The sequence below is a fragment of the Salinicoccus sediminis genome, from assembly GCF_000986795.1.
Taxonomy (GTDB): Bacteria; Bacillota; Bacilli; order Staphylococcales; family Salinicoccaceae; genus Salinicoccus; species Salinicoccus sediminis.
The window spans coordinates 1-113,586 of sequence record NZ_LAYZ01000002.1; the positions used below are offsets into that span (position 1 = coordinate 1).

Annotated in this window: 124 protein-coding genes, 8 tRNA genes, 2 rRNA genes, 1 pseudogene and 1 other annotated feature (1 of these 136 only partly in view); of the genes and pseudogenes, 105 read left to right on the top strand and 30 right to left on the bottom strand. The window is 50.4% G+C overall.

The window, feature by feature from the left end; genetic code table 11:
- The 11 genes from WN59_RS03725 to rsmI form a co-directional block, all read left to right on the top strand.
- Positions 1–188, top strand: a 23S ribosomal RNA gene (locus WN59_RS03725); the annotation flags it as partial.
- Between the two features lie 179 nt (positions 189–367).
- Positions 368–482 (top strand): 5S ribosomal RNA (gene rrf / locus WN59_RS03730).
- 115 nt (positions 483–597) lie between these two features.
- The gene (locus tag WN59_RS03735; protein WP_046512866.1) at positions 598–1,866 is read left to right on the top strand and encodes an aminotransferase class I/II-fold pyridoxal phosphate-dependent enzyme; all 1,269 of its coding nucleotides are present in this window, start codon (positions 598–600) and stop codon (positions 1,864–1,866) included.
- Positions 1,866–2,498, top strand: a complete 633-nt coding sequence (gene tmk / locus WN59_RS03740) for a dTMP kinase (protein ID WP_046512869.1) — start codon at positions 1,866–1,868, stop codon at positions 2,496–2,498. Before WN59_RS03735 ends, tmk begins: the two co-directional genes overlap by 1 nt.
- Complete coding sequence (locus tag WN59_RS03745) at positions 2,495–2,824, top strand: cyclic-di-AMP receptor (RefSeq protein ID WP_017550074.1); 330 nt, start codon at positions 2,495–2,497, stop codon at positions 2,822–2,824. The genes tmk and WN59_RS03745 overlap by 4 nt, the downstream gene beginning before the upstream one ends.
- Before the next feature lie 8 nt (positions 2,825–2,832).
- Complete coding sequence (locus tag WN59_RS03750) at positions 2,833–3,741, top strand: DNA polymerase III subunit (RefSeq protein ID WP_046512876.1); 909 nt, start codon at positions 2,833–2,835, stop codon at positions 3,739–3,741.
- A gap of 5 nt (positions 3,742–3,746) precedes the next feature.
- Positions 3,747–4,553 carry a PSP1 domain-containing protein gene (locus WN59_RS03755; protein WP_082099142.1) on the top strand — a complete coding sequence of 269 codons (807 nt, stop codon included), beginning with the start codon at positions 3,747–3,749 and terminating at the stop codon, positions 4,551–4,553.
- Between the two features lie 2 nt (positions 4,554–4,555).
- Positions 4,556–4,870, top strand: a complete 315-nt coding sequence (locus tag WN59_RS03760; RefSeq protein ID WP_046512882.1) for an initiation-control protein YabA — start codon at positions 4,556–4,558, stop codon at positions 4,868–4,870.
- A gap of 40 nt (positions 4,871–4,910) precedes the next feature.
- Positions 4,911–5,639, top strand: coding sequence for a tRNA1(Val) (adenine(37)-N6)-methyltransferase (locus WN59_RS03765; protein WP_046512888.1), 729 nt, complete (start codon positions 4,911–4,913; stop codon positions 5,637–5,639).
- Entirely contained in the window at positions 5,632–5,883 is a 252-nt protein-coding gene (locus tag WN59_RS03770; RefSeq protein WP_046512892.1) for a GIY-YIG nuclease family protein, read from the top strand. Before WN59_RS03765 ends, WN59_RS03770 begins: the two co-directional genes overlap by 8 nt.
- Before the next feature lie 3 nt (positions 5,884–5,886).
- Positions 5,887–6,708, top strand: coding sequence for a 16S rRNA (cytidine(1402)-2'-O)-methyltransferase (rsmI, locus tag WN59_RS03775; protein ID WP_082099144.1), 822 nt, complete (start codon positions 5,887–5,889; stop codon positions 6,706–6,708).
- A 38-nt stretch (positions 6,709–6,746) separates the two neighbouring features.
- On the opposite strand, the gene WN59_RS03780 is transcribed toward rsmI, so the two are convergent.
- Positions 6,747–7,022, bottom strand: coding sequence for an AbrB/MazE/SpoVT family DNA-binding domain-containing protein (locus WN59_RS03780; protein WP_046514284.1), 276 nt, complete (start codon positions 7,020–7,022; stop codon positions 6,747–6,749).
- A gap of 274 nt (positions 7,023–7,296) precedes the next feature.
- Between WN59_RS03780 and metG the strand changes: the two genes are divergently transcribed.
- The 5 genes from metG to WN59_RS03805 all read left to right on the top strand — a co-directional run bounded on the left by metG (position 7,297) and on the right by WN59_RS03805 (position 11,925).
- Positions 7,297–9,273 carry a methionine--tRNA ligase gene (metG, locus tag WN59_RS03785; RefSeq protein ID WP_046512895.1) on the top strand — a complete coding sequence of 659 codons (1,977 nt, stop codon included), beginning with the start codon at positions 7,297–7,299 and terminating at the stop codon, positions 9,271–9,273.
- 17 nt (positions 9,274–9,290) lie between these two features.
- A complete protein-coding gene (locus WN59_RS03790; RefSeq protein WP_046512899.1) occupies positions 9,291–10,055 on the top strand; it encodes a TatD family hydrolase in 765 nt (254 codons plus the stop codon).
- A gap of 77 nt (positions 10,056–10,132) precedes the next feature.
- Positions 10,133–10,687, top strand: a complete 555-nt coding sequence (gene rnmV / locus WN59_RS03795; protein WP_046512902.1) for a ribonuclease M5 — start codon at positions 10,133–10,135, stop codon at positions 10,685–10,687.
- Between the two features lies 1 nt (position 10,688).
- On the top strand, positions 10,689–11,582 hold the full coding sequence (rsmA, locus tag WN59_RS03800) for a 16S rRNA (adenine(1518)-N(6)/adenine(1519)-N(6))-dimethyltransferase RsmA (protein ID WP_046512906.1): 894 nt from the start codon (positions 10,689–10,691) through the stop codon (positions 11,580–11,582).
- Between the two features lie 79 nt (positions 11,583–11,661).
- On the top strand, positions 11,662–11,925 hold the full coding sequence (locus tag WN59_RS03805; protein WP_017550062.1) for a Veg family protein: 264 nt from the start codon (positions 11,662–11,664) through the stop codon (positions 11,923–11,925).
- Positions 11,926–12,024: 99 nt separating this feature from the next.
- Here the strand turns inward: WN59_RS03805 and WN59_RS03810 are convergent, their stop codons facing one another.
- Entirely contained in the window at positions 12,025–12,588 is a 564-nt protein-coding gene (locus WN59_RS03810; protein WP_046512911.1) for an NADPH-dependent FMN reductase, read from the bottom strand.
- A 189-nt stretch (positions 12,589–12,777) separates the two neighbouring features.
- Here WN59_RS03810 and WN59_RS03815 point away from each other — a divergent pair, with 189 nt between their 5' ends.
- From WN59_RS03815 to WN59_RS03985, 35 genes are all read left to right on the top strand, one after another.
- Positions 12,778–13,683, top strand: coding sequence for a LytTR family DNA-binding domain-containing protein (locus WN59_RS03815; protein ID WP_046512914.1), 906 nt, complete (start codon positions 12,778–12,780; stop codon positions 13,681–13,683).
- A gap of 163 nt (positions 13,684–13,846) precedes the next feature.
- A complete protein-coding gene (locus WN59_RS03820; RefSeq protein ID WP_046512917.1) occupies positions 13,847–14,695 on the top strand; it encodes an ABC transporter ATP-binding protein in 849 nt (282 codons plus the stop codon).
- Position 14,696: 1 nt separating this feature from the next.
- The gene (locus WN59_RS03825) at positions 14,697–15,401 is read left to right on the top strand and encodes an ABC transporter permease (protein ID WP_046512920.1); all 705 of its coding nucleotides are present in this window, start codon (positions 14,697–14,699) and stop codon (positions 15,399–15,401) included.
- 89 nt (positions 15,402–15,490) lie between these two features.
- The gene (locus WN59_RS03830; RefSeq protein WP_046512924.1) at positions 15,491–15,961 is read left to right on the top strand and encodes a flavin reductase family protein; all 471 of its coding nucleotides are present in this window, start codon (positions 15,491–15,493) and stop codon (positions 15,959–15,961) included.
- A 92-nt stretch (positions 15,962–16,053) separates the two neighbouring features.
- Positions 16,054–16,899 carry a 4-(cytidine 5'-diphospho)-2-C-methyl-D-erythritol kinase gene (ispE, locus tag WN59_RS03835; RefSeq protein ID WP_046512928.1) on the top strand — a complete coding sequence of 282 codons (846 nt, stop codon included), beginning with the start codon at positions 16,054–16,056 and terminating at the stop codon, positions 16,897–16,899.
- Positions 16,900–16,962: 63 nt separating this feature from the next.
- Positions 16,963–17,811, top strand: coding sequence for a pur operon repressor (gene purR, locus WN59_RS03840; RefSeq protein ID WP_046512931.1), 849 nt, complete (start codon positions 16,963–16,965; stop codon positions 17,809–17,811).
- Between the two features lie 22 nt (positions 17,812–17,833).
- Positions 17,834–18,214 (top strand): RidA family protein, encoded by a 381-nt coding sequence (locus WN59_RS03845; RefSeq protein ID WP_046512935.1) that lies wholly within the window; start codon positions 17,834–17,836, stop codon positions 18,212–18,214.
- Positions 18,215–18,279: 65 nt separating this feature from the next.
- Positions 18,280–18,684, top strand: coding sequence for a septation regulator SpoVG (gene spoVG / locus WN59_RS03850; protein WP_046512940.1), 405 nt, complete (start codon positions 18,280–18,282; stop codon positions 18,682–18,684).
- A gap of 141 nt (positions 18,685–18,825) precedes the next feature.
- Complete coding sequence (gene glmU, locus WN59_RS03855) at positions 18,826–20,187, top strand: bifunctional UDP-N-acetylglucosamine diphosphorylase/glucosamine-1-phosphate N-acetyltransferase GlmU (protein ID WP_046512944.1); 1,362 nt, start codon at positions 18,826–18,828, stop codon at positions 20,185–20,187.
- A gap of 12 nt (positions 20,188–20,199) precedes the next feature.
- Complete coding sequence (locus tag WN59_RS03860) at positions 20,200–21,174, top strand: ribose-phosphate diphosphokinase (protein WP_046512947.1); 975 nt, start codon at positions 20,200–20,202, stop codon at positions 21,172–21,174.
- 111 nt (positions 21,175–21,285) lie between these two features.
- Positions 21,286–21,930: a 50S ribosomal protein L25/general stress protein Ctc gene (locus WN59_RS03865; protein WP_046512951.1), complete on the top strand. Its 645-nt coding sequence runs from the start codon at positions 21,286–21,288 to the stop codon at positions 21,928–21,930.
- Between the two features lie 62 nt (positions 21,931–21,992).
- The gene (gene pth, locus WN59_RS03870) at positions 21,993–22,568 is read left to right on the top strand and encodes an aminoacyl-tRNA hydrolase (RefSeq protein WP_046512955.1); all 576 of its coding nucleotides are present in this window, start codon (positions 21,993–21,995) and stop codon (positions 22,566–22,568) included.
- Complete coding sequence (gene mfd, locus WN59_RS03875; protein WP_046512960.1) at positions 22,558–26,028, top strand: transcription-repair coupling factor; 3,471 nt, start codon at positions 22,558–22,560, stop codon at positions 26,026–26,028. The genes pth and mfd overlap by 11 nt, the downstream gene beginning before the upstream one ends.
- A complete protein-coding gene (locus WN59_RS03880) occupies positions 26,025–27,188 on the top strand; it encodes a MazG nucleotide pyrophosphohydrolase domain-containing protein (RefSeq protein WP_046512963.1) in 1,164 nt (387 codons plus the stop codon). Before mfd ends, WN59_RS03880 begins: the two co-directional genes overlap by 4 nt.
- A gap of 5 nt (positions 27,189–27,193) precedes the next feature.
- On the top strand, positions 27,194–27,469 hold the full coding sequence (locus tag WN59_RS03885) for an RNA-binding S4 domain-containing protein (RefSeq protein ID WP_046512966.1): 276 nt from the start codon (positions 27,194–27,196) through the stop codon (positions 27,467–27,469).
- Between the two features lie 62 nt (positions 27,470–27,531).
- Positions 27,532–27,927, top strand: coding sequence for an FtsB family cell division protein (locus WN59_RS03890; protein WP_231577098.1), 396 nt, complete (start codon positions 27,532–27,534; stop codon positions 27,925–27,927).
- Between the two features lie 89 nt (positions 27,928–28,016).
- Entirely contained in the window at positions 28,017–28,397 is a 381-nt protein-coding gene (locus WN59_RS03895) for a S1 domain-containing RNA-binding protein (RefSeq protein WP_017550044.1), read from the top strand.
- A 59-nt stretch (positions 28,398–28,456) separates the two neighbouring features.
- Positions 28,457–29,695, top strand: a complete 1,239-nt coding sequence (tilS, locus tag WN59_RS03900) for a tRNA lysidine(34) synthetase TilS (protein WP_046512975.1) — start codon at positions 28,457–28,459, stop codon at positions 29,693–29,695.
- On the top strand, positions 29,692–30,231 hold the full coding sequence (hpt, locus tag WN59_RS03905) for a hypoxanthine phosphoribosyltransferase (RefSeq protein WP_197073387.1): 540 nt from the start codon (positions 29,692–29,694) through the stop codon (positions 30,229–30,231). Before tilS ends, hpt begins: the two co-directional genes overlap by 4 nt.
- Before the next feature lie 74 nt (positions 30,232–30,305).
- Positions 30,306–32,444: an ATP-dependent zinc metalloprotease FtsH gene (gene ftsH / locus WN59_RS03910; RefSeq protein WP_046512978.1), complete on the top strand. Its 2,139-nt coding sequence runs from the start codon at positions 30,306–30,308 to the stop codon at positions 32,442–32,444.
- Positions 32,445–32,502: 58 nt separating this feature from the next.
- The gene (hslO, locus tag WN59_RS03915) at positions 32,503–33,372 is read left to right on the top strand and encodes an Hsp33 family molecular chaperone HslO (protein ID WP_046512982.1); all 870 of its coding nucleotides are present in this window, start codon (positions 32,503–32,505) and stop codon (positions 33,370–33,372) included.
- A gap of 67 nt (positions 33,373–33,439) precedes the next feature.
- The gene (gene cysK, locus WN59_RS03920; protein ID WP_046512986.1) at positions 33,440–34,369 is read left to right on the top strand and encodes a cysteine synthase A; all 930 of its coding nucleotides are present in this window, start codon (positions 33,440–33,442) and stop codon (positions 34,367–34,369) included.
- Positions 34,370–34,496: 127 nt separating this feature from the next.
- On the top strand, positions 34,497–35,285 hold the full coding sequence (gene folP / locus WN59_RS03925; protein WP_046512990.1) for a dihydropteroate synthase: 789 nt from the start codon (positions 34,497–34,499) through the stop codon (positions 35,283–35,285).
- The gene (gene folB, locus WN59_RS03930) at positions 35,278–35,643 is read left to right on the top strand and encodes a dihydroneopterin aldolase (protein WP_046512993.1); all 366 of its coding nucleotides are present in this window, start codon (positions 35,278–35,280) and stop codon (positions 35,641–35,643) included. The genes folP and folB overlap by 8 nt, the downstream gene beginning before the upstream one ends.
- On the top strand, positions 35,643–36,119 hold the full coding sequence (gene folK, locus WN59_RS03935) for a 2-amino-4-hydroxy-6-hydroxymethyldihydropteridine diphosphokinase (RefSeq protein ID WP_046512998.1): 477 nt from the start codon (positions 35,643–35,645) through the stop codon (positions 36,117–36,119). Before folB ends, folK begins: the two co-directional genes overlap by 1 nt.
- Positions 36,112–37,107, top strand: coding sequence for a tRNA dihydrouridine synthase DusB (gene dusB / locus WN59_RS03940; protein ID WP_046513001.1), 996 nt, complete (start codon positions 36,112–36,114; stop codon positions 37,105–37,107). Before folK ends, dusB begins: the two co-directional genes overlap by 8 nt.
- An 11-nt stretch (positions 37,108–37,118) precedes the next feature.
- A complete protein-coding gene (lysS, locus tag WN59_RS03945) occupies positions 37,119–38,606 on the top strand; it encodes a lysine--tRNA ligase (RefSeq protein ID WP_046513004.1) in 1,488 nt (495 codons plus the stop codon).
- 133 nt (positions 38,607–38,739) lie between these two features.
- Positions 38,740–38,815 (top strand) — tRNA-Val (locus tag WN59_RS03950).
- 9 nt (positions 38,816–38,824) lie between these two features.
- Positions 38,825–38,900 (top strand) — tRNA-Thr (locus tag WN59_RS03955).
- An 11-nt stretch (positions 38,901–38,911) separates the two neighbouring features.
- A tRNA-Gly gene (locus WN59_RS03960) sits at positions 38,912–38,986 on the top strand.
- A gap of 63 nt (positions 38,987–39,049) precedes the next feature.
- Positions 39,050–39,123 (top strand) — tRNA-Arg (locus tag WN59_RS03965).
- Positions 39,124–39,135: 12 nt separating this feature from the next.
- Positions 39,136–39,209: transfer RNA gene (locus tag WN59_RS03970), tRNA-Pro, on the top strand.
- Between the two features lie 10 nt (positions 39,210–39,219).
- Positions 39,220–39,303, top strand: a tRNA-Leu gene (locus tag WN59_RS03975).
- Between the two features lie 20 nt (positions 39,304–39,323).
- Positions 39,324–39,396: transfer RNA gene (locus tag WN59_RS03980), tRNA-Ala, on the top strand.
- A gap of 21 nt (positions 39,397–39,417) precedes the next feature.
- Positions 39,418–39,491: transfer RNA gene (locus WN59_RS03985), tRNA-Ile, on the top strand.
- A gap of 33 nt (positions 39,492–39,524) precedes the next feature.
- Here the strand turns inward: WN59_RS03985 and pdxR are convergent.
- Entirely contained in the window at positions 39,525–40,862 is a 1,338-nt protein-coding gene (pdxR, locus tag WN59_RS03990) for a MocR-like pyridoxine biosynthesis transcription factor PdxR (RefSeq protein ID WP_046513008.1), read from the bottom strand.
- Positions 40,863–40,963: 101 nt separating this feature from the next.
- On the opposite strand from pdxR, the gene pdxS reads away from it, so the two are divergent.
- Positions 40,964–41,848, top strand: a complete 885-nt coding sequence (gene pdxS / locus WN59_RS03995) for a pyridoxal 5'-phosphate synthase lyase subunit PdxS (protein WP_046513012.1) — start codon at positions 40,964–40,966, stop codon at positions 41,846–41,848.
- Positions 41,845–42,426: a pyridoxal 5'-phosphate synthase glutaminase subunit PdxT gene (gene pdxT, locus WN59_RS04000; protein ID WP_197073394.1), complete on the top strand. Its 582-nt coding sequence runs from the start codon at positions 41,845–41,847 to the stop codon at positions 42,424–42,426. Before pdxS ends, pdxT begins: the two co-directional genes overlap by 4 nt.
- A gap of 45 nt (positions 42,427–42,471) precedes the next feature.
- Here the strand turns inward: pdxT and WN59_RS04005 are convergent, their stop codons facing one another.
- From WN59_RS04005 to WN59_RS04070, 14 genes are all read right to left on the bottom strand, one after another.
- The gene (locus tag WN59_RS04005; protein ID WP_046513016.1) at positions 42,472–43,458 is read right to left on the bottom strand and encodes an ABC transporter substrate-binding protein; all 987 of its coding nucleotides are present in this window, start codon (positions 43,456–43,458) and stop codon (positions 42,472–42,474) included.
- A gap of 18 nt (positions 43,459–43,476) precedes the next feature.
- The gene (locus WN59_RS04010; protein WP_046513019.1) at positions 43,477–44,256 is read right to left on the bottom strand and encodes an ABC transporter permease; all 780 of its coding nucleotides are present in this window, start codon (positions 44,254–44,256) and stop codon (positions 43,477–43,479) included.
- Positions 44,189–45,031 (bottom strand): ABC transporter ATP-binding protein, encoded by an 843-nt coding sequence (locus tag WN59_RS04015; protein WP_046513022.1) that lies wholly within the window; start codon positions 45,029–45,031, stop codon positions 44,189–44,191. The genes WN59_RS04010 and WN59_RS04015 overlap by 68 nt, the downstream gene beginning before the upstream one ends.
- Before the next feature lie 200 nt (positions 45,032–45,231).
- Positions 45,232–45,486 (bottom strand): hypothetical protein, encoded by a 255-nt coding sequence (locus WN59_RS04020; protein WP_046513026.1) that lies wholly within the window; start codon positions 45,484–45,486, stop codon positions 45,232–45,234.
- A gap of 138 nt (positions 45,487–45,624) precedes the next feature.
- On the bottom strand, positions 45,625–45,873 hold the full coding sequence (locus tag WN59_RS04025; RefSeq protein WP_231577100.1) for a hypothetical protein: 249 nt from the start codon (positions 45,871–45,873) through the stop codon (positions 45,625–45,627).
- Between the two features lie 7 nt (positions 45,874–45,880).
- Positions 45,881–46,504, bottom strand: coding sequence for a bifunctional phosphoribosyl-AMP cyclohydrolase/phosphoribosyl-ATP diphosphatase HisIE (gene hisIE, locus WN59_RS04030; protein ID WP_046513032.1), 624 nt, complete (start codon positions 46,502–46,504; stop codon positions 45,881–45,883).
- On the bottom strand, positions 46,501–47,265 hold the full coding sequence (hisF, locus tag WN59_RS04035) for an imidazole glycerol phosphate synthase subunit HisF (protein WP_046513035.1): 765 nt from the start codon (positions 47,263–47,265) through the stop codon (positions 46,501–46,503). The genes hisIE and hisF overlap by 4 nt, the downstream gene beginning before the upstream one ends.
- Positions 47,262–47,963 (bottom strand): 1-(5-phosphoribosyl)-5-[(5-phosphoribosylamino)methylideneamino]imidazole-4-carboxamide isomerase, encoded by a 702-nt coding sequence (gene hisA, locus WN59_RS04040; RefSeq protein ID WP_046513038.1) that lies wholly within the window; start codon positions 47,961–47,963, stop codon positions 47,262–47,264. The genes hisF and hisA overlap by 4 nt, the downstream gene beginning before the upstream one ends.
- A 1-nt stretch (position 47,964) precedes the next feature.
- On the bottom strand, positions 47,965–48,540 hold the full coding sequence (hisH, locus tag WN59_RS04045) for an imidazole glycerol phosphate synthase subunit HisH (RefSeq protein WP_046513041.1): 576 nt from the start codon (positions 48,538–48,540) through the stop codon (positions 47,965–47,967).
- Positions 48,537–49,115 carry an imidazoleglycerol-phosphate dehydratase HisB gene (hisB, locus tag WN59_RS04050; protein ID WP_046513044.1) on the bottom strand — a complete coding sequence of 193 codons (579 nt, stop codon included), beginning with the start codon at positions 49,113–49,115 and terminating at the stop codon, positions 48,537–48,539. Before hisB ends, hisH begins: the two co-directional genes overlap by 4 nt.
- A complete protein-coding gene (locus WN59_RS04055) occupies positions 49,060–50,094 on the bottom strand; it encodes a pyridoxal phosphate-dependent aminotransferase (protein WP_046513047.1) in 1,035 nt (344 codons plus the stop codon). The genes hisB and WN59_RS04055 overlap by 56 nt, the downstream gene beginning before the upstream one ends.
- 4 nt (positions 50,095–50,098) lie before the next feature.
- Positions 50,099–51,331 carry a histidinol dehydrogenase gene (gene hisD / locus WN59_RS04060; RefSeq protein WP_046513050.1) on the bottom strand — a complete coding sequence of 411 codons (1,233 nt, stop codon included), beginning with the start codon at positions 51,329–51,331 and terminating at the stop codon, positions 50,099–50,101.
- Positions 51,331–51,933 (bottom strand): ATP phosphoribosyltransferase, encoded by a 603-nt coding sequence (gene hisG, locus WN59_RS04065; protein WP_046513052.1) that lies wholly within the window; start codon positions 51,931–51,933, stop codon positions 51,331–51,333. Before hisG ends, hisD begins: the two co-directional genes overlap by 1 nt.
- Complete coding sequence (locus WN59_RS04070) at positions 51,930–52,733, bottom strand: ATP phosphoribosyltransferase regulatory subunit (protein ID WP_046513056.1); 804 nt, start codon at positions 52,731–52,733, stop codon at positions 51,930–51,932. Before WN59_RS04070 ends, hisG begins: the two co-directional genes overlap by 4 nt.
- 159 nt (positions 52,734–52,892) lie before the next feature.
- Here WN59_RS04070 and WN59_RS04075 point away from each other — a divergent pair, with 159 nt between their 5' ends.
- Complete coding sequence (locus WN59_RS04075) at positions 52,893–53,180, top strand: YerC/YecD family TrpR-related protein (RefSeq protein ID WP_017550009.1); 288 nt, start codon at positions 52,893–52,895, stop codon at positions 53,178–53,180.
- Between the two features lie 45 nt (positions 53,181–53,225).
- Here WN59_RS04075 and WN59_RS04080 read toward each other — a convergent pair whose 3' ends face one another.
- On the bottom strand, positions 53,226–54,035 hold the full coding sequence (locus WN59_RS04080) for a metallophosphoesterase (RefSeq protein ID WP_046513059.1): 810 nt from the start codon (positions 54,033–54,035) through the stop codon (positions 53,226–53,228).
- A gap of 135 nt (positions 54,036–54,170) precedes the next feature.
- Positions 54,171–55,385, bottom strand: coding sequence for a NupC/NupG family nucleoside CNT transporter (locus tag WN59_RS04085; protein ID WP_046513061.1), 1,215 nt, complete (start codon positions 55,383–55,385; stop codon positions 54,171–54,173).
- Positions 55,386–55,586: 201 nt separating this feature from the next.
- On the opposite strand from WN59_RS04085, the gene WN59_RS04090 reads away from it, so the two are divergent.
- The 9 genes and pseudogenes from WN59_RS04090 (at position 55,587) to WN59_RS04125 (ending at position 63,810) form a co-directional block, all read left to right on the top strand.
- On the top strand, positions 55,587–56,054 hold the full coding sequence (locus WN59_RS04090) for a CtsR family transcriptional regulator (protein WP_046513063.1): 468 nt from the start codon (positions 55,587–55,589) through the stop codon (positions 56,052–56,054).
- A 4-nt stretch (positions 56,055–56,058) separates the two neighbouring features.
- On the top strand, positions 56,059–56,580 hold the full coding sequence (locus WN59_RS04095) for a UvrB/UvrC motif-containing protein (protein WP_046513066.1): 522 nt from the start codon (positions 56,059–56,061) through the stop codon (positions 56,578–56,580).
- Positions 56,567–57,595 (top strand): protein arginine kinase, encoded by a 1,029-nt coding sequence (locus WN59_RS04100; protein ID WP_046513069.1) that lies wholly within the window; start codon positions 56,567–56,569, stop codon positions 57,593–57,595. Before WN59_RS04095 ends, WN59_RS04100 begins: the two co-directional genes overlap by 14 nt.
- A 2-nt stretch (positions 57,596–57,597) precedes the next feature.
- Positions 57,598–60,039 carry an ATP-dependent Clp protease ATP-binding subunit gene (locus tag WN59_RS04105; RefSeq protein WP_046513072.1) on the top strand — a complete coding sequence of 814 codons (2,442 nt, stop codon included), beginning with the start codon at positions 57,598–57,600 and terminating at the stop codon, positions 60,037–60,039.
- A 112-nt stretch (positions 60,040–60,151) separates the two neighbouring features.
- Positions 60,152–60,267, top strand: a pseudogene (locus tag WN59_RS13940) (PTS glucitol/sorbitol transporter subunit IIB); the annotation flags it as partial.
- 9 nt (positions 60,268–60,276) lie between these two features.
- Entirely contained in the window at positions 60,277–61,491 is a 1,215-nt protein-coding gene (locus tag WN59_RS04110) for an NAD(P)H-dependent oxidoreductase (RefSeq protein ID WP_408005393.1), read from the top strand.
- A 168-nt stretch (positions 61,492–61,659) separates the two neighbouring features.
- Positions 61,660–62,121: a PTS sugar transporter subunit IIA gene (locus WN59_RS04115; RefSeq protein WP_046513078.1), complete on the top strand. Its 462-nt coding sequence runs from the start codon at positions 61,660–61,662 to the stop codon at positions 62,119–62,121.
- Between the two features lie 51 nt (positions 62,122–62,172).
- The gene (locus tag WN59_RS04120; RefSeq protein ID WP_269430681.1) at positions 62,173–63,501 is read left to right on the top strand and encodes a PTS galactitol transporter subunit IIC; all 1,329 of its coding nucleotides are present in this window, start codon (positions 62,173–62,175) and stop codon (positions 63,499–63,501) included.
- Positions 63,502–63,522: 21 nt separating this feature from the next.
- The gene (locus WN59_RS04125) at positions 63,523–63,810 is read left to right on the top strand and encodes a PTS sugar transporter subunit IIB (RefSeq protein WP_046513085.1); all 288 of its coding nucleotides are present in this window, start codon (positions 63,523–63,525) and stop codon (positions 63,808–63,810) included.
- An 84-nt stretch (positions 63,811–63,894) separates the two neighbouring features.
- On the opposite strand, the gene WN59_RS04130 is transcribed toward WN59_RS04125, so the two are convergent.
- Positions 63,895–64,476 carry a protein-L-isoaspartate(D-aspartate) O-methyltransferase gene (locus tag WN59_RS04130; protein WP_082099146.1) on the bottom strand — a complete coding sequence of 194 codons (582 nt, stop codon included), beginning with the start codon at positions 64,474–64,476 and terminating at the stop codon, positions 63,895–63,897.
- Between the two features lie 246 nt (positions 64,477–64,722).
- Here WN59_RS04130 and radA point away from each other — a divergent pair, with 246 nt between their 5' ends.
- The 25 genes from radA to tuf all read left to right on the top strand — a co-directional run bounded on the left by radA (position 64,723) and on the right by tuf (position 90,616).
- Positions 64,723–66,063, top strand: a complete 1,341-nt coding sequence (gene radA, locus WN59_RS04135; RefSeq protein WP_408005394.1) for a DNA repair protein RadA — start codon at positions 64,723–64,725, stop codon at positions 66,061–66,063.
- A gap of 23 nt (positions 66,064–66,086) precedes the next feature.
- On the top strand, positions 66,087–67,139 hold the full coding sequence (locus WN59_RS04140) for a PIN/TRAM domain-containing protein (RefSeq protein ID WP_046513091.1): 1,053 nt from the start codon (positions 66,087–66,089) through the stop codon (positions 67,137–67,139).
- Between the two features lie 2 nt (positions 67,140–67,141).
- On the top strand, positions 67,142–67,828 hold the full coding sequence (ispD, locus tag WN59_RS04145) for a 2-C-methyl-D-erythritol 4-phosphate cytidylyltransferase (protein WP_046513093.1): 687 nt from the start codon (positions 67,142–67,144) through the stop codon (positions 67,826–67,828).
- Positions 67,821–68,306 (top strand): 2-C-methyl-D-erythritol 2,4-cyclodiphosphate synthase, encoded by a 486-nt coding sequence (gene ispF / locus WN59_RS04150; protein ID WP_046513097.1) that lies wholly within the window; start codon positions 67,821–67,823, stop codon positions 68,304–68,306. The genes ispD and ispF overlap by 8 nt, the downstream gene beginning before the upstream one ends.
- Positions 68,303–69,757 carry a glutamate--tRNA ligase gene (gltX, locus tag WN59_RS04155; protein ID WP_269430682.1) on the top strand — a complete coding sequence of 485 codons (1,455 nt, stop codon included), beginning with the start codon at positions 68,303–68,305 and terminating at the stop codon, positions 69,755–69,757. Before ispF ends, gltX begins: the two co-directional genes overlap by 4 nt.
- A gap of 276 nt (positions 69,758–70,033) precedes the next feature.
- Positions 70,034–70,690, top strand: coding sequence for a serine O-acetyltransferase (cysE, locus tag WN59_RS04165; protein ID WP_046514295.1), 657 nt, complete (start codon positions 70,034–70,036; stop codon positions 70,688–70,690).
- Positions 70,674–72,068, top strand: coding sequence for a cysteine--tRNA ligase (cysS, locus tag WN59_RS04170; protein ID WP_046513110.1), 1,395 nt, complete (start codon positions 70,674–70,676; stop codon positions 72,066–72,068). Before cysE ends, cysS begins: the two co-directional genes overlap by 17 nt.
- Positions 72,061–72,465, top strand: a complete 405-nt coding sequence (locus WN59_RS04175; RefSeq protein ID WP_046513114.1) for a Mini-ribonuclease 3 — start codon at positions 72,061–72,063, stop codon at positions 72,463–72,465. Before cysS ends, WN59_RS04175 begins: the two co-directional genes overlap by 8 nt.
- On the top strand, positions 72,458–73,198 hold the full coding sequence (gene rlmB, locus WN59_RS04180; protein ID WP_046513118.1) for a 23S rRNA (guanosine(2251)-2'-O)-methyltransferase RlmB: 741 nt from the start codon (positions 72,458–72,460) through the stop codon (positions 73,196–73,198). The genes WN59_RS04175 and rlmB overlap by 8 nt, the downstream gene beginning before the upstream one ends.
- A 2-nt stretch (positions 73,199–73,200) precedes the next feature.
- On the top strand, positions 73,201–73,728 hold the full coding sequence (locus WN59_RS04185; RefSeq protein ID WP_046513121.1) for an NYN domain-containing protein: 528 nt from the start codon (positions 73,201–73,203) through the stop codon (positions 73,726–73,728).
- A gap of 62 nt (positions 73,729–73,790) precedes the next feature.
- Positions 73,791–74,429: a sigma-70 family RNA polymerase sigma factor gene (locus WN59_RS04190; RefSeq protein ID WP_046513124.1), complete on the top strand. Its 639-nt coding sequence runs from the start codon at positions 73,791–73,793 to the stop codon at positions 74,427–74,429.
- A 37-nt stretch (positions 74,430–74,466) separates the two neighbouring features.
- Positions 74,467–74,604 (top strand): 50S ribosomal protein L33, encoded by a 138-nt coding sequence (gene rpmG / locus WN59_RS13490; RefSeq protein WP_082099149.1) that lies wholly within the window; start codon positions 74,467–74,469, stop codon positions 74,602–74,604.
- Positions 74,605–74,621: 17 nt separating this feature from the next.
- Positions 74,622–74,798 carry a preprotein translocase subunit SecE gene (secE, locus tag WN59_RS04195; RefSeq protein WP_017549978.1) on the top strand — a complete coding sequence of 59 codons (177 nt, stop codon included), beginning with the start codon at positions 74,622–74,624 and terminating at the stop codon, positions 74,796–74,798.
- A 19-nt stretch (positions 74,799–74,817) separates the two neighbouring features.
- Entirely contained in the window at positions 74,818–75,357 is a 540-nt protein-coding gene (gene nusG / locus WN59_RS04200) for a transcription termination/antitermination protein NusG (RefSeq protein WP_046513131.1), read from the top strand.
- 141 nt (positions 75,358–75,498) lie between these two features.
- Positions 75,499–75,924 (top strand): 50S ribosomal protein L11, encoded by a 426-nt coding sequence (gene rplK, locus WN59_RS04205; protein ID WP_017549976.1) that lies wholly within the window; start codon positions 75,499–75,501, stop codon positions 75,922–75,924.
- Positions 75,925–76,001: 77 nt separating this feature from the next.
- Positions 76,002–76,703: a 50S ribosomal protein L1 gene (rplA, locus tag WN59_RS04210; protein WP_046513134.1), complete on the top strand. Its 702-nt coding sequence runs from the start codon at positions 76,002–76,004 to the stop codon at positions 76,701–76,703.
- 41 nt (positions 76,704–76,744) lie between these two features.
- Positions 76,745–76,890 (top strand) — a sequence feature (ribosomal protein L10 leader region).
- Between the two features lie 29 nt (positions 76,891–76,919).
- A complete protein-coding gene (gene rplJ, locus WN59_RS04215) occupies positions 76,920–77,420 on the top strand; it encodes a 50S ribosomal protein L10 (protein ID WP_046513137.1) in 501 nt (166 codons plus the stop codon).
- Between the two features lie 33 nt (positions 77,421–77,453).
- Positions 77,454–77,822, top strand: a complete 369-nt coding sequence (rplL, locus tag WN59_RS04220; protein WP_156172387.1) for a 50S ribosomal protein L7/L12 — start codon at positions 77,454–77,456, stop codon at positions 77,820–77,822.
- A gap of 94 nt (positions 77,823–77,916) precedes the next feature.
- A complete protein-coding gene (locus WN59_RS04225; RefSeq protein WP_046513144.1) occupies positions 77,917–78,522 on the top strand; it encodes a class I SAM-dependent methyltransferase in 606 nt (201 codons plus the stop codon).
- Positions 78,523–78,751: 229 nt separating this feature from the next.
- On the top strand, positions 78,752–82,288 hold the full coding sequence (rpoB, locus tag WN59_RS04230; RefSeq protein WP_046513149.1) for a DNA-directed RNA polymerase subunit beta: 3,537 nt from the start codon (positions 78,752–78,754) through the stop codon (positions 82,286–82,288).
- A gap of 37 nt (positions 82,289–82,325) precedes the next feature.
- Complete coding sequence (gene rpoC / locus WN59_RS04235; protein ID WP_046513153.1) at positions 82,326–85,949, top strand: DNA-directed RNA polymerase subunit beta'; 3,624 nt, start codon at positions 82,326–82,328, stop codon at positions 85,947–85,949.
- A 269-nt stretch (positions 85,950–86,218) separates the two neighbouring features.
- A complete protein-coding gene (gene rpsL, locus WN59_RS04240) occupies positions 86,219–86,638 on the top strand; it encodes a 30S ribosomal protein S12 (protein WP_017549969.1) in 420 nt (139 codons plus the stop codon).
- A 57-nt stretch (positions 86,639–86,695) separates the two neighbouring features.
- Entirely contained in the window at positions 86,696–87,166 is a 471-nt protein-coding gene (rpsG, locus tag WN59_RS04245) for a 30S ribosomal protein S7 (RefSeq protein ID WP_017549968.1), read from the top strand.
- Between the two features lie 59 nt (positions 87,167–87,225).
- Positions 87,226–89,307: an elongation factor G gene (gene fusA, locus WN59_RS04250; protein WP_046513157.1), complete on the top strand. Its 2,082-nt coding sequence runs from the start codon at positions 87,226–87,228 to the stop codon at positions 89,305–89,307.
- A gap of 121 nt (positions 89,308–89,428) precedes the next feature.
- Positions 89,429–90,616: an elongation factor Tu gene (gene tuf, locus WN59_RS04255; protein WP_046513160.1), complete on the top strand. Its 1,188-nt coding sequence runs from the start codon at positions 89,429–89,431 to the stop codon at positions 90,614–90,616.
- 91 nt (positions 90,617–90,707) lie between these two features.
- On the opposite strand, the gene WN59_RS04260 is transcribed toward tuf, so the two are convergent.
- Genes WN59_RS04260 through WN59_RS04270 form a run of 3 tightly spaced genes read right to left on the bottom strand, consistent with a single transcriptional unit; the run spans position 90,708 to position 94,230 of the window.
- Positions 90,708–91,880 carry a M20 metallopeptidase family protein gene (locus WN59_RS04260; RefSeq protein WP_052747259.1) on the bottom strand — a complete coding sequence of 391 codons (1,173 nt, stop codon included), beginning with the start codon at positions 91,878–91,880 and terminating at the stop codon, positions 90,708–90,710.
- Positions 91,880–93,067 carry an amidohydrolase gene (locus WN59_RS04265; RefSeq protein ID WP_046513163.1) on the bottom strand — a complete coding sequence of 396 codons (1,188 nt, stop codon included), beginning with the start codon at positions 93,065–93,067 and terminating at the stop codon, positions 91,880–91,882. Before WN59_RS04265 ends, WN59_RS04260 begins: the two co-directional genes overlap by 1 nt.
- Positions 93,040–94,230: a M20 metallopeptidase family protein gene (locus WN59_RS04270; RefSeq protein ID WP_017549963.1), complete on the bottom strand. Its 1,191-nt coding sequence runs from the start codon at positions 94,228–94,230 to the stop codon at positions 93,040–93,042. Before WN59_RS04270 ends, WN59_RS04265 begins: the two co-directional genes overlap by 28 nt.
- 136 nt (positions 94,231–94,366) lie before the next feature.
- On the opposite strand from WN59_RS04270, the gene WN59_RS04275 reads away from it, so the two are divergent.
- From WN59_RS04275 to WN59_RS04295, 5 genes are read left to right on the top strand one after another with little or no spacing between them, the layout of a single operon-like run.
- The gene (locus WN59_RS04275; RefSeq protein WP_046513172.1) at positions 94,367–95,557 is read left to right on the top strand and encodes a glycine C-acetyltransferase; all 1,191 of its coding nucleotides are present in this window, start codon (positions 94,367–94,369) and stop codon (positions 95,555–95,557) included.
- Between the two features lie 16 nt (positions 95,558–95,573).
- Entirely contained in the window at positions 95,574–96,518 is a 945-nt protein-coding gene (locus WN59_RS04280) for an L-threonine 3-dehydrogenase (protein ID WP_046513176.1), read from the top strand.
- Between the two features lie 43 nt (positions 96,519–96,561).
- Positions 96,562–97,269 (top strand): HAD family hydrolase, encoded by a 708-nt coding sequence (locus tag WN59_RS04285; RefSeq protein ID WP_046513180.1) that lies wholly within the window; start codon positions 96,562–96,564, stop codon positions 97,267–97,269.
- On the top strand, positions 97,235–97,741 hold the full coding sequence (gene tadA, locus WN59_RS04290) for a tRNA adenosine(34) deaminase TadA (protein ID WP_046513184.1): 507 nt from the start codon (positions 97,235–97,237) through the stop codon (positions 97,739–97,741). The genes WN59_RS04285 and tadA overlap by 35 nt, the downstream gene beginning before the upstream one ends.
- Positions 97,742–97,792: 51 nt before the next feature.
- The gene (locus WN59_RS04295) at positions 97,793–98,713 is read left to right on the top strand and encodes a Cof-type HAD-IIB family hydrolase (RefSeq protein WP_046513187.1); all 921 of its coding nucleotides are present in this window, start codon (positions 97,793–97,795) and stop codon (positions 98,711–98,713) included.
- Positions 98,714–98,900: 187 nt separating this feature from the next.
- Here the strand turns inward: WN59_RS04295 and WN59_RS04300 are convergent, their stop codons facing one another.
- Complete coding sequence (locus tag WN59_RS04300; RefSeq protein ID WP_046513192.1) at positions 98,901–100,271, bottom strand: MFS transporter; 1,371 nt, start codon at positions 100,269–100,271, stop codon at positions 98,901–98,903.
- Positions 100,272–100,378: 107 nt separating this feature from the next.
- On the opposite strand from WN59_RS04300, the gene WN59_RS04305 reads away from it, so the two are divergent.
- On the top strand, positions 100,379–101,617 hold the full coding sequence (locus WN59_RS04305; RefSeq protein WP_046513195.1) for a helix-turn-helix domain-containing protein: 1,239 nt from the start codon (positions 100,379–100,381) through the stop codon (positions 101,615–101,617).
- A 176-nt stretch (positions 101,618–101,793) separates the two neighbouring features.
- On the opposite strand, the gene WN59_RS04310 is transcribed toward WN59_RS04305, so the two are convergent.
- From WN59_RS04310 to thiD, 5 genes are all read right to left on the bottom strand, one after another.
- Positions 101,794–102,312 carry a DoxX family protein gene (locus WN59_RS04310; protein WP_046514299.1) on the bottom strand — a complete coding sequence of 173 codons (519 nt, stop codon included), beginning with the start codon at positions 102,310–102,312 and terminating at the stop codon, positions 101,794–101,796.
- Positions 102,313–102,496: 184 nt separating this feature from the next.
- Positions 102,497–103,375 (bottom strand): GTP cyclohydrolase FolE2, encoded by an 879-nt coding sequence (gene folE2, locus WN59_RS04315; RefSeq protein ID WP_046513199.1) that lies wholly within the window; start codon positions 103,373–103,375, stop codon positions 102,497–102,499.
- A gap of 11 nt (positions 103,376–103,386) precedes the next feature.
- Positions 103,387–104,055, bottom strand: coding sequence for a bacillithiol biosynthesis deacetylase BshB2 (bshB2, locus tag WN59_RS04320; RefSeq protein ID WP_046513205.1), 669 nt, complete (start codon positions 104,053–104,055; stop codon positions 103,387–103,389).
- Positions 104,056–104,066: 11 nt separating this feature from the next.
- Complete coding sequence (locus WN59_RS04325) at positions 104,067–104,426, bottom strand: DUF1806 family protein (RefSeq protein WP_046513209.1); 360 nt, start codon at positions 104,424–104,426, stop codon at positions 104,067–104,069.
- Between the two features lie 62 nt (positions 104,427–104,488).
- Entirely contained in the window at positions 104,489–105,319 is an 831-nt protein-coding gene (gene thiD, locus WN59_RS04330) for a bifunctional hydroxymethylpyrimidine kinase/phosphomethylpyrimidine kinase (RefSeq protein WP_046513212.1), read from the bottom strand.
- A 114-nt stretch (positions 105,320–105,433) separates the two neighbouring features.
- Between thiD and WN59_RS04335 the strand changes: the two genes are divergently transcribed.
- The 7 genes from WN59_RS04335 to WN59_RS04365 all read left to right on the top strand — a co-directional run bounded on the left by WN59_RS04335 (position 105,434) and on the right by WN59_RS04365 (position 109,124).
- Positions 105,434–106,087, top strand: a complete 654-nt coding sequence (locus WN59_RS04335) for a uracil-DNA glycosylase (protein ID WP_046513216.1) — start codon at positions 105,434–105,436, stop codon at positions 106,085–106,087.
- Positions 106,084–106,413: a DUF5327 family protein gene (locus WN59_RS04340; RefSeq protein ID WP_046513218.1), complete on the top strand. Its 330-nt coding sequence runs from the start codon at positions 106,084–106,086 to the stop codon at positions 106,411–106,413. Before WN59_RS04335 ends, WN59_RS04340 begins: the two co-directional genes overlap by 4 nt.
- Before the next feature lie 27 nt (positions 106,414–106,440).
- Positions 106,441–106,806: a DUF423 domain-containing protein gene (locus WN59_RS04345; protein ID WP_046513222.1), complete on the top strand. Its 366-nt coding sequence runs from the start codon at positions 106,441–106,443 to the stop codon at positions 106,804–106,806.
- A gap of 13 nt (positions 106,807–106,819) precedes the next feature.
- Positions 106,820–107,035 carry a hypothetical protein gene (locus WN59_RS04350; RefSeq protein WP_046513226.1) on the top strand — a complete coding sequence of 72 codons (216 nt, stop codon included), beginning with the start codon at positions 106,820–106,822 and terminating at the stop codon, positions 107,033–107,035.
- A 136-nt stretch (positions 107,036–107,171) separates the two neighbouring features.
- Positions 107,172–107,552: a GntR family transcriptional regulator gene (locus WN59_RS04355; RefSeq protein ID WP_046513230.1), complete on the top strand. Its 381-nt coding sequence runs from the start codon at positions 107,172–107,174 to the stop codon at positions 107,550–107,552.
- Positions 107,545–108,426, top strand: coding sequence for an ATP-binding cassette domain-containing protein (locus tag WN59_RS04360; protein WP_046513233.1), 882 nt, complete (start codon positions 107,545–107,547; stop codon positions 108,424–108,426). The genes WN59_RS04355 and WN59_RS04360 overlap by 8 nt, the downstream gene beginning before the upstream one ends.
- Positions 108,423–109,124, top strand: coding sequence for a hypothetical protein (locus WN59_RS04365; protein WP_046513237.1), 702 nt, complete (start codon positions 108,423–108,425; stop codon positions 109,122–109,124). Before WN59_RS04360 ends, WN59_RS04365 begins: the two co-directional genes overlap by 4 nt.
- Positions 109,125–109,318: 194 nt before the next feature.
- Here WN59_RS04365 and hemQ read toward each other — a convergent pair whose 3' ends face one another.
- Positions 109,319–110,065: a hydrogen peroxide-dependent heme synthase gene (gene hemQ, locus WN59_RS04370; RefSeq protein WP_046513240.1), complete on the bottom strand. Its 747-nt coding sequence runs from the start codon at positions 110,063–110,065 to the stop codon at positions 109,319–109,321.
- A 134-nt stretch (positions 110,066–110,199) separates the two neighbouring features.
- Between hemQ and pta the strand changes: the two genes are divergently transcribed.
- The 4 genes from pta to WN59_RS04390 form a co-directional block, all read left to right on the top strand.
- Entirely contained in the window at positions 110,200–111,186 is a 987-nt protein-coding gene (gene pta / locus WN59_RS04375; RefSeq protein WP_046513243.1) for a phosphate acetyltransferase, read from the top strand.
- Positions 111,179–112,015 carry a lipoate--protein ligase family protein gene (locus WN59_RS04380; RefSeq protein ID WP_046513246.1) on the top strand — a complete coding sequence of 279 codons (837 nt, stop codon included), beginning with the start codon at positions 111,179–111,181 and terminating at the stop codon, positions 112,013–112,015. Before pta ends, WN59_RS04380 begins: the two co-directional genes overlap by 8 nt.
- 398 nt (positions 112,016–112,413) lie before the next feature.
- A complete protein-coding gene (locus WN59_RS04385) occupies positions 112,414–112,635 on the top strand; it encodes a hypothetical protein (RefSeq protein ID WP_046513251.1) in 222 nt (73 codons plus the stop codon).
- 100 nt (positions 112,636–112,735) lie between these two features.
- A protein-coding gene (locus tag WN59_RS04390) for an HD domain-containing protein (RefSeq protein ID WP_046513253.1) crosses the window boundary here: on the top strand, positions 112,736–113,586 show its 5' portion. The gene runs 451 nt beyond the window's last position; the window shows 851 of its 1,302 coding nt (coding positions 1–851); the start codon lies at positions 112,736–112,738; its stop codon lies off the right edge, out of view.

Genomic DNA, 113,586 nt, shown 5'->3' on the forward strand with positions numbered 1-113,586 from the left:
CGTGCCAACGGCATTGCTGGGTAGCTATGTATGGACGGGATAAGTGCTGAAAGCATCTAAGCATGAAGCCCCCCTCAAGATGAGATTTCCCCATTAGATCCCTCAGAGATGATGAGGTGCATACGATCGCGTGTACGTGTGGTGACACATTCAGCGGACGAATACTAATCGATCGATGACTTATTCAAGAATGATGAAGAAACCGTGTTTCGGTTTCTGCGCGACCATTGCTTCTATCCGGTTTTGAATGTATATGGTTGCCGCTCTAGTATTTCCAATACGTAGAGCGGCACACATAGACATTCGTTCGACAGTAGTCGAACGTCCTTAATCCTGAATATTCAGGGCTTGAGGCAAATCAACATTGTCCGGCGGCGATGGCGGAGAGGCCACACCTGTTCCCATGCCGAACACAGCAGTTAAGCTCTCCAGCGCCGATGGTAGTTGGACTGACGTCCCGCAAGAGTAGGACGCTGCCGGGCAGTACATATTCAATATGGATGCGGTGAGCCGCATTGAGACCTGTAGAGGTCTCTTTTTTTTGGTATATTATTGGTACTTTAGGATAACCGTGGTATAAATGAAGTGGTGAATAATATGAATCTATATAAAACGATTGAAACGATGCTGAATAGCGATAAACCTCATATATCGATGCATGTGCCGGGCCACAAAAACAACGCTATCGGCTACCTTTCAATGCTTGATGCCCGTTTTGATATGACGGAGATTGATGGACTTGATGATCTTCATGAACCGGAGGGGGTGCTTGAGGACATCAATATGAATCTCAGTCTGAAATATCCGGGTTACACTGCCCAGATGATGGTGAACGGCACGACTAATGGTATATTGTCTGCTGTTTTTTCCTTGAAAGAGCTGACGGACCGATTTATTGTTGTGGGGGATGGGCATAAGTCTGTCTATCATGCGATTAGGCTCTCTGGAGTTCATTATACTGAAATTGCATATGCGGATTTAAATGGTTTTGACACTGCTTCCGGTGATACGTTTATCGTCACCTACCCTGCGTATACCGGAGATTTGATGGATATAGAGCAGCTCATTTCATTGGCCCATGAACATGGCGCCCGTGTCATTACGGATGAGGCGCACGGGGCACATTTCGATATTGCGCCGGGTTTTCCTGCTTCCTCGATGGCGTACGGATCGGATATTACAATACAGTCCTACCATAAGATGCTGCCGGCATTGACGATGGCTTCTGTAATCTTTACAAAGTCGATCTCGGTACACAGGGAAGTGATGAAATACATAAACTGGTTTGAAACATCGAGCCCTTCCTATCTGGTGATGCTTTCCATTGAAAGTGCCCATGAGTTCTATAAGACTTATCACCCCGAAAGTTTCTTCTCCAAACGGACAAGGCTCATTGAAGCGTTGAGGAGGGAGAGTATCATCGTATCGGAAAAAGCGGATCCTGCGAAAATCATGCTCAGCCACCCGGAATTTTCCGCGTATGAATTGGCGAAGGTCCTGACAAAAGAACATCATATTCACCATGAAATGGTGACGGACGCGGGAGTCCTGTGGTGTCTGCCTTTGTTCCATAGAGGGGACAGGTATCCGTACGAGAATCTATTGAAACGCATCGGGGAGCTCAGGTTGGGATCAAACCAGCCTGCAGATGATGACAGTATCCCACCCGTGACGGGGGTGGAACAGCTGCGGGGCAGGGTGTGCAGAAGGACCATAGTGCCTTATCCGCCGGGGGTGCCGATGATCCATGAGGGTGAGACGTTCAGCCGGGAGCATATCAAAAGGATTACGCATAATATGTATAATCATGTTAGAATGGAAGGTATAGGACATAACATAGAATACTACAAGAATGAGGAAAATTAATGGGTCATTTCATTACATTTGAAGGTCCGGAAGGCTCCGGAAAGACGACAGTGATTTCCAGGGTACATGAGGCGCTGTCGGAAAAATATGAGACAATGGCAACCCGTGAGCCCGGCGGCATTGCGATAAGTGAAAAGATCAGGGAACTCCTGCTTTCAAAAGACAATGATATGGATGCACGCACAGAAGCACTGCTGTTTGCGGCCGCCAGGCGTCAGCATCTGGTGGAAAAGGTGCTTCCGGCACTGGACGCGGGAAAAATCGTATTGTGTGACCGTTTCATAGACAGCTCCATAGCCTACCAGGGTATCGCAAGAGGGATAGGGGCAGACGGGGTGATGGATATCAACCGTTTTGCCATAGAAGACCATATACCCGACCTGACAATCTATCTGAAACTTGACCCTGAGATCGGGCTACACAGGATAGAAAGCAACAAACGCGATCACAACAGACTGGATGCGGAAAAAATCAACTTTCATAAAGACGTCGTTTTGGGGTATAATGAATTATCAGAAAATTATCCATGCAGGATTAAGATAGTTGATGCGGATCAGTCTCCTGAAAAGGTGACGCGGGATGCACTTGAAATAATCAACCAATATTTGGACCAAGGAGTGAATCAGTCATGAAGATGGTTATTGCAATCGTTCAGGACCATGACAGTCAGAGGCTGGCCGACAGGCTGACTAAAAATGATTTCAGAAATACCAAGCTTGCTTCAACAGGCGGGTTTTTGAGAGCCGGAAACACGACGTTCCTGTGTGGTGTGGAAGATGCGCGTGTGGATGAATTGCTCAAACTGCTGGATGATACATGTGGGAACAGGGAACAGACAGTAGCTCCTGTAACCCCGATGGGAGGCAACGCGGATTCCTATATTCCTTATCCGGTAGAAGTCGAAGTCGGCGGAGCGACCGTGTTTGTCCTGCCGATCGAACAGTTTGAAAGATTTTAAGTGATTCTATGGATACCCGGACAATCAGCGTTAAACAGCAGCTGGACCGGATTATTGAGAGCGGGAGGCTCAGCCACACCTACATGTTCGAAGGCGATGCCATAGAGACATTAAGGCGGCACAGTGAGTATTTTGCACTCAGTATCCTGGGAGATACAGAACGTAATGAAACGCTTGTTTCAGAAGGCAATCATCCGGATTATTTTTATCTCCGTACGGATGAAACGTCCATTAAAAAAGAGGCGGTTGAAGATCTCGTCCGCAGGATGAACCGGAAACCGACCGAATCGGAGTATAAAGTCTATGTAATAGAGGCATTTGAGAAACTGACACCCCAGGCAGAGAACAGCGTGTTGAAATTTCTTGAAGAACCACCGGAAAAGACAATAGCAATCCTGCTTACAATAGATAAGAGCAGTATTTTGCCCACCATCCACTCCAGATCCCAGCATATCCACATAAAAGGTGAGACAGAAGATCGGACAAGGTTTCTGGAAGAGCTGAGTGATGCGGAACTGAACACGGTTGATGTGCTGGCGCTCAATGCACAGCATGTGAAGGACCTCGGAGAGAACTTTTCCGCGTTGAGAAAAGCGGCAACCGGATTTTCATCCAAATGGATCGGCAATCATCCTTTGGTCCTCATTGAAATCAAACCGATGCTTGATATATGCACAGAGCGCAGGGACCACATGCTGCTGCTCCAGCTGATTGACGGTTTTGTCCGCCAGTCCATGCATGCATCGCTGGGACTTGAAAGCTACAGGCCATTCGACGGTGAACAGGTACAGGGCAACAATTCTGTAAAGCGGCTTGCCGGGATGTTGGAGGAAGTCCAGACAGCAAACCGGATGCTCCAGTCCAACGTCCATCCGCTGCTCGTATTTGAAAGTATGGTTATCTGCTCGAAAGGTTGAATAATATGATAGAACTTATCACTGCCACCCAGCTGGACTATTTCGATAACATGTATATCGAAAGTGGCTCAGTGACGGTGAAGCGCGATGAATATATAGTTGCAGAAACGAAACGTGGCATGGAGATGCTGCGTGTCGTGAAAGGGAACTATGAAATTCCCAAAGATAACATAGTGGAACCTGATGGTAGATTCGTACGCACAGCGACTGATCAGGATGAGGAAAAATTCCATAAAAACCAAAGCAACGCAGAAGAGGCGATGGAATTCTGTAAATCTGCCATAGAAGTGGAAAAGCTGGATATGAATCTGGTAAACGCCAAATTCACATTGGACTGCAAAAAGCTGATTTTCAATTTCACGGCCGATGAACGTGTGGATTTCAGAAGTCTTGTCCGTGTGCTGGCTAACAAGTTCAAGACGCGCATCGAGCTGCGCCAGATTGGTGTGCGGGATGAAGCGAAGTATCTCGGCGGCATCGGTCCATGCGGCCGCGCCCACTGCTGCTCCACGTTCCTGGGTGATTTTGCCCCTGTGAGCATACAGATGGCGAAGAACCAGGACCTTTCACTCAGCCCGACTAAGATCTCGGGTGCATGCGGCCGCCTCATGTGCTGCCTCAACTATGAGGATGAGTACTACGAGGACGCCCGCGAACGGATGCCCGATGTCGGACAGACGATCAACACGCCCGACGGCCGCGGTCTTGTAGTGGGGATGAATATACTCGACCTTGTCGTCAAAGTTAAATATAAAGATGATTATATCCGGGAATTCCACTGCGATGAACTTGAAGCGGCCGGAGAGGTGTAAACATGGACCGTGAGCGTTTATTCATGCACATCAGTAAAATGGAAGCGGATATGAACAGCATGCATGAGGACCTTCAGACACTGAAGGAGCTTGCAGTCCGTCTTGTCGAAGAGAACGTCACTCTGCATATGGAGAAGGAGAAGTATGAAAAGCTCCATGAAGAGGATGAGACTGTGGAAGAGGACTCTTTCAAGGGAAATACGCTGAACAGCATCTATGAAGAAGGTTTCCATGTATGCAGCGTGCACTTCGGGACATTGAGAAATGGTGAGGACTGCCTGTTCTGCCAGGGATTTCTTGAACATAGAGGTAAGTGACAGACGGCTTCGGCCGTCTTTATTATTTGAGGTGAGAAAGATGTTGAAAGAGGGAGAGCGCCTGGATGATCTTTTCAGGGAATCCATGCAGATCATTCAGAGCAGGGAAGTATTTTCATTTTCGGTCGATGCGCTTCTGCTCGCCAATTTCACACGGATTGTGAAAAGGGACCGGAAAATCATCGATCTATGTTCAGGTAACGGCGTTATACCGCTGCTTTTATCGCACAGGACGGCAAAGCCGATCGACGCGGTGGAACTGCAGCCGCAGCTCGCTGATATGGCGGAAAGGAGCATCGGCCTCAACGGAAAGGCCGGCCAGATTTCCATGCACACCGGGGATATCAGGCAGATAAGGGAAATGTTCAGTCATTCCTCGTTCGATGTGATTACCGTAAACCCGCCGTACTTTACGAACAACCAGCCCCTCAAAACACTTGGACCGCACAGCATCGCAAGGCACGAGGTACACATCGACCTTGCCGGTGTGGTAGCAGCCGCAAGGTTCCTCGTGAAGAATAAAGGGCGCCTCTATATGGTACACCGTGCCGAGCGCAGCATGGAGGTTGTGAACGAGCTGGTCGGCGCCGGGTTCAGGATCAGACGGCTGCAATATGTTTATAATGATGAACATGCGGAGACGGCAATGTTCGTCCTCGTGGAAGCGATATTCCACAGCCAGGCTTATGTGGATGTGCTGCCGCCTTTTTATATATATGATACCGACGGTGAATATTCGGAAGGAATGCTGGAGGTATACTATGGCTGAGTACTATACATACATTGTGGAATGTGCAGATGAGACGCTGTATACGGGCTATGCCGCAGATCTGGCGAAACGGATCAGGACCCATAACAGCGGTGCGGGCGCAAAATATACGCGGAACAGGCTTCCCGTGACACTCCGGTACTATGAGAAGTTCGGATCGAAAAGTGAAGCGATGAAACGGGAATATGCAATCAAGAAACTGACGAGAACAGCGAAACGGGCATTGATAGAAAGCGGGGGATGACTGGTGAATCTATTTATAACGGGAACACCGATTGGAAATCTGGATGATATGACGTTCAGGGCGGTTGAGACCCTGAAAAAAGTCGATGTAATCCTTTGTGAGGATACACGGACCACACGGAAACTTACCAACCATTTTGAAATCGCCACACCGCTGAGATCCTACCATGATTTCAATAAAGAAGAGGTCGAGGACCGGATTATTGAAGAGATGAAATCCGGAAAGACATTTGCTCTGGTGAGTGATGCGGGTATGCCTGTGGTCTCCGATCCGGGATTCGAACTGGTGGGACGCATGCAGCACGAGGGATTGGAGTATTCAGTCATCCCCTCTGCCTCGGCGTTTACGATGGGGCTTGTCACAAGCGGCATCCCGTCGTACGAGTTTACGTATTTCGGTTTCCTGCCAAAAACAGGGCGTAAAAGGAAAGAGAAAATCGAAGAGATCATGAATCATCCGCTCACATCGGTGCTATATGAATCCCCGCATAAGATTAAAGACACGCTCCGGGCCATAAGCGGCATCGATCCCGGGCGGAATGTGAGCGTCTCCCGGGAAATAACGAAGAAATTCGAGCAGCATGAACGTGCAGAAGCGGCAAGGATGACCGACATGCTGGGTGCGGAAATCCCGCTGAAGGGCGAGTTTGTCATTGTAGTGGAGGGGGCGCCGGAGATTGAAGAGACATTCGATATGCCGGTGGAAGATCATGTGGCACAGCTGGTTGTTGAAGAAGGAATGAAGCCGAAACAGGCCATAAAGGCCGTTGCGGAGCTCAGAGGACTGCGGAAGCAGGACGTCTACGACGCATACCATAAAAAATAATCGATGGCCGCATTGGTCCATCGATTTTTCATATCTATTTAATCCATTTTTGATTTTATTTCATCGATAAGCTGCTGAGCGCCTTCCTGGCTCAGAATGATACGGCCGTCTGCGAGGCGCATGTTTTTCTCAGATACATCACCGGTGACGGCACAGGTCATCTGTGGTTTGTATTTTTTGAGGATGATTGTATCATCATCAGTGTAAATTTCGAGTGCATCCTTCACTTCGATATCCAATACACGTCTTAGCTCTATGGGAATGACCACTCTTCCCAACTCGTCTACTTTACGTACAATTCCTGTTGATTTCACAACAAATCCCTCCATACTTTCCGCTCTTCATCAATTGCTGATATTTTTCTGAGTCAGTGATGAAACGTATTAAGAATATAACTTTTGATACCCCATGCCGGCAATTTGAAACATGTGGCTATCATATGTCTTGGATGATGTCAACGGGGTTTTCCCTGAATTTCCAAGTTCTTGCTGATTATAGCACAGAGGAGATATCAGACGCCACTGATATCATTGAAAAGCGATGCAAAATTCGTTATATTTAATAGATGAACTAATAGGAGGAAAAGGCATGGAAAAACCAACTTACTATATCACCACTCCGATATATTACCCGAGCGGCAAGCTGCATATCGGCAACGCCTATACAACGATCGCATGTGACGTCATGGCGAGATACAAGCGCATGCGCGGATTTGATGTCTACTATCTGACCGGTGCGGATGAGCACGGCCAGAAGATCGAGAAGAAGGCGGAAAAGATGGGGATCTCCCCTCAGAAGTATGTGGATGATATGGCTGAATATATGAAAGAACTGTGGTCGGTCCTTGAGATCACCAACGATCAGTTCATCCGTACGACCGGCGATGCCCATAAAAAGGCGATACAGCAGATTTTCGAGCGCCTCCTGGAACAGGGGGACATCTATCTCGGGGAATATGAAGGCTGGTATTCCGTCGAGGATGAGGAGTTCTTCACAGAGACACAGCTTGACGAAGTGTACAAAGATGAAGCCGGCAATATGATCGGTGGTGTGGCACCGAGCGGCCACGAAGTGGAACTGGTCAAGGAGGAAAGCTATTTCTTCAGAATGAGCAAATATGCAGACCGTCTGGAGAAATTTTACGAAGACAACCCGGATTTCCTCAAACCCGCTTCGCGCAGAAATGAAATGCTGAACAACTTCATCCGTCCGGGTCTTGAGGACCTCGCGGTATCAAGAACGACATTCTCCTGGGGTGTTCCGGTATCATCCGATCCGAAACACGTGGTGTATGTATGGATCGATGCGCTGTGCAACTACATCACGGCACTTGGATACGGCTCTGGCGACGATTCCCTCTTTCAAAAGTACTGGCCGGCCGACCTGCATATGATCGGCAAGGAAATCGTGCGTTTCCATGCCATCTACTGGCCGATCATGCTGATGGCCCTGGATCTGCCGCTGCCTAAAAAACTCCTGGGTCACGGCTGGCTCGTCATGAAGGACGGCAAGATGTCCAAATCGAAAGGCAATGTCATCTATCCTGAAACGGTGGTTGAACGCTACGGCCTCGATGCACTCCGCTATTACCTGATGCGGGAAGTGCCTTTCGGTTCCGACGGCGTGTTCACACCGGAAGCATTCGTGGACCGCACGAACTACGACCTTGCCAATGATCTCGGGAACCTCGTGAACCGTACGATTTCCATGATCAATAAATACTTCGACGGCCACCTCCCTGACTATACAGGCCATCAGAACGAATTTGATGAAAACCTGGAAGAGACGGTCAGAGAGAACGTCGGCCTTTATGAAGAGTCAATGGAGGAAATGGAATTCAACAAGGCGCTCCGTGCTGTCTGGACAATCATCAGCCGCTCGAACAAGTACATTGATGAGACGGCCCCGTGGGTGCTTGCGAAAGATGAAGCGAACCGCGGCGCCCTCGGCAATGTGATGGTACATCTGGCGGAGAATATCCGCATAGCGGCGATCCTGCTCAAGCCTTATCTGACGCATGGTCCGAAAGAGATCTTCAGACAGATGAACATCACCGATAACAGTCTCCAGACATTCGATTCAATCTTCAAATACGGCAGCATCAAAATTGATGAACAGATGGTCAAAAAACCACAGCCAATCTATCCGCGACTGGATGTGGAAGCGGAAGTGGCACATATCAAGGCCCTGATGACCCCGGATAAGAAAGAGGCTGATGACGGGGAAGAAGAGTCTGCAGAAGGTCTCATCACCATCAGGGATTTTGACAAGGTTGAAATAAAGGCTGCGACAATCATCCAGGCCGAAGGTGTCAAAAAAGCCGATAAGCTGCTGAAGATCCAGGTGGACCTCGGCAATGAGGAACGCCAGATCGTATCCGGTATCCGCTCGCAGTATGAACCGGAGGATATCATCGGCAAGAAAGTGCTTGTCGTAACGAACCTCGAGCCGGTCAAGCTGCGCGGGGAACGTTCCGAAGGCATGATCCTGACGGCGGAGAAAGGCAAGAATCTGACACTCATCTCTGTACCCGACGGAATTGAAAACGGCAGCACTGTAAAATAATTGTTGGAGTGATTGCAATGTTGATAGACACGCATGTACATCTCAATGCAGACCAGTATGACGACGACCTTGAAGAAGTGATGCAGCGTGCCGGCGGGGCCGGCATAGAGAAGATGATCGTTGTGGGGTTCGACCGTAAAACGATAGAGCGTACGATGGACCTGATAGAGAAATACGAGAATGTATACGGAGTCATCGGCTGGCATCCAGTGGATGCCATCGACTGTACAGATCAGGATCTTGAGTGGATCGAATCATTGTCCGACCATCCTAAAATTGTCGGTATCGGGGAGACGGGTCTCGACTATCACTGGGACAAGTCTCCGCACGATGCGCAGAAGGAGCTGTTCAAAAAACAGATTGCCCTGGCAAAAAAGGTGAAGCTCCCGGTCATCATCCACAACAGGGAAGCCACCCGGGACTGCATTGAAATACTGAAATCGGAAGGTGCCCATGAAACCGGCGGCATCATGCATGCTTTCAGCGGAAATGAGTCCGATGCCGATACCGTCATCGGCATGAACTTCCATGTGTCACTGGGCGGTCCTGTCACATTTAAAAATGCGCAGGAACCGAAAGATATCGCTGTACATGTGCCGATTGAAAGGCTTCTCGTCGAAACGGACGCGCCTTTTCTGACCCCGCATCCCTACAGGGGCAAAAGGAATGAACCTGCATATGTGAAGCTCGTTGCCGAGAAAATAGCAGAACTGCGCGGGATGTCATATGAGGATCTGGCAGCGCAGACAACAAGGAATGCCGAGGCACTTTTTGGCATTTAATGATGAAATCACCGCATGGCGGTGATTTTATTTTTGGATAAATAATTATGGTATGATGGGATCAAGGAGCGAAGACTATGGAAAAACCGGTTATAAAAGAAGTCGTTATTGTGGAAGGGCGCGATGATACCAGGCGTCTGAATGAGGCAGTTTCCTGTGAAACAATCGAAACGAGGGGTTCGGCCATCGATGACACAGTAATGGATGAAATAGAAGTTGCTTTAAGTACGCGGGGGGCGATCATCTTCACCGATCCCGACTTCCCCGGCCATAAGATCCGCAATACGATACTGGAACGGTTTCCCGGGATAAAAGAAGCTTTCCTGCCGCGTGATAAGGCCAAAGGCAGACTCGGCGGGATCGGCATTGAACATGCGAGTATCGAAGCCATCCGTGAAAGCCTGTCACAGGTCTACACGAACATGCCGGTGACAGAAGAGACGGTCACAATCCAGGACATGACGGGATGGGGTCTGTCGGGCACTGCTGAAGCTGCAGTCAGGAGAAGGCACCTGTGCGACCGCCTGAACATCGGATACGCAAATGCCGGACAGCTGAGGAAGAAGCTGAACCGGTATAATATCGACAAAGCACGCATAGCAAATATATTGGAAGAATTGACGGGGGAGTAATATGAAAGATATTGCAACGGCAGGCAGAACAAAGCAAATACTTGATGATCACGGTTTTTCATTCAAGAAAAGTCTGGGGCAGAATTTCCTGATAGACCTGAATGTCATCAGGGAGGTGCTGGATAAGTCGGAGATCCATGAAAAGACGGGAGTCATAGAAGTCGGACCGGGGATCGGCTCGCTGACTGAACAGCTGGCCAGACGCGCCGGGAAAGTGGCGGCTTTTGAAATAGATCAGAGACTTGTGCCGGTACTGGCGGACACACTTTCCCCCTACAGCAATGTAACCGTCATAAACCAGGATATTTTAAAAGCGGATATCAGGGATGCCATAGACACGCATTTTTCAGAATGTAATGAAGTGGTGGTAGTTGCAAACCTGCCGTATTACATTACAACGCCGATACTCATGAACTTCCTGGAGCAGGATCTCCCGATTGCACGGTATTATGTGATGATGCAGAAAGAAGTGGGCGAGCGCATCAGCGCCGGGCCGAACAGCAAGTCCTACGGTTCGCTGTCCATCGCCATCGATTACTATACCGAGGCGCGTGTGATCCGGCAGGTGCCGAAGACCGTATTCATGCCGCCGCCGAATGTCGACTCCATCATCGTGGAGATGGTGAAGCGGGAGAGCGGCAAAGTGGATGTAGATGATGAAAATCTGTTCTTCAGATTGACACGCGGTGCCTTCGGGCAGCGGCGCAAGACGATCCTGAACAATTATATGAGTGTGTTTGAAGACGGCAAGAAGCACAAGGACAGTGTCCGCCGGCTGCTGGAAGCGGCAGGGATCGATCCGCGCCGCAGAGGCGAGAGCATCTCGATTGAAGAATATGCGGATATTTATCACAGGCTCAAAAACTTCCCTGAATTGAAAATAGTTTCCCAATAGACACAAAAGTAAATGATTTCGACGGTTTTTTGACAGAATTATGTAAACTTGCTATAATAGATTTAGTGAGGTGGGCCAAATGCCAAAAACTTTAGTCGACATCAAAAATATTCTTGAATGTCAATTGGGAAATCCAGTTTTACTTCGTGCAAACGGAGGGCGCAAGAAATTGATTGAACGACGGGGTATCCTTAGAGAAACGTATCCTTCCGTCTTCGTCGTAGAACTTGATCAGCAGGAACATAACTTTGAAAGAGTGTCATATACATATACTGATGTATTGACATCAAATGTCGAAGTGACATTCTATAATGATGAAAGAGAAGCATTTGTAATCCAATAATTGAACGGGAAAAACCATCATCTTACCGGATGATGGTTTTTTATTATAAAACCAAAAAACCGGGCATATATAATATGCCCGGGGGGATTGAACAGGTGATTATCTGATTGTTTTAAGGCCTTTTGCCCAGTTGACAGTAGTTGTAACCACGTTTTCGATTGTTGCATTGTGGATTTCAGCAGGCTTGAAAGTGCTCATGTTTTCAAAATCCGTGAACAGGCTGAACGCGCCGAATGGTGCCACTGTTGCAACGTTCAGGTTGCCGAGAATCTGACGCAGGGAAAGCGTTGCGGCCACCGCGAGCGTGGAACCGTAGCCTACGATACTGGCAGATTTGTTGCCCCACTCAGGTCCGATGTAGTCGATTGCATTTTTAAGGGATGCTGTGACACTCTTGTTGTACTCAGGTGTGATGAAGATGTAGCCATCGAGTTCATCGATTTTTTTAGACCATGCATTGATCGCATCAGTGGAATACTGCTTGTTTGCCATTGCCGGCGGAAGGTCTTCGTTGAACATCGGGAAGTCGTAATCTTTGATGTCGACGATTTCGAATTCTGCCTCGAGATCCATCTTTTCAGCAAAATCCTTCACCCACTCTGCAACCTGCATATTAACGCGTGCCTTACGTGTGCTGCCTGTAACGATACCTATTTTAACCATTATTTATGCCTCCATTAATTTAATTACATATTGATTACTAGTTATAAAAAGTAACTATGTTATATATAATTCATCATTTTAAAAACTTTGCAAGCCTTTCGTGCCGAATATTTCAAACTTCTTTCAGTTTATTTAATAGCGGCTGACTTATATTATAATAAAAAGATACGAATAATGGGGTGAAGATGCATGCGGGAGATCAGAATAGCCGACGTCATTGATAAGGAGAACGACCAGTCCATAAAGTTTCGCAGCGGCGTCAGCTCTGTCATTCAGATGCCTGTCGAATATATCGACAGAGTGGCAGAACTTGCCTTTAAGGATGTCCATATACTTGAAAACACTGTTCCTGTCTATGAACGTCTCACAGTGAAGGACCATGTCAGGTTCTATAAAAAGTGGAATAAGAGCGGGCTGGGAGCTGCTGACATGCTCCGGCAGTATAAACTTGAAGCTGTGTCTCATACCCGCCTCGCACTCTGCACCGCTGAGACCATCCAGCGGCTTGCCTATATCCAGGCAGTGATGTCGGACCGGCAGGCGGTGCTGGCTGTAAATCCTTTGTATAATGCAGGCATTGAAAATATAAGATTGTTCCATAAGATGATGGAACAGATGGCGCAGGGGGGTAAAGCCCTGGTCGTGATCACCAGCAGTACTGAAGAGGCGTTCGTCATAAGCAGCAAGATTGCTCGCCTGAGCGAACAGGGGCTCAAAGAAGTTGAAACCGAAATGCCGGAAGAAAGGAACAGTCAGACATCCCTGAAACGCATCAAGGCAAAAGCTCAGGATAAGACGATTTTCATCGATCTGGAGGATATTGAGTACATAGAAAGCAACGAGGGGAAAGTCTATATAAATATTTCCCGGGAAAAGTTCATCATCGAATCGACACTGGCAGAAACCGAAAAGAAACTGGCGGATTACGGTTTCTACAGATGCCACCGGTCCTATATTGTCAATCTGGATAAAGTGAAGGAGATTATCACATGGTCGAAAAATACCTACTCGATTGTAATGGAAAACCAGGAAAAAACCAAAATTCCATTATCACGGACGAAATACAGTGAAATCCAGGAGCTTCTTGTCATGTAGGCGTACATTTCAGACGAAATAGATACAATTCAACGGAAAGCGGATGCATTTATTCCCTGTATCACACAGTTCATGGTATTTTTTCAACCACTCACCCCCATAAGGTCGCAGCCCTCTGTCATCAGGCATAGACTTGAGTCAGCACATGAAGGAGGTAAGGACAATGGAAGCGATCATAACTGCAGAAGGTTTGAAGAAAATTTTCGGAAATGAGAAAGCGTTGGATGGAATAGAATTTGAAATAGGGCGTGGAGAAATATTCGGATTGCTCGGGCCGAGCGGTTCCGGCAAGACGACCACTATTAAAATACTGACGGGTGAATTCGAACCGGATGCAGGCAGGGTGGAAATACTCGGCTATGCGCACGAAGAATTCGGCAGATCATCCTATATAAAACAGTTGGGGATCCTGTCGGACAACAGCTCGCTGTATGACCGTCTGACAGTGAGGGATAATCTGGAGCTGTTCAGGAAGCTGTATGGTACAGATAAGGAGAAAGTGATGCAGGTGCTAAAGGAGGTCGGCCTGGAAAAACACGCTGATAAAAGAGTGTCGGTGCTGTCAAAAGGGATGAAGCAGCGCATACTCCTATGCAAGGCGATTCTGCATGAACCCGAAATATTGTTTTTGGATGAACCGACAAGTGCACTTGATCCGATTACTACGGACAGGATCCATGATATGCTGCTGCGCATCAAAGGACAGGGGACGACCATCATGCTGACGACCCATGACATGGACGAAGCGACGGCTCTGTGCGACAGGGTGGCGTTCCTTAATAACGGCAGGATACTGGAACAGGGGGCGCCGGAATTTTTGAGGCACGCCTATAAAAAGAATGAGGTCCATATTACGATGAACGGTGGCAGGACGATGAGTATTGAACGGAGTACTGATAACAGGACTGAGCTGGAAGAGGCATTATTCGATTCCGAAGTCATCGATATCAGAACGGATTACCCGACACTTGGCGAAGTATTTAAAAATGTTACCGGAAAGGAACTGGTCTGATATGAACACTGGAAGGATAATGGCGATATTCGAAAAAGACCTTAAAGAATTTACACGGAATATGATGTTGTTCACTACGACACTTATTCCGATACTGATGGCATTCATGTTCAGGAATATAGGACCGGAGAGCACGGAAACGCCTGCTGTAATCATTGCGGTTATCATCGGCACCGCCTATTCAACAATCCTGTGCAGCAGTATCATGACGATGATGGCGGAGGAGAATGAAAAGGACACGCTCCGGGGCCTGGTGCAGTCCCCGGCTTCGATGCTGGATATCCTGACGGGCAAAAGCCTGGTGGTCATCATGATGACCGGCATCTCACTCGGCCTTGCTTTACTGGTTATGGATGCGGAAATATCGTGGGGGGCGGGCGGCATCGCAGCGCTCGTACTGCTGGGCCTGTTTTTCCTCGCTCTCGGCATCGCTGTCGGGCTGGAAGTGAAAAGCGTCGCCACAACCTCTGTTTATCTGCTGCCGATCATGCTTGTATTCGGTTTTACCCCGATGATAGAAACCATTGTCGGGGATGAATCCCACATCGTACGACAGGTTGCTGAGTACCTGCCGGTGTATCAGTATGTGTTCATCCAGGAAGGAACAGAGGCTGTCCCATTGCTCATTTTATGCGTATGGGCGGCACTCGGCCTCATATATGCGGCATGGGCATTTAAAAAACGGATGAATGATGAAAACAAATAGAAAATTTTCAGACTAATTGGGAATATGGTACATTAAATGTATCTGTTCCCAATTTTTTATTCATAATAAACGAAGAAGGAAGTGTTGTAATGGAAGATCGTACGTTCAGGAACGCAATGGGCAGGTTTGCGACCGGAGTGACCGTAATTACTGTGAATGAGGGCGGGGAGACCCATGGAATGACTGCGAATGCATTCATGTCCGTATCGCTGGACCCCAAACTTGTTCTGATTTCCATAGATAATCGTGCAACCATGCTCGATAAATTGAAATCTGCAGATTCATTCGGCATCAGCATGCTGACAGAGGAGCAGAAGCATCTGTCGAAACATTTCGCCAAACAGGAAGTATTTGAAGGCGGAATCAGCTTTGATGTGATTGATGAAGTCCCGGTGCTCCGGGACAGTCTGGCTGCACTGGTATGCAAAAATTATCAGCAGGTTCCTGCGGGGGACCATACGCTCATACTGGGCCAGGTGGAAGAGATCCTGTTCGAAGAAGGTGAGCCGCTGACTTTCTTCAAAGGTCAGTACGGCGGCATCAGGAGCGACGCCCGGTGAGACGGCTGCAAGTTTATGACAAAGTGCGTATTGTATCAGGTCGTTTTATGATAAACTGATACAAAAATGAACGTACAAATGGAAGTGAAACAATGCATTTTGAAACTGCGCCGGCAAAGATAAATCTGACGCTGGATACCCTTTTCAAAAGGAGAGATGGATTCCATGAAGTCAACATGGTGATGACCACCGTGGATCTGAATGACCAGCTTTCCTTTTCGAAGCGTAAAGACAAAAAGATAATCATCGATACAGAACACCAGTATGTGCCTACAGACAGACGCAATCTGGCCTATCAGGCAGCGAGCCTGATGATGGAGACATACGGCATACAGACCGGCGTCAACATCACGATTGATAAGCGGATTCCCATTGCGGCAGGCCTCGCCGGCGGCTCGGCGGATGCTGCGGCAGCCTTCCGCGGGATGAATGCCCTCTATGACCTGGGGATAGAAACCGCGGAACTCGCTGAACTGTCATCAAAGCTGGGCTCGGACATCCCTTTTTGCGTATACGGGGGGACCGCGATCGCCTCGGGCAGGGGGGAGAAAATCGAACATCTGCCGAAACCGCCCAACGCCTGGGTGATCCTGGCGAAACCGAAGATCAATGTTTCGACAAAGACGATCTATCAGGCGCTGAAGCCCGGCAAGAATCCGCCGGGGTCGCGGGAAATGGCTGCTGCGGTCAAAGAGGGGGATTATAAGGAAATCATCGCCCTTATGAAGAACGACCTGCAGGAGGTGACCTGCCGCAGGTACCCGGAGGTGGGAAGGCTGATAGACAGCATGTCAGCGAGTGGTGCGGACTGTGCAATGATGAGCGGCAGCGGTCCGACAGTATTCGGTTTCGTCCAAAAGGAGAGGCAGGCGGCGCATCTCTATAATGCCATGAAAGGCTGCTGTTCCGAAGTTTATAAAGTAAGATTGCTCGGTTAATTGCTCAAATCCGAACTTTTATGTTAATATCTTTATATAAAATACGGTATTAGGAGTTATCTTATGAAATATAAACGCAGTGAGCGTCTCGTGTTCATGACCCGGCACTTGACCGCCCATCCAAATCAGCTGATTCCACTGACCTTTTTCGTGGAGAAATTCAACCAGGCCAAGTCTTCGATCAGCGAGGATATCCGGATCATCAAGGAAGTCTTCGAAAATGACGGTATCGGCATTGTCCGGACGACAGCGGGCGCCGGCGGCGGCGTGACATTCCAGCCGAGAATCAGCTACAGCCGTGCAGAGGAGATCGTGGAGGGGTTCGTGGACATGCTGAAGACGAAGGAACGCCTGCTTCCCGGCGGCTACCTTTACATGTCCGACATCATGGGGAATCCCACACTCATGAACGATATCAGTGAACTGATCGCCACAATGTACGGCGATGAGGAAATTGACGCGGTCGTGACGATCGCGACAAAAGGGATTTCGCTCGCGAATGCTGTCGCACGCAAGCTGAATGTGCCCGTGGCCGTGATCCGCAAAGACAACAAAGTGACAGAGGGCTCCACAGTCTCAGTGAACTATGTCTCCGGCTCGACGCGGAAGATAGAGACGATGGTCCTGTCGAAGCGGACCTTGAAAGAAGGATCGAAGGTCCTTGTCGTGGACGACTTCCTGAGGGCGGGCGGCTCCATCACCGGCGTAATCAACCTCATGGAGGAGTTTGCAGCCACAGTGGTCGGCGTCAGCGTGCTGGTGGAGGCCAAACAGGTGGAACACCGCCGCTTCAATGATTACACTTCCCTTCTGAAGGTGTCGGATATCGATGAATTCAACCAGTCCTTCCTGGTGGAGGAAGGCAATTGTCTGGAATATATTGAAGAAACGTTTCAAAAGCATGAATCTTAAAATGTGAAGGAGATTTTATACTATGGAACCAATCAATTCTAAAAATGCACCGGAAGCACTCGGACCGTACAGCCACGGAGTAAAAGTCGGAAACATGTTCTACTCCTCCGGACAGATTCCCCTCACGCTCGAAGGGGAGATCATTTCGGATGATGTCGAGGAGCAGACGAAGCAGGTGATGGAGAATGTCGGTGCAGTGCTTGAAGCGGCCGGCATGGCTTTTGAAAATATAGTGAAGACGACGATTTTCATCAGCGACATGGGGGACTTCCCGAAGATCAACGACGTTTATGGCGCTTATTTTCCGGGTAAACTACCTGCAAGATCATGTGTAGAAGTGAGTCGTCTACCTAAAGATGTACAGGTTGAGATTGAAGTCGTTGCATCGAAAATGGAACCATAAAAGTATTGGTGGACTGAAGCAGTACACATACGATCCAACAATAATCTTATTGGGGGAAGCATACTATGAAAATAACAGATGTAAGACTGCGGAAAGTAAATAACCAAGACAACAGGATGAAAGCACTTGTATCCATTACGTTTGATGATGCATTTGTAATCCATGACCTCAGGGTCATTGAAGGTAATAATGGACTCTTTGTGGCGATGCCGAGCAAACGGACGCCGGACGGTGAATTCCGCGACATTGCCCATCCGATTCACTCCGATATGCGCCAGCATGTGCAGGAGGAAGTAATGAGAGTATATGAAGAATCGGAAGCCGAAGAGAATGATTCGGACTCCGGCGAGAGCGCCCCGGCAACAGCGGAATCACCGGTCGATCCGACGAAGGATCAGGTGGACCGGGAGGAAGAGGAGCACCGCGATGAACCCAAAGAGGGCGAACTCGGAATCGATGAAGATAAATAGCGATTTCATACCCGTGAAGCACAGCGCTGCTTTGCGGGTCTTTTATTGGCCGAAATGCCTTTTTGGACATATATCCGTTTCGTCTTGAAAGTACCCAGTCAGTAAAATATAATTAGAGTAGTCATAAACTGGAGGTAGAGTATGCAAACGAGAGCGATTATTCTGGCGGCCGGCAAAGGCACGAGGATGAAGTCCGAAAAATTCAAGGTGCTCCATGAAGTATGTGGCACTCCGATGATCCAGCATGTCATCAGCAATCTGAATAAATCGGGGATCACCGATATCTATGCTGTGCTGGGTCACGGCTCTGAGACTGTGAGCACGTATCTGGGTGACGGCATCCGTCAGACGGTGCAGGAGGAGCAGCTGGGAACGGCACACGCAGTGATGCAGTGGAAAGAGGAACTGGCGGACCTTGATGGCCACACCATGGTCGTGTGCGGGGATACACCGCTCATCACGGAGACGACGATGCAGGAATTCATGAAGTACCACCTGGATACAGGGGCAAAGGCGACCATCCTTTCATCCCGTACGCGCGCACCGTTCGGATACGGCCGCATTGTCAGGAAGGAGAACGGCTCTGTCAAGCGTATCGTCGAAGAGAAGGATGCCACGGATCTCGAACGCGAGATCAAGGAAGTGAGCTCCGGGACTTTCATATTCGACAACAGAGCGCTGTTCAGCGCACTTGAAAACGTCGACAACGATAACGCACAGGATGAGTATTATCTGCCGGATGTCGTTTCCATCCTCCGGGGCCGGGGTGCCCGTGTCGAAGCCTACATCTCTCCGGATTTTGAGGAAACGCTCGGCATAAATGACAGAGTTGCTCTCGCGAATGCTGAGGAAATATTTAGGAAACGCATCAATACGATGCACATGCAAAACGGTGTCACACTGATCCACCCGGAAACGACATATATCGATGCCGAAGTGGAAATTGGCACGGATTCCATAATTTATCCGGGGGCAATCATCCGTGGAGACACAAAGATCGGTAAAAATGTTATCATATCCTCTGGAACAGAAATCAAGGATTCCATCATCGATGATGAAGTGGAGATCAGGCATTCCGTGGTGACGGAAGCGAAAGTGGGCAGAGGCACCAAGGTGGGACCGTTTGCCCAGCTCAGGCCGCAGTCCGAGCTTGGTGAGGAAGTGAAGATCGGCAACTTCGTCGAAGTGAAGAAATCAAGGCTTGAAAATGAATCCAAAGTGTCGCATCTCAGCTATATCGGGGACGCCACCATCGGCGCCAGGACCAACGTCGGCTGCGGAACGATTACAGTGAATTATGATGGTAAGAACAAATTCAAAACTGAAATCGGCATGGATTCATTCATCGGCTGCAACTCGAACCTTGTGGCGCCGGTCAAAATCGGTGACAGGTCATTCATCGCAGCGGGATCGACGATCACTGATGAAGTTCCTGAAGACAGTCTTGCAATCGCAAGGAACAGACAGACGACAAAGACGGGATACTACAATAAAGACAATTAATGGAGGATGAACATGTTAGCTTCTAGCAACCAGTACAAAAATTCCAGCCTGCGCCTTTTTTCTTTGAAAGGCAACGAGCCGCTCGCAGAAGAGATCGCTGAACATATCGGCATCCCTTTGGGAAAGATTACGGTACAGCATTTTTCCGATGAGGAAGTACAGGTCAATATCGAGGAGAGCGTGCGGGGATGTGACGTATTTGTCGTCCAGCCGACAAGCCAGCCGGTCAACGAACACCTCATGCAGCTGCTGATCATGATCGATGCACTGAAACGCGCTTCAGCGGCGACGATCAACATTGTAATGCCGTATTACGGCTATGCACGGCAGGACCGCAAGAGCCGTGCGCGTGAACCGATCACAGCGAAACTCGTTGCAAACCTGATCGAGACAGCCGGAGCGGACAGGGTGATTTCACTCGACCTGCATGCACCCCAGATACAGGGCTTCTTCGATATTCCTATCGACCATCTCATGGGTGTGCCGATCCTGAGCGACTATTTCCTTGAACATAAAGATCTGAACTTCGACGAAGTCGTCGTCGTTTCCCCGGATCACGGCGGCGTAACGCGTGCGCGCAAGATGGCCGACCGTCTCAAGACGCCGATCGCCATCATCGATAAACGCCGGCCGAAGCCGAATGTTGCGGAAGTGATGAATATCGTCGGCGAAATCGAAGGACGCACTGCCATCATCATCGATGACATCATCGATACAGGCGGCACGATGAAGCTTGCTGCACAGGCACTTCTCGATAAAGGTGCGAAAGAAGTGTATGCGTGCTGTACGCACCCTGTGCTTTCCGGACCGGCTATTTCCAGGATCGAGGAGTCAGTGATCAAAGAACTGGTTGTCACAAATTCCATACAGCTGCCCGAAGAAAAGAAGATAGACAAGATAGTGGGGCTTTCTGTCGGAGAGCTGATGGCGCAGGCGATCGTCCGGGTTTATGAAGAAGAATCCGTCAGTATCCTGTTTGATACTTAATTTGTCAATGTTTCTTTTACAAATGTATGGGTAATGTGCTATTATTATGCATGGCTATGTGTTAAATTAGGCAAAAGTAGACTGTCTGTAAATGAAAGGTGGAAATATACCATGGCAAAATTGGCTTCAGCAGCAAGGGAAGGCAAGGGAAAGCGTTCTGAGCTTACAGAACTGCGTTCCACAGGGAAGATCCCTGCAATCGTTTACGGTTACGAAGTGGAGAACACTAACGTTTCAGTAGATGAGAACGAATTTATCAAAGTAATCCGCGAAGTGGGCCGTAACGGCGTAATTGCATTGGACCTCAATGGAAAAGCGGTTAACGTGATGGTGACGGATTATCAGTTCGATTCACTCAAAAACCAGATCACCCATATAGACTTCACAGCAATCAACATGAAGTCCGAAGTTACAGTGGATGTAACAATTGAATTGGTTGGTGAAGCTGCGGGTGTCAAAGAAGGCGGCGTAGTCGAGCAGCCTGCTTTCCAGGTTCAGGTGACTGCGACTCCGGACAACATTCCAGAGTCCATCGAAATCAACGTGGAAGCTCTTGAAATCGGAGACTCAATCCATGTATCCGATCTGCGTCAGGGCGCCAAATACACCATTGAAAATGAAGACGAAGAAACGCTTGTCAGCATCGTACCTCCGCAAAAAGAGGAAGATCTTGAAGAAGCTGAAGGCGAAGAAGTTGAAGGTTCTGAAGAAGGCGAAGAAGCCGCTTCCGAGGAAACTGAAAACGAAGAGCAATAATCATGATGTTTTAACGGCGGTGGAGTTCCCATCGCCTTTTTAACGTTGTATGAGGTGATATGATGAAATGCATCATTGGACTGGGCAATCCGGGAAGGAAATACGAAAAAACACGTCATAACATCGGGTTCATGGTGATAGACCAGCTTTCTTCGGATCTCGGAATCGGGCTCTCACAGAATAAATTCAAGTGCAGCTACGGTGCTGGATACGTAAACGGCAAAAAGGTCATGCTGGTCAAGCCGCAGACATTCATGAACCTCTCCGGGGAAGGTATCCGCCCGCTGCTGGATTATTATAAAATCGCCGTGGAGGATATCCTGGTGCTGTATGATGACCTTGATCTGCCGGTCGGCAAACTGAGGCTCAGGCAAAAGGGTTCGGGCGGCGGCCATAACGGCATAAAATCCCTGAACCAGCATCTGGCGACGGATAAATACAAACGCATCCGCATCGGCATCGACCGGCCGGAGCCGGGCGGTTCCATCACGGGTTATGTGCTCGGCAGGTTCAGGAAAGAGGAAGCGGCACTGATCGACAAAGTGACAGCCAGGTCGGCAGAGGCGTGCGCAGATTTTGTAACGGTGCCGTTCCAGGATGTTATGACTGAATATAATGGTGATGTAAATGAACAGTAAAGTATCGGAAAGGATACAGCAGGATGAGCGGTTCCTCGAAGTGGCGGATCATAAAGACCGCCTCAATATGATGGTGACCGGCGTAAACGACGATTTCAAGCCGACGCTCCTGTACGAGCTGTCGAGGAAGGAAAGCCGTCCGGTCGTCCTGTTCGTACAGAATAACCATCAGATGGAGAAGATTGCGAATCCCCTGATGGATATGATGGACAACGTCTACACTTTCCCTGTAGGCGATATCATGATAGAGAATCATGCCAAACAAAGCCCTGAATTCATGAAATCCAGGATGAGTGCATTGTTTGCTCTGGCGCACAACGAGCCGGGGCTGTTTGTCGTGCCGGTACATGCACTTCTAAAGCCACTGATGCCGAAGGAAAAGCTTCTCAGCTACGAAAAGACGATAAAGATCGGCACCATCCTGGACTATGATGGGTTCATGGAAGATCTGGTGAGTCTGGGCTACAGAAGGATGAACCAGGCGGTCCATTTCGGGGAATTTGCTGTACGCGGGGATATCATCGATATCCATATGCCTGAGCAGCTCGTACGTGTCGAACTCTTTGATGATGAAGTGGATTCCCTCCGGGCCATCGACCCTGAGACGCAGCGTTCCATCGGCAATCTCGATTCCTTCACGATGGAGCCTTATGCAGAGTATATACTTGAACCACAAGAGCGCGAAATTCTTCTTGGGAAGATAGAAACGCTGTACCAGGAGACGAAGGAAGGGCTCGACAGTGCCTCTTTGGAGACGCTCGAGGACTACTATGACACAGTGACCCATCCCGATCAGACATTCAACCACCTTGTACAGTACAGCCACCTCCTCGAAGGCGGTGAGATCTCCATCCTCGACTACATTACGGACGGCCACCGCGTCATCATCGATGAAGTCAAGAACATGGCGGCGGCATATGAAACAGAATTCAATTCTGTCGGCACCTACTACGAATCGATGGTGGAAGCCGGGCGCATGCTAAAAGGCGGCGGCAACTATCTGGAGGACCAGTACGGGCGCCTGCTTGCACGTGATGGCAGCACATACTTCAACCTGTTCACGAAAAGCATGCCGGTTGAAATTGGGCATATTGTAAAGATTTCCGTCCGGCCGACTGAAATATACTACGGCCAGTATGACATACTGGCATCCAACCTGAATAAGATGCTCGGTGACGACTATATGATCAGCATCGTCCTCCGTGACGAGGAGGAGGTGTCGAAGACGCACCAGCTGCTCGAGGATCTGAAGATCCAGAGCTATATCGGGGAGATTCCGGTGGATTCAGGCATTGTGCTGACCACCGGTACGCTCGGGAAAGGGTTCATCCTGCCGTTCATGAAAGTGGCTGTTTTGGGGTCGAAGGAGCTCTACAACAAGACGGCACGCAGGAAGAAGCGGACGAAGAAACTCTCCAACGCCGAAAAGATCAAATCCTACCAGGAGCTGAATGCGGGTGACTACGTCGTCCATGTCCATCACGGCGTGGGCCGCTACATGGGCATCGAAACACTGGAAGTCGGCGGCATCCATAACGACTACATGAAACTGCAGTACAGTGGCACAGATCAGCTCTATATCCCTGTCGACCAGATGGACCTGGTCCAGAAATATGTCTCAAGTGATGACGGCCAGCCGAAGATGCATAAGCTCGGCGGCACCGAATGGAAGAAGACGAAGGCCAAGGTCGAGGCAAATGTCAATGAAATTGCGGACGAGCTGCTGAAGCTCTATCAGGAACGGTCACAGTCTGAGGGCTTCCGGTTCTCGGAAGATACGGAAATGCAGGCTTCTTTTGAAGCGCGCTTCCCGTACGAGCCGACACCCGACCAGTATGCTTCTGTCGGGGAAATCAAAAAGGACATGGAGAATATTCGTCCGATGGACCGCCTGTTATGCGGGGATGTGGGATACGGCAAGACCGAAGTGGCAATCCGGGCGGCATTCAAAGCAGTGCAGGACGGCAAACAGGTGGCATTCCTCGTGCCGACGACGATCCTTGCAGCACAGCATTTCGAAAGCCTGATCGAACGGATCGAGGACTTCCCGGTCAACGTCGAGATGATGAGCCGCTTCAGGACACCGGCCCAGCTGAAGAAAACACGGGAAGGCCTTAAAAAGGGGACGGTCGACATCGTGGTCGGCACCCATAAGATTCTGGCGAACACCGTCGAATACAAAGACCTCGGCCTCCTGATCATAGACGAGGAGCAGCGCTTCGGGGTGAAGCACAAAGAGAAGATCAAACAGCTGAAGACGAACGTGGATGTGCTGACGCTGACAGCAACACCGATCCCGAGGACGCTCCATATGAGCCTGACCGGTGTCAGGGATCTCTCTGTCATTGAAACGCCGCCGGAAAACCGGTTCCCGGTACAGACCTACGTGCTCGAATTCCAGCCGAATTTCGTCAAGGAAGCGGTGGAGCGGGAACTTTCCCGCGGCGGTCAGGTGTTCTACCTGCACAACCGGGTGGATACGATCTATCAGAAGAAAGCGCATGTCGAGGCGCTGGTCCCGGATGCGGAAGTTGCGGTGATGCATGCGAAAATGAACGAGAAGGAAGTCGAGGAGACCATGCTTGCGTTTGTAAACGGAGAGTACGATGTCCTTGTCACGACGACCATCATCGAGACCGGTGTGGATGTGCCGAATGCCAACACACTGATCATCGAGGATGCCGACCGGTTCGGTCTCAGCCAGCTTTATCAGCTCCGGGGCCGTGTCGGCAGGAGCAGCCGCATCAGCTATGCCTACCTCTTCCATCAGCCGGACAAGGTGCTGACGGAAGTGGCGGAAAAGCGTCTTGAGGCCATCAAGGAGTATACAGAGCTCGGCAGCGGATTCAAGATCGCCATGCGGGACTTGAACATCCGCGGGGCGGGGAATCTGCTCGGCAAGCACCAGTCCGGGTTCATCGACTCCGTGGGATATGAACTTTATTCCGAAATGCTGGAAACGGCCGTCAAGGAGAAACAGGGCATCGAGCCGGAGCCGGAACCGGTGAACATCCCTGTGGACATCACCCTCGATGCCTATATACCGGGCACCTACATTACGCATGAGCAGTCCAAGATCGATATTTACAAGCGTCTCAGGAAGGCGGATTCCATCGAAGCCATACAGGACATCGAAGATGAGCTGCTCGACCGCTTCGGTGACTATCCGGTTGAAGTGGAACGGCTGCTGCAGCTTGTCCGCATCAAAGTGTATGCCCTACTGTTCGGCATCTATCAGGTGAAAGAGGACAGCCGGCACTTCCACCTCCATGTCTCACGGAATGCGACAGAGCAGATCGACGGGGAGAAACTGTTCATGGATACGGCGGAATACGGCCGCATCATGAAGATTTCCGTGCAGGATAACGAGATGAAGATCACGCTCAGAACCAAGGATGTGGCGCAGCTCATCGAAATCATGAAAGCAATCCAGGACAGCAGGATGGAGGAAGCGATATGAATAAAATAGAAATCATCGGACTCGGGACATCGGATTTGGATCAGATGCCGCTCGGCGTATGGAAGCGTCTCAGGTCAGCGGATAAGGTCCATCTGCGCACAGACGGCCATCCCGCGGCGCGTGAGCTTGAATCGGAAGGCGTGGAGACTGTAAGCTTCGATCATCTCTATGAGGCGCATGATACCTTCGAGGAGACCTACACGGCGATTGCGGATGCACTCGTTGCCGCGGCCCGTGACAGTGATGTCATATACGCCGTTCCGGGGCATCCGATGTTTTATGAAACGACGACGGAACTGCTCCTCGCGTGGCAGGAGTCAGGAGAAATCCATGTGGAGGTGTCGGGTGGACAGAGTTTCATCGATGTGGTCATCGCTGCACTCAAAGTGCCTGTGAATGAAGGGTTCCAGGTGCTCGACGGCACCGCACTTGCAGTCGGCGATCTTGATTTCAGCAAACATACGCTCATCACCCAGGTATACGACACGCTCAGCCTGAGTGAGGCGAAGCTTACACTGCTGGAGTACTATCCGCCGGAGACGAAAGTGCAGCTGGTCGATGCAGCGGGGGGTAAGGATGAAAGGATATACGACACCGGGCTCCATGAGATCGACCGCCTTAATATCAGCAGCAATCTGCTCTGTCTTTATATACCGGAGACGGAGGACGTCAGGCTGGCGGAACGCGATATCCATTATATGACCGAAGTGTTCGATACGCTTGTCGGCGAGGACGGCTGCCCGTGGGATAAGGTGCAGACCCATGAATCGCTTGAAAAGCATCTGATCGAGGAAACGTTCGAAGTCATCGAGGCGATAGAACGGCAGGATGACGACGCAATCGTTGAAGAGCTCGGGGATATTCTGCTGCAGGTCGCACTTCACAGTTCCATCGGCAAAAAAGAGGGGTATTTCGATTTCTTCGATGTGCTCGGAAGCCTGAATGCGAAAATCGTCAGACGGCATCCTCACGTATTCGGGGATGAGTCGGCGGAATCAGTGGATGATTTGAAGCGCATATGGAGCGACGCCAAGAAAAAGGAAGGCAAGAAAGAGAAGATAAAGTATGAGAAGGAATACGGCGAAAAAGTGCTCGGCTGGATGAAGGAGACCATCCATGAAGGGCGCACGCTGGAAGAGATACTGAAGAGCGGGGGGTGAATAACATGAGATTGGATAAATTCCTGAAAGTGTCACGCGTAATCAAACGGCGCCCGCTCGCAAAGGAACTGAGCGACGAAGGGCGTGTGAAAGTGAACGGCAGGACGGCAAAAGCCGGAGCCGACCTTTCTGTCGGTGACGAGGTGGAAATACGGTTCGGCCGGAAGGTCCTTACATTCGAAGTGCTGGAGCTCGGGACGCATGCCAAAAAAGAGGATGCGGAGCGTATGTATAAAGTGCTGAAAGAGGAAAAAATTGAAAGTGAGACTGATTTTCTCTAGTAAACATGTCGCTTATGGTGTATTTTATAAATAGAGAATGCACAATTAAGGGATGTGATGCATTGGCTAACAAAGTGGTCAGGATGATCAATGGTTACACGAAAAAGCGGGATGCCGAAAAGAAGGTGCGCCGCAGTGAAAACCGTGTTGCCAAAAAACGTACAATGCTGTTCGGCAGCCTGATGCTGCTGGTGGTGGGCATCCTGCTGATCGTGGCTTTCAACCAGAAGACCCAGAACCAGCTGCTGCAGGAGGAACTCGTTCAGACCGAGGAAGTCATGGATGAACGGGTGGCCGAGGAAAAAGACCTTGAGCAGCAGATAAAGCAGCTGAATGATGAGAACTATATCGCAAGAATTGCACGGAGTGAATTCTTCTTCTCTGAAGAAGGGGAGATTGTGTTCAATTTGCCGGAAACAAACGATGAAAACGCTGAAAAAGAAGCACAGGAAGAATAATCGTTACAATATTGTAATGATTATTTTTCTTTTTAATGGTATTATTATATATAGAGAGTAAATGATAATTGGGAGGATAATATATCAAGATGTCAGTTGAAGTGGGCAGTAAAGTTATCGGGAAAGTCACGGGTATCAAGAATTTCGGTGCGTTTGTTGAATTGCCGGGAGGAAAGACAGGACTAGTGCACATCAGTGAGGTTGCGGATCAGTATGTAGAGGATATTAATGAGCATCTCAGTGTGGGCCAGGAAATTGAAGTGAAGGTCCTATCCGTCGGAGACGATGGTAAAATCAGTCTGTCCATAAAGAAAGCAAAAGAACAGAAACCAAAACCGAGGCCGCGCAGGGAAAGTTCGCCGGAAGATTTCGAGAAGAAGCTGTCGAGCTTCCTGAAGGACAGTGAGGACCGCCTGTCTACGATCAAAAGGCAGACGGAATCACGCCGTGGCGGCAGAGGTAAAAGATAATAGATATATACAGACGATTCCAGTAATCGTCTTATTTTATTTTACGGGAAGTGTGGGCTATGGAACTAAGATGTTCCTGGGACAGAGATGATACGGTGGCACTTGCGATTTCCGGCGGTGTGGACTCCATGGTCCTCTATCATCTGTTGAAAACTTCATACAGGGACACTTTCGGACGTCTGATACTGCTGCATGTCAATCACGGCCAGAGGGTGGCATCGGAAGCGGAGGCGGCCCACATAGTGAATATGGCCGCAGCGGACGGTATCACGTGCGAAACGGTCCGGCTTGATATCGAAAAGGATGATTTCAGCCAGGCGGCGGCGCGGGAAGCACGCTATCAGTTTTTCGATGGGATGATGGTGCGCCACGGCGCCCGTGTCCTCCTCACCGCCCATCATCTGGATGACCAGTACGAATCGGTGATGCACCAGCTGCTCACCGGCAGATACCTGCCGGGCAGGATGGGGATACCATACGCGCGGGAGGAAGAGGGCTACCGCATCATCCGGCCGCTGCTCCGCATCCCGCGTGCGGCAATCGAAGCCTATGCCGGCCGTCACCGAGTCACGTACTTCGAAGACGAGTCCAACAGCGGCACCGGCTATACCCGCAATTATATCCGTCACAATCTGATGAAGGATATCAGGGCATCGGAGCATCTCCAGCCGGACCAGCTTCTGAAGCTGGCGGAGGATCTCGGTGAGGTCGACGGCATGCTGCGCGAAGAGGCGGCGGGCTTCATCTCGGGCCGGCAGGTGCTGTCACGGAAAGAATTCAACAAAAGGCGCAGGATCAGCCGTATCTATATAGTGAACGCGTGGCTCGCCTCCCACGGGCTCGGCGCGAGACGGAGGTACATTGAAGAGATGCTTGATGTGGCATCCTCCGGCACCGCCCAGGCGGAATTCCCCGTCGGCGGCCGGCTGGTGGTGATCGCCTATGACGAAATGCGTATCGAGGCAGGGGACTCTGTCACGCTTCACCATCTCGACATCACCGAGAACGGAATGTACAGCTTCAACGGATACGAAATCACGGTCGAAATGGACCCTTCGGAACTGCCCGTCCGCGTACGGACGAAAGAGGAAGGGGACAGGATCTTTGTGCCGGGCGTCGGCACAAAGAAGCTCTCCCGTCTGTTCATCGACCGGAAAGTGCCGAAGGATGAACGGGAAACCATGCCGGTGGTCACAGGACGGAGTCATCAAATTATTGCAGTGGGTATAATTTATAATATAATGAAGACACGAGGGAATCACAGTCGATTAAGTGTCGAAAAAGGAGTAAGGCAATGAGTATTAAAAATGACATCAGCGAGGTTGTATTGTCCGAGGAGGAAATCCAGGCAATCGCAAAAGAACTGGGGGAGAAGATCACCAGGGACTATGAAGGGAAGACGCCCATACTCGTTGGGCTGCTCAAAGGCTCCATCATGTTCATGTCCGACCTGATCAAATACATAGATACGCATCTTGAGATAGATTTCATGGATGTTTCAAGCTATGTAGGCACGAAATCTTCCGGGGAAGTAAAGATATTGAAAGATCTCTCCACTTCAGTGGACGGCCGTCATATCCTGATCGTCGAAGATATCATCGAAACCGGGACGACATTGAACTCGATCGTCGATCTGATCGCCTACAGGAATGCAGCATCACTTGAGATTGTGACACTTCTGGATAAGCCCGTGAACCGCAAGCTTCACGTGGATGTGAAATATGCAGGGACGGAAATCCCTGATGGATTCGTCGTCGGATATGGACTTGATTTCGATGAAAAGTACAGAAATCTGCCATACATCGGCCTTTTGAAACCAGAGCTTTATCAATAAATCAAAACAGTGGAATAGTATTGTGAAATTATGGTATTATTTCTGTTAGTCGTATTAGAAATGGAGGTTTACGGATGCCTAAAAATGTGGGCCGTAACATAGTGCTGATATTGATTTTATCAGTGATCATGTTTGGTATTTTTCAAAGTTTTAATGGCGATTCCGCCCTCGAGGAAGAACTGCAGTACAATCAATTTCTCGATGAGCTGAACGCCGGTAACATAGAAGAGCTGTCAATTCAGCCGGAGCAGAACGTCTACCTGATCGAAGGGAGACTGGCCGGCCAGGATGAGCAGGAATCCTTTACATCGGTGATTCCGTACAACAGTACAGAAGATCTTGACCAGATACTGGAGACTGCAAAATCGCAGGATGGTCTGAACTTCACCATTGAACCTGCGGAGGAGCAGAGTCCATGGACAAGCATGCTGTTCACATTCATACCGCTCCTGCTTATCCTCTTCCTCTTCCTGTTCCTGATGAGTCAGGCACAAGGCGGCGGCGGAGGCGGCGGCAAAGTGATGAACTTCGGCAAGAGCAAAGCGAAGCTCTATGACCAGAATAAGAAAAAAGTACGCTTCGAAGATGTCGCAGGTGCGGATGAGGAGAAACAGGAACTCATTGAAGTCGTCGACTTCCTGAAAGATCCGCGCCGTTTCGACAGGATCGGCGCCCGTATTCCGAAAGGTGTTCTTCTTGTAGGACCTCCAGGTACAGGTAAGACGCTCATCGCCCGCGCGGTGGCAGGCGAAGCAGGCGTGCCTTTCTTCTCAATCAGTGGTTCGGACTTCGTGGAAATGTTCGTCGGTGTCGGTGCATCCCGTGTACGCGACCTGTTCGAGAACGCGAAGAAAAACTCACCGTGTATCATCTTCATCGATGAGATCGATGCAGTCGGCCGTCAGCGTGGTGCAGGTGTCGGCGGCGGTCACGATGAGCGTGAGCAGACGCTCAACCAGCTTCTTGTGGAGATGGATGGCTTCGGTGAAAACGAAGGCATCATCATGATTGCCGCAACAAACAGACCCGACATCCTTGACCCGGCACTGCTCCGTCCCGGCCGTTTCGACAGGCAGATCCCTGTCGCCCGTCCGGATGTGAGAGGCCGTGAAGCGGTGCTTAAAGTACATGCGAAAAACAAACCGCTTGATGAAACGGTTGATCTTGCCGCACTTGCTGCACGTACTCCGGGCTTCTCAGGGGCCGACCTTGAGAACCTTCTCAACGAAGCGGCTCTGGTGGCCGCAAGGGGGAATAAGCGCAAGATCGACATGCGTGATGTTGATGAGGCAACCGACAGAGTGATTGCCGGTCCTGCCAAGAAGAGCAAGGTCATCTCCGAGAAAGAGCGCAACATCGTTGCATTCCACGAAGCCGGGCATACAATAATCGGCATGGTGCTCGATGACGCTGATATGGTCCATAAAGTGACGATTGTGCCACGCGGACAGGCAGGCGGCTATGCGGTCATGCTTCCGAAAGAGGACCGCTACTTCATGACGAAACCCGAGCTCGAAGATAAGATCGTCGGTCTTCTCGGAGGCCGTGTGTCAGAGGAGATCAATTTCGGGGAAGTTTCCACAGGTGCCCACAATGACTTCCAGAGGTCTACCGGCATTGCACGCAGCATGGTTGTGGAATACGGTATGAGTGAAAAACTCGGCCCGCTCCAGTTCGGCGACTCCAACGGCCAGGTATTCCTGGGTAAAGATATGCAGTCGGATCCTAACTATTCTGATGCGATTGCATATGAAATCGACCAGGAAATGCAGAATATCGTCAAGACGCAATACGAACGCTGCCGTCAGATTCTGACTGAACACCAGGAGCAGCTGACATTGATTGCCGAAACACTGCTGGTCGAAGAGACGCTTGACCGTGAACAGATCGAGGGACTCTTCTATAACGGCAAATTGCCTGAACGCAATTTCGAAGATCATACAGTGGATGAAGACGAGGATAAAATCGGTCCGTCCTATGAAGACGTCAAAAAAGGTCTGGATGAAAATTCAGATGATGACGAAACTGAAGAACGTGACATGGTGGAGCGGGAAGAGACTTCCCGTGAGTACGACCGCCGCGAACAGGAACGCCGCGAAGAAGAACGCAACAGCCAGCACAGGCTGGCTGAAGAAAAAACAGATTCGGAGGAACCGGCGCAGGGGCGAGAAGGCCGTGACGGGGAACTCGATGATGACAGCAGAAGAAACTAAGACACATGTAAAGTCGCCCGGATGGGCGACTTTTGTGCGATATTAGGGAGGAAAACAAATGGATCATCTGATCAGAGGAATCGGAATGAATGATGAAATAAGAATTTTTTCTGTCGATACGACAGAAACGGTAAACGAGGCAGTCACAAGGCACGGGGCCTACCCGACAGCTGCTGCGGCCCTCGGCCGTACGATGACTGCCGGGCTCATGATGGGTTCTATGCTGAAAAATGAAGAGAAGGTGACTGTGACACTGCAGGGCGGCGGCCCGATCGGTGCAATCGTCGTCGACAGCAATGCCAAGGGCAAAGTGCGCGGCTACCTGAGCAACCCCCAGGTGCATTTCCCGCTGAATGAACATGGCAAGCTCGATGTCCGGCGTGCAGTGGGCACGGATGGATTTCTCAACGTGGTCAAGGATATCGGACTGAAGGAGCATTTCACAGGCTCGACCGAAATCATTTCCGGGGAAATCGGGGAGGACTTTTCCTACTACTTCTATACGAGTGAGCAGGTGCCTTCCATCGTGGCACTCGGTGTGCTTGTGAACCCGGACAACACGATCAAAGCCGCCGGCGGCTTCATCATACAGGTCATGCCCGGCGCGAGCGAGGAGACGATGGACTTCCTCGACAGGCGGGCGGGTGAAATGACACCTGTATCGAAGCTGATCGACCAGGGTCTCACGCCTTCGGAGATCATCGACGAAGTACTCGGCCGCGACAACTGGCGCAAACTCGATGAAATGCCTGTGGCGTTCGAATGTACATGTTCCAAGGAGCGTTTCCTGAATGCTATTGCTACACTTGATGCCCAGGAAATTGTTACAATGATCAAAGAGGACGGCGGAGCGGAAGCGGACTGTCATTTCTGCCGCAACAAAGTCTGGATCGAGAAAGAGGAGCTTGAGGCGCTTATCACGCATTAAAGTTGATTTCACGGTGCATTAGTGGTACACTATTCATAGCTATTAACTAGGGATAAAGGAGCATATTATGAGTAAAATTTATAATAACATTTCAGAAGTGATCGGCAACACACCACTTGTAAAATTGAACAACCTTACTGATGATGACTCAGCTGATATTTACGTTAAGCTTGAATTCATGAACCCTGGAAGCTCTGTAAAAGACAGAATCGCGCTCTCCATGATCGAAGCGGCGGAAAAAGAGGGCAGACTTGATAAAGACACGACCATCATCGAGCCGACGAGCGGCAACACCGGTATCGGCCTTGCCATGGTCGCCGCCAGCAAAGGGTACAAAGCGACGCTCGTCATGCCGGATACCATGAGCAAGGAACGCCGCAACCTGCTCAAGGCATACGGGGCGGAACTGATTCTGACTCCCGGTGCCGAAGGGATGAAAGGCGCGATAAAAAAGGCGGAGGAGCTTGCAGAGAAGCACGGCTACTTCATGCCGCAGCAGTTCGAGAATATGGCGAACCCTGAGATCCATGCGAAAACGACAGGCAGGGAGCTTGTGGAGCAGACTGAGGGGATTTCCGTCGACGGATTCGTATCCGGTATCGGCACGGGCGGTACGATTTCCGGTGCGGGAAAAGTGCTGAAAGAGGCACATCCTGAACTCAGGATCTATGCGCTTGAACCTGAAGACTCTGCCATACTGAGCGGCGGGGAGCCGGGCCCCCATAAGATCCAGGGCCTCGGCGCCGGATTTGTACCGGGTACACTGGATACCGAAGTCTACGATGAAGTCGTGACGGTGGGCAACGAGGCAGCAATGGAAAGGGCACGGGAAATGGCGGCAAAAGAAGGCATTCTCGGAGGCATCTCTTCCGGCGCCGCAGTCGAAGCATCCATCCAGGTGGCCAAGAAACTGGGCAAAGGCAAGAACGTCATCACGGTTCTGCCATCCAATGGTGAAAGGTACCTCTCCACACCGCTTTTCAATTTTGAAGATTAAGAACCACTGATGGCCAGATACCATATCCCGCGCGGGGTATGGTATTTTATTTTTGGCGCAGGCCATTATATTTCTCCCCCGGGACGTGTTATAATATGTCTATTATTATGGAATAGAGGATGATAGTATGGAGCGGCTCAAGATAATGGGCATACTGAATGTGACGCCGGATTCATTCAGTGACGGCGGGAAGTATAATTCTGTGGAGGACGCATTCGTCCGTGCACGCAGCATGGTCCATGAAGGTGTGGATATCATAGATGTCGGAGGCTATTCAACGCGTCCCGGCTACACGGAGATTACAGAGGAGGAAGAGATCAGCCGCGTCGTGCCGGTAATAGAAGCGATACGCGATCTCGGCCCTGCCATCTCCATCGACACTTTCCGGGGGCCTGTGGCACGCCGCGCGCTTGAAGCCGGCGCGACCATGATCAACGACCAGTGGCGCGGAACATATGATGAAACGATCCTTGACGCCGCCCGTGACTTCGATGCTCCGATATTCCTGATGCACAATAATGATCATGCATCGTACGGGGATGTGGTGGAAGACATGATACAAGAGCTTGTGGCGTCTGCGGAACTCGCCAAATCCCACGGTGTAAAGAATGGGAACATCTGGCTTGATCCGGGGATAGGCTTTGTGAAGTCCCGTGAAGAGGAACTGGAAGTCATGCGCCGTCTCGATGAGCTGGTCGCAGTCGGCTACCCTGTGCTCCTTGCGACGAGCCGCAAACGGATGATCAAGGAACTCATGGATGAAGAGACTCCCGCCCACGGCCGCGATGAGGCGACAGCCGCGACGACGATCCACGGCATCAACAAAGGGGTCGCCGGAGTGCGCGTCCACAATGTCGCATTGAACCGCAAGCTGGCGGATGCCTATGTCAGACTGAAGGGGGACCTCGATGGATAACATCAGATTAAACGGCATCAAGACCTATGCCTATCATGGTGTGTTCGATGCGGAACAAAAGCTCGGCCAGTTCTTCATCACGGATGTGGTCATGTATCTTGATCTTTCGGCAGCCTCTAAGCATGACGATCTGGAGCAGACTGTGCATTACGGTGAAGCTTATGCAATGATCGAGGAAATCATCAAGGGCCCGCCTGTGAATCTGATCGAGCATCTGGCGGAAAAAGTGTCGGGAGCCCTGTTTGACCGGTATGATAAAATAATAGAGACAGAAGTGACAATAGCGAAACCAAACCCTCCCATCGAGGGGAATTATGATAATGTGAGCATTACACTGAACAGAAAGCGGGAAGAATAATGGCAGTTGCATATTTGGGTCTCGGGAGCAACCTGGGAAACCGCAGGGAGAACCTTGATTCTGCCGTCCGCAGGCTCGATGAACAAAGCGAAATCAGTGTGACGGAACGATCGTCACTGTATGAGACAGAGCCGTACGGCAAAACGGATCAGCCGGACTTCATCAACATGTGTGTAGAGGTTGAAACGCGCATTTCACCTCTGGAGCTTCTGGAGAATGTGCTGGCCATCGAACATGAACTGGGCCGGGTGCGCAAGGAAGTATGGGGACCCCGGACAATAGATATCGATATTCTGTTGTATGAAGACCTGGAACTCTCCCTCGACGACCTGAGCATTCCGCACACGGAGATGCACAAGCGCGCGTTCGTTCTCGATCCATTGGCCGAAATTGCCGGCGGACGGATCCATCCGGGATTCGGGAAGACCGTACAGACGCTGAAGGAAGAACTGGAAGCCGGTGAGAAGAATGTTTAAAATCGGAGATGTGGAGATCGGAAACCGTGTGGTGCTTGCCCCTATGGCGGGCGTCTCCAACGCGGCGTTCAGGCTGACCGTCAAGGAATTCGGCGCCGGACTGGTATGTGCCGAAATGATCAGCGACAAGGCGCTTTTATTCGGCAATGAAAAGACGATGCGCATGCTGTACATCGATGAGAATGAACGCCCCCTGTCCCTCCAGATATCCGGCGGGGAGAAGGGCACGCTTGTCGAAGCGGCGAAATATGTGGATCAGAATACGACGGCGGACATCATCGATATCAACATGGGATGCCCGGTTTCCAAGATCATCCGCTGTGAGGCCGGCGCACGTTGGCTTCTCGACCCTGATAAGATCTACGACATGGTCAGCGCCGTGGTCGGAAATGTATCGAAGCCGGTGACAGTGAAGATGCGCATCGGCTGGGACAGCGATCATATTTACGCAATCGAGAATGCAAAGATGGCGGAGCGTGCCGGCGCAGCCGCGATCAGCATGCACGGACGGACCCGGGAGCAGATGTATGAAGGGGTTGCGGACTGGGATGTCATCAGACAGGTCAAAGAGGCTGTCAGCATCCCGGTCATCGGCAACGGTGATGTCACATCCCCGGAACTCGCTGAAAAGATGCTGGATGAGACGGGCGTCGATGCGGTCATGATCGGCCGCGAGGCGCTCGGCAATCCGTGGATGATCTACCGGACGGTGCATTATCTCGAGACGGGAGAACTCGCTGCTGAACCTGAAATGGGAGAGAAGATGGATATCATGAAGCTGCATATGGACCGTCTGATCCATCTCAAGGGCGAGAAACTGGCGGTACTCGAGATGCGCAAGCATGCGTCATGGTATTTGAAGGGCATCAAAGGCAACGGCAATATGCGCAGGCAGATCAACCAGGCCGGGTCGCGCCGGGAACTTGCAGGAATCATCGATGATTTCATAGAAGCGCACCAGGCAGATAAAAAACAAATGACAGTATAGGAGAGAGATACGTGAGTGAAGAACTGAACGACCAGATAGCGGTCAGACGTGAAAAGATGCAGCAGCTGATCGATCTCGGAATCGATCCATTTGGAGAAAAATTCGAACGCACGGCATATACGGATCGTCTCAAAGCGGAGTGGGACCAGTTTACGAAAGAGGAACTGGCTGAGAAGGAAGATGTTTCCGGCACAGTGATTGCAGGACGGCTGATGACCAAACGCGGCAAAGGCAAGGCGGGGTTTGCCCATATCCAGGATATCAACGGGCAGATCCAGATCTATGTCCGCAAGGACCAGATCGGCGAAGAGGCTTTCGATATATGGAACCAGTCGGACCTCGGTGATATTGTCGGTGTCAAAGGTGTCATGTTCAAGACGAATACGGGAGAGCTTTCTGTGAAGGCGCAGGAGTTCACTTCGCTGACAAAGGCACTCAGACCGCTGCCGGATAAATACCACGGACTGAAAGACGTCGAGGAGCGTTACCGCAAACGCTACCTGGACCTGATTACAAGCGAAGATTCCAAAGGGACGTTCATCAAGCGCAGCCTGATCATCCAGGAGATGCGCAATTATCTGAACCAGCGCGGCTTCCTCGAAGTCGAGACGCCGATGATGCATACAATCGCCGGCGGGGCGCAGGCGCGTCCTTTCGTCACACATCACAATGCGCTCGACATGGAACTGTTCATGCGCATCGCGATCGAACTTCATCTGAAACGGCTGATTGTCGGCGGTCTTGAAAAAGTCTATGAAATCGGCAGGGTATTCAGGAACGAAGGGATTTCCACAAGGCATAACCCTGAATTCACAATGATCGAGCTCTATGAGGCGTATGCGGACTTCCATGACATCATGGACCTTACAGAAGAAATGATTGCATATATCGCAAACCACGTAACAGGCTCCATGATCGTCCAGTATGACGGTCAGGAAATCGACCTGACACCGAAGTGGAGACGTGTGCACATCGTGGATGCCGTCAAGGCACAGACGGGCGTCGACTTCTATGAAGTCAGGACGGATGAAGAAGCCCATGCGCTTGCCAAAGAGCGCGGCATTGAAGTCCAGCCGTCCATGACCTACGGCCACATACTGAACGAATTCTTCGAGCAGAGAGTGGAGGATACGCTTGTCCAGCCGACATTCGTATTCGGTCATCCGATCGAGATTTCACCGCTTGCGAAACAGAATCCGGAAGATCCAAGATTTACAGACCGTTTCGAACTCTTCATCGTCGGACGCGAGCACGCCAACGCATTTACCGAGCTCAACGACCCGATCGATCAGAGGAAACGTTTCGAAGCACAGGTGGCTGAAAAGGAAGCGGGCAACGATGAAGCCCACGAAATGGATGAGGACTTCCTCGAGGCGCTCGAATACGGCATGCCGCCGACAGGCGGACTCGGCATCGGCATCGACCGTCTTGTCATGCTGCTGACGGACTCCGCATCCATCAGGGATGTGCTTCTGTTCCCTTATATGAGGATGAAATGATGTAAAGGTACCATAATGATGCACCCGGGGGCTCCCGGGTGTATTATTCCAATAATAAAAACAGCGAAAGTGTTGACGAAAATACTGTTCATGGTATATTATATAAAAGTCGACGTTATTAATAAGCCCTACAGGAGAATTAGCTCAGCTGGGAGAGCATCTGCCTTACAAGCAGAGGGTCGGCGGTTCGAACCCGTCATTCTCCACCATTAATAATAGCCGGCCTAGCTCAATTGGTAGAGCAACTGACTTGTAATCAGTAGGTTGGGGGTTCAAGTCCTCTGGCCGGCACCATTCACTATAATGCGGAAGTAGTTCAGTGGTAGAACATCACCTTGCCAAGGTGGGGGTCGCGGGTTCGAATCCCGTCTTCCGCTCCATTTTTATTAAGCGGTCATGCCGTTTTATTTTTTTTGAAGCAAACAACTCAAATTTTTATATATGCGCCCGTAGCTCAATTGGATAGAGCGTTTGACTACGGATCAAGAGGTTAGGGGTTCGACTCCTCTCGGGCGCGCTTGTACAGCCACGGGAAGTAGCTCAGCTTGGTAGAGCACTTGGTTTGGGACCAAGGGGTCGCAGGTTCGAATCCTGTCTTCCCGATTTATATTACGCGGGTGTGGCGGAATTGGCAGACGCGCTAGAATCAGGATCTAGTGTCTTTAACGACGTGGGGGTTCGAGTCCCTTCACCCGCATTTTTCTATATATGTTTCATGGGGGCTTAGCTCAGCTGGGAGAGCGCCTGCTTTGCACGCAGGAGGTCAGCGGTTCGATCCCGCTAGTCTCCACTTTTTTTAATTACATAGTGGGGGCCTATAGCTCAGCTGGTTAGAGCGCACGCCTGATAAGCGTGAGGTCGGTGGTTCGAGTCCACTTAGGCCCATTCAAAAAGCACGGAAATATCCGTGCTTTTTTATTATGGGAAAATATCCCCGAGAAATGCGGCCAGTATATCCATGATCTCCTCCGCGCTCTTTTCGCCGATGCCGATGAGAACTGTATCCGCCAGTCCCTCCGCATGCGAATACTTGCTGCCGTGGACCAGGCTGTGTTTTTCGGCCGGGGCGCGGAGATCTGTGCCGGGCACCCGCAGCATGAAATGCATGCCGGTATGGTCCCCGTATATTTCGATGCCTTCATATTCCCCCCTGAGCCGCGCGGTGACGGCCTCCATCTTTGTACGGTATATTTTGCGCACCCTGTTGATATGCCGCTCCAGGTAACCGCGCTCCATGAAACGGGCGACGATGAGCTGCATCTGCCGCGGCACATTGCAGGACAGCTGTTTTGCATAATAAAGTTCCGCCAGACTCTTCGGCAGCACCATGCAGGAGAGCCTGAGAGAGGGATAGAGGGCCTTTGAGAACGTGCTCATGTAAATGGTCCGGTCGTTCTGATCGAGTCCCTGCAGGGAGGACAGGGGCCGTCCTGTGTATCTGAACTCACTGTCATAGTCATCTTCGATGATGTATGTGCCTGCGGCCCCTGCGTGGTTCAGCAGCTGGATGCGCTTTTGAAGCGATAGCACAACACCGCTCGGAAACTGATGGGAAGGAGTGACATGGACGACCGGGTTGGAGAGGGCCTGCACGGTTCCCGTATCCACGCCGTCCTCTCTGACCGGGGCGAAATCGACTTTGATGCCGAGCCTCTCCAGCACCTTTTTGACGACGGGATAGCCCGGGTCCTCGATTGTCATTGCCGGGTGGCCCATCAGATAGAGGACCTGTTCGAGCAGGTATTCCGTGGAGGGCCCGATGAAGATCTGGTCGGTTGAACAGATGACACCCCGGTTGATGTGCAGGTAATGCCTGATCTGTTCCCTGAGCCGCCTTTCACCGCTTTCATCACCGAGGTTCAAAAGCTCATCATCCGAAAAGACCTCCCTGGCGATATGCTTCAGTACATCACTCTGGACAATCGTCGTATCCACCGTGCCCGGAGGGAGGGCATAGTGCTTTTTCTCTTTTCTCACTATATCGGCTGCGGTCTCCCTGACCCCCGCTTCCAGCTGTGCGACGGGGGTGACGAAATAGCCGCTTTTCTCCCTGCTGTATATCAGGTCTTCATCCAGCAGGCGGCCGTAGGCATTTTCAATCGTCGTCTGGCTGATGGAAAGGTCGTGCTGCAGCTGGCGCTTGCTGGGGAGTTTTTCATCATTTTCAAGCTCCCCCCGGATGATCTGCTGCCTGATGGTGTCATAAATCTGTTGGAATAAAGGGATATCCGAATTCTTATCCAGACTGATCAGCATAATCTGACCTCCTCAATCTATTTCAAACTGATACTTTAGAGTATTCAGATTTCATTCTATACTATTTTAGTATAATCGCAATAGGAAAGGGAGTCGTAAGCATGCAGCAGACAGGAACTGAAAGGGTCAAAAGAGGAATGGCGGAAATGCAGAAGGGCGGCGTGATCATGGACGTCGTCAACGCGGAACAGGCCAAAGTCGCGGAAGCGGCGGGAGCCGTTGCGGTCATGGCGCTTGAACGTGTGCCATCCGACATCAGAGCGGCGGGCGGCGTTGCAAGGGCGTGCGATCCGCGCATCGTCGAAGAAGTGGTGGATGCGGTATCCATACCGGTCATGGCGAAGTGCAGGATCGGCCACATCACCGAAGCGCGGGTGCTGGAGTCACTCGGGGTGGACTATATAGATGAATCTGAGGTCCTCACACCGGCGGATGAAGTGTTCCACCTCAAAAAGGATGATTACACCGTGCCGTTCGTGTGCGGCTGCCGCAACATCGGCGAAGCGGCAAGACGGATCGGGGAAGGCGCCTCCATGCTGCGCACGAAGGGGGAGCCGGGCACCGGCAACATCGTCGAGGCGGTGAGGCACATGAGGATGGTGAACCAGGAAGTGCGCCAGATTTCAGTGATGAGCGATGACGAGCTCATGACCGAGGCGAAAAACCAGGGCGCACCATACGATGTCCTCAAGGAGATAAAGATGCTCGGCAAACTGCCGGTCGTGAACTTTGCGGCAGGCGGGGTCGCGACACCGCAGGATGCGGCACTCATGATGGAACTCGGTGCAGACGGCGTATTCGTCGGCTCAGGCGTATTCAAGTCGGAAAATCCGGAGAAGTTCGCCAAGGCGATCGTTGAAGCAACGACGCATTACCAGGACTACGAACTGATCGGCAGGCTGGCGAAGGAGCTCGGCTCGGCGATGACCGGCATCGATATCAGCCAGCTGTCGCTGGAAGAGAGGATGCAGGAACGCGGATGGTGATGAAGATCGGCATACTCGCCCTGCAGGGGGCTGTGAGGGAGCATGCGCGCCTTGTCGAAGCATGCGGCCATGAAGCGGTGCCCATCAAACGGGTGGAGGAACTTAAGCATATAGACGGCCTCATCCTCCCGGGCGGCGAATCCACCACGATGCGCCGGCTGATGGACCGCTACGGTTTCACAGAGGTGCTCCGTCAAAGCAGCCTTCCCATGTTCGGCACATGCGCCGGATTGATACTGCTTGCCGAAAACGTGACAGACCAAACCTGCGGCCACTTGGGAAAGCTCGATATCACTGTCGCGAGGAATTCATTCGGCCGGCAGGTGGACAGTTTTGAAGCACAACTGGATGTTAGAGGCATAGACGAAAAGGCGGAAGCGGTCTTCATCCGGGCGCCGCATATCGTGTCGGCCGGCAGCGGCGTGGAGATCCTGTCCGAAACGGCCGGCAAAACCGTCGCGGTACGTTCGGAACGCCACCTCGGCATTTCATTCCATCCGGAGCTCACCGATTCCACGGTATTCCATCAGTACTTCATTGATATGGTCGCATCCCTTGCCGCAGAAACAATACGATAAAACCAAAAAGCGCAAGATCAACATGAGTTGATCTTGCGCTTTTCATCATTCTGCATCTTCAAGTACTGAATCGAGGAATTCGGTGTTGACGAGCCCTTCGATTTCATCTGAAGGTGTGTATTCAGCCTCGCTGCTGATGGTCGCCATTTCCTGCAGGACCTCCTCATTGATCTCGTAGGTCGGGTTCAGGCGCTTGCTGGCCTCGAGTGTCTCCTCATAATCGAGTTCCTGGCCGGAAATTTCAGCAATATGGTCGACGAATATCTGCACGGCCTCCTCCTGGTTCTGCTGGAAGAATTCGACGGCCTTCATATGTGCACGGATATAGCCTTCTGTGAGTTCGGGGTTGCTGTCCGTGAATCCCTGGCGGGCGGTCACGACTGTGGTCGTGGATTCGGTGCCCCATGCGAACTCCTCTTCATCGAGCAGTATGTCCGCGTCCGCCTGGTTTTCAAGGAATACACCCCACGGCTCCTGTGTGGCCGCGGCGTCCACATCGCCCTGCAGGAAGAGGGTGGAAGTGTCGGCGGGTGCCTGTGGCACCATTTCAACGTCGTCTGCAGTGAGGCCTGCATCTTCAAGTACTTTGCGCAGCATGATGTCCTGGGTGGAGCCGATGGTCGGAATGGCGATTCTCGCACCCTTCAGATCCTCCACGCTGCCGATGCCCGCATTCTCGGCTGTCGCGAGTACCGCACCGCCGTTTACGGCACCGGCGATGATCTCATGGGCCGGGTTTCTCAAATAAGTATTGGTCGTCGGGGAGGGGCCGACGGTACCGATGTCGAATTCATCCGTCGACATCGCCTCCATGAACGCGCTGCCGTCGGGGAATGTCATCGTATCGATTGAAATGTCCTCTCCGAATTCCTCCTGGAAGTAGCCGTTCTCAAGAGCGATTATTGTAGTGATATGCGTGAAGTTCGGGAAGTAGCCGATGCGCACTTCTTGCGCCTCATCTTCTGAAGCGCCGCCGCAGCCGGCGATGATGAGCGTCATCATGATTAAAAAGCCGATGAGTGTCTTCTTCATGTAACCTATCCTCTCCTTTTATGTTCTGAGTCCCCATTTTCTGGCGACAGAGCGTTCCATCCTGAGGAACACCTGGTTGTCTATGATGGTACCGATGAGGCCGATGACGATCATGATCGAAAGTACCAGATCCATGGCCTGTGTGGAGCGGCCGAGGTCGAGCAGATAGCCGAGCCCGCCGGCTGCGCCGAGCAGCTCACCGGCCATGATGGCGCGCCATGCGAATGCCCAGGCGACCCGGAGCCCTGAAATGATATGGGGCACGGAAGCGGGCAGTATGACGGTCCTGAGCAGGTGTGATCCTGAAGATCCGAGGGTTCTCGCCGCGTTGATGTAGATTGAGGGCACGTTCTTGAACCCGGCGCTTGAGTTGACGGTCATCGTCCACGTGGCACCGATCGCCACGATGAATAAAATTGCCGTGTTGCCAAGTCCGAACCAGACGATTGCGAGCGGGAACCAGACGATGCTCGGGATGGACTGGAGCGCTGTGACGAAGTAGCCCAGCGTATCATCCACCCATTTGAAGCGGGCGATCAGGAAGCCGAATGTCAGGCCGAGGACTACGGCGATCAGAAAGCCGATGAGCAGCCGGCTGAGCGTCACTCCGGTGGCTGCGAGTATCTGGCCGGACATTACGCCGCCGACCAGCGTCTTGAGCACTGTGACACCGCCGGGCACGCTCGGGATGATCAGGGGCGGGAACATGAAGGTTGGAAAGATCCCGGCCTTAGATATGACTTCCCATATCGCTATGATCACTATCACGAACACGACTCTTCTCAAGATGGTAGTCATCGCCAAATTCCTCCTTAAGCACTTTTTCCATTTCCTCTTCCAGCTCTTCCATCACACGCCTTTCCAGGTCAACGACATTGCTGTCGGCGGGATCCCTGGGCCGTGCTGCCTGCACGGTGAACTCCCTTTTCACCGCGCCGGGTCTTGTGCTCATGAGCAGCACCCTGTCCGAGAGTGTCAGTGCTTCCCTGATATTATGTGTGATGAACAGTATCGTCTTCCCCGTGTCCTGCCAGATCCTCTGCAGTTCCTTGTGCAATACAAGGCGCGTCTGTTCATCAAGTGCCGCGAACGGTTCGTCCATCAGAAGGACATCAGGATCCATGACGAGTGCACGGGCAATGGCCACACGCTGCTTCATGCCGCCGGACAGCTCGTGGGGATACGAACCTGTGAAGTTGGCCAGATGGACCATTCTGAGCCCCTCCATTGCCTTTTCATGGGCTTCCTCTTTGCTCATCTTCTTGCGCAGGAGCCCGTATGTAACATTTTCAATCACTGTCATCCATGGAAACAGTCCACCCTCCTGGAAGACGACCACACGGTCAGTTCCGGGGCCGGTGACTGTCCTGCCATTCATCAGCACTTCCCCGGAAGTCGGAGCATCCAGGCCGGCGACCAGTTTCAATATCGTGGATTTGCCGCATCCCGACGGACCGATCAATGATACAAATTCGCCCTCGGAAATATTGAAATCAATGTCATCCAGAACCTCAAGCGTCTCCCCTTTACCTTTCTGGAATGATTTGTTGACTTCCTTCAAACTGACTTTCATGGTGCGCACACCTCCTTTAATTCCTACTAAACATATAAGGATTATATGCCAGTTTATGCATGCCTGTCAAGGAAGCATGATAAAGAAAAAGGTCCATATCGTCCATGATGCCCCGGCGAAATATCAGCATAGTATTGCGACGGATTGTTTTATATGAGAGGAGACAAAAAAATTCCGGGAACCGTCCCGGAATTTTTGCTTTATTGCCTCATTGTATCATCTTCATAGTTCTTCCTGTCTTCATCATCCGCCATTTCCCCGGACGATTTGTTTTTTCCTTTCACCATCGGTACTGCCATGATGATGCTGAATATGATACCGATCGGGATGCCCAGAGCCCAGACATAGGTGTAATTTCCGGTCAGTATGGAAATCATCAGACCGAAGACCAGACCGACGGGTATTCCTATGACAAATGCTGTCGCGACAGTTTTCGCATCAAATTTTCCACTCATGCCAATCCCCTTCCTTGTAAAAAATCATCATATGCTTTACGGATTCATTATTCCTCTACCCGAATCAGGGGTTTCTATGCTTGATGCTGAATAATGAAAAGCGGCTGCACCCGGGGCGCAGCCGCTTTTCATACAATATCATTCTTTTTGTTTCGGCGGTGTCTTGTCCGCACGTCTTCTTCCGTACATGTAACCTGCAGCAAGCCCGACGGTAATGCCGAAAATGATGCCTGCCGGTATGAGCATGACATTCCAGAACAGGATGTACGCGAGGAGTCCGAGAACTGCGCCGAACGTGATTCCGAGAGATATGCCCATGGCCAAATAGGTGTTTATGGTCTTTTTGGACTCGTCATCCATATCAGAACCTGCTGGTAATATATTCATCTATATATTACCATTCTTTGATTTCCCCGCGTACTTTGTAGGACAGGTTTTCCCCGTGCCGTTCTTCCAGCTTCTTCTCGACATCCTCGAGGGAAACCCCCTGATTCCTGAGGAGGACGAGGAGGTGATAGACGAGGTCGCCCGTTTCATCGATGAGTTCCTGCCGGTCATCGTTCTTTGCCGCAATCACGACTTCGGTCATTTCCTCCCCGCACTTCTTGAGCATCTTGTCTGTGCCTTCCTCCGTCAAATATGTGGTGTAGGACCCTTCCTTTGGATCATCCATCTTCCGGGCGACGATTTCCTCAAGCGTCTGCAGATTGAAGCCGGAATCGCCGAAGCAGCTGGCTGTGCCGAGATGGCATGTAGGCCCCTTCGGATCGACCTGGATGAGGAGGGCGTCCCGGTCGCAGTCGAGTGCCATTTCCTTCACCACCTGGATGTGGCCGCTTGTCTCGCCTTTTTTCCAGAGTCTTCCCTTAGTGCGGGAATAAAACCACACCACCCCTTCATCCAGGGTTTTCTGGTATGCATCTTCATTCATGAAGCCGTTCATCAGCACACGATGGGTCCTGTAATCCTGGAGGATGACGGACAGGAGTCCGCCGCCTTTTTCAAAGTCCGGTTTCATGCGAGCCTCACCTCGAATCCTTCGTCCTGCAGCTTGTATTTCAGATCTTCAATATCGACTTCCCGGTTATGGAAGATGGAGGCGGCGAGTCCGGCGGATACATCCGTTTCACGGAAAAGTTCGATGAAATGACCTGGATCGCCGGCGCCGCCGCTGGCGATGACCGGAATGTCGACAAGTTCATTTGCCCGCTTCAGGAATACGGTGTCGAACCCCTGTTTTACACCGTCATGATCCATGCTTGTGATGAGCAGTTCACCGGCCCCGAGGGCGGCGCACTGTTCGATCCATTCGAAGGCGCGGATGCCGGTGTCCTTTGAACCGCCGTGTGTGAACACGAAATAATCCGCTTTGGCGGCATCGTATTTCACATCGATGGCGATGCATATGCACTGGCTGCCGAACACGTCGGCTGCTGTCTTTATCAGTCCGGGCTCCCTGAGTGCAGCGGAATTGATGCTGACTTTGTCCGCGCCTGCAGCGAGCAGCTGACGGATGTCGCCGACGGATGAGATGCCGCCTCCGATCGTCAGCGGGATGAAGAGTTCTTTTGCCGTATCGCGGATGACGTCGATCATCAGGTCGTGGCCGTCCTGCGTCTTTGAAATATCCAGAAAGACGAGTTCATCGGCACCTTCCTCATTGTATCTTTTGGCGAGCTCCACAGGATCTCCGATGTCACGGAGACCGATGAAATTCACGCCCTTGACGACCCGGCCGTCCTTGACGTCCAGGCACGGGATGATTCTTTTCTTTATCATTTGATATCCCTCCAGAATGAGTCGTTGTGGCTGGCCTTGCCGACAATCGCATCCCGGACGCCCAGTGATTCAAGCTTGTCCAGGTCTTCCTTGTTCCTGATACCGCCGCTTGCGATGACTTTGTGCCGGGTCAGTCCGTTGATGCGCCGGGTGTTCCCGAAGTTCGGGCCCTGGTTCATGCCGTCCTTGTTTATATCCGTGTAGATGATGCCGGCGATATCCAGATCTTCGATCTCCCTGATGTATTCGTCGATGGTGATATCACTGTTCTCCGTCCAGCCGTTGACATAGATATCATTCTCCCTGGCGTCTGTGCCCACGAATATGCGCCCGGGGAACTCCCGGACGGCTTCCTTGAGCCAGCCAGTATCCAGGATCGCCTTTGTGCCGAGTATGAAGTAATCGATGCCGATTCTGTCATATTGCCGTATGGTCTCCATGTTTCTCAGTCCGCCGCCGATCTGGAGGGGGAGATCCGTCTGAGATTTGAGTTTTTCGATTACGGTCGATTCCTGCGCATCCTGTTTGAGAGCGCCCATGAGGTCGACGATGTGGATGCGTCCCACCTGCCTGAAGCCGGAGTAGAAGCGGATGGCTTCTTCCGGTGTGCGTTTCATTGCTGTTTTCTGACCATAATCCCCCTGCTTCAGGCGGACATTTTTGCCGTCGATGATGTCGATGGCCGGAATGATATTCATATCAGAAGCCTCCTTCTATGGCGGTTTTCAGTATTTCCAGTCCGGCGTCCCCCGACTTCTCGGGATGGAACTGGATGCCGATGATGCTGCCTTTTTGGACGACAGCCGGCACCTCAATGCCGTATCCGGTGGTGGCGATCGTGTCTGCTCCTCCTGTGACCATATAGCTGTGGATGAAATAAACATCCCTGCCGTCCAGGGACCCGCATTCGCTGTTCAAAGTATTCCAGCCGAGGTGGGGGATGGTGAACGGTGTATCCATTCTGCGGACATGCCCTTTCAGCAGACCGAGACCTTCCCTGTTCCCTTCGGAACTTGATTCGAACAGAAGCTGCATGCCCAGACAGATGCCGATGATCCGCTTCGATCCGGCGATTTCAAGCAGTGTGTCTTTTATGCCGAGTGATTCAATCGACTGCATTGCATTCCCGAAATGCCCGACTCCCGGCAGGATGACGGTGTCGCAGCTTTCTAACTCACTCTGCTCACTGGAGAGGAGATATGGATATCCCAGCTTGTCCAGAGCGTTTTTGACATTTTGGATATTGCCCAGGGAATAGTCGACGATGCCAATCATTCAATGACTCCTTTGGAGGAGGGAATGCCAGACCCGCTGGCCTTTAGCGCTGCTTTCAGGCTTCTCGCGAACGCTTTGAACACCGCTTCAATTTCATGATGCGTATTACCACCCTTGAGAAGGTCGATATGCAGCGTCATCCTGCTGTTCATGCTGAGGGCGTTGAAGAATTCCAGGACGAGCTCTGTATCGAACGTGCCGACTTTCTCTTTGGAGAATTCCGCCTGGAAATTCAGATGCGGACGTCCCGACAGGTCGAGCACAACACGCGCCAGAGATTCATCCATGGGGATATATGTCGTTCCGTAACGCTGATACGACTCCTTTTCTGTATAGAGTTCCCGGATCAGCTGGCCGAGTATGATGCCCACATCTTCGACTGTATGATGGTCATCCACTTCATTATCGCCGTCTGCCTCCACTTCAAGGCAGAGTTCCGAATGGAAGCTGAGGAGGGTCAGCATGTGGTCGAAAAAGCCGACATTTGTGGAGATCTTTGATTCTTTGAATGACTTTTCATCATCGAGTGAAATGGAAATCCGTGTTTCCTGTGTCGATCTTTCTTTCCTGATCATATTGTGTGCTCCATTCATTGATTAATTTTTCGAGACCCGTATAATCTTCAAGCCTGATGATGGAGTAGCGGACGACATCGCCTAAAGGCGATGTATCGTACATCCTCGGCTGATAGCCGTTTTCTTTCAGGTACTCTCCGAGAGACCTTGCGTTCCTGCCGTAGGTGAAGATGAAGTTGGTACTGGACTCGATTGTCTTTATCTTGTCCCCGACCGGGCGGAATGCCGCGGCAAGCTGTTTTTTTGACGCCAGCTGGTAATCTGTGAATTTTTTCAGTTCATCCCTGTCTTCGAATATCCTTGATGCAAGATTCAAAGAGAGGGAGTTCACAGGATAGGGGTGGTTCAGCCGGGTGATGCGGCTGAAAGTTTCCCCGTCCGCAACTGCGATGCCCACCCTGAGTCCGGCAATGCCGAAAATCTTGCTGAGCGTGCGTATGATGATGACATGTTCCCCCGCAGGTCTCCGGTAGGCTTGTGCGAATTCAGCATATGCTTCATCCAGCACGAGATAGCCGCCGGCATCTTTCATCGCCTGTGAAAGACGATCGAGTGTTTCAGCATCAAAGAGCTGTCCGGTCGGATTGTGCGGCATTGATATCAGAAACAAAGACGGCCGATTCTTCTCGATGGAGCGTACAACTTCATCAAAGTTGAAACGGAACTCTGCATCACAGGGCACCGTGTAGAACGGTGCGTCCGTCTGCCTGGAATACTCCTCGTACATGACGAAGTCGGGGGAGAGGGCCATGACGCCACGTTGTCCGAGCGTCATAATCGTCTTCTGTATCCATTCATCAGAGCCGTTGGCGACTTCCACCTGTTCCGGCCGAATGCCGTAATAATCGGCGTAGAGCTGTTTGAACCGGGTGATTTCATCACTCGGGTATTCATGGAAGACTGTATTTCTTGCGACTTCCCAGACAGCTTCATCGGAAAGCGGGGAGAGCGGACTTGTGTTCCTGTCCATGTGGATCATCTGATCACTCCGTTCTTATTTTCAATGATTGATAATGTGCATCCAGCTGTTCCTGTTCCGCAACTGTCATCGCCGATTCTGCGATATCACCAAAAGTATCCTCAGTGAGTGAGATGACCGCGTGGCTTGTCAGAAAGTCGTTGACGTTCAACCCGTGGCTGAAACGCCCCGTCCGGTCTGTCGGCAGCACATGGGACGGGCCGGCTGCATAGTCGCCGATGGCTTCTGGAGAATAGTATCCTTCAAATACCGCGCCGGCATACTTGATATTGCGGATGATCATATCGGCATCCCTGTGCTGCACGGAAACGTGTTCCGGCGCAATGTGGTTCACCAGTGCGAGGAGGGACTGGCGGGAATCCACGACTGCGTAATGGTTATTGTCGATGGATTGCTTTATGATTTCGGCACGCGGCTGACGGTCAATCAGATCCCTCATCCTGTCTTCGATCCGGTCGATGATCTCCTGGTCTTCGCTGAGCAGGAAGGTGCGTGCATTTTTGTCATGCTCCGATTGTGCAAAAATGTCATAGACGACTGCCTCCACATTGACATCCTCATCCACATAGATAAGGATTTCGCTCGGTCCGGCGATCATATCGATGCCGACCTCCCCGAACAGCAGGCGCTTGGCAAGTGCGACATAGTAGTTGCCGGGGCCGACGATTTTGTCCACTTTGGGTATGGATTCCGTGCCGAATGCAAGCGCTGCGACCGCCTGGGCGCCGCCCACGGTATACACATTCTCTACACCGCATATATGGAGGGCGGCGAAAGTGATGTTGCTGTCCTCGAATGTCGGTGTCACGACATGTATTTCGTCAACGCCCGCTACCATCGCCGGGACGACCGTCATGAGCACGCTGGAAGGGTACAGCGCCGTTCCGCCCGGCACGTATACGCCGACTTTCTCAAGCGGATGGTAGACATATTTGAATTCTCCGTCATCCCGGTCTTCGTATCTGATCATTCTCTGGTAGTCTTCGATGCGTCCCCTGATCTTTTCAAGTGCCCGCCTCCTGTCCTCCGGCAGTGCATCATAACTTGCCTTGAGTTTTTCCGGGGGAACTCTGAATGTGCCGGGGGCACGCCCGTCGAATTTTTCCGTGTACGACCGGAGAGCTGCATCTTTGTCTCGCCTTACATCTTCTATGATTTCCATTACACCGCGCATGCCTTCGAATCCGGCCGTTTCCGTCCGGTCCTGAAATATTTCCCTGAATTCCAGTGCATCCATCAGACCACCCCGATTTCTTTCAAAAATTCATATATTCCGTCTTCCTTGGTATAGAATGTGCGCTTGTTTGCGATGAGCCGGGCATGTATGTCCATGATCTTTTCGTATTCGATCAGTCCGTTGTCCCTGAGCGTGCCGCCTGTCTGTACGATGTCGACGATTGCGTCGGACAGTCCGAGAAGCGGCGCCAGTTCGACAGAACCGTTCAGATGGACGAGCGACACATCCATTTTCCTGTTTTTGAAGTGTTCGAAGGCGACATTCGTATATTTGGTTGCGATGGTGCCGAACGCTTCCTGCCCCGGCAGGGCGGCAACGGAGAAGTGGCAGTCACCGAACGGCAGCTGGGAGACGTTCAGGATGTTGAACTCATTTTCAGCGATGATATCCGAACCGACGATTCCGAGATCCGCCACGCCGCTTTCGACATAGGTCGGGACGTCGGGGCCTTTGGCGAAGATGAATTTTACATCATCCACTACAGTGTAGAGGGACCGTGTTTCACCGGTCAGCGCCCCGATATAATCATTCAGTCCGTTTTCTTCCATATATTTGATGAAGTCTTTGAAAAGACGTCCTTTTGTCAATGCAACAGTAATCATAGGAGACCTCCATTGGACAGGTTCACCGCAATGCCGAATGCACTGCTGTTGTATTCGCCGCCGCTCAACAGCGGATAGTCATGGTCCAGGAACACCTGGAAATAAAATCCGTTGTAGTATGACTGCGGGGAGCGGAATGACAGGTCCAGGATGAACTTCATGCCGTACTTCCTGAGATATTCGTCGAGATGGTTGAGAAACTTCATGATATCCGTCTCTCCGAATTCCCTGTTCACAAGTGTAATCTGATCGCTGACTTTCGCCGTCATCAGTTTATAGAGCGGATGCGTCCGGCCCAGGCGCTTTTGCAGTTCGGACAGGTTCTTTTCATGGACAAGTTTGCGGATGTCCCCGGGAAGTCCATACTTTTCGATATACAGATCGAGGAGTTTGTCGTCATTGACGACAATCGAGCTGAATTCACGGCCGTATGTTTCTCTGATGAATGACAGGTGCATATCGATGCTGTCCAGCACGTCTGTCTCTGTCGGACCATAGAGCTCCACGCCAGCCTGATAGAATGTTTTATAATTCCTGACCACCGGTCCGAAGTATCCGAAGAAACGGTGGCTGAGGTAGTAGTTATCGTTATAGTTCAGGAGGGATCTCGTCCAGTCGCTGCGGATGGAGAAGAGCTGTTCATTCTTTTCGAAGATGATTGTGGAGGAATGGTGCCGTTTATCATCAATCCGGAACGGTTCCACCATGTTCATATCGATCAGCTGGTACCCTTCATCATCAAGCAGCCGGGTATAGTCCTGTGCAAGTGCCAGACGGTTCATAATCAATTCGTTCTTCATAGGCTGTCTCCTTTAATACTTTAGCGTGATAAAGAGTAATCAATAAATAGAATAGTAACAAATAAAACTATCCAATGCAAGACATTTCAGACAATTGATTCAACACTTTAAATAGCTAAAGTGTTTTGTTATGATGGTCGTATTAATGGAGGGAACGCCATGCAGATAGATAGACTGAGAGGAAAAGAACTTGATGACCTGTTCGAAGGAATCATGAAACTCGAGAATCTCGATGACTGCTACCATTTTTTTGATGATCTCTGCACCACGAATGAGCTGGTGTCGCTCAAGCAGCGCTTCCAGGTGGCCAAGAGGATCAAAGAAGGGCAGACTTATCAGAAAGTGCAGGATGAAACCGGGGCTTCAAGCGCCACAGTCTCACGGGTGAAACGGTGCCTTGATTACGGCAGTGACGGCTATCACAGGATCATAGACCGTATGGAATAAAAACCGTATGCGGGTTTGTGCCGCATACGGTTTTTCGGTTCGCAGTCATATTTCTATCACCTGCAAAGTATTCATTATCTCCGTTTTGATATCATCGGTCCGCCATTCGCGCTGATAGCCGAGGCAGGCACATATATATGTGAGGTTGTCCTGCCTGAATTGGTGGCGGAAATGGACGTGCCCCATGATGCTGTATCTGATGGGATACTTTTCATACAGTGTATCAAAATCCGAGGTGCCGATGAATGCATTGAAATAGTCGAAAAGGCGGTGGGGCATGGGGACGGCATATCTTCTGTTGGTGACAACATGAGTCATCATGATGATGTTCCTGCCATCGGTTTTTTCCATGTCAGTCTCCACTTTGTCCGCAAAGACCCTGGATAATTCCCTGTCATGCATCTGCCAGTCCACCTTCAGCTTATCCTGCCAGGTACCGCCGTAGAATTTTCCTCGGGCGAGCTTCTCATCACCGAAGCGCTCATCTGCATAAGTATAGTCATACCAACCGCTGTGGCCGACAATTGCCCAGTCGTCATTTACGATGTAGGGCGATTCCAGGAGACTGCCCGGCATGTGCTTATAGAATTCATACACATCCCGCGTCGTCATATCCTCGTTGCTTTTGAGCCAGTAGTCATGGTTGCCGGGTACGAAGAGAATCTCCATCTCCGTGAGGCTGCGCATGTTTTCAAGGAATTCCGCAGTCATTGTATAATGACTGGAAACATCTCCGGCAATGAGCAGGAGATCCAGTTCGCGGGATTTCACTTCCTCCGACAGCAGTGTTTCATATGTTTTGATCCCTATATCCCCGCGATCGATATGCAGATCGGAAATGACGCCAATTTTCATAATGAATCTCTCCGTCTTTCTATTGTTGACTTCAATTCTATCATTCTGAATTCCAAATGCCATTTTGGGAGGCTGCCGGGCTTGAGAATACAAAAAGGAGACCGGATCCGGCCTCCAATGTAAAACGGTATTTTATTATGCGAAGAAACCGACGATTGTTGCTGTAAGCAGACTTACAAGCGAAGCACCGTAGACGAGTTTGAGGCCGAATTTCGCAACTTTGTCGCCGCTTTCGTTATGAAGCCCCTTGACAGAGCCTGCAATGATGCCGATGCTTGAGAAGTTGGCAAATGAAACAAGGAATACTGAAATCATCGCCTGTGACTTCTGGCTGAACTGATCGGCAATCGCCTGATAGTCGAGCATCGCTACGAATTCATTGGTGATGAGCTTCGTCGCCATGAGTGCACCTGCCTGCTGTGCTTCGGACCACGGGATGCCGATGAGGAATGCAATCGGCATGAAGATGTAGCCGAGCACATCCTGGAATGTGATGCTGACACCGGGGATGAGCAGGAATGCCTGGTTCAGGATGGCGATCAGTGCGATATAACCGATCAGCATCGCTGCAACGGTCATGGCGACTTTGGCGCCGTCCATGATATAGTCCCCGAGAATCTGGAAGAAGGATTTGCCGTCATCCGGGCTGCCCCCGATGTCAGTGGCAGCCTCTTCCTCTTCTGTCAGTATATAAGGATTGATTACGTGTACGATGACATATGCACCGAACAGGTTGAGCACGATTGCTGCAACTACATACTGCGGCTCAAGCATCGTCATGTATGCGCCGACGATGGACAGTGAAACGGATCCCATGGACTGTGCTGAAAGTGTGTACAGCCTGTGTGTTGTCAGTTTAGGCAGCTGGTTTTTCAGGGAAATGAATACTTCGGACTGTCCGAGAACCATGGATGCTGCCCCGTTGTATGATTCAAGGTAACCCATGCCGGTCACTTTGGTCAGCAGGATTCCCATTCCGCGGATGATGAGCGGGAGGATCTTAGTGAACTGCAGAATACCAATCAGTGCGGAAATGACGATGATAGGCAGGAGAACATTAAAGAAGAACACGTCTGCAGGCGTGCCGTCTTCAAGCGTTGTCAGGTCCCCCATTACGAACGCAACACCTTCTGCTGCGAAACCGAGCAGCACGTTAAATCCATCAGCCAATACGCCGATGACCGCCTGTCCAGCGCCTGTCGAGAGAAGAAGGAATGCAAAAATCAGCTGGATGGCGAGAAGAACGAGGATGTTCTTCCAGTTTTTGAAGGCGAGTTTACGGTTGCTGCTGGCAAGCCATGCTAAAAACAGCGTGAAAGCAATGCCGATAATACCCAGTAGAATACTCAATACAGTCACCTCATAAATTTTTTATTTACAACTATGTATGGATTCATTATGTGCGTTTTAAACCTGGTTGTAAAATAGTCCTTAATTATTATAATGCAAACGTTTACAGAAATAAAGGGGGAATTTATAAAACTTTCCATTTGCCTTATTTTGATTGAGATTATATAATTATAGTCAAAGAAGGTCAAAAGAGGTGATGAAATGCGTAATATGTCGGACATCATCGAACAATATTTGAAACAGCTGATCCAGGATTCCGGCGGTGAGGTTGTTGAGATAAAACGGGCACATATTGCAGAAAAATTTGATTGCGTCCCATCCCAGCTGAACTATGTCATCAAGACCCGCTTCACAAATGAACACGGGTATACCGTGGAAAGCAAGCGCGGCGGCGGGGGGTATATAAGGATTACCAAAGTGGAGACCCATTCCAAGTCTGAATATCTTGCCCATCTGAAGAGACTCATCGGCGATGGTGTATCTGAACAGAATGCAAACCGTATCATCCAGTCCATGTTCGAAAATGAGGTCATAACCATCAAAGAGGCAAAGATCATAAACGCTGCAGTGGAACGTGAAACACTGATGCTGGAACTTCCATACCGTGACACATTAAGGGCGAGCATTCTGAGAAGAGTGATAGACGTTATTCTATACAGCGAGGAGTGAGCGGATGAAATGCGAATCATGCAATGTGCGTGAAGCGACCATCCACATTACAAAAGGCAGCGGATTGGACAAGTCGGAAAAGTTTTTGTGTGAACAGTGCGCAAATGCCTCCTTTGAAAGTGACTTCAGCTACCCGGATGATTCATTCAACATCCATCAGCTTCTGAAATCACTTTCCCAGCAGCAGACGACGCAGCAGAAGGAGAGGAAGCGCAAGGAATGTGAAACGTGCGGCTCGACCATCGACTCAATCGTCAAGAATGGAAAGTTCGGCTGCCCGGACTGCTATACCACATTTGACAGGCAGGTCCCCGAAATAATTACACGTGTCCAGGCGCATCAGACGGAGCATATCGGTAAAGTGCCGAAAAAATCCCGTTCGCAGATAAAGGTCAAAAAACAGATTGAGACGCTGAAGCAGAAACTGTCGGAACTTATAGAATCGCAGGAATTCGAGGAAGCGGCAGTCGTCCGTGATGAAATCAGGGAACTTGAGAAGGCAGGTGGAATGGATGGCGCAAAATAATGTGAGCCCCTGGATAGAAGAATCCGCCGAACTCCCTGTTGAAATGTCAGCAAGGGTGCGGCTTGCCAGGAATGTCAGGCATATCCCTTTCCCGCATATGGTGAGGGATGACGATGCACTGGATGCGGTCCTGAAAAAACTCAGTACAGCCTTTGATGACTATCAGAAAGTGTCGATGAACATGCTGAAGTTCGAAGACAAGGCGCTGCTTGTGGAAAAGCATCTGATCAGTCCGCTCTTTACCAGGCAGGGACTGCACAGTTTCATCAATGAGAATGAATCGGTTTCCATCATGATCAATGAAGAGGATCATATACGTATCCAGACGATGGGCGCGGGCGTGCCAATCCACGAACTCTACAAAGAAGCTGAAGAGATAGACGAATCCCTGGAAGACGTGGTGGACTATGCCTTCGATGAACACTTCGGCTACCTGACGGCCTGCCCGACCAACGTCGGCACCGGCATGCGGGCTTCTGTCATGCTCCATCTTCCCGCTCTTACACTGGGTAGGAAAATTGAACGGCTGTCAGGCAATTTAAACCGTTTCGGATTTACGTTAAGAGGTATATATGGAGAAGGGTCCGTTCCTCTCGGGCATATATATCAGCTGTCGAATCAGCTAACACTGGGACAGGCAGAGGAAGAGATTATCCAGAACCTGGATGAACTGAAGTCGCAGATCATCGAAGAAGAACTTGAGATGCGCTCGCGTCTTGAAAGCGAACATCTTCTTGAAGTGAAAGATTCGGTATCCCGTTCCTACGGGCTGCTGAAGCATGCATATAAGATGTCTCTTAAAGAAGCGGCGAAATGCCTGAGTGATGTCAAGCTGGGCATTGATCTTGGAGTCCTTGAGCATGACGGTTTCAAGTTCCAGAAATGGATTCAGCTGATCCAGCCGGCTTTTCTCAAAATGAGACTGAACGAACAGCACAAACACTATACATCTCTTGAACAGGCGGTCGATGAAGAACGTGCAACGCTTTTAAGAGAATTATCAGGAGGGAAATGAATATGCTATTTGGCAGACTGACAGAACGCGCACAGAAAGTGCTCGCATACGCGCAGGAAGAAGCAATCAACCTCAAACATTCGAATATTGGTACGGAGCACCTGCTTCTCGGTCTCGTAAAGGAGAACGAAGGTATCGCAGCGAAAGTGCTGGAATCATTCAATATTACAGAGGATAAAGTCAAAGAAGAGGTGTTCAACCTCATCAATGAAGGGTCGGAATCCTCCTCTTCCATCCATTACACGCCGAGGGCGAAAAAGGTCATCGAGCTTTCAATGGACGAAGCGAGAAAACTGCATCATAATTTCGTCGGTACGGAGCATCTGCTCCTCGGCCTGATCCGTGAAAGCGAAGGCGTGGCCGCCAGGGTATTATCCAACCTTGACCTGAATATAACCAAAGCGCGTGCTGCGGTGATCAAGATGCTCGGCAATCCGGAGGCGCTCCAACAGAAGGATAATATGAAGAAGGATCACAACACACCGACGCTGGATTCGCTCGCACGCGACCTCACACAGATTGCCCGTGATGACATGCTGGATCCGGTCATCGGGCGTTCAAGCGAAATCACACGGGTTATCGAAGTCCTGAGCAGAAGGACGAAGAACAACCCTGTGCTGATCGGTGAACCGGGTGTCGGTAAGACTGCGATTGCCGAAGGGCTTGCGCAGCAGATCGTCAAAAACGAAGTGCCTGAAACACTGAAGGACAAGCGTGTCATGTCACTCGACATGGGGACGGTCGTTGCGGGCACCAAGTACCGCGGTGAATTCGAAGAGCGTATGAAAAAGGTCATGGAGGAAATCCACAAGGCCGGCAACGTAGTGCTGTTCATCGATGAGCTGCATACACTGATCGGTGCCGGCGGAGCCGAGGGTGCAATCGATGCATCCAATATTCTCAAACCGGCACTTGCCCGCGGTGAAATGCAGTGTATCGGTGCGACGACGCTGGAAGAGTACCGCAAGCACATTGAGAAGGATGCGGCACTCGAACGCCGTTTCCAGCCGGTGCAGGTGGACGAGCCGAATGTGGAGGATGCCATCCTCATCCTGAAAGGTCTGCGCGACCGCTATGAGGCGCACCACAGGATCACAATCAGTGACGAAGCCGTGGAAGCTTCGGTTACGATGAGCGACCGTTATGTCCAGGACAGATACCTGCCGGACAAGGCGATCGACCTCATAGATGAAGCGTCTTCCAAAGTGAGGCTGAGGAGCTACACTTCTCCTCCGGATCTTAAAGATCTTGAAAATAAACTTGAGGAAGTCAAAAAAGAGAAGAACGCGGCGGTTCAAAGCCAGGAATTCGAAGCAGCGGCGAACTTCCGCGATCAGCAGACAAAACTTGAAAAAGAGCTCGAAGACCGTGAAGATGATTGGAAGAAAGAGCAGGGCCAGTCTTCACAGTCCGTGACGAGGGGCGATATCGAACTCGTCATCAGCGGCATCACGGGCATACCGCTCGCAAAGATTGCGGAAGAGGAGTCGGAAAAGCTGCTTAATCTGGAATCTATCCTCCACGACAGGGTGATCGGCCAGAATGATGCAGTGGAATCCATCTCCAAAGCGGTAAGGCGTGCCCGTGCCGGCCTCAAGAACCCTAAACGGCCGATCGGCAGCTTCATCTTCCTCGGGCCGACAGGTGTCGGTAAGACAGAGCTCGCCAGGGCACTGAGCGAGGCGATGTTTGGTGAAGAGGATGCGATGATCCGCGTTGATATGAGTGAGTACATGGAAAAACACTCCGTGTCGAGACTTGTCGGTTCACCTCCGGGCTACGTCGGCTATGATGACGGTGGCCAGCTCACCGAAAAGGTGAGAAGGAAACCTTATTCACTCATCCTTTTCGATGAAATCGAAAAAGCGCACCCCGATGTATTCAACATGCTGCTGCAGGTGCTTGATGACGGCCGGCTGACAGACTCCAACGGCCGCACAGTGGACTTCCGCAATACGATCATCGTCATGACGTCCAATATCGGGGCACAGGAGCTCAAAGATCAGAAGTTTGCCGGCTTCGGTACTACAGATAATGCAAGGGACTATGACACGATCAGAAACACGATGATGAAAGAGCTGAAAAACACATTCCGTCCGGAATTCATCAACCGTGTCGACGATACCATCGTCTTCCACAGCCTCGAGAAAGAACATCTGAAAGAAATCGTGACACTCATGATCGATCAACTGAAAACAAGGCTTGCGGGACAGGAAATCCATCTTGAAGTCACAGAAGCGGCGAAAGAAAAAATCGCCGACGACGGCTATGATCCGGAATATGGAGCAAGGCCGCTCGCACGCTCCATCCAGCGTCATATCGAGGACAGGCTGAGTGAATCCCTATTGTCCGGCGCGCAGCTGGAAGGAAGAGTAGTGACAATCGACTACAAAAATGATGAGTTTGATGTCAGCACAGACGAGAAGGAAAAAGTGGAAAAATAAATGAAGAAGTGGCGGCTCCCGATTTTGTGGGGGCCGCCACTTTTTAGTTTAGAGAGAGGATTTTCTGCGCAGTCTCATCATCGGTGACGAGCACATCGACAGCGCCGCTGAGCAGGCCGGACGTGAAACAATCGACCAGGTCGTAAAAACATACTTCCATTCATGGCATTCGTATCAATGCTTATCGGTATCATTACATTTATCGGCATCGGCGATCTTATTGCCAATGCAGGACAGATCGGCAGAGGCATGATTTCTCAGATTCCCTCCATGAATGGTATGAAAGTCGTTGCAACATCAGATCTACAGATTGATAATGTAGCCAGGGCGTATGAACTGGCCGGTGTCCCTCCTGAAGAAGTGGTGACCGCGGATACTCTCGAGAAGGCGGAACGGGCGGTGAAGGAGAACAAGAGTGTTGCAATGACAGATTCCGGTCTTCTGTGCCAGGTGGATGGTATAGATGTGATTGTTGATGCAACGGAGGTCCCGGAAGTCGGTACTTCAGTTGCCCTCGGGGCCATTGAGCATAAAAAGCACATCGTCATGCTGAATGTCGAAGCGGATATCACAGTCGGTGTCTATCTGAACAGTCTGGCAGAGGAGCAGGGCGTCGTCTATACGGGGTCTGCAGGTGATGAACCGGGAGCGATAATGGAACTGTACGATTTTGCCGATGCACTCGGATTTGAAGTGGTCGGGTTGGGTAAAGGAAAGAACAATCCGTTGAATACAGGTGCCACTCCTGACAGTGTGGCAGAGGCGGCAAGAAAGAAGAAATCCAATCCCAAAATGATCGCTTCATTCCAGGACGGCACCAAGACCATGGTGGAGATGAATGCGGCGGCAAACGCCACTGGGTTTCTGCCGGATAAGCCGGGAATGCATGGTTTTAAAGCCGGTGTCAAAGAACTTCCGGACATTTTCAGGCTCGAATCCGAAGGCGGACAGGTGAGGAATCATAAAATCGTCGACTTTGTACAGGGCATCGCACCCGGTGTATTCGCCATCATCTCATCAGAAAAAGAAGAAGTGAATGAAGAGATGAAATATTTGAGCATGGGGGAAGGGCCGAATTATGTGCTTTACAGGCCGTATCACCTAACAAGTCTCGAGACGCCCCTGTCAGTTGCGAAAGCTTATCTTCATAACACACCGACCAGTGCACCATACAAAGGGATGATTGCTGAGACAGCAACAGTCGCCAAAGTCGATCTGAAAGCGGGAGACAGCCTGGATACAATCGGAGGGTATACAATATACGGAAGAATCTACGATTATGAAGAGGCCAAATCCATGAATGCCCTGCCCATCGGACTTGTCAGCAATAAACTGATGCTGAAAAATGATGTCAAAAAAGGGGAGGCCATCACTTACAGTGACGTCGACCATGATGATTCCTCCCTCATATGGAATCTCAGAAAAAAACAGGATGCTATGCTTGAGCGATAAATTATGATATCTACTAGAATAACCACGGATTCGCGCACAGGGAGGTTCATGGTTTTTTGAAAAATAATATCTATATGGCCATCATTAAAAATGAGAAGGAGAAATGTAGCTTTCGGTTTAAAGTGAACAGCATTCATCTAAAAAAGGTTACAATGGAGGGAAAAGACAATGCAGATTGACAAAGAGCTGATGATGATTGGCATCGATTTTCAAACGAAGGAGGATATTTTGGAATCGATGGGCACAAGACTGCACGAGTTGGGATATGTCGAGGATGATTTCATAGAGAACGTCCTGGACCGAGAGGCGAATTTCCCCACAGGTCTCCCCGCTTCTCCCTACGCTGTTGCCATCCCGCATACTGATACCGATAAAGTAATCGAGCCCGGAATTGCTCTGGCGACATTAAAAGAACCGGTGCCATTTTCAAGTATGGGGAATGCGGAATTGGAGGTTGGTGTGAAAATAGTATTCATGCTTGCCGTTGATGCGCCCGGCGAACAGGTGACCACCCTGCAGAACCTTATAGAGATGGTGCAGGATGAAAAGGTTGTTTCGAATCTCGCCGCAGTACGGAGTATCGATGAGTGCAGCAAGGTGCTGGAGGATTTTAAAGCGCAGAAAAACTAAATCCAATTCGGATAAAGGGGGATGAGGGCTGTGCAGATTTTTGAACAGATAATGCAGTGGTTTCTTGATTTAGGGGCAAGTGTCATGCTCCCTATAATTTTTCTTGTTTTTGGATTGATACTGGGAGTGAAATTTGGAAAAGCGTTTAAAGCAGCTCTGACCATCGGTGTCGGCTTCATTGGACTTAACCTGGTGATCGGTCTCCTGACCGACAATCTTGGCCCTGCAGCTGAAGCGATGGTCGAGAACTACGGGTTGTCAATGCAGACCATAGATGTAGGATGGCCGGCTGCTGCCGCCATAGCATATGGCACCTTTTTGGGGAGTATGGCAATCATAGTCGGAATAGCAGTGAATGTTTTATTACTGGTGACGGGTATGACTAAGACCCTTAATGTTGATATATGGAACTTCTGGCATATCGCATTCTCAGGTTCCATTGTCTATGCTATTACCGGGAATTTTGCGCTGGGGATATTCACTATGGTCACACATTCGATGCTGATTTATTACTTGGGGGATATAAGTGCCAAATATGTGCAGAAATATTACGGCCTTGCCAATATGTCCTTTCCCCATGGCCTCTCGGTGGCAGGGCTTGTATTGGCGCTGCCGTTGAATTGGGTCTTTGACAGGATCCCCGGGTTGAATAAACTAAACCTCAGCCCTGAATCGATACAGAAGAGATTCGGAATTTTTGGTGATAATACAGTATTGGGCTTTTTCATAGGTATAATAATCGGTCTGCTTGCAAGCTATGGTGTAGGCGAAACATTGGGGCTTGGTGTGGCAACAGGTGCAGTGATGCTCCTTTTGCCAAGGATGGTGTCTCTTCTCATGGAAGGTCTTTCTCCAATATCTGAGGCGGCGACGGATTGGGTCAAGAAGAAGTTTCCCGGCAGAGAACTGTTCATCGGGATGGACAGCGCGCTGGCGGTGGGACATTCCTCGGTGCTGTCGGCCTCACTGCTGCTCGTTCCAATCACTATACTCCTGGCAGTGATTCTTCCGGGAAATACCACTCTGCCGCTCGGAGACCTGGCAACCATTCCTTTCATCATCTGTCTGATGGTGCCTGTTTTCAGAGGGGATATTTTCAGGAGTGTCATAGGAGGAGGAATCCTTCTTGCCGGCGCTTTGTATATTTCTTCATGGGCAACGCCGTTCATCACCGAAACAGCAAAATCAGCCAACTTTGATCTAGAGGGCAATACATCAATCACAGTGCTGAGTGACGGAGGTGCGTGGACAACCATCCTGTTCGGCGGACTGGGGGACCAGGCGGGCTGGATTGGCATCGGAATTGTATTTTTGATTACTTTAGTTCTGATAGTGTATAAGAGTAAAGTCAGTGACTTGAAAAAGGGACAGAAATCGTAAATTGTTAAGGAGGCGAAGAAAATGACGAAGAAACTTTTGATAATGTGCGGAACCGGTGTAGCGACTTCGACAGTGGTGACGGGGAAAATGAAAACATGGCTCGAAGAGAACGGCCTGGAGGATAAAGTCACACTACATCAGTCGAAGATAAGTGATGAGTTAAACCGTATCGATGACTATGATATCATCGTTTCCACGACTATCGTCCCGGATGACATCCGGGATAAAGTGATCGATGGTGTGCCACTGCTTACAGGAATGGGTTTAGATGAGATGTATGACAGGATAGAGGGAAAAATCAATCAATGAGCCGATACGGTGGTTGAACATACCGAAAACCGGCGGATGCATAATGCATCCGCCGGTTTTCATATTACTGTGAATATCCTGCTGTCATCCCCCGTCTTCCTCCAGCCTGACGAACCTGACGTGCTCGAGGAAGGTGCTGCTGGTATTTCCGGCTTCGTCTTTTTCGATCAGCCTGAGTTCCTGGCTGAATGTGTCCCCGACGGGGATGATCATCCTGCCTCCGGGTGCGAGCTGGCGGGTGAGTGTATCGGGGGTTTCAGGTGCGGCGGCTGTGACCATGATCCTGTCATACGGGGCGTGTGCTTCCCACCCGCGGCTGCCGTCGCCGAAATGGAAATGGACATTGGTATATCCTTCCGCGTGAAGCCTCTCCTTCGCCTGCTGATGGAGCGGCTCGATCCTTTCGACTGTATAGACGTCTTCTGAAAATTTTGCGAGAAGGGCGGTCTGGAAGCCGGATCCTGTGCCGATTTCCAGTACTTTGCTGTCATCCTCAAGCTCCAGGTGCAGCGTCATGTTCAATACGAGTGACGGCTGGGATATGGTCTGGCCGTGCCCGATGGAGAACGGCATGTCCATATTTGCGTCGTCTTTGTGTTCATCCATATATATGCTCCGGTCGAGATTCCGGAAGAATGATGTGATTTCATCTTTTGAATATTTCATGGAATGCTCACCTGCCTTTTTATGCCCATACCCGGATTATGGAGGGGTTATACGGTATGAATAGGAACATGCGGGTATTCTCTTGAACTTCATTGATAATTTTCCGGGCTGCGGGGAATATTATCCCTGTGCAGGGGGGTCCAAGCTTTAAAATTACATTAAATAGTAATACAATAGTAACGATAAACAAAAATAAAATAGGAGGAATAGTGCCTGATGGCTAAAGCGAAAAATGTATTCGAATGTATGGCCTGCGGATATGAGTCTCCGAAATGGGCAGGGAAATGTCCGAACTGCGGCGCATGGAACCAGATGGAGGAGAAGCTGGTCCATAAAGAGACTACGGGCAGGGGGACATTCGGCAAACCTGAAAAGCAGGAGCGGCAGCGGAGCCGCAAGCTGGACCGTGTCAAAAAGAGCCACACTCCCAGGACGCTGACACAGAGCGGGGAATTGGACCGCGTGCTCGGCGGCGGCATCGTGGATGGTTCACTGATCCTCATCGGCGGGGATCCGGGAATAGGGAAGTCGACGATCCTGCTGCAGACGGCCCTGAAATTGTCGGAAGAACATGAAGTGCTCTATGTTTCCGGTGAGGAATCACTCGAGCAGATAAAACTGCGTGCGGACCGGCTGCTTGAAGCGAGCGACAATCTGAATGTATACAGCGAAACGAATCTCTTCCATATCCACGATGAAATCAAGAACACCAAACCTGATTTCCTCATCATAGACTCCATCCAAACCATCTTCCATCCGGATGTCACAAGTGCACCGGGCAGTGTCTCACAGGTGCGTGAATGCACCCAAAGTCTCATGAACATCGCGAAAAGCGGCAATATCGCTACATTCATCGTCGGCCATGTGACGAAGGAAGGTCAGATTGCAGGTCCGAGGATGCTTGAGCACATGGTGGATACGGTCCTTTATTTCGAAGGGGACCAGCATCATACCTACCGCATCCTGAGGGCGGTCAAAAACCGCTTCGGTTCAACAAACGAAATGGGCATGTTCGAAATGAAGAACGTGGGTCTCACTGAAGTGTTGAACCCGTCGGAGATCTTTCTGGAGGAGCGTTCCAAAAACGTCCCCGGTTCGGCGATCGTTGCGACCATGGAAGGGACGCGTGCGATGCTCGTTGAAGTGCAGGCGCTCGTTACACCGACGCATTTCCACAATCCGAGACGGATGGCAACTGGCATAGACCACAACCGCCTGTCGCTCCTCATGGCGGTGCTCGAGAAAAGTGAAGGGCTGCTCATGCAGCAGCACGATGCCTACATCAAAGTGGCCGGCGGCGGGAAACTGGAAGAGCCGGCGGTGGATCTGAGCATCATCGTGAGCATCGCTTCGAGCTTCAAGGGTTCGGCGGTACGCGGTGATGACTGTTTCATCGGTGAGGTCGGCCTGACGGGAGAAGTGAGGCGGGTCACGAAAATCGACCAGCGGCTCATGGAAGCAGCCAAGCTCGGTTTCAGGCGCGCCATCATCCCGGCTTCGAACATGAAGGGCATCGAGGTGCCGGAAGGCATTGAAGTCATCGGTGCCCGGACATTGAAAGATGCCCTGAAAGCTGCTGTCAAATAAGAAGACAAGGAGGTTAGGCCGCTATGCTGAAATATCTGTTATATGTTCTTTATTTCCTCATTGGGATTTCGCTCGGGGTCTGGCTGTTCCCGGAACTGGCCCAGGCGCTGCCGGTGGCGGTGCCCGCCATCGTCGGCAACGTCCTCGTATACGGCGTGCTGGGCGGTTTGCTGTTCCTCGGGCTGTTCCTGTGGACCGTGCCGAAATTCGAGTCGCTCATAAGGAAGGGCGAGGGACTGATCATGAACCGCAACCTTTCGGAAATCGTATTTGCCACTCTGGGAATGATCATAGGACTTTTAATTGCTGTCTTAATTTCATTGTTGATCAACACTATGGACATTCCCATTTTCGGTGATATCATCCCGTTCGTCCTTGCGGTCGTCCTGGGCTATCTCGGGTTCCAGATCGGTCTCAAGAAATTCAGTGAAGTGCTGGAGCTGTTTCCGAAAGGCGGCACCTCGAAAGATGCCGGAGAAGCAGCACGGGGGCAGAAGAAATTTCTTGATACCAGCGCAATCATAGATGGTAGAATAGTGGATGTATTGAAAACAGGATTCGTTGAAGGGGAGCTCATCATCCCGCAGTTTGTGCTCGATGAGCTGCAGCTCATCGCGGATGCGACGGACCCGATCAAACGGGACAAGGGCAAAAGGGGCCTGGATATGCTCAATGCGTTGCAGGAACTGAGCAAAAGCGTTAATATTATGCCGGTTGCCTACGAAAAACTTGATGTGGACCACCAGCTGATAGAACTGGCCAAAGAGGAGAATGGCGCTGTTGTCACCACAGATTACAATCTCAACAAGATCTGCCAGCTCCATCAGATCAAAGTGCTCAATGTCAATGAACTCTCGGACGCCATCAAGATGGTCGTCATCCAGGGGGATACATTCGATCTTCTCGTCTCGAAAGCCGGCAAAGAGGAAAACCAGGGTGTCGGCTACCTCGAAGATGGTACAATGGTAGTTGTAGAAAACGGCAGGAAATTGATAAACCAGACGATAAAAGTAGAAGTGACAAGTGTTCTCCAAACCAACTCAGGGAGAATAATCTTTTCAAAGAAAGTGAGCTAAATATGGGATATGTTGCAGTAATACCAGCCGCGGGCCTCGGCAAGCGGATGGGTTATGATTATAATAAAGTCTTCATCCAGATCAATGAAATGGCGATCATACAGATGACGATTGAACAATTTGAAAAGGACAGGAACTGTGACGCCATCTATCTTGCGGCCAGGAAAGAAGAGATGGACAGCATGATCGACCTGTTCTCCTCGTCGCACAAAGTAAAAGGTGTGTTCGAAGGCGGGAACGAGCGGCAGCACAGCATCTTCAACGTTCTGAAAAATATCCCCGAGTGCGAGTATGTGCTCATCCACGACGGGGCGCGGCCGTTTGTCTCACAGGATATACTTTTTGAACTGTATGAGAACGTCAAGCATAAGTCTGCTGTGATCTGCGGTGTGAAGGTGAAGGATACCATCAAGAGGATTGAAGACGGCAAAGTCAAAGAGACCGTCCCCCGGGACGAACTTTTCGTGACGCATACTCCCCAGGCATTTAGCTACGACCTCATCATGAGGGCCTACAGTGAAGCGGAAAAGAATAATCTGAGTGTGACGGATGATGCGGGCATGGTGGAATCGCTGGGCGAGGACGTCCATGTCGTCACATCGAATTACGACAATATAAAAATCACTACCATGGAGGATCTGATCATGGCGGAAGCAATCATAAAAAGAATGGTGGATCATCATGTTTAGAATCGGGCACGGTTTTGACGTCCATGCTTTCGAGCCGGGCAGGCCGCTCATCATCGGCGGCATTGAAATTCCGCACGACATGGGCCTGAGGGGGCATTCGGATGCGGATGTCCTGCTGCATACGATGGCGGACGCGATACTCGGGGCACTCGCACTCGGTGATATCGGCAAGTTCTTCCCCGACACTGATGAAGCGTACAAGGATATGGATTCCAAAGTGCTGCTTGCGGAAGTCGTGGATATGATGGAGGAAAAAGGCTACAGGGTCGGTAACATCGATGCTGTGATCATGGCGGAAAAACCGAAGTTCAGACCTCATATAGACGACATGCGTGAAGTGTCCGCCGCCCTTTTGAAGACGGACGCCGGCAATGTTAACATTAAGGCGACGACTACAGAAAAACTCGGATTTACCGGCAGAGGAGAGGGCATCGCAAGCGAAGCGGTGGTCCTACTTGAAAAAATGGAGGAATCATAATGGATAAAGTCAGAGTAAGATATGCACCCAGCCCCACTGGATATCTGCACATCGGCAATGCAAGATCCGCGCTGTTCAACTACCTGTTCGCGCGTCACTACGGCGGGGATTTCATCATCCGCATCGAGGACACCGACAAGGCAAGGAACGTGGAGACCGGCGAAGAGTCGCAGCTGCACTATCTGAAGTGGCTCGGTCTCGAATGGGATGAAAGTGTCGACCGGGACGGGGGCTACGGACCGTACCGCCAGTCTGAACGCGGACACATCTACGACCCGCTCGTCCAGCAGCTGCTGGATGAAAACAAGGCATACCGCTGCTATATGACGTCCGAAGAGCTGGAAACGGAGCGTGAAGCGCAGATCGCCCGCGGTGAGATGCCGCGTTACGGCGGACAGCATGCCAATCTGAGCAAGGAAGAGGAAGAGGCGCTGATCGCAGAAGGCAGGCAGCCGAGCATCAGGCTCCGCGTGCCCCGGGACAAGACCTACACATTCGACGATATTGTCAAAGGCGATGTGTCGTTTGAATCGAACGGCATCGGCGACTGGGTCATTGTGAAGAAGGACGGCGTGCCGACATACAACTTCGCCGTTGTCGTGGACGATCATTCCATGGAGATTTCCCATGTCCTCCGCGGCGATGATCATATTTCCAATACACCGAAGCAGCAGATGGTCTATGAGGCATTTGGCTGGAAGGAGCCGAAGTTCGGACACATGACGCTCATCGTCAATGAGGATAAGAAGAAACTGTCCAAGCGTGACGGTTCAATCATCCAGTTCATCGAGCAGTACAAAGATCTCGGCTACCTTCCGGAAGCACTGTTCAATTTCATTGCGCTGCTTGGCTGGACACCTGAAGGGGAGGAGGAAATCTTCTCCAAGAAGGAATTCATCGAGCTGTTCGACGAAAAGCGCCTGTCCAAATCTCCGGCGTTTTTCGACAAGCAGAAGCTGACATGGATCAATAACCAGTACATGAAGGAAAAGGATACGGAAACTGTGTTCGAGATGGCGCTGCCGCACCTCGTCCAGGAGGGGCTCGTTGCGGAGAATGCTTCGGATGAGGAGCTGGACTGGGCGCGTAAACTGGTCGCCCTCTATCAGGAGCAGATGAGTTTTGCCGGGGAGATCACGACGCTCTCCGAACAGTTCTTCAAGGAGGACATCGAGTTTGACGAAGATGCCAATGCAGTGATTTCTGATGAGCATATACCGGAACTGATGACAGCACTGCATGCCCGTTTCAGTGAACTTGAGGACTTCTCGCCCGAAGCAATTAAGGCTGCAATCAAGGATGTCCAGAAGTCGACAGGCTACAAGGGCAAGAAACTCTTCATGCCGATCCGCGTGGCGGTAACCGGTCAGACAAGAGGGCCTGAGCTTCCGGATACGATCTCGCTGCTTGGCAAAGAGAAAGTGATGGCGCGCATCGCAAAACTGAAATAGGCGGGCAAACACCTTGCAAGCGCGGGGCTTATGCCTTATGATTAAGACGATATGGGGACCATGAGTATGGTCGGCGGCGGAAATCAGAGATCATCCGGGAGCTGGGAGGATGACCGGCCGCTGATCAGAATTGCACCCTGTATGCAATTTCATAATTTTAAAGTGCGGATTGTCTTTTCAGTCTGCAAACAGAGTGGAACCGTGCAGATTGCGCCTCTGTCCCATCATCGGGACAGGGGCTTTTTATATGCGGTATCAATACAGGAGGGATGAATGGTGTTTCGGAGAATTAAGGAAGATATCGACATGGTGCTTGAGTTGGATCCGGCGGCAAAAAACCGTCTTGAAGTATTCTTTACGTATTCCGGCCTTCATGCAGTGTGGTCGCATCTGCTGGCTCATCGGCTCTACAGGAAAAACTTTACGACGAGCGCGCGTATCATTTCACAGGTGAGCCGGTTTGTCACGGGCATTGAAATTCATCCCGGGGCCCAGGTCGGCAGGAGGCTTTTCATAGACCACGGCATGGGTACGGTGATCGGTGAAACATGCCGGATCGGCAATAACGTGACGATATACCAGGGAGTAACGCTCGGCGGTACGGGTAAAGAAGAAAAGAAAAGGCATCCTGATGTGGACGATAACGTGCTTATCGCCGCGGGCGCGAAAGTGCTCGGCAACATCAGAATCCACGAGAACTCGAAAGTGGGGGCGAACTCCGTAGTGCTCTATGATGTGCCGCAGGATTCGACGGTCGTCGGCATACCGGGGCATGTAGTCAAACAGGCCGGGGAAAAAGTGAAGAATGCACGGGATCTCAACCAGACCGATCTCCCCGATCCTATACTGGATATGATCCTGGGGCTGGAAGATGAAATCAAGGACTTTAGAAGTGAAGTCAGAAACGAGGTAGAGAATGGTTCGCATATATAACTCTTTAACAAGGCGTAAGGAAGACTTCAGGCCGATCGAGGACGGCAAAGTGAAAATGTATGTGTGTGGTCCGACGGTCTATAACTATATCCACATCGGCAATGCGCGGCCGGCCATCGCATTTGATACGGTGCGGCGGTATCTGGAGCATAAGGGATACGATGTGAACTACGTCTCCAATTTCACTGACGTGGACGACAAGCTGATCCGGGCTTCGATGGAACTTAAGGAGGAGGTCCCCGCCATTGCAGACCGTTTCATCGATGCATTTTTCGAAGATACGGGTGCGCTTAATGTGAAACAGGCGACTGAACACCCGCGGGTGATGGATCATATGGATGACATCATCGAATTCATCAAGGTGCTCGTCGACAAGGGGCATGCATATGAGTCGGAAGGGGATGTCTATTTCAAAACGCGCTCATTCGATGAATACGGCAAGCTGTCCCACCAGTCGGTGGACGACCTCAAAGTCGGGGCACGTATCGAATCCGGCGAGAAGAAGGAGGATCCGCTCGATTTCGTCCTGTGGAAACAGGCCAAGGAAGGTGAGATTAAGTGGGGCTCGCCCTGGGGTGAAGGACGCCCGGGCTGGCACATCGAGTGCAGTGTCATGGCCCGCCACCATCTTGGTGACACAATCGACATCCATGCGGGCGGCCAGGACCTGACTTTCCCGCACCATGAAAATGAAATTGCCCAGAGTGAGTGCATGACGGATGCGACATTTTCGAACTACTGGATGCATAACGGCTACATCAACATTGATAATGAAAAGATGTCCAAATCACTCGGGAACTTCATCCTTGTGCACGACATCATCAGGGAAATCGATCCGAATGTGCTCAGGTTCTTCATGATCAGCGTGCATTACCGCAACCCGATCAACTACAACCGTGAGCTTGTCGAAGCGGCGGCAGCAGGGCTCGAGCGCATCCAGTCAAGTTACGCGCAGGCGAAGGAGCGCCTTGAAACATCCGTCGGCAGTGGAGACGGCGGAATCTATCTGAGTGTAGTAGAGGAGAAGATCGCCTCATTTGAGCGTCACATGGACGATGATTTCAACACGGCGAATGCAATCACCGTGTGGCATGAACTTGCCACGGAACTCAACAAATATATGCGCGGCAGCACGACGGACAAGGAAGTGCTGGAAGCGTTCATAGAAGCATTTGATGTATTCAGCGAAGTGCTCGGAGTGAAGCTCGTGCGTGAAGAGATACTGCTGGATGAGGAAATCGAGGCGCTGATCGAAGAGCGCGATGCCGCACGGGCAAACCGGGACTTTGCGCGCGCGGATGAAATCCGCGATTCTTTGAAGGCAGAGGGCATCGTGCTCGAAGACACCAGGGAAGGAGTGCGTTTCAAACGTGGCTAGGTTCACCCTTGAGGACGTCCCGTCCCTGTCGCTCGCCTTTTTGGGGGATGCGGTGTATGCCGTGTACATCCGCACGTCCCTGATAAAGGAAAAGCCGTATCTGAAACCGGACCAGCTGCACAGGGAGGCGAATCTACTTGTCAGTGCGCGTGCGCAGTCGGAGGCGCTGCTTCACCTGAAAAACTCAGGTGTACTGACGGCTGACGAATGGGATGTGGCCAAACGCGCGCGGAACAAATCCAGCGCGACCCGTGCCAAAAATGCCACGATCAAAGAATACCGGAATGCATCGGGGATAGAGGCGCTGGTCGGCTGGCTCGAACTTCACGGAGCACAGGAGCGCATAGGGATCCTGATGGAGGAAATCATAGAAAGAGGGAGGGATGACGATGAGTGATTCCGTAATCGCCGGACGCCACGCTGTCAAGGAGGCGCTCCAGAGCGGCGCAGACATCAACAAAGTGATGATACAGGATTCAATCAACAAAGGACAGATCCGGGAAATACTGGACGCTGCCAAAAAACGTAAGATTGTCGTCCAGGCGGTACCGAAGAACAAGATTGACGGGCTGACGGAGGAGCGCCACCAGGGCGTGGTCGCCCTGGCAAGCGCTCATGAATACATGCTGCTTGAAACGCTTCTCGGCAATATTGAAGGCAGGCGGGCGAACCTGATCATCCTGGACGGGCTCGAGGATCCGCATAATCTGGGGTCGATTCTCAGGACGTGTGACGCCACCGGTTTTGATGGTGTGATCATCCCGAACCGCAGATCGGTACAGCTGACGGATACAGTCGCCAAGACTTCGACCGGTGCGATTGAACACGTGCCCGTAGTCAGGGTGACGAATATCAACCAGACGATAGATACACTGAAGGAAAAGGGATTCTGGATTGCCGGCAGTGACGGCAGAGGGAAGATGGATTTCCGTGAGTTTGCCGCCGATGTGAACACCGCCCTGGTCATCGGCAGTGAAGGCAGGGGAATCAGTAAAAAGACGCTGGAAAAATGCGATTTCATCGTCAGGATTCCAATGGTGGGGCATATTACCAGTCTGAATGCATCGGTCTCCGCAGCACTTCTGATGTATGAAGTGTACCGCAAGCAGAACCCCGCCGGAAGCGAATAGCCATGAAGCGGAAAAAGCGGCGGCTGCTCGTTGTGGACGGCTACAACCTGATCGGGGCGAACAGCGAGCTTCACCGCGAATCTCTTCACTCAATGATCGTCCCCAGGGAAAAGGTGCTGGCTGCACTGAGTGAATACCAGTCGGTCGTAAGCTACGAAATCATCTGTGTATTTGATGCCTACGAAGTAAAGTCTAAAGAGAGCATATATGATTTTCACGGGGTCACTGTAATATATACGAGGGAAAAGGAGACGGCCGATGAGTATATAGAGCGGTTTGTCCATGACAACTACCATCCGCATCTTTGCGAAATCAGCGTTGTCACGAGCGATCTCACGGAACAGAATGCTATATTCGCCCTCGGCGCCTACAGGATCTCTTCGCGTGAAATGTGGATTTCACTGTCGGAGGCGGAAAAGAATATCAGCAGGAAAGTGGATGCGATTAATGAAAAAATGCCCAGACAGAAAATAGATATCGGCGAGGATATCCACGCAAAACTTGAAAAATGGCGGCGCGGCCGTTTCTGACATATTGAATTAAAAGGCGATCCCTCTTATCATTTGTTTAATACAGTATAGGAGGGGTTGTTTTGTACCGGATTACGGACTTTCATTTCATTATAAAAGAAAGCATGGACGATGAGCTGGACCGCCTTGCCCTTCAAGTCTACGACGGTGATATGGAAGCATTCGATGCAATCGACAGATATCTTCGCCCGAGAATCATACACATGAGCTTCAAATACACGAACGCCTATAATGAAAGGGAAGATGTCGAGCAGGATATGATGGAGTATGCCCTCCGTCTGTGCTACCGGTATGAACATGACAGCGGACACTTCCGGCATTATGTAATGCGCTCCATACGCTTTGAAATGTATAAGCGCATCAAGGAATACCACTCCGCAAAAAGCGGGGAGCATGTCCTCCGCGGACGGATTGCCAACTTCGATGTGGGGGAGTCTCGCGACAGGCGCATGGAGGACCCGGCGGAGCATCTGGTCAAAGAAGAGCAGATCGGTTACCTTCTCGGTGAGAAGAGCGTCTGTTCACCGTTCGAACAGCGGATACTCAGGCTCTTCAGAAGCGGCTGGAGCATGGATAATATAGCTGAGCGTCTGAAGGTGGACAGGCGGACGGTATCGAACAGCCTGTACCGTGTCAGACGTAAAAAAGAACAGCTGGACCTTGATCCTGCGCCCGAAGAGTCATTTGACAACATGGCCTGAAATCGTTATAGTAAATTAGAATTGAAATGAGGATTTTATGATGAAAGTGGCACTATTGTGCACTGAATGCGGGTCGCGTAACTATACGACACAAACTGAGCATAACGAACGGCTCGTTATAAAGAAATACTGCAAAACATGCAACCGGCATACGACTCATAAGAGTTCCATCTGATCACAGGAGGAAACAGAATGGCTAATAATAAGAATTTCCTACAGAATGTCGTTAGCGAAATGAAAAAAGTAAGCTGGCCGACAGGTCAGGAGACGGTACGTTATACTACGGTCGTCATGCTCACAGTGATATTCTTTCTGGCGTTCTTCTACGCGCTGGACCTGGGTATCTCCGCTATCATAGACTTAATGTAATAAAAGGAGAGATACTGCTATGTCAGGAGAAAAGAATTGGTATGCTGTCCATACTTATTCCGGATATGAAAACAAAGTAAGAAAAAATCTCGAGGCGCGCGTCGAGTCCATGAATATGCAGGACCAGATCTTCAGGGTGGTCATTCCGGAAGAGGAAGAGACGACTGTCAAAGACGGCAAGCGTAAAACCGCGATGAAGAAAACCTTCCCGGGCTATGTCCTGGTCGAACTCGTCATGACCGATGAGTCATGGTATGTGGTGAGGAATACGCCGGGGGTCACAGGTTTTGTCGGGTCCCAGGGGGCGGGGAGCAAGCCGAACCCACTTCTGCCGGAAGAGGCGAAGTTCATCCTCAAATCCATGGGCATGGTCGAGCGCACAGTCGATTTCGAAGTGGAAGTCGGCGAATCCGTGAGCATTGTCGACGGTCCATTCAAAAATCAGGCGGGTGAAATCAGCCATATCGATGAAGAACGCTACAAGCTTACCGTACTGGTTGAAATGTTCGGCCGTGAGACGCCGGTTGAAGTTGAATTCGACCAGATCGAAAAATTGTAATAAGTCACTTGTAATTCATACATGAAGATGGTATATTATTATGGTCGAATTTTATTCGGCCATCTTTTTTATGGATGCGAGTGGGAGGATGAAAACTATAACATCCTATGACCACATCACGATAACGAGGAGGTGCACATCGTGGCTAAAAAAGTAATCAACGTTGTGAAATTGCAGATTCCTGCAGGTAAGGCGAATCCGGCACCACCGGTAGGCCCGGCGCTGGGTCAGGCTGGTGTAAACATCATGGGATTCTGTAAAGAATTCAATGCGCGTACACAGGAACAGGCTGGTCTCATCATTCCGGTTGAAATTTCCGTATTTGAGGACCGTTCTTTCACTTTCATTACAAAAACTCCGCCGGCTGCTGTTCTGCTTAAGAAAGCGGCAAGTGTTGAAAAAGGTTCAGGCGAACCTAACAAAAACAAGGTGGCAACTGTAACTGAAGCACAGGTACGTGAAATTGCTGAAACAAAAATGGAAGACCTTAACGCTGCAAGCGTGGAAGCGGCTATGCGCATGGTCGAAGGTACAGCAAGAAGCATGGGCTTCTCTGTAGAAAAGTAATTAAAACAAACTTTAATGAATGAGTATTAATACAAACGTGGGAGGATAACCCGCTATAACCACAAGGAGGAATAGTAATGGCTAAGAGAAGTAAAAAGTATCAGGCAGCTCTTGAAAAGTTCGACCAGACTTCTGCATATTCAGTAGAAGAAGCGGTAAAACTTGCTAAAGAGACAAGCACTGTTAACTTCGACGCTTCTGTAGAAGTAGCATTCCGTCTCGGTATTGATACACGTAAAAATGACCAGCAGATCCGCGGAGCAATCGTGCTGCCGCACGGTACTGGCAAGTCACAGCGTGTATTGGTATTCGCCAAAGGCGATAAAGCTAAAGAAGCAGAAGCTGCAGGAGCAGATTATGTAGGGGAAAAAGAATACATCGATAAGATCAACGGTGGATGGTTCGACTTCGATGTCATCGTGGCAACACCTGACATGATGGGCGAAGTTGGTAAACTGGGACGCGTGCTCGGACCGAAAGGCCTTATGCCGAACCCTAAAACCGGCACTGTGACCATGGATGTAACTAAAGCTGTAGAAGAGATCAAAGCCGGTAAGGTTGAGTACCGTGCCGAGAAATCCGGTATCGTCCATGCAGCTATCGGTAAAGTTTCCTTCGACGGAGAGAAACTTCAAGATAACTTCCAGACGATCTACGATGCGCTTCAAAAAGCGAAACCTGCATCTGCAAAAGGTACTTACTTCAAGTCTGTTGCAGTGTCTTCAACTATGGGACCTGGAATCAAAGTTGACTTGAACGCTATTGAAGAAACCAAGTAATTGTATATTGACAACTGCAGCCTGATTGTGTATAGTTGCAGTTGTATTTTAAATGATTACCTAAGACAGTAGGAGTACACAGTGCTTAAAACATCATCCTGCCGAGGCAATGAAAACGACTTGAATCTTATCTTTAAATATTCAAGCACTTTTTGCCGTGGGTAAAAGGTGCTTTTTTTAATGCACCGGATACACAAAAATTATGGAGGTGTAACTATGTCAAACGTAATTGAAGCTAAATCACAGCATGTCGATGCCATTTCTGAACAGCTCAAGAACTCTGTATCAACAGTACTTGTTGACTACCGCGGTCTTTCAGTGTCTGAAATGACAGAACTTCGTAAACAGCTTCGTGACGCAGGTGTTGAATTCAAGGTTTACAAAAACACGATGACCCGCCGTGCAGCTGAAAAAGCTGAACTGACGGAAATCAACGAATTCCTCACTGGTCCAAACGCGCTTGCATTTTCCAACGAAGATGTGATTTCGCCGGCGAAGATCATCAACGAATTCGCAAAAGACCACGAAGCGCTCGAAATCAAAGCCGGCATCATCGAAGGTACATTCACACCGGCTGAAGATGTCAAAGCGATCGCGACACTGCCGAACAAAGACGGCCTTGTTTCCATGCTGCTGTCCGTACTTCAGGCTCCTGTCCGCAACTTCGCTTATGCAGTTAAAGCTGTCGGCGAACAGAAAGAGAACGAAGAAGCTTAATATCCAAACTAAAACACTATTGATGGAGGAATTATAATGACTAACGAACAAATCATTGAAGCGATTAAAGAAATGTCCGTTCTGGAACTTAACGATCTCGTTAAAGCAATTGAAGAAGAATTTGGCGTAACTGCAGCAGCTCCAGTAGCAGCAGCAGGTGCTGGTGCTGGTGAAGCGGCAGCTGAAGAGCAGACTGAATTCGACGTAGAACTTACTGATGCCGGATCTTCCAAGATCAAAGTCATCAAAGTTGTGCGTGAAGCAACTGGTCTCGGCCTGAAAGACGCTAAAGAACTCGTTGACGGTGCTCCTAAAGTCGTCAAAGAAGGCGCTTCTAAAGAAGAAGCTGAAGAACTCAAAGCTCAACTTGAAGAAGTTGGCGCCAGCATCGAACTTAAATAATTTTTGTGTAAACCCGAAGGCTCATCTTAAACATCATGTTTAAATGGGCCTTTTTTAATTGCTTGGACATTGATGACTTTTTGGGAGTGATTGAATGGCGCATTATTTTACAAATGATGACACCGAACATGATTTCAGGGAAATAGAATATGGGCATGCCGGCAGAACATACCGTTTCACCACCGACCGCGGGGTGTTTTCGCGTGAGCGTATCGATTTTGGGTCGAGGGTGCTGATCGAAGCCGTGATCTCTGACTTCAACGGGCCGGAAAATGCACACTTCATTGATATGGGTGCAGGCTACGGGCCGATCGGCATTATAGCCGGGGATGCTCTTGGCTTGAAACCTGTCATGGTGGAGGTGAATGAGGATGCGGTCAGGCTCTGCAGCAGGAATGCCGACATCAACGATGTCCAGGCTGAAGTTCTGACACGTGCCGAGTACGACGCGGATGATGCTTTTTCAAATGTCGGCCTGTATGTGACGAACCCGCCATTCCGTGCGGGGAAAAAGATAGTGATGGATATCATTGATGATGCGTCGGAAAAACTCTCTCCGGGGGGAGTATTCTATATGGTGGTTCAGAAAAAACAGGGCATGCCGTCATATAAGAAGGCGATTGAAGCATCCTTCGGCGATGCTGAGTCCATACACAACGAAAAGGGTTATCATGTGCTGAAAGGTGTCAAGAATCACTGATTATAAATTTGACTTGACAAATGTACTGTGATATAGTTATAGAATGTAAAAATATAATGTCAATAAGTATGCACTTTTGTGCGTTATTGATAGGAGCGTATTAAATATAGTCGATCAATATAAATAGGAAATGGGGTTGTGAAGCGATTCCGTTTTCTTTTTGTCTTATTGGCTGTTTAACTGCTTCGGTGAATGTTTTACGTAATTTTTAATAGGGGTGAATCTGTCGATGAGTCAACTGATTCAATATGGAAGACACGCTAAACGCAGAAGCTATGCACGTATCGAAGAGAAATTGGATCTGCCTAACCTGATCGAAATTCAGACAAAGTCCTATGACTGGTTCCTGAAAACCGGTCTGATTGAGATGTTCAAGGATATCTCTCCTGTCGAGGACTTTACTGGCAACATGTCACTTGAGTTTGTGGATTACAAACTGGGTGAGCCGAAATATGATGAGGATGAAGCAAAGAACCACGATGCAACATATTCTGCACCGCTGCGTGTTAAAGTGCGCCTTGTCATCAAGGAAACCGGAGAAGTCAAGGAACAGGAAGTGTTCATGGGTGACTTCCCGCTGATGACGGATACAGGCACTTTCATCATCAATGGTGCTGAACGTGTTATCGTATCTCAGCTTGTCAGGAGTCCGTCTGTCTATTATTCAGAAAAGCTAGACAAGAACGGCAAGACAAGCTTTGGTGCTACGGTGATTCCAAACCGTGGTGCATGGCTCGAATACGAAATCGATGCCAAAGATATCGTATATGTAAGGATTGACCGTACCCGCAAGCTGCCTATGACAGTATTGCTCAGGGCTCTCGGCTTTTCCACAGACCAGGAGATTGTAGAACTCCTGGGCGACAATGAATATATCAGAAACACACTGGAAAAAGACACGACAGAAACAGTAGACCAGGCGCTCCTAGAAATCTACGAACGACTTCGCCCGGGCGAACCGCCTACAGTTGAGAATGCAAGGAATCTCCTGTACTCCAGGTTCTTCGATCCGAAGCGTTATGATCTTGCAAACGTCGGCCGCTACAAGATGAACAAAAAACTTCACCTTCAGAACCGCCTGTTCAACCAAGTGCTGGCGGAACCCATCGTTGATAAAGAGACCGGCGAAATCGTGGCGGAGGCTGGAACAACAATAGACCGCCGCACACTGGACAGCATCATCGATGTGCTGGAATCGAGTGCCAACCTTGAAACATACCATCTGGAAAACGGACTTCTTGATGAGCCGGTGGAAATCCAGTCCATCAAAGTCGAAGCGCCGAACCAGGAAGAGGGAACGACGACCATCATCGGTAACGCATTCCCTGATGTGGAGGTCAAATCGATCACACCGTCAGATATCATCGCTTCCATGAGCTATTTCTTCAACCTGCTGCATGGAGTGGGTCATACAGATGATATCGACCATCTCGGCAACCGCCGTCTGCGCTCTGTGGGCGAATTGCTGCAGAACCAGTTCAGGATCGGTGTATCCCGTATGGAGCGTGTCGTAAGGGAACGTATGTCCATCCAGGATACAGAGTCCATTACGCCGCAGCAGCTGATCAACATCAGACCTGTGATTGCATCCATCAAGGAATTCTTCGGAAGCTCACAGCTCTCACAATTCATGGACCAGACGAACCCGCTTGCGGAACTTACACATAAACGCCGCCTCTCGGCTCTCGGACCCGGCGGTCTGACGCGTGAACGCGCCGGCATGGAAGTGCGTGACGTGCACTACTCCCACTACGGACGCATGTGCCCGATTGAAACACCGGAGGGGCCGAACATCGGTCTGATCAACTCCCTGTCAAGCTATGCCCGGGTGAATGAATTCGGCTTTATCGAGACCCCTTACCGCAGGGTGGATGCCGAAACGAACAGCGTGACGGGCCATATCGACTACCTTACAGCTGACGAAGAGGACAACTATGTAGTCGCACAGGCGAACGCCGCGCTGGAAGAGGATGGATCATTCATCAATGAAGAAATCCTCTGCCGTTTCCGGGGCAACAACACCAAAATGGCAAGGGAACGCATGGACTACATGGACGTTTCACCGAAGCAGGTGGTATCTGCAGCGACGGCATGCATCCCGTTCCTTGAGAACGATGACTCCAACCGTGCTCTCATGGGTGCGAACATGCAGCGTCAGGCGGTACCTCTCCTGATCCCTGAATCCCCGCATATCGGCACCGGCATGGAGCACGTGGCAGCACGTGATTCCGGAGCGGCGATCGTATCCCGCTACAAAGGCCGTGTAGAACATGTGGCAGCGAATGAAGTGCATGTGCGCCGTATCGAAGAAGAGAACGGCAAAGAGACAGAAACTGAAAAAGATATCTATAACATGTCCAAATTCATACGTTCCAACTCAGGGACATGCTACAACCAGAAGCCGATCGTATCGGCGGGCGATGTTGTATCCAAAGGTGAAATCCTTGCCGATGGCCCTTCCATGGACAACGGTGAGATGGCGCTCGGCAGGAACGTGGTGGTCGGCTTCATGACATGGGACGGCTACAACTATGAGGATGCTGTCATCATGAGTGAACGCCTCGTGAAGGATGATGTCTACACATCCATCCATATCGAGGAGTATGAATCCGAATCGCGTGATACGAAACTCGGACCTGAAGAAATCACACGCGATATTCCGAACGTTTCAGATAACGCACTGAAGAAACTCGATGACAGAGGTATCGTACACATCGGTGCCGAAGTCAAGGACGGCGATATTCTCGTTGGTAAAGTAACGCCTAAGGGTGTTACCGAACTTACAGCGGAAGAGCGTCTCCTGCATGCAATATTCGGTGAAAAGGCGAGGGAAGTCCGCGATACGTCACTCCGTGTACCGCACGGTGCAGGCGGAATCGTCCTCGATGTCAAAGTCTTCAACCGTGCAGATGGCGATGAGCTTTCACCAGGCGTCAACCAGCTTGTCCGCGTCTATATCGTCCAGAAGAGGAAGATCAGCGTAGGGGACAAGATGTGCGGCCGTCACGGCAACAAAGGTGTAATTTCCAAGATTCTCCCGGAAGAAGATATGCCTTACCTGCCGGATGGCACACCAATCGACATCATGCTCAATCCGCTTGGGGTGCCTTCCCGCATGAACATCGGGCAGGTTCTTGAGCTTCACCTGGGCATGGCGGCAAGAGCCATGGGCCTTAAGATGGCGTCACCTGTATTTGACGGTGCGAACGAAGAAGATGTATGGAGCACAATGGAAGAAGCAGGGCTTGCCCGCGACGGTAAGACAGTCCTCTATGACGGACGCACAGGCGAACCGTTCGAGAACCGTATATCCGTAGGCGTAATGTACATGCTGAAACTCGCACATATGGTAGATGATAAACTGCACGCCAGAAGTACAGGGCCATACTCACTCGTTACACAGCAGCCGCTTGGTGGTAAAGCACAATTCGGTGGACAGCGTTTCGGCGAGATGGAAGTATGGGCGCTTGAAGCATACGGTGCCGCGTATACCCTGCAGGAAATCCTGACAGTCAAATCCGATGATACAGTCGGACGCGTGAAGACGTATGAAGCGATTGTCAAAGGAGAAAACGTCCCTAAACCTGGTGTACCTGAGTCCTTCCGCGTATTGATGAAGGAACTTCAAAGTCTTGGTCTTGATGTCAACATTCTCGATGAGAACGATGAAGAGATTGAAATGAGAGATACCGAAGAGGATGAAACATCCAATCAGGTTAACTTGAGTGAGAACACTGATGCTAAAACTGAAGATGTAACTGAATGATGACTGAGCTTGATAAAACTTTAGGGAGGAAAGCTCATTGATAGATGTTAATAGATTCCAATATATGAAAATAGGTTTGGCTTCATCTGAAAAGATCCGTTCCTGGTCTTTCGGTGAAGTGAAAAAGCCAGAAACGATCAACTATAGAACGCTTAAGCCCGAGCGTGACGGTCTGTTCTGTGAGAAAATTTTCGGTCCGACCAAGGACTGGGAATGCAGCTGCGGCAAATATAAACGTGTAAGATACAAAGGCATGGTCTGCGACCGCTGCGGCGTCGAAGTGACCCGCGCCAAAGTACGCCGTGAGAGGATGGGGCACATTGAACTTGCTGCCCCGGTTTCCCATATATGGTATTTCAAAGGCATCCCTTCCCGCATGGGACTGCTTTTGGACATGTCACCGCGTTCCCTTGAAGAGGTCATTTATTTCGCCTCCTACGTGGTAGTCAAGCCCGGTTCCACCGGACTTGAGCCGAAACAGCTGCTGACAGAGCGTGAGTATCGTGAATACTACGACAAGCACGGCAACACTTTCACTGCAAAGATGGGTGCTGAAGCAATCAGGGACCTTCTGGAGGACGTGAAGCTCGACGAAGAGCTTGAAATGCTCAGGAAAGAACTTGAGACTGCGACAGGACAGCGCCTGACAAGAGCAATCAAGCGCCTTGAAGTCGTCGAGTCCTTCCGTAGTTCCGGCAACAATCCTGCATGGATGATCCTCGATGTACTGCCGATCATCCCGCCGGAAATCCGCCCGATGGTACAGTTGGACGGCGGCCGTTTTGCAACGAGTGACCTGAACGATCTCTATCGCCGTGTAATCAACCGTAACAACCGCCTGAAACGCCTGCTTGACCTTGGCGCTCCCGGCATCATCGTACAGAACGAGAAACGCATGCTGCAGGAAGCGGTGGACGCGCTGATCGATAACGGCCGCCGCGGCCGACCTGTGACAGGACCGGGCAACCGTCCGCTCAAATCCCTGTCACACATGCTCAAAGGTAAACAGGGGCGTTTCCGTCAGAACCTGCTCGGTAAGCGTGTCGACTATTCCGGACGTTCCGTTATCGTCGTAGGCCCTTCCCTCAAAATGTACCAGTGCGGTCTGCCGAGGGAAATGGCGCTCGAACTCTTCAAGCCTTTCGTCATGAAAGAGCTTGTTGAGCGTGAAATGGCGACGAACATCAAAAATGCCAAAGGCAAGATCGAACGCATGGAAAACGAAGTATGGGACGTTCTTGAAGATGTCATCAAGGAACACCCGGTACTGCTCAACCGTGCGCCGACACTCCACCGTCTGGGGATCCAGGCGTTTGAGGCGACGCTGGTGGAAGGGCGTGCGATCCGTCTCCATCCGCTCGTGACGACAGCCTACAACGCCGACTTTGACGGTGACCAGATGGCCGTCCACGTACCGCTTTCAAAAGAAGCCCAGGCGGAAGCGCGCATGCTGATGCTTGCGGCGCAGAACATCCTTAACCCGAAAGACGGCAAGCCGGTTGTTACACCGTCACAGGATATGGTTCTTGGTAACTACTATCTGACGCTTGAAAGAGAAAACGAAAAGCGTGAAGGGCACATCTTCAAAGATGCCAATGAAGTGGTCATGGCGTACCAGAATGGTTACGTCGGATTGCACACGCGCATCGGCGTCCATACAAATGCATATGGAGCGGAGAAAGTCTCTGAAGATAACGAAGGCAAGATCCTGATGACAACTACGGGTAAAGTCATCTTCAACCAGATCATGCCGCCGTCCTTCCCTTATATAAACGAACCGACAAGGGAGAACCTGGAGTTCAAGACACCGGACAGATACTTCGTCAGGGCATCCGAACTTGGTGAAGAAGGACTGAGGGCCAGGTTTGAAAAGACGCCTGTCGGCGATCCGTTCAACAAGAAATTCCTCGGTCAGATCATTGCCGAAGTGTTCAACAAATTCCACATTACAGAAACATCCGTAATGCTGGACCTTATGAAAGACCTCGGATTCAAGTATTCTTCCAAAGCGGGTATCACAGTAGGGGTATCCGACATCGTCGTCCTTCCTGACAAGCAGGAGATCATCGATGAAACGGAAGAGAAAGTGGAGAAAGTCCAGAAGCAGTTTACACGCGGTCTTATTACAGAAGAAGAACGCTATGGTGCTGTCATTGAACTCTGGACGAAGGCGAAGGATGTCATACAGGAGCGCCTGATGCAGTCGCTTGACCGTCTGAATCCTATCTTCATGATGAGTGACTCCGGTGCCCGTGGTAACGCATCTAACTTCACACAGCTTGCCGGCATGCGTGGTCTGATGGCCAACCCGTCCGGGCAGATCATCGAACTTCCGATCAAATCAAGCTTCCGTGAAGGACTGACAGTGCTCGAGTACTTCATATCCACTCACGGTGCCCGTAAGGGTCTTGCGGATACAGCGCTTAAGACAGCCGACTCAGGTTATCTGACACGCCGTCTTGTCGATGTTGCGCAGGATGTCATCGTCCGCGAAGAAGACTGCGGAACAGACAAAGGCCTGCTGGTTTCTGCACTTACCGAAGGTTCCGAACTGATCGAACCGCTGATTGACCGCCTCGAAGGCCGTTATTCAAAAGAGACGGTAAGGCATCCGGAAACAAACGAGATCCTTGTGCGTTCCAATGAACTGATCACATCCGATCTTGCCAAGGAAATCGTGACAAGCGGCGTCGAAGAGATGTATATCCGCTCTGCATTCACCTGCAACACACGCCACGGTGTCTGTGAACGCTGCTACGGCAAAAACCTGGCGACAGGCGAAAAAGTCGAAGCCGGTGAAGCGGTCGGTACAATCGCTGCCCAGTCCATCGGTGAGCCGGGTACACAGCTCACAATGCGTACATTCCATACAGGCGGTGTCGCGGGAAGCGACATCACCCAGGGTCTGCCGCGTATCCAGGAGCTGTTCGAAGCCCGTAACCCGAAAGGTCAGGCTGCCGTCTCTGAAATCCGCGGTGCGGTCACTGATATCGAAATCGTCAAAGACCGCCAGCAGGAAGTCAAAATTAAAGGCGAACAGGAGACGAAGACGTATACCGTACCTGCCACTGCAAGGCTGATAGTGGATATCGGTGACGTCGTCGAACCGGGTCAGCCGCTCAATGAAGGTTCGATCGAACCTAAGGAACTGCTGACAATCGCCGGACTGAACCGCACTCAGGAATACCTTCTCAAAGAAGTTCAGAAGGTATACCGCATGCAGGGTGTTGAAATCGATGATAAACACGTTGAGGTCATGGTAAGACAGATGCTCAGAAAAGTGAGGATCATCGATGCAGGGGATACTTCACTGCTGCCGGGTGCCCTTGTGGACATCCACCAGTTTACGGATTCCAACAAAGACATCTTCAAGAAACGCAAGCGCCCTGCGACAGCAAAACCTGTACTGCTTGGTATCACCAAAGCATCTCTTGAAACAGAAAGCTTCCTGTCCGCAGCAAGCTTCCAGGAAACAACAAGAGTTCTCACAGATGCTGCAATCAAAGGCAAGCGCGATGAATTGCTCGGCCTCAAGGAGAACGTCATCATCGGTAAATTGATTCCTGCCGGTACCGGCATGCCAAAATACCGTGATGTCGAAATTGATGTCGCAGCAAAACCTGTCGAAGAAGCGCAGGAGGAAGTGCTGGTCGAAGAGTAATTCTTCACCGGCGGTATTTGGCCGGGGCGGAGCGTCCCGGCTTTTATTCTTTTAAGAAATCCGATAAAAATATCAGGATCCGAAAATTATAGTCCTTGACTTTGAAAAGTCCGGATGATACTATAATTAAGGTTACTCCATGTGGGGGTTTTGTGCCTTTATATGGAGATACAAAATGTTGAAATGTAAGAATTTTTCTTACACATTTTTTATACCCAAAAAATGAACCACCTGGATGTGTGGGATTAAGAAAAGAGAGGAGGAAGAACATGCCAACTATTAATCAGCTTGTCAGAAAATCTCGTCAGTCTAAATCAAAAACATCAGACTCACCAGCTCTGAACAGAGGATTCAACAGTCTTAAGAAACGCGTTACCAACGAAACTGCTCCACAAAAACGTGGTGTCTGCACTCGTGTGGGTACGATGACTCCTAAGAAACCGAACTCTGCTCTCCGTAAATACGCTCGTGTGAGACTTTCAAATAATGTCGAAGTGAATGCATACATTCCTGGAATCGGGCACAACCTCCAGGAGCACAGTGTGGTACTCATCCGCGGCGGCCGTGTAAAAGACCTGCCAGGTGTACGCTACCATATCGTGCGCGGTGCGCTTGACACTTCCGGTGTCGACACTCGCAGACAGGGCCGTTCCCTATACGGTACCAAGAAGCCTAAAGCTAAAAAATAAACAGGCCGTATCCAACGGTTCTGTTCTGAAAAAAATTATTTGAAGGGAGGCAAAACTATGCCACGTAAAGGACCAGTTGCCAAAAGAGACGTACTGCCGGATCCGATCCACAACTCCAAGCTTGTGACTAAACTCATCAACAAAATGATGGTTGACGGCAAACGCGGTACATCCCAAAGAATTCTCTATTCTGCATTTGATCTTGTACAGGAACGTTCTGGCAGGGATGCTATGGAAGTCTTCGATGAAGCAATCGATAACATCATGCCGGTACTTGAAGTTAAAGCCCGCCGTGTTGGTGGATCCAACTACCAGGTGCCAGTTGAGGTACGCGCAGAGCGCCGTACGACTCTCGGACTTCGTTGGCTTGTGAACTACGCACGTCTGCGTGGGGAGAAGACAATGGAAGAACGTCTTGCAAACGAAATTCTTGATGCTGCCAACAACACAGGCGGCGCTGTCAAGAAACGCGAAGAAACTCACAAAATGGCAGAGGCTAACAGAGCATTCGCCCATTACCGTTGGTAGTAGGCGGGTAATACAGCCTTTAAATTTCAACCCATTCCTGGAAGGAGAAAAGAATACCAATGGCAAGAGAATTCTCTTTAGAAAAAACTCGTAACCTCGGTATCATGGCACACATCGATGCCGGTAAGACTACGACAACTGAACGTATTCTTTATTACACAGGCCGTATCCATAAGCTTGGTGAAACTCACGAAGGGGCATCCCAGATGGACTGGATGGAGCAGGAGCAGGAACGTGGAATCACGATCACTTCAGCTGCCACTACAGCTCAATGGGATGGCCACCGTGTAAACATCATCGATACACCGGGACACGTAGACTTCACTGTCGAAGTTGAACGTTCCCTCCGTGTACTTGACGGTGCGGTAACTGTACTCGATGCTCAGTCCGGTGTTGAACCGCAGACTGAAACTGTCTGGAGACAGGCGACCACTTACGGTGTCCCGCGTGTTGTTTTCGTCAACAAGATGGACAAAGTAGGTGCCGACTTCGAATATTCCGTGGGCACTATCAGAGAACGCCTTCAGGCGAATGCTCATCCGATCCAGTTCCCGATCGGTGCTGAAGATAACTTCACAGGCATCATCGATCTGATCGATATGAAAGCATACCACTATGGTAACGATCTCGGGACAGAAATCGAAGAAATTGAAATTCCTGACGAGTATAAAGACAAAGCCGAAGAACTCAGGGAGTCCCTCATCGAAGGGCTTGCTGATGTGAATGAAGACATCATGGAAAAATATCTTGGTGGGGAAGAAATCGCCAAAGACGAACTGATGGCAGCAATCCGCCAGGCGACATGTGATGTTGAATTCTACCCGGTTATGTGCGGTACGGCATTCAAGAACAAAGGGGTACAGCTGCTCCTCAACGCAGTGATCGACTACCTTCCTTCACCACTTGATGTCAAGCCGATCGTCGGTCACGCAAAAGATGACGAAGATGAGGAGATCATCGCCAAGCCTGAAGATTCGGCACCTTTCGCAGCGCTTGCGTTCAAAGTCATGACTGACCCGTTCGTAGGTAAATTGACATTCTTCCGTGTGTACTCCGGTACACTGGATTCCGGTTCATACATCAGGAATACCACAAAAGACAAGCGTGAACGTGTCGGACGTATCCTGCAGATGCACGCCAACTCCCGTGAAGAGATCTCCACTGTTTACGCAGGGGACATCGCTGCGGCTGTCGGCCTTAAGGATACAGGTACAGGGGACACGCTCTGTGATGAGAAAAACCAGGTCATCCTGGAATCCATGGAATTCCCTGAGCCCGTTATCCACCTGTCTGTAGAGCCTAAATCCAAAGCTGACCAGGACAAGATGACGACAGCTCTTGTCAAGCTTCAGGAAGAAGACCCTACATTCACAGCACGTACGGATAACGAAACAGGACAGGTTATCATCGGCGGTATGGGTGAACTTCACCTTGACGTCCTTGTAGACCGTATGAAACGTGAATTCAAAGTTGAATGTAACGTGGGCGCGCCAATGGTATCCTACCGTGAAACATTCAAGCAGGGTGCTTCCGTACAAGGGAAATTCACCCGTCAGTCCGGCGGACGCGGTCAGTACGGCGACGTACACATCGAGTTCACGCCAAACGAACAGGGCGGCGGCTTCGAATTCGAAGATGCGATTGTCGGTGGTGTTGTTCCGCGTGAATTCATCCCATCCGTTGAGCAGGGTCTCAGGGATTCACTCGACAATGGTGTAATTGCAGGCTACCCGCTTGTGGACATCAAAGCGAGACTTTTCGATGGTTCATACCACGACGTCGACTCCTCAGAGATGGCGTTCAAAGTCGCAGCTTCCCTTGCCTTAAAAGAAGCGGCGAAAGTTTGTCAGCCGGTTCTGCTTGAGCCGATGATGAAAGTGGAAATCGTAATGCCGGAAGAGTACATGGGTGATATCATGGGTGACGTAACCAGTCGTCGCGGACGTGTCGAAGGTATGGCTGCACGCGGTAACGCACAGGTGGTCAACGCATTCGTACCACTTTCCGAAATGTTCGGTTACGCTACAAGCCTGCGTTCAAATACACAGGGCCGCGGTACGTACACTATGTCATTCGACCATTACGAAGAAGTTCCTAAATCCGTCTCTGAAGAAATCATCAAGAAAAACAAAGGTGAATAATCAGCTGGCTTGATTTTTACACCCGAATCATTTATAAGTGATTTAGAAACACCTCCGGGCGGGGAAGACCCGTCCTGAGTTTCAAATAAAAACAACTTACTTTAAGGAGAGGTATAACAAAATGGCTAAAGAAAAATTTGACCGTTCCAAAACACATGCCAATATTGGTACAATTGGTCACGTTGACCACGGTAAAACGACTTTGACAGCTGCAATCGCAACTGTACTTGCTAAACATGGTGACACTACAGCTCAGAGCTACGCTCAGATCGACAACGCTCCAGAAGAAAAAGAGCGTGGTATCACAATCAACACGTCCCACATCGAGTATGAAACTGACAGCCGTCACTATGCTCACGTAGACTGCCCGGGACACGCTGACTACGTTAAGAACATGATCACTGGTGCTGCTCAAATGGACGGCGGTATCCTCGTAGTATCTGCAGCAGACGGCCCGATGCCACAAACTCGTGAGCACATCCTGCTTTCACGTAACGTTGGTGTACCGGCACTTGTTGTATTCCTTAACAAAGTTGACATGGTTGACGACGAAGAACTTCTTGAACTCGTTGAAATGGAAGTCCGTGAACTTCTTTCTGAATACGACTTCCCTGGCGACGACATCCCTGTAATCGCTGGTTCAGCTCTCAAAGCTCTTGAAGGCGATGCAGATTATGAAAACAAAATCATGGAACTGATGGAAGCTGTAGACACTTACATTCCAACTCCAGAGCGCGACTCTGACAAGCCATTCATGATGCCAGTTGAGGACGTATTCTCAATCACTGGCCGTGGTACAGTAGCAACTGGCCGTGTTGACCGTGGACAGATCAAAGTCGGTGACGAAGTTGAAATCATCGGTCTTGCTGAAGAATCCGGTAAAACAACTGTTACAGGTGTTGAAATGTTCCGTAAGCTTCTTGACTATGCAGAAGCTGGCGACAACATCGGTGCGCTGCTCCGTGGTGTAGCACGCGAAGACATCCAGCGTGGACAAGTACTTGCTAAACCTGGGTCCATCACTCCACACACAAACTTCAAAGCTGAAGTTTATGTTCTTTCAAAAGAAGAAGGCGGACGTCACACTCCATTCTTCAACAACTACCGTCCTCAGTTCTACTTCCGTACAACTGACGTAACTGGTGTTGTTAACCTTCCAGAAGGAACTGAAATGGTTATGCCTGGCGACAACGTTGAAATGACAGTTGAACTCATTTCCCCAATCGCAATCGAAGACGGTACTCGTTTCTCTATCCGTGAGGGTGGACGTACTGTTGGATCAGGCGTTGTAACTGAAATCGTTAAATAATTTCAATATACAATGCTGAAGCCTGGACATCATGTCCAGGCTTCTTTTTGTGCAAAGAAAAAGAACTGGAGTGCATATGCACCCGGATCCTCTATGCATTATCAAATTCCATTATTGTTCTGAGCAATGTTTCCAACCCGGCTTTCATGCCCGATTCATCAATATCGAACTTTGGATGATGATGGGGGTAGTCAGCGCCCAGTTCACTGTTGCCGACACCGGTATATACGTAAGCGCCTGGCCTGTTCTGCAGGAAGTAGGAGAAGTCCTCGCCGCCCATGGACGGAGGATTTTCCTCTGCCGTCTTTACATATGCCGCATCCCTGACCGCACTGACGACATGCCCGACCTGCGCATTGTCATTGAGGAGGGCAGGGTAGCCGTCGCTGTATTCCACGGTGCACTGCACCCCGAAGCTTGATTCGATCCCTCTGGCGATGTTTTCGATGCGGTTCTGCACCTGTTCCTTGACTTCCCTTTCGAAAGTACGGACTGTCCCCCGGATTTCCGCAGTATCCGGAATGACATTGAACACCGAGCCGCTGTTGAACGTGCCTACTGTGACCACGGCGGATTTCAGCGGATCCACGGTACGGGATACAATGGACTGGAGCTGCTGGATCAGGGAGGCTGCCGCGACTACCGGATCGATTGCGTCATGGGGTTCCGCCCCGTGGCCGCCCTGGCCCTGTATGATGATATTGAATGAATCCGCATTGGCATATGCATAGTCATATGTATATGACAGTGTTCCGACAGGATAGTTGCTTGAGACATGCTGGCCGAATACATAGTCAATACCATCCAGAGCCCCGTCTTCGACCATCGCACGGGCACCGCCCGGCAGCATCTCTTCGGCATGCTGGTGGATGAACACCACATTGACCGGCAGCTCCTCTTTGTGATCCGAGAGGATGCGTGCGGCAGTGATCAGCATCGCCGTGTGGGCATCGTGTCCGCATGCATGCATGGCGCCGTCAATCTGTGATCTGTAGGGGACATCCTTCCCGTCCTGGATCGGCAGCGCATCAAAGTCGGCACGGAGACCGATTGTTGGGAAATTATCATCCACATGGAGTCTTGCGACGATGCCGTTTCCTCCGACATCCCTTCTTATATCAAAGCCAAGGTCCCTGATCTGGTCGTATATATACTGTTTCGTATTTTCCTCCTGGAATGAAACCTCGGGATACATGTGCATATGGCGTCTGATCGCCACCATATCTTCGTACCTTGCTTCTATCTCTTTTGTTATGTCCATCATCAATTCGTCTCCTTCTCAAAAAACTTAAACACGGAATTCAGCATGACAGAGACCGCATTGACCAGACCTTTTTCGTCGATGTCGAAATTGGAGTGGTGGTGCGGATAATCCGCTTTGAAATTCGGGTTGCGCGTCCCTGTGTAATAAAAGGTCCCCGGTACCCGCTCCAGATAGTAGGAGAAATCCTCTCCCCCGAGATCCGGTTCCAGCCCGATCGTCTCCCTGACGGTCGAAATCTCTTTTGCGGCTGCGAGCACAATGTCCGTCTTTTCCTCATCATTCACAACCGGCGGATAGCCTTTCATGTAGTCCAGGTCATATGAGATGCCGGTGGTGGTCACCAGACCTTCCAGGCATTTCTTCAGTTCTGTAATCATCACTTCCTGCGCCTCTTTTGTGAACGTGCGGATCGTTCCGCCCACTGTTACGACATCCGGAATCACATTGTGCTGATGACCGCCCTCAAGCATGGTGATGGACAGGACGACAGGCTCCATGGGTTTCGACTTCCTCGTCACCGCATACTGCAGCTGATTGCAGAATGAGATGGCGGCAGCCACGGGGTCTATTGCGACATGGGGTTTGGATGCATGTGCCCCGCGGCCGTGTATTTTGACCGTGAAGTCATCCGGCATGCCGGTCGCTATGCCGTATTTATAGCCGATGGTGCCGACGTCAAGGCTGCTCGTCACATGCTGTCCGAATATCGCATCGACACCGTCGAGGCAGCCGTCCGCAATCATCTGTATCGCGCCGCCCGGATCGACCTCCTCGGCATGCTGGAAGATGAAGACGATGTTCCCCGTAAGGGACTCTTTGTGCTGTGCCAGTATGCGTGCTGCCGTCAGCACCACTGCAGTATGGGCATCATGTCCGCATGCATGCATGACTCCCGGCACGGTCGATTTATACGGGACATCCTTGGCATCCTGTATGGGCAGTGCATCAAAATCCGCCCTGAGGGCGACCGTCGGCAGCGCCTCGTCGATGCGGAGCCGCGCGACGACACCCCGTCCGCCGATGCCCTCCTGGACATCAAGACCGAGCTCCCGCAGGTACTCTGCGATGTATGCCGGCGTCTGCACCTCCTGGAATGAAAGTTCCGGGTACATGTGGAAATGTCGGCGCAGCCGCACCATCTCGTTATAATTTTCCTGTGTCAGTTTTTCAATGACGTGTGTTTCCATTCGATCACCTGCTCGATTTCAAGTATTTTCATGAACATGGTCAGCCCGTTGACCATTGCGTCTTCATCCAGATCGAACTTGGGATGGTGATGGACAAAATCACTCAGCTTTTCATGGTTGCCCGAGCCGGTGAAGAAAAATGCGCCGGGACGTTCATTGATGAAGTACGAGAAGTCCTCGCCGATCATCAGCGGCTTCGATTCTTCGAACGCGATGCCTGCCTCCCCGGCCGCCTGGCGAACGATTTCCGCTTCCGCGTCGTGGTTGATGACCGCCGGATAACCGAAGTTGTAGAGGACATCTGCTGTCGCGCCGCGTTTCTCAGCCGTAAGAGACGCTTCCCTGTGGAAAATGTCATGTATCATCTCTTTCGTTTCCTGCTTGAATGTGCGGACTGTGCCCGTAATGGTTGCGGTATCGGGTATCACATTGAAAGCATCCCCGGCCCGAACCTTGCCGACAGTGACCACCGCATTATCGAGCGGGGCGACCTGTCTGGCAACGGTCGTCTGCAGGCTTGTGATCAGCTCTGACACAATGACGATCGGATCGACCGCATTATGCGGATGAGCTGCATGCCCGCCTTTGCCCCGGATGGTGATCTCGAAATAGTCCGGGCTGGCAACAAGCGGTCCCGGCTTCGTCCTGATGACCCCTGTCGGATACTGGCTCCAGTAGTGCTGGCCATACACTTTATCGATGCCTGTGAGCACGCCGTCCTCCACCATGGAGATGGCGCCGCCCGGCTGTACCTCCTCGGCGAACTGGAAGAGGAAGGAGATGCTCCCTTTCAATGAGTCCCGGTTGTGGTAGACAGTATCCAAAAGAGCGAGCAGAGTGCTTGTATGGGCATCGTGCCCGCATGCATGCATCACACCTTCCACGGTGGACCTGTAGGGTACATCCTTCTCATCCTGGATCGGGAGGGCATCGAAGTCAGCCCGTATGGCAACGTGCGGATGCGGCGCATTGCTTAGTGTTGCGAGCAGGCCGCCGCCGCCGACATTCTCTTTTATGGAGAGTCCGGGGTATTTATTCAGACGTTCCAATATGTATTTATAAGTCTCTTTTTCATGAAACGATACTTCGGGGTGCATGTGCATATAACGTCTCGTTTCAATCATTTCGGGCAGAATGGATTCCGCCATTTCTTTTATATCCATGACTTTCGCCTCCATAAATCGTATTAGATAATTTTATCAAATTTTCGGAGTTTTATAAACATTATAGTTCGTCATCTTTCAATTATAAGACGCTGTCCACTTGTGATATGATAAGGAAAAGAGGAGGCGATTTGGAATGTCTAAAATTTTGGACGAATATCTTACGGAGAACCTGCAGGAATTGAAAGACAACGGATTGTATAATGAGATCAATGTGGTCGAAGGCGCCAACGGTCCTGAGATCACGATCGAAGGGGAAAAAATGATCAACCTTTCTTCCAACAACTACCTGGGGCTGGCGACAGATGAAACGCTGAAAACAGTGGCGAAGGAAGCGATCGATTCCCACGGTGTCGGTGCAGGGGCGGTCAGGACGATCAACGGCACCCTCGACCTGCATGTTGAACTGGAGAATAAGCTTGCTGAATTCAAGGGGACAGAAGCGGCTGTAGCATTCCAGTCCGGCTTCAACTGTAACATGGCAGCAATCCAGGCGGTCATGAACAAGGAGGACGCAATCCTGTCGGACGAGCTGAACCATGCATCAATCATCGACGGCTGCCGTCTGTCACGTGCGAAGATCATCCGGGTGAACCATTCTGATATGGACGACCTCAGGAAAAAGGCGAAAGAAGCTGTCGAGTCCGGATTATATAAAAAAGTGATGTACATTACGGACGGCGTCTTCTCAATGGACGGCGACGTTGCATTGCTGCCGGAAATCGTTGAAATCGCCAAGGAATTCGATCTGATTACTTATGTGGATGATGCCCACGGTTCAGGCGTGATGGGCAAAGGTGCAGGTACCGTGAAGCATTTCGGCCTGCAGAACGATATCGATCTGCAGATGGGTACACTGTCCAAAGCGATCGGTGTGGTCGGCGGCTACGTTGCCGGGTCACAGGATCTGATCGACTACCTGAAAGTGGCGGCGCGTCCGTTTCTGTTCTCGACTTCTCTGACGCCGGGAGACACCCGTGCCATCACGGAAGCGGTACAGATGCTGATGGATTCCACAGAACTGCATGACAGGCTCTGGGAAAACGGGGACTATCTCAAAAAGGGCCTCAAGGAACTCGGCTTTGACATCGGCAATTCCGAAACGCCGATCACACCGTGCATAATCGGCGATGAGAAGACGACGCAGCAATTTTCCAGCCGTCTCATGGAGGAAGGGGTATATGCCAAATCCATCGTCTTCCCGACAGTGCCCAAGGGTACGGGGCGTGTAAGGAACATGCCGACGGCTGCACATACGAAAGAGATGCTCGATGAAGCACTCCGCATCTACGAAAAAGTCGGCAGGGAACTCAATGTAATCTCATAAAACGAAGGAGTACACAATGGAACGAATTATTATAACAGGGGCTCTCGGTCAGATTGGTACGGAGCTTACTTTGAAACTGAGAGAGAAATACGGTGAGGAGAACGTCCTGCCGACAGACATCAAAGAGCCGGAAGATGAACAGCTGAAGGGGAAGCCGTTCGAAATACTGGATGTGCGGGACATGGATCGCCTGGTGGAAATTGCCCGTGATTTCAAGCCGGACACAATCATGCATATGGCTGCACTGCTCAGTGCAACATGTGAGAAAAATCCCCAGCTTGCATGGGACATCAACATGGGTGGCCTTGTGAACGCATTGGAGCTTGCCAGGGAGTCCGGACTGAAGTTCTTCACGCCGAGCTCGATCGGAGCATTCGGCCCTTCCACACCCAAGGAAAACACGCCACAGGTCACTGTACAGCGCCCGACGACGATGTACGGGGTGAACAAAGTCGCCGGCGAACTGCTGTGTGACTACTACTTTGAAAAATTCGGCGTGGACACCCGCGGGGTAAGGTTCCCGGGGCTCATTTCACATGTCAAGGAGCCGGGCGGGGGAACGACCGATTATGCCGTGGAAATCTATTTCGAAGCAATCCGGAACGGCAGATATACATCCTACATCGACAAGGATACGAACATGGATATGATGTATATGGACGATGCGGTTGATGCAATCATCGACCTGATGGAAGCGGATGGTGCAAGGCTTGAGGACCGCAACGCGTTCAACGTGACGGCGATGAGCATCAACCCTGGAATGGTCGCGAATGAGATCAGGAAGCACATACCGGAGTTCGAACTGGACTACGATGTCGACCCTGTGCGTCAGGGCATCGCCGAGAGCTGGCCGAATGCCATTGATGCAAGCCAGGCAGTTCGCCAGTGGGATTTCGAACCGAAATACAATCTTGCCAGAATGACGGAAGTCATGCTGGAAGCGATAAGAAATAAGGCATAAGAAGGCTCTGAGCCTTCTTATTTTTCTAAAACTGGGAGGCAAAATGACGCGTGTAATCCTGTTTGATAAAGATGGAACGCTGCTGAACTATCAAAAAATCTGGACGCCTTATGCCAAACGGGTCATCCAGGAGTTTGCAGAGGAATTCGACAGGCATGATATCAAGGACGAGCTCGCTTATGAGCTCGGACTGATCGACGGTGAGATTGCCCCGAACTCCATACTTGCGAGCGGCACCGGCGAGATGATCCAGAATCACTTTGAAAAATATGAATCCGGCGCGGCCGCCTGGATGCGAAAGCATTATGAAGCGAGCCTTAAGGAGATACTGGACAGCATGGAACTCATCGAAGGCTCGCGGGAAATGCTCGAAAAATTGCAGGATGACGGTTTTGAAAATGTGATTGTGACGAGCGACAGCCGTGAGAGTACGGAATATTTCGTGGAGAAATTCAATCTCCACCCGCTGATCAAAGACATCGTGGCGGGTGACGACGTCCCTCATTATAAACCCGATATCCGCATGCTTCAGCCCTTCATGGACCGGCACGGCTACGATGTTCACGACATGGTGATGGTCGGTGACAACAGGTCCGATACGATGTTAGGCTATGAGGAAGGCCTCCGGACGATCGGGGTGCTCAGCGGGACATGCCGTGAGCGGGATCTGGAAGGTGCCGACATCATCGTCGAAAGTGTGGGAGAGCTGTATGAGAATGGTGAATTCATCATGGGAGAAGGCTGCAGATAAAATGCATGAGGAATTCATGAGGGCGGCCATTGAGGAAGCGAAGAAAGCAGAAGCGATCGGTGAAGTGCCGATCGGTGCCGTTATCGTACATGACGGCGGGATCATCGCCCGTGCACACAACAGGCGGGAGACTTCGCAGAATCCGCTGACACATGCGGAGATCATCGCAATAGACGCTGCCAGTGAGAAGATGGGATCATGGCGGCTTGAGGAGTGCACACTGTATGTGACGCTGGAACCCTGCGTCATGTGCTCGGGCGCCATCGTGATGAGCCGCATCCCGCATGTCGTCTATGGGGCAAAGGACCCTAAGGGCGGTACGGTGGAGAGCCTCATGCATCTGCTTGACGAGCCCCGGTTCAACCACCGGGCGCGCATCACAGCCGGTGTGCTCGGGGAAGAGTGCAGCAGCATGCTCACTTTATTCTTCAGGAAATTGAGGGAAAGGCGTAAAAGAAGAGCGGAAGATTAAATTTTCTGATAAAATGGAATCAAAACAGTATAAGGGAGTTTTAGAAGGCTTATGGTCAAACTGATCGCATTGGATATGGATGGGACCTTGCTGACCCCGGATCATGATATCAGCGGGCGGACAAGGGAAGCGATAGAAAAGGCAATGGACAGAGGAGTGCAGGTGGTGATTGCCACCGGCCGTGCATTCTATGAAGCCCACGGCATCATCAGCAAACTGGATATGAATGTGCCGTACATCTGCCTGAACGGCGCTGAAGTCCGTAACGAATCCAGCGAAATCATGTCGACTTCAGCTCTGAATTCGGAACTTATCGATGAAGTGTCCGACGTATTCAAAGCCGAGGGGATATTCTACCAGGTCTATACGGACCGGGCGATATATACGACAAGTATTGAAAGGGATATAGAAGTATTCATCGACCTGTCCGAACAGATGGGACAGAAAGCGAATGAAACCCGCATCCGGAAGTTCATGGAAGAACGGCTGGAGCGCGGCACACTCGTTGAAGTGGATGACTACAAGGCGATCTTCGAAAGAGGGGACGAGAACGTCCTCAAGTTCCTGGCGACTTCATCAAGCCGAGCGAAACTCGTCAGGGCGAAAAACGAACTCAATGAAATCGGGAACCTCGCCGTGTCGTCATCGTCTGCCGGAAACATCGAGCTCACCCATGAAAATGCCCAGAAAGGGATCGCCCTCGAACACATTGCGGAAATCATGGAAATCGACATGAAGGATGTCATGGCGGTCGGCGACAACCTGAACGATATTTCCATGCTCAAACGCGTGGGCCATTCCGTCGCCATGGGCAATGCCGCTTCAGAAGTCAAAGGCATCGCGAATAAGACCACAAAGACGAACATGGAAGACGGCGTCGCCATCGCCATCGAGGAAGTACTGGCAGAAATGGCCCGCCAGGAAGCGGCTGCTGCATCGGCCTCGGATTCCGAGAACGGGACGGGCGCTTAAAAAATATTACAGACTGTGAAACGGACGGCCCCCTTGTGGATATTGGGGAGTCGGTCCGTTTTTTTGTGTTGTGGCGGGCCGTGCCGTCTCTTCGATTGGCGATCGTACATCTCAAAGAGGCTAATCACGTCTGCGAATAAAACCCGTATACCAATCGATGATAGGGGAAGCGGCTTTAATGAAATAATCATCTCTCCGGATTTAATTCCAGAGCCGTGCCTTCATTTGAATCTTCTTCAGCCACTGAAGTATTCGCCTCTTCTGTCTCCTCGGTTTTTGCTTCCTGGTACATTGTTTTCGATGCACGAATCAGTTTTTTATTGAAGAAAACCATGGCGATTGAGATGATCATCATCGCTGTAATCATGTTGATTGCCCAGTATATTTCAAGGTCGTAGAGGTAACCGTAGATGATTGCACCGAGCGGCATGATACTCATGGCGAACAGTGAGATGGTCGAAAATACACGTCCTTTAATATGCTGCGGGATGACGAGCTGCATAAACACACCGAGCGGGACATTGATGAACTGGAAAGTGACGGTGAATCCTATGCCGACGAGACCGATCAGTAACATGTTGGGCAGCATGCCGAGTCCGAGGTGGAGTGGCGCCAGGAATAAGATGCAGAGAACTGCCATTGCGAAGAACCCCCGTTTCATGATTAGAAATGGGTTATTGAACTGTCTGATTCTGGCAACAGTGATGCCACCGACGAGCACACCGATTCCTGCAATTGCATTCACCACACCGACTGTTTCAGGCTGGAATTCGAGTTCATAGATCATCATCTTTTCGGGAAATATTGAAACGATGCCAGTAGTAAAATTGATGAGTGCTGCAATAATCAGCAAAGATCTGAACACTTCACTTTTGAATATGAAACTGAAACCTGCCCTGATGTCTTTTTTAAATTTATTAAAGCCTGTTTCTCCATGGTCATTCTCTTCATACATTTCTTCCTGATAATACAGATCGAATCTTAGCAGGAAGTCGAGAATAGTCGACAGGAAGAAACCGATTAGAAATATCAGGATGAGGTGGTTGAACGAGAGCAGGCCGAATAAAACCCCGCCTAAAATCGGTCCGAGAATCACAGTGGATGACAGAATGGCAGAAGTGTACCCCATCACTTTCTGCACCCTGTCTTTATGAAAGAGTTCGGTTATCGATGTCTGAAAGGAGTTTGAAACAAAAGGTTCAATCAATGAATTCAAAAATGTAACTATATAGATTGCAGCGAGATTGATGTCAAAGAAGATCGTATAGACGAAAAGTCCGAGGATCACAAGCGTATTCAACGTTTCCCCGGTGATGATAATCTTTCTTTTATTGCCAAGATCACTGAGAAGTCCGGAAAAGGGCAGGAGTGCAACGGTGACTATTAATGAAATCGCCATGTTGATTGAAAAGTAGAGTGCGGATCCCGTTTCGTACATGATGTAATAGCTGACTGCGAACAGATAGATATAGCTTCCCACACTGAGAATAAACCGACTGAGTACATATACGAAGAAATTTAGACGTTCCTGAAGCGGTATTTTGCTGTCAAAAATCATATTACCATCCCTTTGTTTAATATAATTAAACTTAGTGTAATAAGAAAGACATTGCTTGTCAAGTTAAAGTTTAATATAATTAAACATATAAGAATGGAGCTGAAAGAATGACACTGGGTGAGCGGATTAGAAGTTTAAGAAAATCAAAAGGAATGACTCTGGTAGATCTCGCTGGAAACGAAATCACTAAAGGGATGCTGAGTCTGATTGAAAATGATAAATCGAAACCTTCTATGGAGACACTGCAGTATATAGCGAAGACCCTTGAAGTTTCGATTGGTTATTTGACACAGGAAGGGGATGATGAATGGACTAAAGCGATTCTTGAATACGAAGGTTTTACAGATTCATTCAATTTCCCGTTTGAATTCATAGAAGAGGGAATTCTGCCGAACTTGGATAAAGTGGCACAGAACAGCAATGGTATGGAAGTCTATCATGTACTGCGGGTGTATCACAGGCTTAGAGAGCAGCATGAAAGTGCTGATCAGTACACGGGGAAAATCAATGAATTTTACAAAGGAATGGGCATGGAACATCTAACGGTAAGGAACAAGCTGGATGATGCGGTTTCATTAATGTATAGCAGGGATTATGTAGAGGCTTATTCCAGAATACTTTCGATTGAAGATGATGTGTTGAAGTTTAAGGAATATGATTCGAACATTGAATTGGATTACTTGTATTTTAAAAGTATTCTGGCCGCGAGTGTTGATACAGAAGCACATGCCATGATTGGAAAGGAAGCGATTAAGCTCTCATTTGAACTGGAAAACTTCAAGTATTTTGGATCACTCAACGTAATACTGGGTGTTTATTACCGATATACCGGAAATATGGAAAATGCTGAAATCTACCAGGAGAATCTCAGAAAGTATCTGGCTTTCAATACACAGAAGGCGGACTGGATCGATTACATGGATTTGGAAAATCCAATATCTTATTTTTATATTTTGACGGGCGATAATGAGGCACGTGCTGTGCTTTATGAATCTTACCTATCCAGAGTGGCTGTCTTCCAGGAAGAGCATACGATGAAGAATGCCTCTGCAAAATACTACAAATCGATATTTGAATTGGAACTTACTTATTTTCATGGAAACTATCATGAAGTGGTGGAGCAGTATCATGGCGACATGTACATCAGGCCCATTGCACAACATCCGATCGACCGCATCATCATGGCGGTCCGCTCATGTATATATCCTCTGAGTCTTTATCACCTGGACAGAAAGGAAGAGGCGAGGGCGGAATTTAAGAAAATTGAACAAACGATCGATGATATCAAGGACAGTGTGTTTGCCAAGGAGTTCTATATGATACGGGACATTATCTTTGAAAAATAATATCAATGATCGTCTTTCGATCTTCGATTCGAGATTGTGTACCCGAAAGGACGGTATCATGTCTGCGAATAAAACCCGTATACCAAATCAGCACAAACAACAAACAAAGCTTCAGACAGACCGTAGATAACAGTCTGTCTGAAGCAATTTTTATATTCATGGGGGGAATATCTGGTTTAGGCTGTCTTACGTTCAGGACGGCGGTGGCTGAAGATACGGAATGTACCTTTTTCCAGCGCGGGTTTGATGAAGCGGTCGACTCCCAGGCTGCCGGCTTTGTACCCTGCGGCAATGATGATGACTCCGAGCAGGATGTAGAGCGGGTTTACTGATACTGTGCCTGCAAACAGGAATGAGAAGTTCATGAGCAGTCCGAAGAATGCTGCATAGGCTGTGAAACCGCCGACGATGAGGGCAAGTCCGACCAGAAGTTCACCCCAGGGAATCATCACATTTATCGCAGGTGTCATGGACAGGAAGACATTTTCAACAAGGAATGTGTACCATGGATAAACCGGATTGCCGTCCGGACCGACGACCGGATTCTGTACAGCATTCTGTAAGAACCCTGAGGCGTCGAAGCCTCCTCCCATAACTTTTCCAAGTCCGCTTGTAAACCAGCCGACTCCGAGATAGACCCTCAGGAATAACAGTACGTACTCACTCACTTTGTGCTCCAGCAACTTTTTGATCATTTTGTTTTCTCCTTTCGGTTTTCCGTTCTTTTCTTTGACTTTATTATATGTGAAATATATCACGAAGTCAATATAATTTGTGAAATAAATCTCAATATTTATGTACAAATCATGAACACCATCCATGCAATAAAAAAACAGTCTCCGGATCAAACCGGAAACTGTCTCTTGGGGAAAACATATATTATTTCTGATAACGCATCCTGCTGAAAGCATCGTGCTGGTGGATGCTTTCCTCGTTGCGGCATTCGAGTTCGAACCCTTTCACCCAGTCGAGTTCGACGAGGTCATAGGCAATGAGGCGGATGAGGTCTTCCACGAAACGCGGGTTTTCGTAAGCGCGTTCTGTGACCATCTTCTCATCCGTACGTTTCAGGATAGGATAGAGCTGTGAGGATGCATTGATTTCGAGCACTTCATACAGCTGTTCCCTGTGATCGTCCGGCAGTTCTTTCTCCGGGTCGATATCGAGCAGTACTTTTACATAACCGCGCTGGTTATGTGCACTGTATTCACTGATTCCTTTTGAACACGGGCAGAGTGTCGTAACCATGGCCGTCATGCCGAGCTGCTTGCGGGTGGTGCCTGATTCGCCGATTTCCAGCGAGTATTTCACATCGGCATGCGCCATGCCGGAAAGCTGTGTATGTGGGCTCTGTTTCGCAAAATACCATTTGCCGTCTGCTGTAACTTCCGCGGATTCCTGGTCCATGCGGTCGCGCAGCGTGCCGAGCACAGTCTCAAGTGTTCCGAAGTCGAGTCTGACACCGCCGTCATTCTGGGTTTCGAGGGATTCGAGGATCCGGCTCATGTTGATGCCTTTTTCGTTCTTCCTCAAGCTTGTAGCGAGCTCGAAATTGCCGACGGACTGGAAGTCCCCGATCACTACAGGGTAGCTGAGATTATTGATCCCCACCGAATCCACTTCGAATAAAAAGTCTTTTTTCGAGCTTTGGAGGTCCACCATGAGCTCTTTCTCTATTGGCTTGGTTCCTTCGACGGGGTCGACGGAACCGAAATGTTTAAAGCGTCCTTCTCGTGTCGTAAGGTCCAGTTCTTCCATGCTTCTACTCCTTAATCTATATCATAACTGTAGAATGTTTCATATTTCATCCACATGTCGCGAGCATCCTGCCCTTCCTGCGTATCGGCAGCAAGGGACTTGAGCAGGGGGCCGGTCTGTGATGCATGGGCTGCCATGATCTTCTCTTTACGCTCCTGGTAGCCGTCTATATCTATAATGATATCGGGTTCTCCGAGATCATTCAACGTGTTATTGCTGAAAGCCACAAGCTGAAGCGCCGGACGGGCGTCCTCCGGCATTTCTTTCACTGCTTCAATAACAGCCTCAGCCGTCGCTTCATGATCGGGGTGGACAGAATAGCCCGGATAGAATGTGATGATTCTGGAGGGTTCCAGTTCGTCAATCAGATCCTTCATCACACCTTTCAGATGCCCCGGCTCTTCAAATTCCAGTGTTTTGTCGCGGTAGCCGAGCAGACGCAGGTCAGTCAGACCGATCAGGCGGGCACTTTCCTCGACTTCCCTTTTGCGGATCGAGTGCAGCGATTCCCTCGTTGCGAACGGAGGATAACCCAGGTTGCGCCCCATATCGCCGAAGGTCAGGCATGCGTACGTTACAGGCACGCCCATATCCACATACTGGCTCATCGTTCCGCTGACCCCGAACGCTTCATCGTCCGGGTGTGGAAATACGACGAGAACTTGTCTTTCCTTTTCCATCACGCTTCCTCCTATTTAAAGAACTCCCCGGTCGAAATCTCAAGTGCACTGGCGAGTTTGCCGTCATAGTTGAAGCCGTGCATGATGAATTCATCATTGTCGTTCACTTCAAAATGGGTGAGCCCGAGGACATAAATCCATCCGCCGTTGTCCAGTTTGAGGCCGACGCGGAATTCACCGTTGTCACCGCCGCGGATTGCGCCCTGGCTGAAAACGACCTGCACGTTCCTCATGAACATCCCGGCGTTGAACACCCTCTCGTCCATATGGGAGGCATACATGCCGCTCGTCACTTCAACGTGGACGTACACTTTCTCATCCTGATACCGGTTCAATAAAGTCTGTACTTCTTCGCGATTGATCTTTTCCATAAATGATGACGCTCCTTAAAATGATCCATAGAAAAGAGATAGGCAAGCTATCTCTTCCCGTTCTATATCGTTTCGTCCTGCACGTCGATCTTTTCTACGGTGTTCGCGGCACCGTGGCGGACAACACCGACATGTTCGTTCATCTTCCAGCCGTTCTTGATGGCGGAGGTGACGAAGGCTTTCGCGTTCTGGATCGCTTCAAGGGGCGCCTGTCCGTTCGCAAGGTTCGCCGTGATGGCTGCCGCAAAAGTACAGCCGGCACCATGGTTGTAGGAAGCATCGATCTTATCGCTCGTCAGCATGTGGAACGTGTCACCGTCATAATAGACATCGACCGCCTTTTCCCCTTCGATTTCCGAGCCACCCTTGATGATGACATGTTTTGCGCCTTTTTCGTGGATGACTTCTGCACATTTCTTTGCAGCATCAAGTGTTTTCGGTGTCTTATATCCCGCAAGCTGCCCGGCTTCGAAAAGGTTCGGAGTAACCACTGTCGCATGCGGCAGGAGATGTTCGACCATCGCATCGACGAGCCCCGGGTTCAGCACTTCGTCGTCCCCTTTGCAGACCATGACCGGGTCGATGACGAAATGTTCTGCATCGCTGTTCAGGAATGCATTCTTGCTTCGCTCGATGACCTCTTCGGAAGGGAGCATGCCCGTTTTGATGGCGTCAGGTGAGATGGACAGCGCCGTCTCAAGCTGTGCATCGACAACATCAAGAGGAATCGGATTCACACCGTGGGACCAGGTTTCAGGGTCCATGGTCACAATGGTGGTGAGGGCTGTCATGCCGTATGTTTCATGTTCCTGGAAAGTTTTCAGATCTGCCGCGATACCGGCACCGCCGCTGGTGTCGGAGCCGGCAATTGTAAGGGTTTTTTTAAGTGCCATAGGAAATTTCCTCCAATATGATTAATAACAATATTCTACTATAATAAACGCCGTATTTCTAGAGACATGCCTGATGTAATGGTATAATCGAACTTTAGACAGAGGTGATATTCAATGGAATGGAAAGATGTCTTCAGATCGATAAAAGAAGCGCATGATTTCAGCGGGCTGGAGGCGGAACTGGAAGAAAGATATGCAAGCGGAAAAGTGTTTCCGCCCCGCGACCAGATATATACAGCCTTCGAACTGACGTCGTTTGAGAATGTGCGTGTTGTGATTCTCGGACAGGACCCGTATCACGGTGAACGCCAGTCGCACGGCCTCGCCTTTTCCGTGAACGAGGGTGTGAAGATTCCGCCGTCATTAAGGAATATCTACAAGGAGCTTGAGAGCGACCTCGGCATCGTCCGGGAAGGCGGCAGCCTGAAGGACTGGGCGAGAGAGGGCGTCCTATTGCTCAATACCGTGCTGACTGTGGAGGCAGGTGAGGCACACTCCCACAGGAAACTGGGCTGGCAGCCGTTTACTGATGACATCATCAGACATGTATCGGATGATCTGGAAAACGTTGTTTTCATACTCTGGGGAAAACCCGCACAGCAGAAGGAAAAGCTGATTGACAAGGACAAGCATCTCGTCATCAAATCGGTGCATCCGAGTCCCTTGTCTGCAAGCCGCGGCTTTTTCGGCACGGAGCCGTTCAGCCGGACGAACGATTATCTGGTGGAGCACGGACGTGAACCGGTCGACTGGAGTGAGAAGAAATGAAGCAGCAGATCATAGCAGAACTGAAGCAGGAACTTCACCGTATGGAAGTGTCGAGCCAGCCGCATGAATTCGACAAGCATCTGTATGCAATGGAGCGGCTGATAGGCCTTCTGAAACAGGACAACAGTGCAGCTGTCCCACCTGTGGCACCGGCCTCCCGGCAGGACCCGGCCAGCATGAGCGCAGATGACAGGGAAATGCTCCGCATGATGGGCGGAAGCGCAGAAGGGCACAGGGACAGTCCAAGGCGGTCAGAACAGATTCCGGCGGAAACACTCGATACGGACGACGGATTCGGTAACGGGGATTCACTTTTCGATTTTTAACAAACTGGTATCAAAGGAGAAGACGGAATGAAGCTATTCATAATATTCGGTGCAGTGAACGCACTGATTTCTGTTGCGCTCGGTGCCTTCGGCGCGCACGGCCTCGAAGGCAAGATCAGCGAACACTATATGGGCGTATGGGAAAAAGCGGTGCAGTATCAGATGTACCACGCACTCGGTCTGCTGGCAGTCGGCATACTGATGCAGATCACAAATGCACCGCTGCTTGGTGCCTCCGGCTGGCTGATGCTGCTCGGCATCATATTCTTCAGCGGTTCACTGTATATACTCGCGGTCAGCGGCATTTCCATACTGGGCGCCATCACTCCGATCGGCGGCGTGCTGTTCCTCGCCGGCTGGGTATGCCTGATCATCGGCATCCTGAAGATCTAAGCCGGATGGTGGTGTGATTATTTCAAAAAAAGGTGGTTTCAGACACTATCTGACAGTATTCCTGCTGATCATGGCTGTCTTTCTGGCAGGGAAGGGGATTATCAACCTCGTCATGACACAGACAATCAGCATAGCTGAGATACTGGCGATGCTCGGACTGCTCCTGGCTTTGGCAGTGTACATGGACAACAGGCTGAAGAAGAAAAAAGCGCAGAAGAAAAGAAAATGATATATGTATCAGAACCCCGCTACGGCGGGGTTCTTTTATTTTCCAAAAAAACTTATGATGCAGGGTTTACAATTTCCACCACAATGGTATATACTTATATACATAACTATATAAGCAGATGAGAGGGCGTGGTGATTTGAGTGGACAGCTGAATGACCGCAAACCGATTTTTGAGCAGATCAAAGACTGGATCAGCGACCAGATCATTAGCGGGACATTGAAGGAGGATGACAGGGTCCCTTCAACCAATGAGATTGTACAGTTCTATAAAGTCAACCATCTGACGGTGGCCAAAGGTGTCAACCAGCTGGTGGACCAGGGCGTAATCTACAAAAAGAGGGGTGTCGGCATGTTTGTTGCACCGGATGCAAAGAAGAAACTGATGGGAGAAAGGAAGCAGAATTTCAAGGAGGAATACTTGAAACCAATGATGGACGAAGCGCGCAAGCTTGGGCTGACAGATCAGGAAATCAGTCAGCTCATAACCGAAATGAAAGGGAGTGATGCGGATGAATAGTGTGCTGAAACTTGAAAAGGTGTCCCTGGATATCAAAAAGGATAATATATTGGAAGACATTTCCGTTGAGATGGAAACAGGGAAAATATACGGCCTTATCGGCCGCAACGGGGCAGGCAAGACGTCAATACTGTCGCTGGTTGCATCGTTCAGGAAACCGACAAAAGGGACCCTGACCATCGACGGTGTGGACCCGTATGAAAATGAAAAGCTGATGCCGAAAGTCGATTTCCTGTACGAAGTGGACTACTCGGACGAGTATGATACTGCCGGAAAGATGTTCAGAATGACAAAAAGGTATAAAGTGGATTTCGATATGGATTATGCGCTGGAATTGATGGAAGGGTTCGGCGCACCGGTGGACAAGGCGCTCCATAAGATGTCAAAAGGCCAGCAGGCGGCGGTCAATGCGGCAATCGGGCTTGCATCGGGTTCGCAGGTGACGATATTCGATGAAGTGACAAACGGCATGGATGCACCATCCAGGGAATATTTCTATAGACAGGTGCTTGCAGCGAAGGAGAAGAGTTCGAGGATCTTCATCCTCTCGACACACATCGTGTCTGAGATGGACTACCTGTTCGATGAAGTGATCATCGTGCATCACGGCAGAGTGACACTGCAGGAACCGCTCGATGTACTGCTCGAACGCGGCTTCAGGGTGAGCGGGCCGGAGGAGAAGGTGGCGCAGTTCACAGCAGGTAAAGAACTGCTGTCGACAGAACGCCTCGGACCGATCCGTTCCGACATGGTGCTCGGCCGGTTGAGTGAAGCGGAACTTCAGGAGATTGACAGGCTGTATCTCGATATAAGCACAGTGAAGCTGCAGGATCTCTTCATCAGACTCACAGAAGACAAGGAGGGTGTGGAATGAGTGGAAAATCAGGTCTTGCCACAACGGATTATTCGAAGGAATTCGGCAAATGGAGCCTGTGGTATATACCGATATTCGCCCTGGTCTACATCATTATGAATGTATTCATAAGGGAACCGGAACTGAATGACATGTCATTCTTTGCCATGGCTCTGTCAGCCAACAGGATATATATGCTGGTGCTCGGGATACTGGCGGCATACACCTTCCTCGAGTGGTCGCTGAACCTCGGGCTGACGCGGAAGATCTTCTTCCGGGCAATGGTGGCGGCAGGAGTCATCGTCACTTTATTCGTAACGGTGGTTACAGCGGCCATATCATTCGTGTTCGGCCTCATGCCGTGGTTCGGCACGGGTATTCCGGACGTGCCGGGAGGTACGGAAACAATCGTGCATGTGGGCGGATACATGCTGTCGACACTGCTTTACTTCCTCGGCGGCTTTCTGATCAGTGTGGGATTCTACCGTGGATTCGTTCCGGGGATGAGCGCGGTGGTCCTGAATGTCATCCTGTTCATGGCAACGGATGTGCTGTGGTCGAGGGATGAGGGCGCTGCCGGCTTTCCGGCCATCGATTCCCTGGATCTCATGACTGGTATGAGCATGTGGGCGGTGGCGGCTGTCACCCTTGCCGTTCTCGCCGTTGTATGTGCAGCTCTTTATTATATGATCCGGAACATTCCCGTCAAGATCAAATAGGCATGAAAAAACCCGGTCCACTGGACCGGGTTTTTATATCATTTACGTCCGCCTTTATTGCGGTTTCTTATTTTTCTGATCAAAAAAGGCAGTGCCATGTATATGATTCTTCTGATCAATCGGCCCATCGTGATTCCTCCCGCTTTGGTTTTGTTTACTTATAACCGAATCTGGAAGGCTTAAAACCACCGGTATTACTGGAAGAAAGCCGGAAGTTCTTCAGCCGGCAGGTGGACACCTACGAAAAAGTCACCGAACTCGCCGTAGCGTGCGGATACTTCATCGAATCTCATCTCATAGATCAGTTTCTTGAACTGGATCATGTCATCAGAGAACAAAGTGACTCCCCACTCATATTCATCGAGACCGACGGAGCCGGTGATGAACTGTTTGACCTTGCCTGCGTAGCCGCGGCCGATCATGCCGTGTGAATACATGAGTTCACGGCGTTTTTCCATATCGAGCATGTACCAGTTGTCGTTGCCTTCGCGGCGTTTGTCCATCGGATAGAAGCAGATGTAGCGTGATTTCGGCACTTCAGGGTAGAGGCGCTTTCTCACATGTTCGTTCTGGTATGGATCTTCATCGGAATCTTTCGCAAGATAGTTGCTGAGTTCGATGACGGAAACGTATGAATAGGATGGAATCAGGAAATCGCTGATGGCGAGTTTGTTGAATTCCAGCTCCAGTGTATTGAGTTCGTCGATCGTCGGACGGAGCATCCAGAGGATCAGGTCAGCTTTCTGGCCGGTGATATTGTAGAAAGAGTAGCTGCCTTCTTTTTTCTGATGCACTTCTTCCTGACGTTCCAGGAAACTTTGAAGTTCTGTGACCATCTTGTTCATTTCTTCCGGTTCGAGAAGGCGGAGTGATGGCCAGTCTACGTTATAAAGAAGGTGAAGGCTGTACCAGCCATCCAGTGTTTGTGCTGCTTCATTCATTCAAAATCTCTCCTTTTATATTGTCACATTCAATTCTACTACTAAAGAAAACGTTTTAAAAGCGGATGGGGATGAAATAATGTGTCGAAAAGAGTATAATATGGCATGTGTACAGGCTAACCAAGGAGGATATTATGAGTAACTTTTTAAACAATCTCAAATCTAACCTGGAAGGTAAAAATGTAAAAATCGTTTTCCCTGAAGGTACAGACAAAAGAATCTTGACAGCAGCTGTCGAACTCGCGGCAACAACATACGTGAATCCGATTGTACTCGGTGACAAAGAGGCGGTCGAGGGACTGGCGAAGACAGAAAACCTGGATATCAGCGCTCTTGAGCTGATCGACCCCAAAGTTTGTGAACATAAAGCTGAGCTTGCAGAATCATTCGTTGAACGCCGCAAGGGCAAAGTCACGCACGAGCAGGCGGATGATATTTTGAATGATGTGAACTATTTCGGTACGATGCTGGTCTATACCGGCCGTGCTGCCGGTCTTGTTTCCGGCGCAGTTCATTCTACACCGGATACGGTGCGTCCTGCGCTCCAGATCATCAAGACGAAACCGGGCGTCTCCCGCACGAGCGGCGTGTTCTTCATGCTCCGTGAAGACGAGCTCTATGTGATGGGGGATTGCGCAATCAATCCTGAACTCAATGCGGAAGAGCTGGCGGAAGTCGCAGTAGAGACGGCCAAGACCGCCGAAAGCTTCAGTATGGATCCGCGCGTCGCATTGCTCAGCTTCTCCACAAGAGGTTCCGCCAAAACAGAAGAGACGGAAAAAGTGAAACTTGCAGCGCAGTACGCCAAAGAAAAACTGCCGGACACACCGATCGATGGTGAACTTCAGTTTGACGCGGCGTTCGTTCCAAGTGTCGCTGAGAAGAAAGCACCGGGTTCTGAACTGGAAGGCCGTGCAAACGTCTTCGTGTTCCCTTCCCTCGAAGCGGGCAACATCGGGTACAAGATTGCACAGCGCCTCGGCGGCTTTGAAGCATACGGCCCGATCCTTCAGGGTTTGAACCAGCCGGTGAACGATCTCTCCCGCGGCTGTTCAAAAGACGAAGTGTTTAACCTCGCACTCTTCACGGCAACACAGGCTTTGACCCAGAACAATGGATAAACTGTTCGGCGGACGCTGGCAGTATGTGCCGATTGAAGCGGCAAACCATCCGTACCAGTCCTTTGCAATCGATGATCTGCTGCAGGAAATGGTGACGGCGGACGGCATCCCGAAAATGCGTGCATGGGTCCATGATCCGTACATCATTCTCGGACTGCATGATGCAAGGCTGCCCTATCTGGAGGACGGACTGAAATTCCTTGAAGACTCCGGGTATGACTATATACTGCGGAACAGCGGCGGCCTCGGCGTAGTGCTGGATGACGGGGTGCTGAACGTCTCACTCATCCTGCCGAAATCCGCCGCACCACAGATTGATGACGGCTATGAACTGATACTCGGGATGGTGCGGGCGGCGTTTCCCGATGCCCCGGTCGAGGCTTATGAAATCGTGAACAGCTACTGTCCCGGCAGTTACGACCTCAGCATCGGCGGCCGGAAATTCGCCGGCATCTCCCAGCGGAGGATCCGCCAGGGCATCGCAGTCCAGATCTACCTGTGTGTGAGCGGCAGGGGCAGTCTCCGCGCTGAAATCATGCGCGACTTCTATCGACTGAGCAAGGCGGATGACATTACACGCTTCACCTACCCCGACGTCCACCCCGAAGACATGGCCTCCTTGAACGAGCTGCTCGATGAAAACTTCAGGGTGGAGGACGTCCTGCGCAGGATGAAAGGCGTCATCGGAAGTTCCGGCGGCACATTGGAAGATCTGCCGGGACTCACAGAAGGACAGCGGGAAAGATATGACGGCTTTCTGAAACGTATGAAACAGCGGAATGAGAAAATCAGGGCGGAAAAAGATGATGAGATCTTCCCCGGCCTGTAATCATATTTGTGGTGGACCGGTTTCCCGAGGGAGGCCGGTTTTTATTGTGGAGGCGGGTGTCGTTGCATCAGTGATATTTTCCGATGAGGTACGGTGTGGAGGCACTGTCTCTTATTCTCGATCTGTAATCGACGACAAGAGAACGGCCTTGCTTATTATCGAAGTTGAATCGGTGATAAGAGAAGCACCTCTCTTATCATTGATCTGAAAACATTAATAGGAGACCTGTACCCTCTTATCCTCGATCTGTGATCGACGACAAGAGAACGCCCTGCCTTATCTTCAATCCGAAATCGATGATAAGCGCCACACTCTCCTTGTGCCCCTCCCGCAACCGCTACCAGGGTTTAACCTCCTTTTCTGCGGGAATATGAACAAGAAAAAGGGGCTGGAATGATATGGCTGATGAAAGAAAAGATAGAATGACGACTGAAGAGGAGGAACGGGAGCTGTCCCGCCGCAAAAAGGATGAGGAAAGCGGTCCGCATGATGAAGTGAAGGAAGACGTGCCGCCGGACAGTCCGCCGGTCGATGAGCAGAAGAATGAGCTGGAGCGTGAAAGGGACGTTCAGAAACAGGAGACGAGGAAGGAAGATCTCTACAGCGATAAGGATGAATGATCTTCCGAACCCTGTGACAGCAGGGATAAGAACCGGTTGCCTATTCTTTCGGCAACCGGTATTTATATGATATTATAGCAGTATGCAGGAGGGCAGCGGAATGATGATAAGTGAATACGGCAACAAACAACTGACAGAGGAAAAAGTTTTCAAAGATCCAGTGCACCGGTATATTCATGTCCGCGATCAGGTCATCTGGGACCTGATAAAGACGAAGGAGTTCCAGAGGCTGAGGCGCATCAAGCAGCTCGGCACGCTGTATCTTGCCTTCCATTCCGCGGAGCACTCAAGGTTCAACCATTCCCTCGGCGTATACGAAATCGTCCGCCGCATGGTCGTGAACTTCCGGGAGTTCGAGGAATGGGACAATGATGACCGTCTGCTCGCACTTTGCGCGGCACTGCTCCACGACCTCGGGCACGGCCCGTTTTCCCACTGTTTTGAGACAATCTTCGATACGGATCATGAGGAGTTCACCCGCAAGATCATACTCGGCAACACGGAAGTGAATGCCGTGCTGAAGAGGGTGGGCATCGATTTCCCGCTGGAAGTCGCACAGGTGATCGACAAGACGCATGAAAACAAGCTGGTCATCAGCATGATCTCCTCCCAGATAGACGCGGACCGCATGGACTATCTCCAGCGCGATTCGTACTACACGGGTGTCAGCTATGGTAATTTCGACATGGAGCGCATACTCCGTGTGATGCGCCCGTCAAAGGACGAGGTGATCATCAAGGACAGCGGCATGCACGCAGTCGAGGATTACCTGATGAGCCGCTATCAGATGTACTGGCAGATCTACTTCCATCCGGTCTCAAGGGGTGGGGAGGTGCTCTTGAACCTGGCGCTCCGGCGTGCGAAATACCTCCATGAAGAGGGTTATGTGTTCAAGCAGGCGCCGAAGTATTTCATTCCGTTCTTCGACGGGACCCTCACGGTTCATGACTA

Excerpts from the sequence above, each read along its gene's own strand:
- fusA (WP_046513157.1), top strand. The coding sequence starts at position 87,226 with ATGGCAAGAGAATTCTCTTTAGAAAAAACTCGTAACCTCGGTATCATG.
- WN59_RS03750 (WP_046512876.1), top strand. The coding sequence starts at position 2,833 with ATGGATACCCGGACAATCAGCGTTAAACAGCAGCTGGACCGGATTATT.
- WN59_RS03825 (WP_046512920.1), top strand. The coding sequence starts at position 14,697 with ATGAACACTGGAAGGATAATGGCGATATTCGAAAAAGACCTTAAAGAA.
- WN59_RS04270 (WP_017549963.1), bottom strand. The coding sequence starts at position 94,230 with ATGGATATAAAAGAAATGGCGGAATCCATTCTGCCCGAAATGATTGAA.
- tuf (WP_046513160.1), top strand. The coding sequence starts at position 89,429 with ATGGCTAAAGAAAAATTTGACCGTTCCAAAACACATGCCAATATTGGT.
- purR (WP_046512931.1), top strand. The coding sequence starts at position 16,963 with ATGAAATATAAACGCAGTGAGCGTCTCGTGTTCATGACCCGGCACTTG.
- rlmB (WP_046513118.1), top strand. The coding sequence starts at position 72,458 with ATGAGTGATTCCGTAATCGCCGGACGCCACGCTGTCAAGGAGGCGCTC.
- WN59_RS04130 (WP_082099146.1), bottom strand. The coding sequence starts at position 64,476 with ATGAAATATTCAAAAGATGAAATCACATCATTCTTCCGGAATCTCGAC.
- WN59_RS03760 (WP_046512882.1), top strand. The coding sequence starts at position 4,556 with ATGGACCGTGAGCGTTTATTCATGCACATCAGTAAAATGGAAGCGGAT.
- hslO (WP_046512982.1), top strand. The coding sequence starts at position 32,503 with ATGGATCATCTGATCAGAGGAATCGGAATGAATGATGAAATAAGAATT.
- mfd (WP_046512960.1), top strand. The coding sequence starts at position 22,558 with ATGAACAGTAAAGTATCGGAAAGGATACAGCAGGATGAGCGGTTCCTC.
- hisB (WP_046513044.1), bottom strand. The coding sequence starts at position 49,115 with ATGATCAGGAAAGAAAGATCGACACAGGAAACACGGATTTCCATTTCA.
- glmU (WP_046512944.1), top strand. The coding sequence starts at position 18,826 with ATGCAAACGAGAGCGATTATTCTGGCGGCCGGCAAAGGCACGAGGATG.
- ftsH (WP_046512978.1), top strand. The coding sequence starts at position 30,306 with ATGCCTAAAAATGTGGGCCGTAACATAGTGCTGATATTGATTTTATCA.
- thiD (WP_046513212.1), bottom strand. The coding sequence starts at position 105,319 with ATGGCACTTAAAAAAACCCTTACAATTGCCGGCTCCGACACCAGCGGC.
- WN59_RS04005 (WP_046513016.1), bottom strand. The coding sequence starts at position 43,458 with ATGAAGAAGACACTCATCGGCTTTTTAATCATGATGACGCTCATCATC.
- ispD (WP_046513093.1), top strand. The coding sequence starts at position 67,142 with ATGGGATATGTTGCAGTAATACCAGCCGCGGGCCTCGGCAAGCGGATG.
- rplA (WP_046513134.1), top strand. The coding sequence starts at position 76,002 with ATGGCTAAGAGAAGTAAAAAGTATCAGGCAGCTCTTGAAAAGTTCGAC.
- rpoB (WP_046513149.1), top strand. The coding sequence starts at position 78,752 with ATGAGTCAACTGATTCAATATGGAAGACACGCTAAACGCAGAAGCTAT.
- WN59_RS04305 (WP_046513195.1), top strand. The coding sequence starts at position 100,379 with ATGACACTGGGTGAGCGGATTAGAAGTTTAAGAAAATCAAAAGGAATG.
- ispF (WP_046513097.1), top strand. The coding sequence starts at position 67,821 with ATGTTTAGAATCGGGCACGGTTTTGACGTCCATGCTTTCGAGCCGGGC.
- WN59_RS04115 (WP_046513078.1), top strand. The coding sequence starts at position 61,660 with ATGCAGATTGACAAAGAGCTGATGATGATTGGCATCGATTTTCAAACG.
- WN59_RS03745 (WP_017550074.1), top strand. The coding sequence starts at position 2,495 with ATGAAGATGGTTATTGCAATCGTTCAGGACCATGACAGTCAGAGGCTG.
- WN59_RS03805 (WP_017550062.1), top strand. The coding sequence starts at position 11,662 with ATGCCAAAAACTTTAGTCGACATCAAAAATATTCTTGAATGTCAATTG.
- radA (WP_408005394.1), top strand. The coding sequence starts at position 64,723 with ATGGCCTGCGGATATGAGTCTCCGAAATGGGCAGGGAAATGTCCGAAC.
- WN59_RS04095 (WP_046513066.1), top strand. The coding sequence starts at position 56,059 with ATGAAATGCGAATCATGCAATGTGCGTGAAGCGACCATCCACATTACA.
- pdxS (WP_046513012.1), top strand. The coding sequence starts at position 40,964 with ATGCAGCAGACAGGAACTGAAAGGGTCAAAAGAGGAATGGCGGAAATG.
- rpsL (WP_017549969.1), top strand. The coding sequence starts at position 86,219 with ATGCCAACTATTAATCAGCTTGTCAGAAAATCTCGTCAGTCTAAATCA.
- WN59_RS04340 (WP_046513218.1), top strand. The coding sequence starts at position 106,084 with ATGAAGCAGCAGATCATAGCAGAACTGAAGCAGGAACTTCACCGTATG.
- pth (WP_046512955.1), top strand. The coding sequence starts at position 21,993 with ATGAAATGCATCATTGGACTGGGCAATCCGGGAAGGAAATACGAAAAA.
- WN59_RS04345 (WP_046513222.1), top strand. The coding sequence starts at position 106,441 with ATGAAGCTATTCATAATATTCGGTGCAGTGAACGCACTGATTTCTGTT.
- WN59_RS03845 (WP_046512935.1), top strand. The coding sequence starts at position 17,834 with ATGGAACCAATCAATTCTAAAAATGCACCGGAAGCACTCGGACCGTAC.
- tmk (WP_046512869.1), top strand. The coding sequence starts at position 1,866 with ATGGGTCATTTCATTACATTTGAAGGTCCGGAAGGCTCCGGAAAGACG.
- pta (WP_046513243.1), top strand. The coding sequence starts at position 110,200 with ATGAGTAACTTTTTAAACAATCTCAAATCTAACCTGGAAGGTAAAAAT.
- WN59_RS04300 (WP_046513192.1), bottom strand. The coding sequence starts at position 100,271 with ATGATTTTTGACAGCAAAATACCGCTTCAGGAACGTCTAAATTTCTTC.
- WN59_RS03770 (WP_046512892.1), top strand. The coding sequence starts at position 5,632 with ATGGCTGAGTACTATACATACATTGTGGAATGTGCAGATGAGACGCTG.
- nusG (WP_046513131.1), top strand. The coding sequence starts at position 74,818 with ATGTCAGGAGAAAAGAATTGGTATGCTGTCCATACTTATTCCGGATAT.
- bshB2 (WP_046513205.1), bottom strand. The coding sequence starts at position 104,055 with ATGGAAAAGGAAAGACAAGTTCTCGTCGTATTTCCACACCCGGACGAT.
- hemQ (WP_046513240.1), bottom strand. The coding sequence starts at position 110,065 with ATGAATGAAGCAGCACAAACACTGGATGGCTGGTACAGCCTTCACCTT.
- WN59_RS04310 (WP_046514299.1), bottom strand. The coding sequence starts at position 102,312 with ATGATCAAAAAGTTGCTGGAGCACAAAGTGAGTGAGTACGTACTGTTA.
- WN59_RS04080 (WP_046513059.1), bottom strand. The coding sequence starts at position 54,035 with ATGAAAATTGGCGTCATTTCCGATCTGCATATCGATCGCGGGGATATA.
- WN59_RS04275 (WP_046513172.1), top strand. The coding sequence starts at position 94,367 with ATGTCTAAAATTTTGGACGAATATCTTACGGAGAACCTGCAGGAATTG.
- hisH (WP_046513041.1), bottom strand. The coding sequence starts at position 48,540 with ATGATTGGCATCGTCGACTATTCCCTGGGCAATATCCAAAATGTCAAA.
- WN59_RS04120 (WP_269430681.1), top strand. The coding sequence starts at position 62,173 with ATGCAGTGGTTTCTTGATTTAGGGGCAAGTGTCATGCTCCCTATAATT.
- WN59_RS04280 (WP_046513176.1), top strand. The coding sequence starts at position 95,574 with ATGGAACGAATTATTATAACAGGGGCTCTCGGTCAGATTGGTACGGAG.
- WN59_RS03765 (WP_046512888.1), top strand. The coding sequence starts at position 4,911 with ATGTTGAAAGAGGGAGAGCGCCTGGATGATCTTTTCAGGGAATCCATG.
- WN59_RS04335 (WP_046513216.1), top strand. The coding sequence starts at position 105,434 with ATGGAATGGAAAGATGTCTTCAGATCGATAAAAGAAGCGCATGATTTC.
- WN59_RS04105 (WP_046513072.1), top strand. The coding sequence starts at position 57,598 with ATGCTATTTGGCAGACTGACAGAACGCGCACAGAAAGTGCTCGCATAC.
- hpt (WP_197073387.1), top strand. The coding sequence starts at position 29,692 with ATGAGTATTAAAAATGACATCAGCGAGGTTGTATTGTCCGAGGAGGAA.
- WN59_RS04075 (WP_017550009.1), top strand. The coding sequence starts at position 52,893 with ATGCAGATAGATAGACTGAGAGGAAAAGAACTTGATGACCTGTTCGAA.
- WN59_RS04285 (WP_046513180.1), top strand. The coding sequence starts at position 96,562 with ATGACGCGTGTAATCCTGTTTGATAAAGATGGAACGCTGCTGAACTAT.
- WN59_RS04365 (WP_046513237.1), top strand. The coding sequence starts at position 108,423 with ATGAGTGGAAAATCAGGTCTTGCCACAACGGATTATTCGAAGGAATTC.
- cysK (WP_046512986.1), top strand. The coding sequence starts at position 33,440 with ATGAGTAAAATTTATAATAACATTTCAGAAGTGATCGGCAACACACCA.
- WN59_RS03895 (WP_017550044.1), top strand. The coding sequence starts at position 28,017 with ATGTCAGTTGAAGTGGGCAGTAAAGTTATCGGGAAAGTCACGGGTATC.
- ispE (WP_046512928.1), top strand. The coding sequence starts at position 16,054 with ATGCATTTTGAAACTGCGCCGGCAAAGATAAATCTGACGCTGGATACC.
- WN59_RS03885 (WP_046512966.1), top strand. The coding sequence starts at position 27,194 with ATGAGATTGGATAAATTCCTGAAAGTGTCACGCGTAATCAAACGGCGC.
- folE2 (WP_046513199.1), bottom strand. The coding sequence starts at position 103,375 with ATGGAAGAACTGGACCTTACGACACGAGAAGGACGCTTTAAACATTTC.
- WN59_RS04225 (WP_046513144.1), top strand. The coding sequence starts at position 77,917 with ATGGCGCATTATTTTACAAATGATGACACCGAACATGATTTCAGGGAA.
- metG (WP_046512895.1), top strand. The coding sequence starts at position 7,297 with ATGGAAAAACCAACTTACTATATCACCACTCCGATATATTACCCGAGC.
- WN59_RS04025 (WP_231577100.1), bottom strand. The coding sequence starts at position 45,873 with ATGAATATATTACCAGCAGGTTCTGATATGGATGACGAGTCCAAAAAG.
- rpmG (WP_082099149.1), top strand. The coding sequence starts at position 74,467 with ATGATGAAAGTGGCACTATTGTGCACTGAATGCGGGTCGCGTAACTAT.
- WN59_RS04100 (WP_046513069.1), top strand. The coding sequence starts at position 56,567 with ATGGCGCAAAATAATGTGAGCCCCTGGATAGAAGAATCCGCCGAACTC.
- WN59_RS04360 (WP_046513233.1), top strand. The coding sequence starts at position 107,545 with ATGAATAGTGTGCTGAAACTTGAAAAGGTGTCCCTGGATATCAAAAAG.
- WN59_RS04070 (WP_046513056.1), bottom strand. The coding sequence starts at position 52,733 with ATGAAGAACGAATTGATTATGAACCGTCTGGCACTTGCACAGGACTAT.
- rsmA (WP_046512906.1), top strand. The coding sequence starts at position 10,689 with ATGAAAGATATTGCAACGGCAGGCAGAACAAAGCAAATACTTGATGAT.
- hisD (WP_046513050.1), bottom strand. The coding sequence starts at position 51,331 with ATGGATGCACTGGAATTCAGGGAAATATTTCAGGACCGGACGGAAACG.
- WN59_RS03830 (WP_046512924.1), top strand. The coding sequence starts at position 15,491 with ATGGAAGATCGTACGTTCAGGAACGCAATGGGCAGGTTTGCGACCGGA.
- WN59_RS04325 (WP_046513209.1), bottom strand. The coding sequence starts at position 104,426 with ATGGAAAAGATCAATCGCGAAGAAGTACAGACTTTATTGAACCGGTAT.
- WN59_RS03815 (WP_046512914.1), top strand. The coding sequence starts at position 12,778 with ATGCGGGAGATCAGAATAGCCGACGTCATTGATAAGGAGAACGACCAG.
- hisA (WP_046513038.1), bottom strand. The coding sequence starts at position 47,963 with ATGAATATCATTCCGGCCATCGACATCATCGACGGCAAAAATGTCCGC.
- folK (WP_046512998.1), top strand. The coding sequence starts at position 35,643 with ATGGCAGTTGCATATTTGGGTCTCGGGAGCAACCTGGGAAACCGCAGG.
- cysS (WP_046513110.1), top strand. The coding sequence starts at position 70,674 with ATGGTTCGCATATATAACTCTTTAACAAGGCGTAAGGAAGACTTCAGG.
- WN59_RS04385 (WP_046513251.1), top strand. The coding sequence starts at position 112,414 with ATGGCTGATGAAAGAAAAGATAGAATGACGACTGAAGAGGAGGAACGG.
- WN59_RS04380 (WP_046513246.1), top strand. The coding sequence starts at position 111,179 with ATGGATAAACTGTTCGGCGGACGCTGGCAGTATGTGCCGATTGAAGCG.
- WN59_RS04055 (WP_046513047.1), bottom strand. The coding sequence starts at position 50,094 with ATGATCCACATGGACAGGAACACAAGTCCGCTCTCCCCGCTTTCCGAT.
- WN59_RS04125 (WP_046513085.1), top strand. The coding sequence starts at position 63,523 with ATGACGAAGAAACTTTTGATAATGTGCGGAACCGGTGTAGCGACTTCG.
- WN59_RS03860 (WP_046512947.1), top strand. The coding sequence starts at position 20,200 with ATGTTAGCTTCTAGCAACCAGTACAAAAATTCCAGCCTGCGCCTTTTT.
- WN59_RS03755 (WP_082099142.1), top strand. The coding sequence starts at position 3,747 with ATGATAGAACTTATCACTGCCACCCAGCTGGACTATTTCGATAACATG.
- WN59_RS03790 (WP_046512899.1), top strand. The coding sequence starts at position 9,291 with ATGTTGATAGACACGCATGTACATCTCAATGCAGACCAGTATGACGAC.
- WN59_RS03865 (WP_046512951.1), top strand. The coding sequence starts at position 21,286 with ATGGCAAAATTGGCTTCAGCAGCAAGGGAAGGCAAGGGAAAGCGTTCT.
- WN59_RS04185 (WP_046513121.1), top strand. The coding sequence starts at position 73,201 with ATGAAGCGGAAAAAGCGGCGGCTGCTCGTTGTGGACGGCTACAACCTG.
- rnmV (WP_046512902.1), top strand. The coding sequence starts at position 10,133 with ATGGAAAAACCGGTTATAAAAGAAGTCGTTATTGTGGAAGGGCGCGAT.
- WN59_RS04010 (WP_046513019.1), bottom strand. The coding sequence starts at position 44,256 with ATGACTACCATCTTGAGAAGAGTCGTGTTCGTGATAGTGATCATAGCG.
- WN59_RS04020 (WP_046513026.1), bottom strand. The coding sequence starts at position 45,486 with ATGAGTGGAAAATTTGATGCGAAAACTGTCGCGACAGCATTTGTCATA.
- WN59_RS04295 (WP_046513187.1), top strand. The coding sequence starts at position 97,793 with ATGGTCAAACTGATCGCATTGGATATGGATGGGACCTTGCTGACCCCG.
- WN59_RS04260 (WP_052747259.1), bottom strand. The coding sequence starts at position 91,880 with ATGATGGACATAACAAAAGAGATAGAAGCAAGGTACGAAGATATGGTG.
- WN59_RS03810 (WP_046512911.1), bottom strand. The coding sequence starts at position 12,588 with ATGGTTAAAATAGGTATCGTTACAGGCAGCACACGTAAGGCACGCGTT.
- WN59_RS04140 (WP_046513091.1), top strand. The coding sequence starts at position 66,087 with ATGCTGAAATATCTGTTATATGTTCTTTATTTCCTCATTGGGATTTCG.
- tilS (WP_046512975.1), top strand. The coding sequence starts at position 28,457 with ATGGAACTAAGATGTTCCTGGGACAGAGATGATACGGTGGCACTTGCG.
- spoVG (WP_046512940.1), top strand. The coding sequence starts at position 18,280 with ATGAAAATAACAGATGTAAGACTGCGGAAAGTAAATAACCAAGACAAC.
- folP (WP_046512990.1), top strand. The coding sequence starts at position 34,497 with ATGGAGCGGCTCAAGATAATGGGCATACTGAATGTGACGCCGGATTCA.
- WN59_RS03880 (WP_046512963.1), top strand. The coding sequence starts at position 26,025 with ATGAATAAAATAGAAATCATCGGACTCGGGACATCGGATTTGGATCAG.
- rpsG (WP_017549968.1), top strand. The coding sequence starts at position 86,696 with ATGCCACGTAAAGGACCAGTTGCCAAAAGAGACGTACTGCCGGATCCG.
- secE (WP_017549978.1), top strand. The coding sequence starts at position 74,622 with ATGGCTAATAATAAGAATTTCCTACAGAATGTCGTTAGCGAAATGAAA.
- pdxR (WP_046513008.1), bottom strand. The coding sequence starts at position 40,862 with ATGCTGATCAGTCTGGATAAGAATTCGGATATCCCTTTATTCCAACAG.
- WN59_RS04265 (WP_046513163.1), bottom strand. The coding sequence starts at position 93,067 with ATGGAAACACACGTCATTGAAAAACTGACACAGGAAAATTATAACGAG.
- WN59_RS04090 (WP_046513063.1), top strand. The coding sequence starts at position 55,587 with ATGCGTAATATGTCGGACATCATCGAACAATATTTGAAACAGCTGATC.
- folB (WP_046512993.1), top strand. The coding sequence starts at position 35,278 with ATGGATAACATCAGATTAAACGGCATCAAGACCTATGCCTATCATGGT.
- hisIE (WP_046513032.1), bottom strand. The coding sequence starts at position 46,504 with ATGAAACCGGACTTTGAAAAAGGCGGCGGACTCCTGTCCGTCATCCTC.
- hisF (WP_046513035.1), bottom strand. The coding sequence starts at position 47,265 with ATGATAAAGAAAAGAATCATCCCGTGCCTGGACGTCAAGGACGGCCGG.
- rplJ (WP_046513137.1), top strand. The coding sequence starts at position 76,920 with ATGTCAAACGTAATTGAAGCTAAATCACAGCATGTCGATGCCATTTCT.
- WN59_RS03820 (WP_046512917.1), top strand. The coding sequence starts at position 13,847 with ATGGAAGCGATCATAACTGCAGAAGGTTTGAAGAAAATTTTCGGAAAT.
- WN59_RS03735 (WP_046512866.1), top strand. The coding sequence starts at position 598 with ATGAATCTATATAAAACGATTGAAACGATGCTGAATAGCGATAAACCT.
- hisG (WP_046513052.1), bottom strand. The coding sequence starts at position 51,933 with ATGATTACTGTTGCATTGACAAAAGGACGTCTTTTCAAAGACTTCATC.
- dusB (WP_046513001.1), top strand. The coding sequence starts at position 36,112 with ATGTTTAAAATCGGAGATGTGGAGATCGGAAACCGTGTGGTGCTTGCC.
- tadA (WP_046513184.1), top strand. The coding sequence starts at position 97,235 with ATGGTGAATTCATCATGGGAGAAGGCTGCAGATAAAATGCATGAGGAA.
- WN59_RS04015 (WP_046513022.1), bottom strand. The coding sequence starts at position 45,031 with ATGAAAGTCAGTTTGAAGGAAGTCAACAAATCATTCCAGAAAGGTAAA.